Below are 115343 nucleotides of genomic sequence, written 5' to 3' on the forward strand. Positions count from 1 at the left end.
TGCTTCGCTGACGAGTGGCGGACGGGTGAGTAATGTCTGGGAAACTGCCTGATGGAGGGGGATAACTACTGGAAACGGTAGCTAATACCGCATAACGTTGCAAGACCAAAGAGGGGGACCTTCGGGCCTCTTGCCATCGGATGTGCCCAGATGGGATTAGCTAGTAGGTGGGGTAACGGCTCACCTAGGCGACGATCCCTAGCTGGTCTGAGAGGATGACCAGCCACACTGGAACTGAGACACGGTCCAGACTCCTACGGGAGGCAGCAGTGGGGAATATTGCACAATGGGCGCAAGCCTGATGCAGCCATGCCGCGTGTATGAAGAAGGCCTTCGGGTTGTAAAGTACTTTCAGCGGGGAGGAAGGCGATAAGGTTAATAACCTTGTCGATTGACGTTACCCGCAGAAGAAGCACCGGCTAACTCCGTGCCAGCAGCCGCGGTAATACGGAGGGTGCAAGCGTTAATCGGAATTACTGGGCGTAAAGCGCACGCAGGCGGTCTGTCAAGTCGGATGTGAAATCCCCGGGCTCAACCTGGGAACTGCATTCGAAACTGGCAGGCTAGAGTCTTGTAGAGGGGGGTAGAATTCCAGGTGTAGCGGTGAAATGCGTAGAGATCTGGAGGAATACCGGTGGCGAAGGCGGCCCCCTGGACAAAGACTGACGCTCAGGTGCGAAAGCGTGGGGAGCAAACAGGATTAGATACCCTGGTAGTCCACGCCGTAAACGATGTCGACTTGGAGGTTGTGCCCTTGAGGCGTGGCTTCCGGAGCTAACGCGTTAAGTCGACCGCCTGGGGAGTACGGCCGCAAGGTTAAAACTCAAATGAATTGACGGGGGCCCGCACAAGCGGTGGAGCATGTGGTTTAATTCGATGCAACGCGAAGAACCTTACCTACTCTTGACATCCAGAGAACTTTCCAGAGATGGATTGGTGCCTTCGGGAACTCTGAGACAGGTGCTGCATGGCTGTCGTCAGCTCGTGTTGTGAAATGTTGGGTTAAGTCCCGCAACGAGCGCAACCCTTATCCTTTGTTGCCAGCGGTTAGGCCGGGAACTCAAAGGAGACTGCCAGTGATAAACTGGAGGAAGGTGGGGATGACGTCAAGTCATCATGGCCCTTACGAGTAGGGCTACACACGTGCTACAATGGCGCATACAAAGAGAAGCGACCTCGCGAGAGCAAGCGGACCTCATAAAGTGCGTCGTAGTCCGGATTGGAGTCTGCAACTCGACTCCATGAAGTCGGAATCGCTAGTAATCGTGGATCAGAATGCCACGGTGAATACGTTCCCGGGCCTTGTACACACCGCCCGTCACACCATGGGAGTGGGTTGCAAAAGAAGTAGGTAGCTTAACCTTCGGGAGGGCGCTTACCACTTTGTGATTCATGACTGGGGTGAAGTCGTAACAAGGTAACCGTAGGGGAACCTGCGGTTGGATCACCTCCTTACCTTAAAGAACCTGCCTTTGTAGTGTCCACACAGATTGTCTGATGAAAAGTAAATAGCAAGGCGTCTTGCGATTGAGACTGTACGTCCCCTTCGTCTAGAGGCCCAGGACACCGCCCTTTCACGGCGGTAACAGGGGTTCGAATCCCCTAGGGGACGCCACTTGCTGGTTCGTGAGTGAAAGTCACCTGCCTCAGTATCTCAAAACTCATCTTCGGGTGATGTTTGAGATATTTGCTCTTTAAAAATCTGGATCAAGCTGAAAATTGAAACGACACACAGCTCATGTGTGTTCGAGTCTCTCAAATTTTCGCAATCAGAAGATGAAACATCTTCGGGTTGTGAGGTTAAGCGACTAAGCGTACACGGTGGATGCCCTGGCAGTCAGAGGCGATGAAGGACGTGCTAATCTGCGAAAAGCGCCGGCGAGGTGATATGAACCCTTGACCCGGCGATGTCCGAATGGGGAAACCCAGTGCAATCCGTTGCACTATCGTTAACTGAATACATAGGTTAACGAGGCGAACCGGGGGAACTGAAACATCTAAGTACCCCGAGGAAAAGAAATCAACCGAGATTCCCCCAGTAGCGGCGAGCGAACGGGGAGCAGCCCGGAGTCTGAATCAGCTTGTGTGTTAGTGGAACGGTCTGGAAAGTCCGACGGTACAGGGTGATAGTCCCGTACACGAAAGCACACTTGCTGTGAACTCGAAGAGTAGGGCGGGACACGTGGTATCCTGTCTGAATATGGGGGGACCATCCTCCAAGGCTAAATACTCCTGACTGACCGATAGTGAACCAGTACCGTGAGGGAAAGGCGAAAAGAACCCCGGCGAGGGGAGTGAAAAAGAACCTGAAACCGTGTACGTACAAGCAGTGGGAGCCTCTTTTATGGGGTGACTGCGTACCTTTTGTATAATGGGTCAGCGACTTATATTCTGTAGCAAGGTTAACCGTATAGGGGAGCCGAAGGGAAACCGAGTCTTAACTGGGCGTTAAGTTGCAGGGTATAGACCCGAAACCCGGTGATCTAGCCATGGGCAGGTTGAAGGTTGGGTAACACTAACTGGAGGACCGAACCGACTAATGTTGAAAAATTAGCGGATGACCTGTGGCTGGGGGTGAAAGGCCAATCAAACCGGGAGATAGCTGGTTCTCCCCGAAAGCTATTTAGGTAGCGCCTCGTGAACTCATCTTCGGGGGTAGAGCACTGTTTCGGCTAGGGGGCCATCCCGGCTTACCAACCCGATGCAAACTACGAATACCGAAGAATGTTATCACGGGAGACACACGGCGGGTGCTAACGTCCGTCGTGAAGAGGGAAACAACCCAGACCGCCAGCTAAGGTCCCAAAGTCATGGTTAAGTGGGAAACGATGTGGGAAGGCACAGACAGCCAGGATGTTGGCTTAGAAGCAGCCATCATTTAAAGAAAGCGTAATAGCTCACTGGTCGAGTCGGCCTGCGCGGAAGATGTAACGGGGCTAAACCATGCACCGAAGCTGCGGCAGCGACACTATGTGTTGTTGGGTAGGGGAGCGTTCTGTAAGCCGTTGAAGGTGTGCTGTGAGGCATGCTGGAGGTATCAGAAGTGCGAATGCTGACATAAGTAACGATAAAGCGGGTGAAAAGCCCGCTCGCCGGAAGACCAAGGGTTCCTGTCCAACGTTAATCGGGGCAGGGTGAGTCGACCCCTAAGGCGAGGCCGAAAGGCGTAGTCGATGGGAAACAGGTTAATATTCCTGTACTTGGTGTTACTGCGAAGGGGGGACGGAGAAGGCTATGTCAGCCGGGCGACGGTTGTCCCGGTTTAAGCATGTAGGCGGAGGTTCCAGGTAAATCCGGTACCTTGTTAACGCTGAGGTGTGATGACGAGGCACTACGGTGCTGAAGTGATAAATGCCCTGCTTCCAGGAAAAGCCTCTAAGCATCAGGTAACACGAAATCGTACCCCAAACCGACACAGGTGGTCAGGTAGAGAATACCAAGGCGCTTGAGAGAACTCGGGTGAAGGAACTAGGCAAAATGGTGCCGTAACTTCGGGAGAAGGCACGCTGATGTGTAGGTGAAGCCCCTGCGGGCGGAGCTGAAATCAGTCGAAGATACCAGCTGGCTGCAACTGTTTATTAAAAACACAGCACTGTGCAAACACGAAAGTGGACGTATACGGTGTGACGCCTGCCCGGTGCCGGAAGGTTAATTGATGGGGTTAGCTGTAAGGCGAAGCTCTTGATCGAAGCCCCGGTAAACGGCGGCCGTAACTATAACGGTCCTAAGGTAGCGAAATTCCTTGTCGGGTAAGTTCCGACCTGCACGAATGGCGTAATGATGGCCAGGCTGTCTCCACCCGAGACTCAGTGAAATTGAACTCGCTGTGAAGATGCAGTGTACCCGCGGCAAGACGGAAAGACCCCGTGAACCTTTACTATAGCTTGACACTGAACACTGGTCCTTGATGTGTAGGATAGGTGGGAGGCTTTGAAGCGTGGACGCCAGTCTGCGTGGAGCCAACCTTGAAATACCACCCTTTAATGGCTGGTGTTCTAACGTAGACCCGTAATCCGGGTTGCGGACAGTGTCTGGTGGGTAGTTTGACTGGGGCGGTCTCCTCCCAAAGAGTAACGGAGGAGCACGAAGGTTGGCTAATCCTGGTCGGACATCAGGAGGTTAGTGCAATGGCATAAGCCAGCTTGACTGCGAGCGTGACGGCGCGAGCAGGTGCGAAAGCAGGTCATAGTGATCCGGTGGTTCTGAATGGAAGGGCCATCGCTCAACGGATAAAAGGTACTCCGGGGATAACAGGCTGATACCGCCCAAGAGTTCATATCGACGGCGGTGTTTGGCACCTCGATGTCGGCTCATCACATCCTGGGGCTGAAGTAGGTCCCAAGGGTATGGCTGTTCGCCATTTAAAGTGGTACGCGAGCTGGGTTTAGAACGTCGTGAGACAGTTCGGTCCCTATCTGCCGTGGGCGCTGGAGAATTGAGGGGGGCTGCTCCTAGTACGAGAGGACCGGAGTGGACGCATCACTGGTGTTCGGGTTGTCATGCCAATGGCACTGCCCGGTAGCTAAATGCGGAAGAGATAAGTGCTGAAAGCATCTAAGCACGAAACTTGCCCCGAGATGAGTTCTCCCTGAGACCTTGAGTCTCCTGAAGGAACGTTAAAGACTATGACGTTGATAGGTCGGGTGTGTAAGCGCAGCGATGCGTTGAGCTAACCGATACTAATGAACCGTGAGGCTTAACCTTACAACGCCGAAGCTGTTTTGGCGAAGAGACAGACACGATTTTCAGCCTGATACAGATTAAACAGAATTTGCCTGGCGGCTTTAGCGCGGTGGTCCCACCTGACCCCATGCCGAACTCAGAAGTGAAACGCCGTAGCGCCGATGGTAGTGTGGGGTCTCCCCATGTGAGAGTAGGGAACTGCCAGGCATCAAACAAGTGAAGAGGCCATCCGCAAGGATGGCCTTTTTGCGTTTATACGTCGAAAAAATGTAGGCCAGGTAAGGCGAAGCCGTCACCCGGCAGATCTCAGACTGCACACCACGCCAAAATAAACGCTGCAATCCCTTCCACATTATTCAAATCCAGAACCGGTACTTCCAGCGACAACGCAACGTCACTGGCCACGGCAATCACATGCTCATCCAGCATTAGTTCGCTAACATCATGCCCGGCGCCGTTTCTGAACAGCAAGATCTTAGGCACGGCCTCATGCTTAAACCCCTCAACCAGCACCAGATCCAGCGTGGAGTGATCCATCCGGCTGACAAGATAAGCGAGATCCAGCGGTGCTTCATCCGGTGTTTCTGTCATTAACGCCCAGCGCTGGTTACTCGCCACCATCGTTTGTGCAGCGCCAGCCTTACGCAGCTCATAGCTATCTTTCCCCGGCTTATCGACATCCATGTTATGGTGCGTATGCTTAATCAATCCGGGACGAATGCCTTTGGCGCAAAGTGCAGGTATTAGTTTTTTTAGCAGCGTAGTCTTCCCGGTGCCACTCCAGGCAGAGATCGCTAATACGGGTATCATTTCTTCTCCTGCATTATCTGCAAATCTTCCGTCGTGTTTACATTCACAAACGCCGATTTCATGTCGCTGAAATCAACGGAATGCCCTCCGGACTGACGCATAAATACCATAACGCGTCGCTCTCCTGCGGCCAAATAATCTTCCAGCGCGGATATTAACGAGCGATTAATCAATGCGATCGTTGGATGGTCGCGTTCACCGTCGTGTACCCAGACGACGGGAGCACCACCGCGCCGCTGCACCAGACGTTCAACCAGGCAGGACGGGATGAAGGGCGTATCACATGAACAAAAGAGAAACCACTCTCCATGCGACTGCTGCATAACGGAAAGCATTCCCGCCAGCGGACCGGGGTAGTCCACCAGGTTATCCTGATAAACCGGATACCCGCTGCGCTGATAAATATCAACATGTCGGTTAGCGCTGATCGCCATCGAGGACACCTGATCTGCAAGCGTATCAGCAACATGCTGCCATAATGGTGTGTTATTCAGGAGCTGAAGCCCCTTATCCTTTCCGCCCATACGCGTTGCCCTGCCCCCGGCCAGAACAACTCCGATGATTTCCTGGCATTGATTCACGAATATCGCCTCTTTTATTGTGGGATTGACCCTGCTAACGTGTCTCTCTAAATGAAAGGAGCACTACCATGAAATGTAAACGTCTTAATGAAGTCATTGAGCTTCTCCAGCCGGCCTGGCAAAAAGAGCCAGAGCTGAATCTGATGCAATTTTTACAGAAACTGGCGAAAGAGTCAGGTTTTGATGGCGAACTGGCAGACCTTTCTGACGACATCCTGATCTACCACCTGAAAATGCGTGACTCGGCTAAAGATGCTGTTATTCCTGGCATTCAGAAAGATTATGAAGAGGATTTTAAAACCGCATTACTGCGTGCCCGAGGCGTAATTAAAGAGTAAAAGCTTGTAAGCGGAGCCACCGAAATCGCCACAAGATGATATCCTGAATCATTCGTATAATTTCCGGATGATCGGATGAACGACCAGGCTTTTACTTTCCAGACACTACACCCGGATACCATTATGGATGCGCTGTTCGAACAGGGTATTCGGGTGGATTCCGGGTTAACCCCTTTAAACAGCTACGAAAACCGTGTCTACCAATTTCAGGACGAAGAGCGCCAGCGCTTTGTCGTAAAGTTTTACCGTCCACAGCGCTGGTCCGCAGAACAAATTCAGGAAGAGCATCAGTTTGCCCACGATCTGCTGGATGACGATGTTCCCGTTGCGGCACCCATTAAATTCAATAACCAAACGCTGCTGACCCATCAGGGCTTTTACTACGCGATATTTCCGAGCCTGGGCGGAAGACAGTTTGAGGCGGATAATATTGATCAGATGGAATGGGTTGCCCGCTATCTGGGGCGCATTCATCAGACGGGACGTAAAAAACCGTTTGTTGCCCGTCCGACGATTGGTGTTCAGGAATATCTTATTGAGCCGCGACAGGTATTCGAAACATCGGCGCTGATCCCGAATGCGCTAAAGGATAATTTCCTCACGGCGACCGATAAGCTTATTGATGCTGTAAAAGCCTGCTGGCGGGATGATATTACTACTCTGCGCCTGCACGGTGACTGCCACGCCGGGAATATTCTCTGGCGCGATGGCCCACTATTTGTCGATCTTGATGACGCACGTATGGGACCCGCGGTGCAGGATCTGTGGATGCTGCTCAACGGTGATAAAGCCGAGCAGCGCATGCAGCTTGAGACCATAATTGAAGCTTATGAAGAATTTAGCCCCTTTAATTCAGACGAAATTGCCTTGATAGAACCTTTACGTGCGATGCGATTTGTTTATTATCTCGCGTGGTTAATCAGGCGTTGGGAAGACCCGGCTTTTCCCCGAAATTTCCCCTGGCTTACCGGGGAGGATTACTGGCGCAACCAGATATCCACATTTACCGCGCAGGTTAAGGTTCTACAGGAACCCCCTTTGCAATTAACGCCGATGTATTAATTGGACACACCCAGGAGAGAGTTAATCATGAAAAAAATTTGGCTGGCGCTGGCTGGTATGATTCTGGCATTTAGCGCAACTGCTGCGCAGTTTACCGACGGCAAGCAGTACATAACGCTGGACAAGCCTGTTGCTGGCGAGCCTCAGGTGCTGGAGTTCTTCTCCTTCTACTGCCCGCACTGCTACGAGTTTGAGCAGGTACTTCATGTTTCTGACAACGTGAAGAAAAAGCTGCCGGAAGGCACCAAAATGACGAAATACCACGTTGAGTTCCTTGGCCCACTGGGTAAAGACCTGACTCAGGCATGGGCGGTCGCGATTGCGCTGGGTGTGGAAGATAAGATCACCGCGCCTATGTTTGAAGCCGTACAGAAAACCCAAACCGTACAAACTACGGCAGATATCCGTAAAGTATTCGTGGATGCCGGTGTGAAAGGTGAAGACTATGACGCTGCCTGGAACAGTTTCGTGGTGAAATCTCTCGTGGCACAGCAGGAAAAAGCTGCCGCTGACTTCCAGTTGCAGGGCGTGCCGGCGATGTATGTTAACGGCAAATACCAGGTGAATATGCGTGGTATGGACACGACCAGCATGGATATCTTCGTACAACAGTACGCTGATACCGTGAAATACCTGGTTGAGAAAAAGTAACAACCAAAAAGAAAAACGCCGGTCACTGACCGGCGTTTTTGTATGAAGATTTAATCTTCGCTATCTGCTCGTCTTTCTCTTTCCAGAGTGTATTAAGCCAAAGCTGGAAACGACGTTTGAAGTTTTTATCGTTGACGTAATCCCCGTGCAGTTCAGTATTGACGGGCACCAGATCAACGCGGACAACGATACGCGTCAGCCTGCCGCTGAGCATATCGTAGAATGGCGTCCTGTCGTTTTCCGGATAGCAGAGCGTTACGTTCAACAATTTATCGAACTGCTCACCCAGCACGTTGAGCGCCATTGCGATGCCCGCTGCCTTTGGCGGCAACAGGTTCTGATAAGGAGAGCGAGTTTGCTGGCGCTTCTCTTCGGTAAAGCGCGATCCTTCGACGAAGTTAACAATGGTGGTGGGATGCGCGCGAAACTTCTCGCAAGAACGGCGCGTGGTTTCCACGTCCTTACCGCGGCGTTCCGGATGACGAATCAAATAGCTGCGTGAATAGCGTTTCATAAACGGCATATCCAGCGCCCAGCAGGCCAGACCAATGAAAGGCACCCAGGCCAACTGCTGTTTCAGAAAGTATTTGTTCATCGGAATGTGTTTGCGAAACAGTACGCACAATACAACGATGTCGGCCCAGCTGTGGTGATTGCAGATCAGCAGATACCAGTTCTTTTTGTTCAGCTTCTCCAGCCCCTGAACATCCCACTTCAGCCAGGGGTTCAGATGCAGCAGGATCGCCAGCCCTTCACACCAGCAGTACATCATAAAATTACAAAAAGCAGACACCGCGCGCCATACCGGAGGGACAGGCAGCAGAAGTTTAATTATTCCGGCAACGATGATTGGCACAGAACAGGCGATGGTAACCAGAATAGTTAAAATGACGCTTAACCATAATGTTATCGCTGCGAGTATTCTCGACATAATGAATTTATTCAGATAGTTAGCTGTAATTGAGCAGCCGGCTATCCGGTGCTGGGCGCCGATCTTATCAGAAATTCGCTCAGACCAGGGCGGTTTCACACCAGGAGGCTGCGGCTTTTCCTGCCAGGCAGCGAATTTTTGCATATAGACAGAGTGCTTAAGTCTTATATCCACATAGACTAAAGAAACATCAGTGAAGCGCGATCTTAAGTGATCTTATAGCAATGCTTTGATTTTATTATATAAATAAGTTTTCAGTATCACTTTTATAAAGCTGTTATTCACCTGTATTAAAAATATGCACAAACTTATCCACAGTTTTGTTTTGCGAGCGATCTTCCCGATCGCAAAATCTTTTTCTGTATAAAGCGCTAAAACCTGATGTTTTCATCCTTCTGTGGCATCCTTTACCCATAAATTCATAAAAGGCACGGACATTATGGTTCAGATCCCAGAAAACCCACTTATACTCGTCGATGGCTCTTCTTACCTGTATCGGGCGTATCATGCGTTTCCTCCTCTGACCAACAGCGCAGGGGAACCTACCGGCGCAATGTACGGCGTGCTGAATATGCTTCGCAGCCTGATTCTGCAATACCACCCAACCCATGCGGCCGTGGTGTTTGATGCGAAGGGTAAAACCTTCCGCGATGAATTATTTGAGCATTACAAATCTCACCGTCCCCCTATGCCTGACGATCTGCGTGCGCAAATTGAACCGTTGCACGCTATGGTGAAAGCGATGGGGCTGCCACTGCTGGCGGTCTCAGGCGTTGAAGCTGATGACGTAATTGGTACCCTGGCGCGCGAAGCGGAAAAAGCAGGCCGCCCGGTTCTGATCAGTACCGGTGATAAAGACATGGCGCAGCTGGTAACGCCCGGGATCACGCTGATCAACACCATGACAAACACCATTCTTGGCCCGGAAGAAGTGGTCGCCAAATATGGCGTGCCGCCAGAGCTCATTATTGATTTCCTCGCCCTGATGGGCGATTCCTCGGATAACATTCCTGGCGTACCGGGCGTAGGCGAAAAAACAGCTCAGGCGCTGCTGCAAGGGCTGGGCGGGCTGGATACGCTGTATGCAGAACCCGACAAAATTGCCGGTCTTACCTTCCGTGGCGCAAAAACCATGGCCGGAAAGCTCGCCGATAACAAAGAGGTGGCTTATCTCTCCTATCAGTTGGCCACCATCAAAACTGACGTAGAGCTGGAGCTTACCTGCGAGCAGCTGGAAGTGCAGGAACCCGCCGCCGCCGAACTGCTTGGCCTGTTCAGAAAATACGAATTTAAACGCTGGACCGCGGATGTTGAAGCCGGGAAATGGCTTCAGGCGAAAGGGGCTAAACCTGCGGCGAAGCCGAAAGAGACCATCGTTGTCAATGCCGAAGAGCAGGCAGAAGAAGAGGCGGTAGCGCTCTCCTTCGACAACTATGAAACCATCCTTGAAGAGTCACGGCTCATCGCCTGGATTGAAAAGCTGAAAAAAGCGCCAGTATTTGCTTTCGATACCGAAACGGACAGCCTTGATAACATTACGGCTAATATGGTGGGCCTGTCATTCGCAACGGAGCCGGGTATTGCAGCCTATGTTCCGGTGGCTCACGACTATCTGGATGCGCCGGAGCAAATCTCCCGCGAGCGCGCCTTAGAACTGCTGAAGCCGATTCTGGAAGATGAGAAAGTGCTGAAGGTTGGGCAAAACCTGAAGTACGACCGCGGTATTCTGCAAAACTACGGCATTGAGCTGCGTGGTATCGCTTTTGACACCATGCTGGAATCTTACATTCTGGACAGCGTGGCGGGCCGCCATGATATGGATTCCTTATCCGATCGTTGGCTGAAACACAAAACCATCACCTTTGAAGAAATTGCCGGTAAGGGCAAAAATCAGCTGACCTTTAACCAGATCGCGCTGGAAGAAGCAGGCCGCTACGCCGCGGAAGACGCTGACGTCACGCTACAGCTGCATCTCAAAATGTGGCCGAAATTGCAGAAGCACGAAGGGCCGCTGAATGTGTTCCAGAACATTGAGATGCCGCTGGTGCCTGTGCTGTCCCGCATTGAGCGCAATGGCGTTAAAATCGACCCAACGGTGCTGCATAACCACTCTGGAGAGCTGGCGCAGCGCCTGACCGAGCTTGAACAGAAGGCGCATGAGCTTGCTGGCGAGGCATTTAACCTGTCGTCACCGAAACAGCTGCAAACCATCCTGTTTGAAAAACAGGGTATCAAGCCGCTAAAGAAAACCCCGGGCGGCGCCCCTTCAACCTCTGAAGAGGTGCTGGAAGAGCTGGCGCTGGACTATCCGCTGCCAAAAGTTATTCTGCAATACCGTGGTCTGGCTAAGCTGAAATCGACCTATACCGACAAACTGCCGTTGATGATCAACCCGAAAACGGGCCGCGTGCACACCTCCTATCACCAGGCTGTGGCGGCGACCGGGCGACTTTCGTCAACCGATCCTAACCTTCAGAACATTCCGGTGCGTAATGAAGAGGGCCGCCGTATTCGCCAGGCTTTCATTGCGCCAGAGGATTATCTGATTGTCTCCGCGGACTACTCGCAAATCGAACTGCGTATTATGGCGCACCTGTCACGCGACAAAGGCCTGCTGACGGCCTTTGCCGAAGGGAAGGACATCCACCGGGCAACCGCTGCCGAAGTGTTTGGGCTGCCGCTGGAGAGCGTGACAAACGAGCAGCGTCGTAGTGCAAAAGCGATCAACTTCGGTCTGATTTACGGCATGAGTGCCTTTGGTCTTTCACGCCAGCTCAATATCCCGCGTAAAGAGTCGCAGAAGTATATGGATCTCTACTTCGAGCGGTATCCGGGCGTGCTGGAATATATGGAACGTACCCGCGCACAGGCGAAAGAGAAAGGCTACGTTGAAACGCTGGATGGCCGTCGTCTCTACCTTCCGGACATCAAATCCAGCAACGCCGCGCGCCGGGCTGGTGCTGAACGTGCTGCGATCAACGCCCCTATGCAGGGCACTGCGGCGGACATCATTAAACGCGCAATGATTGCCGTCGATGCCTGGCTCGAAAAAGAGAAACCGCGCGTGAAAATGATCATGCAGGTACACGATGAACTGGTCTTTGAAGTTCATAAAGACGATCTGGAGACGGTCTCTCAGAAGATCCATGAACTGATGGAAAACAGCATGAAGCTGGACGTTCCGTTGCTGGTGGAAGTGGGTAGCGGCGAAAACTGGGATCAGGCTCACTAATGGTTATCGGAATAACGCGCGTTTTATGTAAGTAAGCAACATAAGTACGCGCGTTTTGTGACGATCATTAGAATTCCCTATGTAAAGAATGAAAAAAAACTACAAAAAGTGCTTTGTCCAGCGATAAAAAAAGAGTAGAGTTAACGACGTAGGGTACAGAGGTAAGATGTTCTATCTTTCAGACCTTTTACTTCACGTAATCGGATTTGGCTGAATATTTTAGCCGCCCCAGTCAGTAATGACTGGGGCGTTTTTTATTGCGGCAAAGAAAGTTTCAGGCGAAAAAAAGCGCGGTCATCGCCGCGCCTGTTGTTACTCTGCTTCCGCTTCAGTCGCCGGTTCCAGATCGTTAAACCAGCTGTCGAGCTTCTGTCGCAGTTTATCCACGCCCTGCTTTTTCAGCGAGGAGAACGGTTCAACCTGTACATCACCGTTGAATGCCAGCACCGCTTCACGAACCTTGTTCACCTGCGCCTTGCGCGCGCCGCTCGCCAGCTTATCTGCTTTTGTCAGCAGCACCAGCACCGCAATATCGCTTGCCACCGCCCAGTCAATCATCTGCTGGTCGAGATCTTTTAGCGGATGACGAATATCCATCAGCACCACCAGACCTTTCAGACACATGCGTTTTTCCAGGTATTCACCCAGCGCACGCTGCCATTTGATCTTCATCTCTTCCGGTACCTGCGCGTAACCGTAGCCCGGTAAATCGACCAGGCGTTTGCCTTCAGCCACTTCAAACAGGTTAATCAGCTGAGTACGGCCAGGTGTTTTTGAGGTACGCGCCAGGTTTTTCTGATTGGTGAGCGTATTCAGGGCACTGGATTTTCCCGCATTGGAGCGGCCAGCAAATGCCACTTCAATCCCTGTGTCTGAGGGCAGGTGGCGAATATCGGGCGCACTGGTGACAAAATGCGTCTGTTGGTAGTTCCAGGTAGTCACGTGGTCGTCTCCAAAAATCGTAATCTGCGGGGATTATACCTGAATGCGGGCAAAAGGCTTTTCCCTTCGTCATTGACATGTAAGTGAAAGCCCTACTGAATGTAAGAGATCTGCCCTTAAGCGTATGAGAAATTTAAGAGAAATCGCAGGCGCTAAAAAACTCAAAATATTAAAATTCAAAGAGTTATTAATGAGTAATTATCTGAAAATCCGGTTTTGTACCTTTTCATAGCTTGTTAGTTTAAGGGAACAAGGTAAAGTGTGTGCCAGGGCGAGGATGCCAACAGGATAACGACTTAAGGATAAGGGTCAGGAGCGCCAGGAGGCGAAGACTCAGGATTGTCAGGACGACCGACGCCTGGAGGCGTTTTTAACAGGAAACGGAACCGTATCACGGACGGTAGTAGCCAAGGGATAAACAGGGTTTGTTGCAGGCAAACAGGGAATGTCTGACCCGTTAAGGGTTGTGAGTCAGGAAAAAAGGCGACAGATTGCTCTGTCGCCTTTTTTCTTTGCTTGCTTTCTGCTAGATTTCGCCGCAATTCTATACTGAAGAAAACGACTTAAAGATAAAACATCATGAAAAAACCGACCTCCGCTGCGGGCGTGAAACGCCCTGCAAAAGCACGCCGCAAAACGCGCGAAGAACTGAATCAGGAAGCGCGCGATCGCAAACGCGATAAAAAACATCGTGGCCATGCTGCGGGTAGCCGTGCTAACGGTGGCGGTGCCGCAGGCGCTTCTGCAAAAGGCAAACAGCAGAAAGATCCTCGTATCGGCAGTAAAACTCCCATTCCACTGGGCGTGACAGACACGCCGGTCACTAAGCAGCACAAACCAAAGAGCGAGAAACCTATGCTTTCACCGCAGGCTGAGCTGGATATGCTGGAGAACGATGAGCGCCTGGATGCGCTGCTGGAACGTCTTGAAGAGGGTGAAACCCTGACCGCTGAAGAGCAGTCCTGGATGGACGCCAAACTGGACCGCATTGATGAACTGATGCAGAAGCTGGGTCTGTCCTACGATGATGAAGAAGACGAAGAGGAAGACGAAAAGCAGGAAGATATGATGCGTCTGCTGAAAGGTGGAAACTAACATTTGCACCCGGCAGGTACACTCGTCCTGCTTATAACCCTTCCGGTTATATGTTATCTGGTGTGGTTATTCGTTAAACTACGGCGGTTGTCGCGGCGACAGAAGTGGCTGCGCACCCGAATGATGTCCCGCAACGGGACCAGAAGGGGCCGCCGTATACGAACGCGACACCAACGGAAGGAGTGAGCATGTCTGTACCATCTATCGACTGGGATTTGGCCCTGATCCAGAAATATAACTATTCCGGGCCGCGTTATACCTCATACCCCACCGCGCTGGAGTTTTCTGACGCTTTCGGCGAGGCGGATTTTCAGCAAGCTGTGGCGCGCTATCCCGAACGCCCGCTGTCGCTCTACGTCCATATTCCGTTCTGCCATAAGCTCTGCTACTTCTGCGGCTGCAATAAAATCGTTACCCGCCAGCAGCACAAAGCCGATCAATACCTCGATGCGCTCGAACAGGAAATTCTGCACCGCGCACCGCTGTTTAAAGGGCGTCACGTCAGCCAGCTTCACTGGGGCGGTGGTACGCCAACTTATCTGAATAAAGCGCAGATCAGCCGCCTGATGGCGCTGCTGCGCGGCAATTTTAGTTTTAACGACGACGCCGAAATTTCGATCGAGGTCGATCCGCGTGAAATCGAGCTGGATGTGCTGGATCATTTACGCGCCGAAGGTTTCAACCGCCTGAGTATGGGCGTACAGGACTTCAACAAAGAAGTACAGCGCCTGGTAAACCGCGAGCAGGACGAAGCGTTTATCTTTGCCTTACTCAACCATGCGCGTGAAATCGGCTTTACCTCAACGAATATAGACCTGATTTACGGCCTGCCGAAGCAGACGCCGGAGAGCTTCGCCTACACGCTTAAACGCGTGGCTGAGCTTAACCCGGACCGTCTGAGCGTCTTTAACTATGCGCACCTGCCGACGCTGTTCGCCGCTCAGCGCAAAATCAAAGATGCGGATCTGCCTTCCGCCCAGCAGAAGCTGGACATTTTGCAGGAGACCATCGCCTCGCTGACCGAAACCGGCTATCAGTTTATCGGAATGGATCACTTTGCCCGCCCTGACGATGAACTGGCGATTGCCCAGCGCGAAGGTGTTCTCCACCGTAACTTCCAGGGCTACACCACCCAGGGCGATACCGATCTGCTCGGAATGGGCGTCTCCGCCATCAGCATGATTGGCGACTGCTACGCCCAGAATCAGAAAGAGCTGAAGCTGTACTATCAGCAGATAGACGAAACCGGCAACGCGCTGTGGCGCGGCATTGCGCTAACGCGCGACGACTGCATCCGTCGGGACGTGATTAAGGCGCTTATCTGCAACTTCCGTCTCGAATTTCGCGAGGTGGAGTCGCAATGGGATCTGCAATTCAGCGATTACTTTGCCGAAGACCTGAAGCTTCTGGCGCCGCTGGCGAAAGACGGGCTGGTGAATGTGTCGGAGAGTGCGGTTGTCGTCACGCCGAAAGGACGTCTGTTGATTCGTAATATCTGCATGTGCTTCGATGCCTATCTGCGTCAGAAGGCGCGTTTACAGCAGTTCTCGCGGGTGATTTGAGCTGTAATGCCGGGTGGCGGCTTTGCCTTACCCGGCCTACTTAAGTGCGAGATGTAGGCCGGGTAAGCGAAGCGCCACCCGGCTTTTCATCGACAGCGCGTTAGCTAAACAGCCCAACCAGTGCCGCACACAATACCGCCGCAACGGCAGTTTGTGGCGTGTGGCTTTCTGCTGCTCCGCTCGAAAGCAAAGTCACTAATGATTCCAGCATGATGCTCCCCCCTGTTTCCGGGCACGATCATACAAAACTCATCGGAACAGTAAAGCGCAAAATAACGGCACTTTGCGCTCAATTAGTAACCTTTACACAGCGGAGTAAGATCACTCCATTCCCAGCTCTTTCAGCTTGCGCGTCAGGGTGTTTCGACCCCATCCCAACAGGCGAGCCGCTTCCTGTTTGTGGCCCTGGGTATGACGAAGCGCGGTAGTCAACAGCGTGCGCTCCATCTCAGGCTGCGCTTCGGAGAGCAGATTTTGATGACCGGAACGCAGCGCGCGATCTGCCCACTGCGCCAGCAGCGTCGCCCAGCTGTCCGGCAGCGCATGTCCGGCGGTGCTTTCGGGCACGGTGGCTTCAAACAGCTCGGCGGGGAGATCCTGAATCAACACTTCCTGTCCGGCGGCCATTACGGTCAGCCAGCGACAGGTGTTTTCCAGCTGACGCACGTTGCCCGGCCACGCCAGACGGGTGAGGGCGGCATCCGTTTCCGGATGAAGCTGCTTGGCTTCCACGCCCAGCTCGCGGGCCGCCACTTGCAGGAAATGGCGCGCCAGACGCGGGATATCTTCCCGACGCTCGCGCAGCGGCGGCAGATGGACGCGGATCACGTTCAGACGATGGAATAAATCCTCACGGAATTTCCCCTCCTGCACGCGCAGCTCCAGGTTCTGGTGCGTCGCGGCAATAATACGCACGTCCACCTTCACCGGCGCATAGCCGCCCACGCGGTAAAACTGGCCATCTGCCAGCACGCGCAGCAGTCGGGTCTGAACATCCAGCGGCATATCGCCGATTTCATCCAGGAATAGCGTTCCGCCGTCAGCCTGTTCAAAGCGTCCCTGACGAATGGTATTTGCCCCGGTAAACGCCCCTTTTTCGTGGCCGAACAGCTCAGATTCAATCAAATCTTTGGGGATCGCCGCCATGTTCAGGGCGATGAAAGGCGCTTTCGCCCGCGGGCTGTGGCGATGCAGGGCGTGCGCAACCAGCTCTTTACCGGTCCCTGATTCACCGTTAATCAAGACGCTGATAGACGAGCGCGACAGACGCCCGATGATGCGAAACACGTCCTGCATGGCCGGCGCTTCACCGATGATGTCCGTCGTAGGCCCGAAATCCGGCGCGTGGCGGGGCTGCTGTTGCTCCTGATAGTGGCTGATGGCGCGTTCGACCAGGGCAACGGCTTCGTCGATATCAAACGGTTTTGGCAGATAATCAAACGCCCCCTGCTGGTAGGCGCTAACGGCGGCATCCAGGTCGGAGTGGGCGGTCATTATGATGACCGGAAGCATGGGGTGGCGCTGTTTGATCTGCTTTAAGAGCGCCAGTCCGTCCATGCCCGGCATGCGAATATCCGAGAGCAGAACGTCCGGCGTTTTGGTGGTGAGTGCGTCGAGCACTTCGCTGCCGCTCTCAAACGTCGTGCAGCTTAATCCCGCTCCTGTGAGCGCGCGTTCAAGCACCCAACGGATGGAGCTATCGTCATCGACTACCCAGACTATCCCTCGTTGCATAAACGTCACCTTTATTTTTTAATCGGCAGGAAAACCGAAAACTCGGTATGTCCCGGCCAACTGGTAAATTCAATTTTGCCGGAGTGTTGGTCAATCAAATTACGGGCTATGGATAACCCCAGCCCGGTGCCGCCTTCGCGACCGCTGACCATCGGGTAGAACAGGGTGTCCTGGAGATGCGGCGGGATCCCCGGCCCGTTATCTTCTACATCAATGCGTGCTGCCAGACGATAACGCACGCCGTGCAGCGTCAGCTGGAACGCGGTGCGGGTACGCAGAATAATTTCGCCACCCTCCGGGCCCAGCGCCTGCAACGCGTTACGCACAATGTTCAACAGCACCTGTTCAATCTGGTCCGGATCGTGCGCCAGCTCCGGCAGGCTTGGGTCGTAATCACGCACCAGCGTGACGTTATCCGGCAGCTCCATAGAGACGAGTTTCACCACCCGCTCCGCGACCTTGTGAATGCTTTCTGAAATATGCATCCCCGGCTGCTGCGGCCCGAGCAGGCGATCGACCAGATTACGCAGACGGTCCGCCTGCTCGATAATGACGTTGGTATACTCCGCCAGGGCAGGGTCAGGCAGCGCTTTGGTCAAAAGCTGTGCCGCACCGCGTAAGCCGCCCAGCGGGTTTTTAATTTCATGAGCCAGCCCGCGCACCAGGTCGCGCGCCGCAATCTGCTGAGCATGCTGTAGCTGCTCCTGACTGAGACGACGCTGGTTATCCATCGGCGCCATTTCCAGCAGAATCATGCCATCTGGCAGGCGCTGTGCGGTGAGGGACAAAATATGCGAGCGTCCGTCAATCACCAGCGTCACTTCGTTATCGGTGAAGCCCTGACCCGCCTGCAAACTCTCCTGCATCAGGCCAATATTCAGCGAGAAATAGCTCAGCAGTTCCGGCAGCGGCGTGCCAAACAGTTTACGGGCGCTTTGGGCGAGCAGCTGCTGTGCCGCCGGATTGGCGTAATGCACCGCCAGCTCGTCGTCGACCAGCAAAATACTGTTAATCAAAGAATTGAGGATCTGCCCAGCATCGGGCAGCGTGCCAGTTGCCATTCAGCAGTCTCCTGGAGTCGTTGCACTATTTTAGTGCAGTATAGCGTTTTAGAGGTAAAAAGCGCGTGAGATCAGGTTGTTGGTGGAGAAAAAAGCCCATCCGAAGATGGGCTAAAGTTTCCACGGCAACTACTCCCGACGCGTATGCGCCGGGTAAAACAAATCAATTAAACGCTGTAGTACAGTTCGAACTCAACTGGGTGCGGCGTCATGCGAACGCGGTCGTTTTCTTCGGTACGCAGCGCGATGTAAGCGTCGATAGCTTCATCGGTGAACACGCCGCCAGCGGTCAGGAACTCACGGTCTGCGTCCAGCGCTTGCAGGGCTTCTTCCAGAGAGCCAGCAACCTGTGGGATCTCTTTCGCTTCTTCTGGCGGCAGGTCGTACAGGTTTTTGTCCATGGCTTCGCCCGGGTGGATCTTGTTCTTGATACCGTCCAGACCGGCCATCAGCAGTGCTGCGAAGCACAGGTATGGGTTAGCCGCCGGGTCCGGGAAGCGCACTTCGATACGACGCGCTTTCGGAGACGCCACCACCGGGATACGGATAGACGCAGAACGGTTACGGGCAGAGTAAGCCAGCATCACCGGTGCTTCGTAGCCTGGGACCAGACGCTTGTAGGAGTTGGTGGTCGGGTTCGCCAGGGCGTTGATCGCTTTAGCGTGCTTGATAACACCGCCGATGTAGTGCAGCGCCTGCTCAGACAGACCCGCATATTTGTCGCCAGAGAACAGGTTGGTGCCGTTCTTGGACAGGGACATGTGGCAGTGCATACCGGAACCGTTATCGCCAAACATGGGTTTTGGCATGAAGGTCGCGGTTTTACCGAAACGGTGCGCAACGTTGTGCACAACGTATTTGTAGATCTGAATCTCATCCGCTTTTTTGGTCATGGTGTTGAAGCGGGTAGCAATTTCGTTCTGGCCAGCCGTTGCCACTTCGTGGTGGTGCGCTTCAACAACCAGGCCCATCTCTTCCATGATCAGACACATGGTAGAACGGATGTCCTGTGAAGAATCGACCGGAGGAACCGGGAAGTAACCGCCTTTCACGCCCGGACGGTGACCTTTGTTACCACCTTCGTATTTGGTGGAAGAGTTCCATGCGCCTTCGATGTCATCGATAGCAACGTGGGAACCAGAAATGGAAGCACCAAAACGGATGTCATCGAACAGGAAGAACTCTGGCTCTGGCCCGAACAGAACGGTGTCTGCGATACCGGTAGAACGCAGGTACTCTTCAGCGCGTTTTGCGATGGAGCGTGGGTCACGGTCATAGCCTTGCAGCGTGCCAGGTTCCAGGATATCGCAGCGGATGATCAGCGTAGGTTCTTCGTAGAACGGGTCAATGAGCGCAGTGGTTGCATCTGGCATCAGAACCATGTCGGATTCGTTAATGCCTTTCCAGCCGCCAATGGAGGAGCCGTCAAACATTTTGCCTTCTTCAAAGAATTCGGCGTTCACCTGATGAGCAGGGATCGTGACGTGCTGTTCTTTACCTTTGGTATCGGTGAAGCGCAGATCAACAAACTTCACTTCATGTTCGTTCAGCATCGTCAAAACGTGTTCAGCGGACATACTTAACTCTCCAGATTGGTCATTGTCGTCGTGGTAACGAGGTCTTCAAATCGGCTGGGCTGCCATATTTTTACTGTATTTCTGTAAAGCGAAATCTGTGCCAACTTTTAAAACACCCCAAAAAGGCGTTATCATGCGCACCATAGTGCAGAAGGGCTGCACCACATTGGATTTGTTGCACCATTATAGTGCTTCTGTGTGAACATCGAGCACCATATTGGTGCAATTTACGTTAAAGTGCCCTTTTACCGCTCCGTGAAAGCGATCACAAAGCATCTCTGCAATACTTGTTTGCGGGGGATGTTTGTGATCCTGTTTTGTAGTGCGATTAATCCGTGTACAATAACGCGCTATTTCTAAATGCCTGAGGCAAAGTTGTGATCGAAAAATTGCGTAATATCGCCATCATCGCGCACGTCGACCATGGTAAAACTACCCTGGTTGATAAGCTGCTACAGCAGTCCGGTACGTTTGATGCTCGTGCCGAAACTCAAGAGCGTGTGATGGACTCCAACGATTTGGAGAAAGAGCGTGGGATTACCATCCTCGCCAAAAACACCGCTATCAAATGGAATGACTACCGTATCAACATCGTTGATACCCCAGGGCACGCCGACTTCGGTGGTGAAGTTGAGCGCGTGATGTCCATGGTGGATTCCGTGCTGCTGGTGGTTGACGCATTTGATGGCCCTATGCCGCAAACGCGCTTCGTGACCAAAAAAGCATTTGCCCACGGCCTGAAACCTATCGTTGTGATCAACAAGGTTGACCGTCCTGGCGCGCGTCCTGACTGGGTTGTTGACCAGGTCTTCGACCTGTTCGTTAACCTCGACGCGACCGACGAACAGCTGGACTTCCCTATCGTTTATGCGTCTGCGCTGAACGGTATCGCCGGTCTGGATCACGAAGACATGGCGGAAGACATGACTCCGCTGTACCAGACGATTGTTGACCGCGTTCCTGCGCCAAACGTTGACCTGGAAGGCACCCTGCAAATGCAGATCTCTCAGCTCGACTACAACAACTACGTTGGCGTAATCGGCATTGGTCGTATCAAGCGCGGTAAAGTGAAGCCTAACCAGCAGGTCACTATCATCGATAGCGAAGGCAAAACCCGTAACGGTAAAGTCGGTAAAGTTCTGACTCACCTGGGTCTTGAGCGTATCGAGAGCGACATCGCTGAAGCGGGCGACATCATCGCCATCACCGGTCTGGGTGAACTGAACATCTCCGACACCATCTGCGATCCGCAGAACGTCGAAGCGCTGCCAGCCCTGTCCGTTGATGAACCAACCGTATCCATGTTCTTCAACGTCAACACCTCTCCGTTCTGTGGTAAAGAGGGTAAGTTTGTTACCTCTCGTCAGATCCTTGACCGCCTGAACAAAGAGCTGGTGCACAACGTTGCGCTGCGCGTTGAAGAAACCGAAGACGCTGATGCATTCCGCGTTTCGGGTCGTGGTGAGCTGCACCTGTCTGTTCTGATTGAGAACATGCGTCGTGAAGGTTTCGAGATGGCGGTTTCCCGTCCGAAAGTTATCTTCCGCGAAATCGATGGCCGTAAACAAGAGCCATTCGAAAACGTAACGCTGGACGTTGAAGAGCAGCACCAGGGTTCTGTGATGCAGGCACTGGGTGAGCGTAAAGGCGACCTGAAAAACATGAATCCAGATGGCAAAGGCCGCGTACGTCTCGACTACGTGATCCCAAGCCGTGGCCTGATCGGCTTCCGTTCTGAGTTCATGACCATGACTTCCGGTACTGGTCTGCTGTACTCCACCTTCAGCCACTACGACGACGTTCGTCCGGGCGAAGTGGGCCAGCGTAACAACGGCGTGCTGATCTCCAACGGTCAGGGTAAAGCGGTTGCGTTTGCGCTGTTCGGTTTGCAGGATCGCGGTAAGCTGTTCCTGGGCCACGGCGCTGAAGTTTACGAAGGCCAGATCATCGGTATTCACAGCCGTTCTAACGACCTGACGGTAAACTGCCTGACCGGTAAGAAACTGACCAACATGCGTGCGTCCGGTACTGACGAAGCAACGGTTCTGGTTCCACCGATCAAGATGACGCTGGAGCAGGCTCTGGAATTCATCGATGATGACGAACTGGTCGAAGTGACGCCTCAGTCAATTCGTATCCGTAAACGTCACCTGACCGAGAACGATCGTAAACGTGCAATGCGCGGTGCGAAAGAAGAGTAATTCGGTTATGCCGTAGGCCGGGTAAGCGCATGCGCCACCCGGCAACGAAAAAGCCGCTGAGCGATCAGCGGCTTTTTTTATTAGAACGAATACCGCAACCCTAAACGGATCCGGTACTGCTCGCGGTTGTAATCATTCCATCGGTCCAGCCACTGTAGCTCAAGATACGGCAGCCAGTTTCTGTCGATCTTATAGCTGAATTTATTGGTAATTTCCCAGTGATGATCTTTGCCATTTTTGCTGTGGTAATCATTCACCCGCTGGAAAAAGTGCGGCTCAAAGGTATAGAAAAACGCATCCGTCACTTTGAAATTCCAGTAGTTGGCAAATTCATGTGTGTCGTTCTTATCCATCTGCCCGTTATAGTCCGGCGTATCGTAATTGTTATGGTTATAGCGATAGCGGAACGTCAGATTAAACCAGTCCGTAAATTTATAGTTAGTATCTAAATAAACCGCGCCACCTGATCCTGCGCTGCTGTCATTAATCAAGCCGCCGGGCTGGAAGGTCAGTTTGTCGGTCGGTTTGAAGAGTGGATACCACCCCTCAATTTCGTTATAGCTGTGCTTCAGTTCGTCCCATTTCCCCACGTTATAAGCGTTGGTGAACATCAGTCCCGCGCCCATATCGAAGTTATAGCCCGCACGCAGGATCACTTCGTGCAGCTCAGAGGCGGTGTTGTAGGCTTCGCGCGTTTCGACATAGGCCCCGGCAAAAACCGGGCAGGACACAGACGACACGATCAGTACAGTGATGATTCTTTTCATAATTTGTCCATGTATCAGGTACAGAAAGGCCTCCCTCCTGATAAACAGGAAGGACATACTGGCCGGATTTATTGTTATAAAGTGACTGCTGACGCTTTATTGTTGGTGGTTATCTCAGGGGTATTTGCTGTCTGTTTTTTCCGTTTTCCAATCTCCTCGATAATAAAGGCGAAGCGCGCTTCGTTGAGTTTATAAAACAGCCCCATGGTCACGGCGGCAACGATCGCCAGGCCGCACGGCCAGAGGAAAATAAGCTGGCGCAACCCCAGCAGCGTGCCCGCGCTCTGCACGGCATGCGGGATGTAGCCAATCTGGGTCAGCATAATCCCGGGCAGGAAACCGGCGAGCGCGGCGGAGATTTTGCGCGAGAAGGTATAGCCGGTATACACTGACCCTTCGGCGCGGATCCCGGTTTTCCACTCGCCGTAATCAACCGTATCCGGCACCAGCGCCCAGTTCAGGCTGTTCACAAACGCGGTGCCGAAAAAGGCCATGCAGGAAAAGAGCACGAACAGCAGGGAACTGGTTCCCCAGACGAAGTTCAGCACGTCGCCCACCGCCCACAGCGTCAGCCCGCCCAGATAGACCGGTTTCTTGCCAAAGCGCTTTACCGCGCCAGGCACCAGAAACACGCCAATCAGAATGCAGCCCATGCTGAAAAAGCCCATCCACGACAGGAGATGCAGATCGTTCAGCACGTACTGGGTGTAATAGACCTGAATCGCCAGCTTGATGTTAAACGCGGCGAGGGTACACAGATTAGCGATGCACAGCACCAGCAGCGGCGGATTGCGGAAAATCGCGCAGAACGATTTCAGAATGCCGGGCTTATGGTGATCGGGCGTAAGCTCGACGTAGCGCTCTTTCACCCCGCTGTAGCACCACCACATGCAGAACAGTCCCCCGGTGACGAACACCAGCGCGGCCACCAGATAGCCGAGTGAGGGCTGGCTGACGAACAGCGCCTGAATCGGCATAAAGCCGACGGTGCAGAGCAACAGTCCTACCGTTGCGCCGCCCTGACGCCACGCCGCAAGCTGCGCGCGCTCGTTCGGGTTTTTGGTGATGGCCGGAACCATTGCACCGTAGGCGCAGTTCATCAGGCTGTAGCAGAGGCCAAACATCATGAAGAGCACGGTGGCGAGGGCCGTTTTCACCGTCAGGCTAAAGTCGTTGGCCATAAACTGCGCCGTGGCCACCAGCGCCACCGGGACGGAGGCGTAGAGAATGAATGGCCGGAATTTCCCCCGCGCGCCGATATTACGCCGGGAGTCCAGCAGCACCCCGGTCAGCATGTCGGTAAATGCGGTGAAAAACTTCGCGACGAGGAAAATAATGCCGCCATAGAACGCCGGCATGCCCAGTTCATCGGTGTAAAACTTCAGCAGATACAGCGTGCCAATACACAGCATCAGGTTCGAGCCAAAATCACCCATCCCGTAGGCGCACTTCTCTCGCAGGCTCAATTTCAGGGTTAACGGATCAGTATTATGTGTCATGGTCGATCCTCAAAGCGCCCCGCAGGGCGCTCAATCACGTCATTTATGCCGTACGTTTGCGCAGCTCAATTTCTTCCACGATGCGCACATACATCTTCTCGTTAAGGTTGTAGAAGCAGCCCATCGCCACGATGGTGATGACTGCCAGCAGACTCGGATAGATAAATATCAGCTGCCGTAGCCCTTCAACCGTGCCGGCGGATTGCACCACGTTGGGCACATAGCCGATCTGCGTGAGCATGAGCCCCGGGAAGAAGCCCGCCAGCGCCTGCGATACCTTACGGAAGAAGGTAAAGCCGGTGTAGACCGTCCCCTCGGAGCGTACGCCGGTGCGCCACTCGCCGTATTCCACGGTATCGGACACCAGCGCCCAGTTCAGGCTGTTCACGAACGCGGAGCCGAAGAACGCCAGGCAGGAGAACGCCACGAAGCTCACCGAGCCGCCGCCGAAGAAGTAGTTAAGCAGATCGCCCGCCACCCAAATCATCAGCCCGCTGATGTATACCTTTTTCTTACCGAAGCGCCGCACCGCGCCGGGCATCATAAAGACGCCGATAAAAATACAGCCCATGCTGAAGAAGCCCATGTACGACAGCAGGATCGGGTCGTTCAGTACGTACTGCGTGTAGTAGACCTGAATGGCGAGCTTAACGTTAAAGGCGCCCAGCGTGCACAGGTTAGCGATGCACAGGATAAACAGCGGACGGTTCCCGGCGATGGCGCGAAACGACTGCAACAGCCCCGGTTTCTGCGCCGGGTTAGCAGGCTGCGTCTCGACGTAACGCTCGGTTACGCCCTTATAGCACCACCACATAAAGAACAACCCGAACAGCGAGAAGAGGGTGGCGGCAAAGATGTAGCCAAGCTGGTCGTTGCCCTCAATCAGGTTCATCACCGGGACAAAGCCCACCGTACAGAGCAGCAGACCCAGCGTGGCGCCGCCCTGGCGCCAGGCGGCCAGCGAAGCACGCTCGTCCGGGTTTTTGGTAATGGCGGGCACCATCGCGCCGTAGGAGCAGTTCATCATGCTGAAGAACAGGCCGTACAGCATGAACAGCACCGTCGCCATCACCGTTTTACCGGTAATTTCAAACGGTGTGCCGACGAAGTTAGCTATGGCCAGCAACGTTACCGGGAAGGCTGCATACAGCACGAACGGGCGGAATTTCCCTTTCGGGCCGATCTTGCGCCGGGAATCGAGCATGATCCCGGTGCCCATGTCGGTGAAGGCGGTAAAAAACTTCGCAATCAGGAAGATAATCCCGCCGTAGGTGCCAGGCAGCCCCAGCACGTCGGTGTAGAACTTCAGCAGATACAGCGTGCCGATATCAAGCAGGATGTTAGAGCCGAGATCGCCCATCCCGTAGGCGAGTTTTTCTTTAAACGGCAGGCGCAGGGTTGCCGGATCAGAAGTATGTTGACTCATTATTGTTCTCCGTCTGCCCGCAGGTTTCCCCGCGGGCGAGCCTTATCAGATATGACGTAAGGTGCTAAACAGATCTGCCCATTCGCTGTGCTGGCGATAGAAGACCGGCGGTTTGCCGAGCGGGGCATCAACGGTGATGTCACCGCCCTGGCAGGTTTCCCCGGTCCACGCATTGACCCAGGTGTCCTGCGGCAGATAGAGCGACCAGTCGCGGCGTCCCTCTTCATGAACCGGCGCCACCAGCAGATCGCGGCCAAACAGGTACTGGTATTTCAGCGTGTAGGCGCGCGCGTCGTCCTCGTAGTGCAGGAACAGCGGGCGCATCACCGGTAGGCCGCTCTTCGCGTTCTGCGCTACCGCAGCTTTGATGTACGGCTTCAGAGTGGTGAAGACGGTGGTCATGCGCGCGAAGTGGGCGATGGTGTCCGCGTCGCCGTCGAACTGCCAGTTGTCGCCAGGGCGGTTGCCCTCGTGGGTACGCATCATCGGCGTAAAGGCGCTGAAGTCGCACCAGCGCAGCAGCAGCTCTTTGCTGCGCTTCATCTCGAAGAGGGTCGTATAGCCGCCAATGTCGCTGTGGTGCAGCCCGTGCCCGGTCATTGCCAGCGACAGCGCCGCCGGTACGACGGACGCCAGACCATCGTCCAGGCTCCAGTCGACGTTCTGATCCCCCGCCCACATCATCACCGAGTGCTTCTGGCTGCCGGTGTAGCCCGCGCGCATGAAGAACAGGATCTCCCCGAGCTTGCCGGTCTCCTCCAGCGCTTCGTAGTTACATTTCGCCCACAGGGCAGGCCAGGCGTTATGCATGATCTCCGCGCTCACGCCGTTGTGCAGGAAGGTATCGGTCGGCAGATACTCCCCGAAATCGGCCATCCAGCCGCCGCAGCCCAGTTCGATCAGGTTCTTTTTGATCACCTCTTTGTACCAGCGGTAGGCTTCTGGGTTGGTCAGGTCGATAACGCCCGCGTAGAACTCGCCAAACTCAACGTGGTAATCCTCGCCGTCGGCGTTTTTGGTCAGATAGCCGCGCTGTGCCGCCTCTTCGCAGAGATCTTTATCGCTGGCGACGTACGGGTTGATATAGGAGAGGAACTGCACGCCTTCCTCTTTCCACTGCGCAATCCGCTCATCAAGCTGCGGATAGAGCGTGCTGTTCCACTTCCAGTTCCACATTACGCGTTTGCCAAAGGAGGTCATCCGGATGCCGGACCAGTCCTGCGCCCAGATGCCGTTTACCTTCACGCCGCCCTCGCGCATGGCGTCGAGCTTCTGCTGACACACCTCGGTGCCGCCCTGAATACCCAGCGTCACGCCGTCGTAAACCCAGTCCGGCAGTTCAGGCTGACGCCCCAGCAGGCCGGTCAGTTTTTCCAGCAGATCGACGTAGGTTTCTGCGCATTCGAAGCGCAGCGTGGCGTTATCTTCCCAGAATGCCAGCTCGTGGAAGTCCGGCGCGCTGAAGTCGAAGTTCATATAACAGCTGTTATCCACGTGGCAGTAGTACTTCTGGGTGCTCACGAAGGTAGGCTGTGGGAAGAAGGTCCAGTAGTAATCGCCGCCCGCGTTCTCTTTGCAGTCGGCCTGCCAGGTGACGTAGGTCTGCTTGTTGCGTCCCACGCCCTGCTCGCTGGTCCACAGCGGGAACGGCTTGCCGCGCAGATCGAAATACGAGAACTGCTCGCCGCAGCCGTAGATATGATCGTCAGGCTGAGCCGCCAGCCGCAGCCAGATGCGGTTATGGCTGGCGGCGTCATTTTTCAGCTTCAGCTCCAGACGGCCCTCACCATCCACGCCCACTAGCAGCGTCGCGCTCACCGCGTCGCCGCGGGTAAAGCGGATTGCCCAGCCCGCGCTTTGCTGCGTGACGGTCGCGTTCGTCAGGGCAATCTTTTCGTTAAGCTTGTCTTTGATGCTGAAATTGCCGCGAAACATCTCGATATCCGCTTCGCCTGCACCGATCCACAGGCAGGGGGCATCCGCAGAGTGGGATAAAATCAGACGGTCCTGCCAGCGCAGGGTGAAACCACTTTCGTTATTTTTCAGGTCAATATTGTGTAGGGTACGCATAAAAACTCCGTCTTTATTATTTGGCCAAGCTATCCAGTAATCCGGCGGCTACGGCAGGGGCTAAGCCCGGCGCCAGCGGCAGGCGGGGGATCACCAGGCAGTGCAGCAGGTGGTAAATATCCTGCTTGCCGTCCCAGACTTTGGTGGTCACTTCGTTATTGGTGTCCAGCTCCTGCCACCATGAACCGTTTTCGTAATCCATCAGGTACTTGATGCAGTAATCCCACCATTTCTGATACCAGGCTTCGTACTGCGCCTCGCCAGTGACGGTGTAGAGCGCGTAAGCCGTGCCCATCGCCTCGACGATTGGCCAGCGCACGCGTTCGCGCACGATAGGCTTGCCGTCCCAGCCCACGGAGTAGACAAAGCCGTCCGCCCCGTCGGGTGCCCAGGCGTCGCGAATAGTGGCGTGAAACAGGCCTTTCGCATCTTCCAGCAACCATTCCGGCGGGGTTTCAAAGCGGGCTTCCAGCGCGGCGCGCAGGTGCAGCATCAGGCGGCCCCACTCGATCCAGTGCCCCGGCGTGCCGCCGTAGGCGCGGAAGCGGTGGGCAGGGTTATCGATGTTGTAATCGCGGATCGGGTTCCAGCTGGTGTCGAAATGCTCGTTAACGCGGTACTCCCCTTTGCGCGCCACGTCGTGAATAATCACCGAGGCGATACGCAAGGCGCGGTCGAGCCATTTCCGGTCGTGGGTCACGTCATAGACGATGAGGAAGGCTTCCACGGCGTGCATATTGGCGTTACCGCCGCGATAGTCTTCCGTTTTGCTGAAGGCTTCGTCCCAGGACTCCAGGCACATCTGCTCCTGTTCGCTCCAGAAGTAGCGCTCAATCACCTCGATGGCATCGTCCAGCAGCTTGCGTGCCTGCGGGTGGCCGGTGGTGACGGCGCTCGCCGCGCCCAGCAGGACGAAGAAGTGCTGATAGCCCTGCTTGGACGCATCAATCACGCCTTCATCGTTTACGCAGGCGTACCAGCCGCCGTGCTGTTTATCGCGCAGCGGACCGTTCAGGGCATTAATGCCGTGCTCAACCAGGGCGTACGCGCCGGGGCGCCCCATGTTCGCCGCCACCGCGTAAACGTGCAGCATGCGGGCGGTGATCCACAGATGGGTGCCCATATCGCTGCGCACCTGCCCGTTATTGCCCAGCCAGCCAAAGCCGGTCGGTACGGCGGCGTTTTTACCGAAATCGAGAATGCGGTCGGTCTCTTGTTCGAGCCAGCGGTTATGGCTCAGGGTGTTAAACCATTTCATGTTCGGGTCCTTTCTTAACGGCGAGCCATCATTTCGTCGACGATCTCACCCAGACGCTGAAGTTTTGGCACGGAAATATCACGCAGCATCATCTCGGTGTCCGGCAGGCCAATCACCGATGACCAGACGGCGCGACCGGCTAAAAAGCCCGATGCCCCCGCCTGCATGGCGACGCTTACGGCACGCGGGAATAACTTATCGTCCACGCCGGAGGAGAGGATCACCCACGGCATGGCGATGTTCTCGTTCAGCTTCTGCGAGGCCGTCAGTAGCTCGTGCTGTGTGCCCTTACCAAACAGCGGCATTTCCACTTTGTAGAGGTCGGCGCCGCTGTCGCCCAGCTCTTTGGCCGCATCGATAATCGCCTGCTCGCGGTCAAACGCGGCGCCGAGGCGCGGGGGACGCACCACCGGCTCGATAATGCTCAACAGTCCGTTGTCGTGGCACAGCGTATTGAACGCTTTCACCATTTCCAGGCGCTGCTGCGGATCTTCATCGCTGCGCCACAGCACCAGCAGCTTCAGCGCCTTACCGCCATCGCGTTTGACCGCCTGCGCGTCAACGTTCTTGTCGATCACCACGCTGTCGACCGGAATGCCGTTCCCCGGGATAAACTCGTCGGCGGCGACAATCATTGCGCAGCTTTTGGCCACGGCCTGCTGCTCGACAATCTGGCGGTAGCAGAACTGCTGGTCGACGAGGATCGCAGAGGCGTACGGCGACAGAATTTTCGCCGCATTGACTTTAAAATCCGTCAGGTGCTGGTCGGTTACCGGCACCGGCGCGCCTGCGGCAGCAAACATCAGGCGCATCGCTTCGCGCTGATCCACGGCCAGCATCGCAAAACCGCCGGAAGGTCGGGTGATATCTTTCAGGGTGTACATCGTCATTCCTCAGTCCTTTCGTATCAGTGTGTTTTTTTCAGCCCGGCAGATGCGCGAACCTGTTCAAGAATGGCCGTCCAGTCTTCGCGCCCGCGCCCGGCGGCGCGTGCCTGGTTGTATACTTCGCGGGACGCCGCGCCCAGCGGCATCGGAACGTGGAGCTGGTTGGCCACGTCGAGGGCGATCCCCAGATCCTTATGCGCAAGGTCGATCATGAAGGCGGGTGAAAGATCCCCTTTCAGCACCTTGTTCGGCCAGGATGTCGTGAAGTGGCCTTTGCCCGCCGGCGTGCCGCTCATCACCTTGAGCGCCACGTCAAAGGAGAGGCCAAGCGCTTCGCACAGTACGGCGGCCTCGGCGGAAAGGACGTTCAGGGCGATGCTCATGTAGTTATTGATGAGCTTCACGCGGATGCCCATGCCCGGCCCGCCAGCGTTAATCAGTTCATTGCCCATCGCCATTAAAACGGGGGTGGCGCGCTCAACCTGCTGCGCCGTACCGCCTGCCAGCAGGAGCAGCGTACCGGCGATGGCATGATCAGAGGTGCGTCCGACGGGCACGTCCATCAGGCTGAAGCCTTGCTCAGCCATGTCGCGGATCAGTGCGTCGGTTTGCAGCGGGTGAATGGTGGACATATCAATGACCAGCGCGTCGCGGGATAACCCTTCGCATACGCCGTGCTCGCCGAACAGCACGCTGCGCACCAGGTCGCCGTTTGGCAGCATGGTAATGACGAATTCGGCCTCCGTTACGGCCTGCGCTGGCGTTCCCGCCGCCCGGGCGCCGCTCTCTACCAGCGCCTGAACCGCCTGCGGGTTCACATCAAAAACGTTAAGCTGGTGGCCCTGTTTCAACAGATTCTTCGCCATGGGCGCGCCCATCTGTCCTAAGCCAATAAATGCGATTGCTGACATGCCTCTCTCCTGTCACATCGTGTCAATTTTTGCGCGTTTGTGGTGTCTGTTTTTGATCGTATTTGTAATTTATAGTCAAAAAATTGACACGGGTCACTTTTTAAACATTTGGTGAAATTAAAATGAAGGCATCAGAAATCGCAGAAGGAATCACCATGACTCGCATCGTTTGTGTCGGCATTACCGTGCTGGATCGCATCTGGTATCTCGATGATTTACCGAAAGAAGGTGGGAAATATGTCGCAAAAGACTATACGGAAGTGGGCGGCGGCCCGGCGGCAACGGCGGCAGTGGCAGCCGCAAAACTGGGCGCGGAAGTGGATTTTATTGGTCGGGTGGGGGACGACGATACCGGCAGACGACTGCTTGCGGAGCTGGAATCCCTGGGGGTGAACACCCGCTATACGCGCATAGTTAAGGGAGCCCGATCGTCGCAATCGGCGGTGCTGGTGGACGCAGGTGGGGAAAGAGTGATTGCCAACTACCCCAGCCCCGATCTCCCTGCGGCGGCAGACTGGCTGCATGAAATCGACTTCTCTCAGTGGGACATTGTCTTAGCCGACGTGCGCTGGCATGACGGGGCAAAACAGGCATTTACCCTGGCCCGCCAGCAGGGCGTACCGACGCTGCTGGATGCGGATGTCACCCCGCAGGACATCGCGGATCTGATTGCCTTAAGCGACCACGCGGCCTTCTCCGCACCAGGACTGCGGCGGTTGACGCAGCTGGATGAAACCGAAAACGCGCTGAAGAAAGCACAAACGCTCACAAATGGACATGTGTATGTCACACAGGGGCGAGACGGCTGTTTCTGGCTGGAAAACGACACGCTATGTCATCAGCCTGGTTTTGAAGTGAACGTCATTGATACCACCGGGGCGGGCGACGTGTTCCACGGTGCGCTGGCGGTCAGCCTGGGGCAGAAATTACCCGCCGCAGACGCCGTGCGTTTTGCCAGCGCCGTCGCAGCACTGAAATGTACAAAGCCCGGCGGGCGCGCGGGTATACCCGACTGTGATCAAACCCGCTCTTTTTTGTCACTTTTTGTATAAAATGCGGGGCGTGATGGTTTTCAGAGGACAGCCCATGAGCCTTACCGAACTGACCGGCAACCCGCGTCACGATCAGCTGCTGACGCTGATTGCCGATCGCGGCTATATGAACATTGATGAACTGGCGCAGCTGCTGGATGTCTCCACGCAAACCGTGCGCCGTGATATCCGTAAGCTCAGCGAGCAGGGGCTGATCACCCGTCATCACGGCGGCGCGGGCAGGGCATCCAGCGTGGTCAACACGGCGTTCGAACAGCGTGAAGTCTCGCTTACCGAAGAGAAACGGGCGATTGCCGAAGCGATTGCGGACTATATTCCCGACGGTTCGACCATTTTTATCACCATCGGGACGACCGTGGAGCACGTTGCCCGGGCACTGCTTAACCATAATCATCTGCGCATCATCACTAACAGCCTGCGGGTGGCGCACATTCTTTATAAGAATCCGCGCTTTGAGGTGATGGTGCCCGGCGGTACGCTGCGCCCGCATAACGGCGGCATTATCGGTCCTGCGGCAACGGCGTTCGTGTCAGGATTTCGCGCAGATTACCTGGTCACCAGCGTCGGGGCGATAGAGCACGACGGCGCGATGATGGAATTTGACGTTAACGAAGCCAGCGTGGTGAAAACCATGATCGCTCACTCCCGTCACATTTTACTGGCGGCCGATCATACGAAATACCACGCCTCCGCGGCGGTTGAAATCGGCAACGTGGCGCAGGCGACGGCGCTGTTCACCGATGAGCTGCCCGGCCCGGCGCTGCAAAATCACCTCAAATCCAGCAAGGTTGAGGTTGTCGAAGTCAATTCCGGAGAAGAGCAGCAGGTTGGCTGAAAATCCTATGGCCCGATATTGCGATTCGGGTCTTTCCTTTCTCTAAGCTGAATCTGGCGCATAGCTAAAGTTTCTCTTTCCCGCTACAGTTACTTTTCCACGGCGAAAGGAGATAAACATGCTTTATATCTTTGACTTAGGAAATGTAATCGTCGATATCGATTTTAACCGGGTGCTGGGCGCATGGAGCGATTTTAGCCGTGTTCCGCTGGCGACGTTAAAGCAGAATTTCGCGATGGGTGAGACTTTCCATCTGCACGAGCGCGGTGAGATCAGCGATGAAGCGTTCGCAGAGCGTTTCTGTCAGGAAATGGGTCTCTCGTTAAGCTACGAGCAGTTTTCCCACGGCTGGCAGGCCATATTTGTCGCGATCCGCCCCGAAGTGATCGACATCATGCACAAGCTTCGCGAGCAGGGGCATCGCGTCGTCGTCCTGTCGAATACCAACCGCCTGCATACCACCTTCTGGCCGGATGAATACCCGGAAATCCACGCGGCGGCAGATAAGGTGTATCTCTCCCAGGAGATGGGGATGCGTAAACCTGAGGCGCGCATCTATCAGGCGGTATTGCAGGAAGAAGGATTCACGGCGGCGGATGCGGTCTTTTTTGACGACAACGCCGATAATATAGAAGGGGCTAATCAGTTAGGTATCACCTCCATTCTGGTGACCGGAAAAGAGACGATACCGAACTACTTTGCGAAGCAGTTATGCTAAAAACCGTTCATCAAAAAGCCAATCACCACACGCGCCCGCTGAGGGCGTGGCTGAAACTCCTCTGGCATCGCATTGACGAGGACAACATGACCACGCTGGCGGGCAATCTCGCTTACGTGTCCTTGCTCTCGCTGGTGCCGCTGGTGGCGGTGATTTTTGCGCTTTTTTCGGCGTTTCCGATGTTTGCCGATGTGAGCATGCAGCTTCGCCATTTTGTTTTCGCGAACTTTATTCCTGCCACCGGCGATGTGATCCAGAACTACATTGAACAGTTTGTCGCTAACTCCAGCAAGATGACGGCGGTGGGGGCATGTGGGCTTATTGTTACCGCGCTGCTGCTGATGTACTCCATCGACAGTGCGCTCAACACCATCTGGCGGAGCAAAAAAGTCCGCCCGAAGGTTTACTCCTTTGCCGTCTACTGGATGATTTTAACCCTTGGCCCATTGCTGGCGGGGGCAAGCCTGGCGATCAGTTCCTACCTTCTTTCGCTGCGCTGGGCGACCGACTTAAACAGCGTGATCGATAACGTGCTGCGTATATTCCCGCTGATTTTATCGTGGCTTTCGTTCTGGCTGCTCTACAGCGTGGTACCAACCACGCGCGTACCCAACCGGGATGCCGTGGTGGGTGCGCTGGTCGCGGCGTTGCTCTTTGAGCTGGGCAAGAAAGGATTCGCGCTTTATATCACCATGTTCCCCTCTTATCAGCTGATTTACGGCGTGCTGGCGGTGATCCCCATTTTGTTTGTCTGGGTCTACTGGACGTGGTGTATCGTCTTGCTTGGCGCCGAAATAACTGTCACTCTCGGGGTCTACCGCGAACTCAAAAAAGCAGCAGAAGCTGAAAAACAACAAGAAGCAGACCAACCATGATTGCATTGATTCAGCGTGTAACCCGTGCCAGCGTCACCGTGGCGGATGAGGTGACGGGTGAAATTGGCCCAGGACTTTTGGTGCTCCTGGGTGTCGAAAAGGATGACGACGAACAAAAAGCCAACCGCTTGTGTGAGCGCGTACTGGGCTACCGCATTTTCAGCGATGCGGAAGGCAAGATGAACCTGAACGTTCAGCAGGCGGGCGGCAGCGTGCTGGTGGTCTCCCAGTTTACGCTGGCCGCGGATACCGAACGCGGCATGCGCCCGAGTTTTTCGAAGGGCGCGGCACCGGATCGCGCAGAAGCCCTTTACGAGTACTTTGTTGAGCGCTGTCGCCAACAGGACATGAATACACAAACCGGACGATTCGCTGCGGATATGCAGGTTTCGCTGGTGAACGATGGCCCCGTCACATTCTGGCTCCAGGTATGAGCCAACTGGCGGCATGGCCGCGGGTAACAAGAGAGAGTACAGCTATGTATCACCTTCGAGTACCGCAAACGGAAGAAGAATTAGACGCTTATTACCATTTCCGCTGGGAAATGCTGCGCAAGCCACTGCATCAACCTAAAGGCTCTGAACGCGACGCCTGGGACGCGATGGCGCACCACCAGATGGTGGTTGATGAAGAGGGCAACCTCGTTGCCGTGGGACGTCTGTATATCAATGCCGACAACGAAGCTTCAATCCGCTTTATGGCCGTTCATCCCTCCGTGCAGGACAAAGGCCTTGGAACGCTGATGGCTATGACGCTGGAATCCGTTGCCCGTCAGGAAGGGGTCAAGCGTGTCACCTGTAGCGCCCGCGAAGATGCCGTTGAGTTCTTTGCCAAGCTTGGTTTCGTGAATCAGGGGGAAATCACCGCCCCGCAAACTACGCCGATTCGTCACTTTTTGATGATCAAACCCATCGCCACGCTGGACGATATTCTCCATCGCGCCGACTGGTGCGGGCAGCTCCAGCAGGCGTGGTATCAGCACATTCCGCTCAGTGAAAAAATGGGTGTGCGTATTCAGCAGTACACCGGGCAAAAATTTATTACCACCATGCCGGAAACCGGCAACCAGAACCCGCACCATACCCTGTTTGCCGGCAGCCTGTTTTCACTTGCCACGCTCACCGGCTGGGGACTGATCTGGCTGATGCTGCGCGAACGTCATCTCGGCGGCACCATTATTCTGGCCGATGCCCATATCCGCTACAGCGCCCCGATCAGCGGCAAGCCGAGCGCGGTTGCTGACCTGGGCGCACTGGGCGGCGATCTCGACCGTCTGGCGCGTGGACGTAAAGCACGCGTACAGATGCAGGTTGAGCTGTTCGGCGATGAAACGCCAGGCGCGGTGTTTGAAGGCACCTATATCGTTCTGCCTGCGAAGCCGTATGGCGCGTATGAAGAGGGCGGGAACGAGGAGGAATAGTCTCCTTCTCACTCTCGCCCGGCATGGTTAATGCGCCAGGCAATATCTCGCATAACGTCTCGCGCTGACTGGCTAATTCCACCCAACTGGAAGAAGCCGTGTATTACACCCCACCATCGTTGAGCGGTACACTTCACGCCTTGCTCCGTGAGGCGCTGATAAAGCGCCTCGCCTTCGTCGCGTAACGGATCATATTCCGCGGTAACAATATGGACCTTCGGCAGACCGCTAAAGTCGTTGCGCCACAGTGGGCTGACTTCAGGATGTTGACGGTCGGCTCCAGCCAGATACATTTCATAGCCGCTCAAAAGGGTATCGCGAGTAATCACGTAATCCATGCCATTGAGGGTATAGCTTTCAAAACTGGCCGTAGCGTCGAGCATGGGGTAGATAAGAATGAGCTGCGCGGGATCCCAGAGACCTTTGGCCTTAAGCCGCAATGACGTTACCAGCGCAAGATGACCTCCCGCACTGTCTCCACAAAGTGTAATCCGGTTTTTATCCACACCTAATTGTTCTGCATTTTGCCAGACAAGATCTGCCGCTCTCTCTGCATCGTCATGCGCAGCGGGGAAAGTATGCTCGGGTGCGAGTCTGTACTGAACCGCAATGACCCGGCAGTTACCGTAAAACGCCAGTTGGCGAAGCTGATTATCATGGGTTTCAAACCCACCGCTGACAAAACAACCGCCATGATAGTAGAGGGCACAAGATAACGTTTCAGGGGCATTGAAAGGCGAAAATACCCGAAAGGTCATATCCTCAAGAACAAGCGTTTCAACCTGGACACGCGTTTCTGTTTCCCCGGCTAGCGCTGTGCTGGCGACATATCCGCTTCTCCGGTCATCAATACTCTGCTTTCGCGAGGAAAGTCGTCCTGCGGCAATAAACTCCTGTACCAGCTTATCAATACCCTTTTCCAGTGCCATGATTACGTCCTTTTACTGTGTTTTTATACAGTTTATAGCCTGGTTTACAGCAGATGAAAACAGAGAAATGTTGAGAGGTGCATATTGTGGAAAGCGGCTCGCAAAATCGATCATTCCCTAAAAAACGTCCTTTCACCCTAAATTGATAAAGAGTATTTTGCCTGAAAATTAACCAAAGGTGATATACTAAGGTGATATATGAGCGTTTTGGCGGAACTTGATATGGGCAGAATACTTATCGATTTGTCTGATGACGTGATTCAACGTTTGGATAATCTCAAGCAATTGCGAAATCAACCACGTGCTGAACTGCTTCGGGAAGCGATAGAGCTGTATCTCGACCAGCAGAGTTCTTCTGTTATCCGAAATGCGCTTGGTCTGTGGGGAGACAGAAAAGAGGACGGGCTTGAGTATGAACGCAAGCTGCGTGAGGAGTGGTAATCATGGAGCACATGGCAGTGTTTGATACCAATATTCTCATTGATCTCTTCAACAACCGTGTTGAAGCTGCGGATGCGATTGAGCATACCGCGTCGCATCGAGCCATCAGCTTAATTACCTGGATGGAAGTAATGGTGGGCGCTCGCAGGCATGGTCATGAAGCGAAAACGGCAGCCGTTATGGGCGCTTTTGAAATTATTGATGTGTCTCGGGATATTGCGGAAAGAAGCGTTTTACTACGTGAGAAGCATGGAATGAAACTGCCTGATGCTATCATTCTGGCCACAGCGCAGAGCAGAAAATGTCCGTTGATTTCTCGCAACACGAAAGATTTTGCGGGTATTGACGAGGTCCTTACGCCTTACCAGGTGTAGGCCGGGCAAGCTCGCGCCGCCCGGCACTCTCACAGGAGATTACTCCCCTTCACCCGGGAACAGGAACGGGTTGATCGAGCTGCGGGCAAAGCCCTCCTGCTCCATCTTCGCGTCCAGAATCAGCGAGGCGAGATCGTCGGCCACGGCTTCGACTTTCGGGTCTTTTTCCTGATACAGAATCTTCAGGTAGGTCCCGCAGTCGCCGCAGCTCTCCGCTTTCACCGCCGCGTCTTCATTTTCCAGCGACCAGTAGTTCAGATCGCGGGTCTGTTCGCAGTTGCTGCACTTGATGCGCACCACGTGCCACTCGGTTTCACACAGGTTGCAGTGCAGGTAGCGCAGCCCCTGAGTGGTGCCGATTTGCACCATGCTGGAGACCGGCATTGAACCACACACCGGGCAGAACTGGCGCGCTTCGCCGTATTCGGCGCGGGCTTTACCTGGAATCAGGCTCGCCATTTGCGCCCAGTAGAGCGACAGCGCAGCCCAGATGAACGGCGCTTTATCGCTGCTCACCAGTGAGAAGTCGGAAGCAAACAGCGCGCTCGCCATCTCTTCCAGCTCCTGATCGGAGGCTTTTTCCAGGTTCTCAATGACTGCCAGCGCCGTGCCGCTCATCTCGGGCTTCAGCTCGGCGATCAGGGAATGCAGCAGCTTATGCCAGTGCTTGTCGCGCGGCAGGACGTGAATATCCAGCGGCGGTTTGCCCTGCTCGTTGGCTTCTTTGATGCGTGCGGTCAGGTCCATTTGCAGCGGATGGTCGTACAGCACCACTTCCTGCGCATGGGCGACCAGCGCGGCAAAACGCAGAAAATCGCCCAGCGGGTTGTTCTCTGCCAGCTCGCGCAGACGCTCTGCGCGGCGGTTGTAGAGGTTCTTGAGTCTGGGGAATAACAACGGCGGAATATACTCCGCCGTACGTTTCTCGCTCGACCCCAGCTCATCTTGCGGGATTATGCGAATACTCATTCAGATGACTTTTCCTGTTTCTGGCGGACTTCTCGGTACCAGCGCGGGTGATGTTTCTTCGCCCACGTTTTGGTGACCCAGCCTTCCACCATCGCGGTAATGGTGCCTTTCACCCAGAGGGCGGCGTAAATATGCACCATGATAACCACAATTAACGCCACTGCGGCAAATGAATGCAGCATCAGCGCGAATCGGATCACCGGGATTGAGAAAGCAGGCGCAAAGTACGGACGCCAGATGATCACGCCGCTCACCAGCAACAGGACCAGGAAGATAATCGCCGCCCAGAATACGCATTTCTGGCCGAAGTTATAACGCCCGGTATCACCCACTTCCTCGTTGACGACGATCTTACGAATATTCTTCGCCCAAAAGATATCATCCCGATTGATTAGGTTATGGTGCCAGTAGCGGAAAAACATGATGATGAACGAGGCAAACATCACCACACCCACGAACGGGTGAAGGATGCGCGCCAGCTGCGGCGTGCCCAGTATCTGCATCAGCCAGTTGAAGGACGGGAAGAAGAACCCCAGCCCGCTTATCGCCGCCAGCATGAAGCAGAAGGCGGTGACCCAGTGGTTGATGCGTTCCGGCGCGGTGTAGCGCACGATGGTGTCACGTTTTCTCATTTGCGCACCTCGTCTTTCTCTTCATGCAGGTTGTCGTCTTCCTCTTCCGCACGGTTCGGACCAACGCCGACGTAGTGGAAGATGCTCGCTGCGAAGGTGGCCGCAAAACCGACCGCGGCCAGCGGTTTCCAGATGCCTTTCCAGAACTTCACGGTCGCGCTGATTTCCGGGTTCTCCGGCAGGCCGTGATACAGGTTCGGCTTGTCGGCGTGGTGCAGCACGTACATCACGTGCGTACCGCCAACCCCGGCCGGATCGTACAGGCCCGCGTTATCGTAACCACGAGTTTTCAGCTCGCCCACGCGCTCTGCCGCCAGCGTTTTCATATCCTCTTTGGAGCCAAAGTGGATAGCGCCAGTTGGACAGGTCTTCACGCACGCTGGCTCCTGGCCGACATTTACGCGGTCAACGCACAGCGTACATTTGTAGACGCGGTTGTCTTCCGGGTTCAGGCGCGGCACGTCAAACGGACAACCCGCGATGCAATAGCCGCAGCCAATACACTGCTCGGACTGGAAGTCGACGATGCCGTTGGCATACTGAATGATAGCCCCTTCTGACGGACACGCCTTCAGGCAGCCCGGATCCGCACAGTGCATACAGCCATCTTTGCGGATAAGCCATTCCAGTTTGTCGTTCTGCTCCACTTCCGAGAAACGCATTACCGTCCAGGACTTGGCGGTCAGGTCCGCCGGGTTGTCGTACACCCCGACGTTGTGACCCACTTCGTCACGGATGTCGTTCCACTCTGAACAGGCCACCTGACAGGCTTTACAGCCGATACAGGTGGTCACGTCGATAAGCTTCGCCACTTCCTGCTGGTGGTCCCGCGCCTGAGGCGCGGGCGTGAAACCGTTAGTCGCGGAACGACGGATAATGTCTTGAGATTGATAAGCCATAAGTCGTCTCCGTTACACCTTTTCCACGTTCACGAGGAAGGCCTTAAACTCCGGCGTCTGCGTGTTCGCATCACCGACGAACGGCGTCAGGGTGTTCGCAATGAACCCTTTCTTCGCCACGCCCTCATAACCCCAGTGAATTGGGATGCCGATGGTATCCACCTGCTGACCGTGAACGTTCAGCGTGCGAATACGCTTGGTCACCACCGCCTTGGCTTTGATGTAGCCGCGGTTAGAGGAGACCTTCACGGTATCGCCATGGGCAATGCCGAGTTTGTTCGCCAGCTTCTCGCCGATCTCCACAAACTGCTCCGGCTGCGCGATGGCATTCAGCAGCGCGTGCTTGGTCCAGTAGTGGAAGTGCTCGGTCAGACGGTAAGTGGTGCCGACATAAGGGAACTTGTCCTTTTTACCCAGCGCTTCAAAATCGCCTTTGAAGATGCGGGCTGCCGGGTTAGAGACCACGTTCGGGTGCAGCGGGTTAGTACCCAGCGGCGTCTCAAACGGCTCGTAGTGTTCCGGGAACGGACCTTCCGCCATCTTATCGATAGCAAACAGGCGCCCCATCCCTTCAGGCTGCATGATAAACGGCCCGACATCGCTGCCCGGTGCGGCAGTGCTGTAGTCCGGAATATCCACGCCGCCCCATTTCGCGCCGTCCCACTTCAGTAGCTGACGCTTCGGATCCCACGGGTTGCCCTGCGGGTCAGCTGAGGCGCGGTTATAGAGGATGCGGCGGTTAAGCGGCCATGCCCATGCCCAGCCCAGCGTATTGCCGAGGCCCGACGGGTCGGCGTTATCGCGGTTGGCCATCTGGTTGCCTTTCGGCGTCCAGCTACCGGCAAAGATCCAGCAGCCGCTGGAGGTCGTACCGTCATCGCGCAGGTGCGCAAAGGTGCTGAGCTGATCGCCTTTCTTCGCCAGCACCGCACCGGTCGCCGGGTCGATAACGTCCGCCAGCGCCTTACCGTTGCTCTCCATCGCCACTTCTTCCGGAGACGGATTCTCTGGCGTCGAGTAGTTCCAGGTCATGTTCAGCACCGGCTCAGGCGTTGCGCCGCCTTCAGCCGCGTACATTTTACGCAGACGTAAGAAGATACCGGCCAGGATCTCGCCGTCGTTCAAGGCGATGCCCGGGGCATCCGCGCCTTTCCAGTGCCACTGCAACCAGCGGCCGGAGTTGACGATAGACCCGTTCTCTTCCGCGAAGCAGGTAGACGGCAGACGGAACACTTCGGTCTGAATCTTCGACGGATCGACATCGTTCGACTCACCGTGGTTCTGCCAGAACGTCGACGTTTCGGTATTGAGCGGGTCAATCGTCACCAGGAACTTCAGCTTCGACAGAGACTCGACAACCTTGTTCTTGTTCGGGAACGACGCCACCGGGTTAAAGCCCTGGCAGATATAGCCGTTGACCTGGCCCTGGTGCATCATTTCGAAGTACTGAAGTACGTCGTAACCTTTGTCCCACTTCGGCAGCCAGTCAAAGCCCCAGCTGTTTTCCGCCGTCGCCTTGTCGCCGTAGAAGGCTTTCATCAGCGAGACGAAGAACTTCGGATAGTTGCCCCAGTAGTTCACCTGGCCTTCGAGCAGCGGTTTTGGCGTGCTGGCCGTCAGGTAGGTTTGCAGGTCGGTCTGTTTCTCGCTCGGCAGGTTCATGTAACCCGTCAGGCTCTGAGACAGCAGGCCGAGGTCGGTCAGACCCTGAATGTTGGAGTGACCGCGCAGGGCGTTCACGCCGCCGCCTGCCATCCCCATGTTGCCGAGGAGCAGCTGAACCATCGCCATGGTGCGGATGTTCTGCGCGCCGATGGAGTGCTGCGTCCAGCCGAGCGCATACAGGAACGACGCGGTTTTATCTTTCGCGCTGGTTTCCGCTATCAGCTCGCACACCTTCAGGAAGTCCGCCTTCGGCGTCCCACAGATGTTTTCGACAACCTCCGGCGTATAGCGGGACACGTGCTCTTTCAGCAGGTTCCACACGCAGCGCGGGTGTTGCAGGGTGGTGTCGCGCTTCGCAAAGCCGTTTTCGTCCAGCTCGTAGTTCCAGCTGGTTTTGTCATATTTGCGTTTTTCGGCGTCATAACCGCTGAACAGGCCATCTTCGAAGTGGTAATCCTCACGCACGATCAGGCTGGCGTTGGTATAAGCTTCGGTGTACTCGCGGTTATATTTTTCGTTGGTCATCAGGTACAGCAATACGCCTGACAGGAAAGTGATGTCAGTACCTGAACGAATTGGGGTGTAGAAATCCGCCACTGACGCTGTACGCGTAAAGCGGGGATCGATCACAATCAGCTTCGCGCCGTTGTGGATTTTGGCTTCCATCGCCCAGCGGAACCCGACAGGGTGCGCTTCAGCGGCGTTACCGCCCATCACCACAATGAGGTTGGCGTTTTTGATGTCGACCCAGTGGTTGGTCATCGCACCGCGACCAAATGTTGGAGCAAGACTTGCTACCGTTGGTCCGTGTCAGACACGCGCCTGGTTGTCGACCGCGAGCATACCGAGTGCGCGCGTAAATTTCTGGGTTAAATAGCCGGTTTCGTTACTCGACGCTGAAGCACACAGCATGCCGGTGGAGAGCCAGCGGTTAACGGTGGTGCCTTCGGCATTCTTCGCGATAAAGTTGGCATCGCGGTCTTCTTTCATCAGCTTAGCGATGCGATCGAACGCTTCCTCCCAGCTGATTTGCTGCCATTTGTCAGAGCCGGGAGCGCGATACTCAGGAAACTTCAGGCGGCTTTCGGAGTGGATAAAATCTACCAGACCGGCCCCTTTCGGACACAGCGCACCACGGTTGACCGGGTGATCCGGATCGCCTTCGATGTGGAAAATGGATGCTTTGGCGTTTTTCGCACCGTCGCCGAGGCTATACATTAACAGCCCACAGCCGACGGAGCAGTACGTACAGGTGTTACGGGTTTCGCGGGTGCGCAGCAGTTTATACTGCCGTGTTTCCGCCAGCGCTACACCGGGCGCAAAGCCCAGTGCCGCCGCCGTGGTGCCTGCCATACCGCCAGCGCAGATCTTAAAGAACTGCCTTCTGCTGACCTGCATGGGTCACTCCTTGGTTCATTACGACATTGCTATGTAGTTTTACTTTGCGGTTGAGAATTAACCGCAAAGGAGAAAAATTTGCATTAATCCCTCATTTCTCCGAGGGATAAGCCCAGAATACCACAATGTCGGTACGCCTGTTCTAACGGGGTTAAAACAAAGTGAACGTATTATCACGGCATTGATTATAAAATGTGATATCAATCACATTTTATCCTGTGCATGTTAAAGAGGTGTAGCAGCTGATCGGTTGCACCCCTCCGTATTGAGTAGGAGAATGGTTGCTGAAAAGTTGATCCATACTATGCGTAAGGCCTGCCGTTTGTGTTGCAATAGCAGGCTCACTTCCGTGGTTGTTCAGGAATACCGTTGTGTCTAAACAAAACCGTGCTGCCCACGTGTCGCCACTGCCTGCGGGCATTGTGGAACTGTCGGTACACAGACCGCCTCACATTTCACATGCCACGCCGGATTTTCTGGCGGAAGAGGTCCCCGTTGCCCTGGTTTACAACGGGATTTCGCATGTGGTGATGATGGCTTCGCCGAAAGATCTGGAACTGTTCGCCATAGGTTTTTCCCTCTCGGAAGGCATCATTGCGCATCCGCAGGAGATCTACGGTATGGATGTGGTTCAGGCCTGTAATGGCCTTGAAGTACAAATCGAACTCTCCAGTCGTCGCTTTATGGGGCTGAAAGAGCGCCGCCGGGCGCTGGCCGGACGTACCGGCTGCGGCGTGTGCGGCGTTGAACAGCTTAACGATATCGGTAAGCCCGTCGCGCCGCTGCCGTTTACCCAGACCTTCAACCTCGGTAACCTCGACAAAGCCCTGGAGCACCTCAATGATGTCCAGCCCATAGGTCAGCTGAGCGGCTGTACACATGCTGCGGCGTGGGTGCTCCCGTCGGGCGAGATCGTCGGAGGTCATGAAGATGTAGGCCGCCATGTGGCGCTGGATAAGCTGCTGGGCCGTCGCGCGCGTGAAGATGCCGTCTGGCAGCAAGGGGCCGCGCTCGTTTCCAGCCGCGCCAGCTATGAAATGGTGCAGAAAGCGGCCATGTGCGGCGTGGAGATCCTGTTTGCGGTGTCGGCTGCGACAACGCTGGCGGTCGAAGTGGCAGAGCGCTGCAACCTGACGCTGGTGGGGTTCTGCAAGCCGGGCAGGGCGACAATTTACACCCATCCGCAGCGATTAATTGTTAATCAGTAATTTTGAATGAGTATAGCAAAACCTTCCGCTTTTAGTTGTTCATGATGAGGGCTAGTATTTATCTCATCAAGGCACGGTGCCTTATCTAAACAACTTAACGAAAAGGTTTATCTCATGAAAAGCATCAAAACTTTTGTCGCTGTAATCGCTCTGGCTGCTTCTTTCGGTTCTTTCGCTGCGCAGACTGTGACTGCATCCGCCTCTACCCTCGATGGCGCAGAAGCCAAAATCGCCGCACAGGCTCAGGAAGCGGGCGCGTCATCCTACAAAATTACCCAGGCATTCACCGGTAACCGCGTACACATGACCGCTGAACTGAACAAATAAGTCATATAGCCGCTGTCCCTTGCTTTTCGGAGCAGGGACAGGTTTCATTCTGCTCCCCTGTTTTATCCCGCCTTCCTGTACAAACCGCCTGTATTTTCAACCTGACAGAAAATAGCCATATCCTCCGGGATATTTCTTATTGGTTGAATAATAACTATAATGTTCCGTCCGGTTGAGTTACCCTTACTTAAAAATCAGCAATCTCATACATGATCTAAATACAAGGTCTGACCAGTTCTTTTAATTCATTTCAATAATGCATGATTTCATGTCTTTCAGACTGTATTTCGGGATTTATTATATAAATAATCAATAATTGATCCCAAATAATAAGGAAATCCTCAGGCTTTAATCCTAAAGAGATTCGGAGTCATTGACCCCGGTTATTCATGATGATAGTTTCAAAAACAATATTAAATCTTTACCCCTAAAACCAAATATTTCTCTTTTGGTTTATTTTGTATTTAACTCATATAAGGAAATTAAATGAACGCGATGTTTAAAAAAGGAGTGCTGGCATCTGTACTGGCAGTAGCGGCGTCTTCAGCAATGGCGGCTTCCAGTGTTGATATTCAGGTTACGGGGAAAATTGTTCCGTCTTCCTGTACACCGGCATTTATTAGCGGTGGCGGTATTGCTGATTTTGGTACCATGAAGGTGGCTAGTCTGAATTCCACCACCCCAACCCCTCTGGCGGATGTTAAAATTATCCCTATTTCTATTACCTGTGAAGAAGCGACCCGCGTTGGCGTGACCTTTAACGATTCGCATGTGGATTCTGCGCCTACGGAGAATATGCCGGTGAACTTTATTGATTCGGATTTCATTACCAGTGCGGGTTTTACGGCTGGCCTGGGGATGTATGGCGATAAGAAGATTGGCGCTTATTCAATGGGTATCCAAAAGACCGACGGGGCGACGACCAACGGAGACGGTGTAAACCTTTATCCAATCTTCACCAGCGATAACGGCGCATCATGGGGAGTTAAAAGCGGGTTTCGCTACTTACAGGTGAAACCTGATAAGAGTGAGATTTATTCCTTCACAGATCAAGCGACCGGTACAGTGGCACCTATTGCACAAACTAAAATTAACTTCAACGTGGGCATTGCCGCGATGATTAACCCAACCAACGATTTAAATATCACGGATGAAGCCACCCTGGACGGCTTAACCAACGTTGAGCTGGTTTATCTGTAATCACCCCCACGTATCATGAAATACCTGACACCTCACCCCGGTGGGGTGTCCTATACCAATATTAATGGACTAATATTATGCTGCTTTTAAAGAGAACGCTGATCTGTGCCTGCCTGCTGGCCTCATTCAACGGTATGGCTGCCGGGATGGTGCCGGATACCTCGCTGCTTATTGTCAATGAAGACAAGCAGGGGGCCAGCATGGATGTTAAAAACACCGATGCTGAAGCACAGCTGCTGTACACCAAAATTATTGATCTCCCGGACGACCCCAAACCGGGTCTGATTGCCACGCAGCCGGTTGTGCGCGTAGATGCGGGTAAAACCCAGCGCGTGCGTTTTGTGCTGAAAAACAGTAATGAGCCGCTGAAGGTGGAACATTTTAAGCGTGTCATTTTTACCGCTATCCCTCAGCGTGAAAAAAATAAAGTTAAAGTGGTGTTTAGCCAGAACCTTCCCGTCATTATTCACCCGGCTGGCCTGGCGGTAAATATTGAACCCTGGAAGGCACTCACCTGGCAGATAAAAAATGGCAATGTCACGGTTGAGAATAATACGCCTTATGTCGTCCGACTGGAGCAAAAGGTGAAATTAATGGCCTCGGGTACGATCGCGACATTAGCTAAGACTTACATTCTTCCTGGCGAAAAAATGACGGCCAGCGCCCCAGCCAAAATATCAGCATCCGAAAAACAAATCGAAATCTATCCGGCAACGCGTTATGGCTATAAGGCAGGGAATTATATCGCCGACCTTCAGCAATAAAATCACTTAACAAACATGGAGTAGTTATGTTAAACGGTTCCTGTAAAAAGGGAATGCTCGTGTTTTGCCTTAGCGTGCTGGCATTTAATATTCGGGCTGAGATTTCCTCTAATGCGAATGAATCTCTGGAACTGGCGCGAGCCATATTTGACAGCGATGCTTTAAAAAATAACGGGCTTGATCCGGCCATTGCGGATTACTATTCCCTCACTCCCCGTTTTACCCCTGGCTACCATAATGTGACGGTTAATATTAATGGTAAGCAGCGCAATATTATGCCCGTGAAATTTGATGAGGAAGGAACGCCCTGTATTGATAAAGCGTTTCTGGAAAACGCGGGCCTGATTAAACAGACGAAAAGAGGCACCTGCCCGAAGATTTATCACTACTGGTCCGGATCAACGATTCAGACTTCGCCGGATATTGATGAAATATCGGTTGTTGTACCGCCTGAAGCGATCGACCCTGATTATGACCGACAGTTCGCCGAGGTGCGTGGCGGACGTGCAGCCATGCTGAATTACTCCATGTTTGGCACCCATAATCACTATGATGATGAGAACGCTGACCGTTTCCAGTCGACCTTTGAAATGGGCTTTAATGCCGGAGACTGGATTGTGCGCAGCACGCAGTTCATTAGCGACGGCAGCGATCAGGATTTTGATGTCGACTCCCTCTACACCTATGCCCATCGTACCTTTACCGATTATGGCGTGATGGTGCAGGGTGGCCAGATTAACATCGCCAACAGCCGCTTCAGTATTCCGGGAATTTACGGGGTCCAGATGATGCCGGATACCGCACTCACTCCTCAGGTGGGGACGGGCGTCGAAGTCAGCGGTATTGCCCGTAATCCGCAGGCGCGCGTCGATATCCGCCAGGGCGGACAGCTTATTTACTCAACGCTGGTTCCTGCCGGTCCGTTCAACCTGGATGACGTGCCGCTGGCGAACCTCAACACCGACCTGAACGTAACGGTCACCGAGACTGACGGCAGCGAAAACCGATTCACTGTCTCGGCAAGTACGTTCCGCAGCAATCATATAGGCCGTGCCCCGGGCTTTACGCTGGCTATGGGCCGCGTTGAAGACATGGACTCACGCTTTGAAAATCCGTGGGTGGTGTCCGCCAACAACGGCTGGTCTGTCAATAAGCGTGTCAATTTCCTGGCCGGTATGGTGATGGCGGATAACCACTATTATGGCTTCTCCGGCAACCTCGATACCATACCGATGCAGAACCTGTATGCCTCGTTGGGTTTTCTGGCGTCAATAGACAACCAGACGCAAACCGACGGCAACAAAACGACGCTGGATCTGGGTTACTCCCTGCCGTGGGGCATTGGGCTTTCGCTGGGCGGTAGCTATGGCACACCGGACTATCGCGAGATGGCGGAACTTTACGGCGACGATGACGATATGTCGCAAACCAAATACGACACCAGCGTCGGTATCAACTGGTCGAGTACCACGCTGGGCCGCTTTTCCCTCAGCTATTATCGCAACGAGAGCTGGAACAGCGACTATGACAGTCGCCGGTTTATCTCGTCGTGGTCACAGACTTTTAAATACTTCAACGTGAGCGTGAACTGGGAGTCGGATGTCAGCCGGCACGACAGCAGCGACAACGATCAGTTTTACGTAAACGTGTCGATCCCGCTGGGACGCTCAGGCGTGACAACCAGCTCCTGGTATCGCGAGAGCGAAGGTAAGCGTTCTTACGGCACGCGGGCAATGGGCTCGCTCAACGCTGAGAACCAGTACACGGTGGGGGTCACTCAGGACCAGGAAGAGAACACCACCAGCTGGGACAGCTCGCTGAACAGTAATCTGCATTACACCAACCTGGCGCTGGCGGCAGGAGGAGATAACGACAGCAATACCAACTACTCAGCAGCATTAAGCGGCGGGATTGTCGCCCACAGCGACGGGGTGACCTTCTCGCCTTACCGCGTGACCGATACGTACGCCATTGCCAGACTGGATAAACCGGTGGCTGGTATCGAGATAGGTACCCCGCGCGGCGCGGTATGGACCGATAAATGGGGCCAGGCGATTATTCCTGCGCTGTCGCCGTTCCGTGAAAGCACGATTGAGATCAACACGGAAAGCCTGCCAGGCAATCTGGACGTAAGAAATGGCAGAACAGCGATCAAAGCGTCTCACGGCGCTGTGGCGAAGTGGGAGTTTGCGACGTTAAGCCAGCGCCGCGTGCTGCTCAGTATACGCCGTGCGGACGGTACGCCGCTGCCGGAAGGTGTCTCGATTGTGGACGCGGCAGGGGAGTATGTGACGAGTGCGCCAGAAGACGGCGTGATCTTCCTGAACGACATCTCTGCCAGCCAGCAGCTGTATGCGAAGCTGGATGAAGGGCGTTGCAGGCTGACGTACACCCTGCCGGAGGCAGAACCGAATAAATTCTATGAAGAGGTGACAGGGAAATGTCTCTGAATAACGTTCGTCAATACGCGCTGATGCTTATGCTGCTCTGCGGCGCAGCGGGATTTTCGGGAATGGCGCAGGCTGATGACGGCGCCTGTGAAATGATGTCGGCGGTGAAGAAAGTCGATTACGGGCGCTACCGTAAAGAGGATATGCGGCAAACGTCCGCTGAACATATTGGCAAAGTGTACAACGGTTATGCTTCTGTGATGCGTGAAGTTCAGGTTTCGGTGCTGTGTCCGGATGTGCGCAAAATGCGCATCTCCGTAGACGGGATTGCCCGACAGAACCTGGCGTATCGTTTTACGGACAGCGGCGCGATGAAAATCGAATTCAAAGATGGGCGGGTGGACGGGAACCCCGTGCAGCTGGCCGCGGTCGATATTGGCGCGGTAGCCGTTCAGGGAGGCGCTTCTCTGGTGACGCTGAAGCCGGAAAAAGCGCTGGCGGCGGTAAACGGTACAGAAGTGGCGGGCGAGCAGTTTGTCGCCACTATGATGATCACGACCTATCTCTCTGACAAGGCGTTTAGCGTTACTAACACCACGGATTTTGAAGAAACGCTGACGCTCAATGTTGATACGCTTCCTGCGCGATAATCTCTGTTATGCCCGGCCGACCTGTTATGTCGGGCATATTTTCTAGTGGATCCCCGCCAGACGCAGCAGCGCTGTCACCACCGCCGCCGCGACGATCACCACAATTAACGGCATTTTGCGCCAGGCCAGAAACACCGCGAACCCCACCCCCAGCACGCGCGCCATCCCGGCAAAATGGTCCCCTTCATAAAACGTTGTCGCCAGCGCGACGGAGAACAACAAAACGGTTGCCGCGTCTGAAAGCAGCGCCTGCGACCGTTCAGAAAGCGCCAGCCGGCTACCGAGTTTCGCCCCGCCGAGACGCATCAGATAGGTTCCGGCAGAAAGAATGGCGATGCCGAGAATAAAGACCGTCATGTTTTCCATTATTTTTTCCTCGCGGCAAGGCCGAGCAAAGAGAGCAGCACCGGCAGGCCAACCGGCGCAAACGGTACGGCGGCCAGCGACAACACTGCGCCGCTACAGGCGCGGATCAGCGTGGTACGGTTTTTAAATGCCGGCACCACTAACGCCAGCAGGATCGCCGGGAACACCGCGTCCAGCCCGATGGTTTCCGGGTCCGGCAGCAGCTTGCCGACCATCGCGCCCAGCACCGCCCCCAGCGGCCAGATGATTGCCACGCCCAGGCCGCACAGCCAGTAGGCCGCTTTACGCTGCTCGGCGGTTTTTTGCGACAGGCCGAACACCACACTTTCATCATTCATGATATGACAGCCCAGAAAGCTCAGGCCGCGCTTGCCCACCAGTTCACGCACCGTAACGCCGAACGGCACATGGCGCGCGTTAACCAGTAAACCGGCCGCTGCCGCTGCCAGCGGATTGCCGCCGCTCGCCACGATGCCGATAAACATAAACTCGGATGCGCCTGCCAGCACCGTGAGGGAGAGGACAAACGGCACCCACAGCGGGAAACCGTAGGCCATCGCCAGTGAGCCATAAGACATGCCGACCACGCCCACCGCGAGGCAGACCAGGACGATCGCTTTTATCGTGTCGCCTTTCAGGCAAGAGAGGTGATTCTTCATACCATTTTAGCCATATCGAACGTATTTCCATTATAATGAACGCATCAGAAACGTTTTACAAGACGAACGATTCGTTCGTTATAGAGAGAAAGAGGCCGTTATTATGACGCAGCCAATCAGCGTGATCGCCAAAAGCCTGGTGCGAGAACGCTTGCGAACCGGGCTCTCACTGGCGGAAATTGCCCGCCGTGCCGGGATCGCCAAATCCACGCTTTCTCAACTGGAGTCTGGCAACGGCAATCCTAGCCTGGAAACGCTGTGGTCGCTTTGCGTGGCGCTGGATATTCCGTTTGCCCGGTTACTGGAGCCGCAGCAACCCGTCACGCAGGTGATCCGCCGCGGCGAGGGCACAAAAGTCGTCGCTGGGCAGGCGAACTACGAGGCGATTTTGCTCGCGGCGTGTCCGCCTGGCGCGCGTCGTGATATCTATCTGCTGCTGACTCAGCCGGGGGCAGACCGTATTTCCCAGCCCCATCCGCCTGGTTCGGTTGAGCATATTATCGTGACCCAGGGGCGGGCGATGGTCGGTCTGATCGACGCGGCGGAAGAGCTCGGCCCGGGAGATTACATTTGCTACCCCGCTGACCAGCCGCATATCTTTAAGGCGCTGGAGCCAGATACGCACGCGCTGCTGGTGGCGGAACAAAACTAACAAAGATACGGAAAATCATGTCGCTTAAAGCCATTGCCAAAGAACTGGGGCTGTCTGTTACCACCGTCAGCCGCGCCCTCAACGGGTATGACGACGTTTCTGCTGAGACGCGCGCCCGCGTGGAAGCGGAGGCCCAGCGCCGTGGCTACCGACCAAATACCTTTGCCCGTCGCCTGAAGATGGGCAAAATCGACGCCGTCGGGCTGGTGTTTCCGGTGCATCCTGTTCCGCTCAATAACAGCGTTTTTATGGACATGGTCGGCGAAATTAGCCACGAACTGGCGCGACATGAGATTGACCTGCTGCTCATCGCTGACGACGATCTGGCGGACAAACACAGCTATATGCGCATGGTGCAGAGCCGACGCGTGGATGCGCTGATTGTGGCGCATACGCTGGATCACGATCCGCGTCTTGAGCAGCTACAGGCCGCCGGGTTCCCGTTCCTGGCGCTCGGCCGCAGCCAGCTCCCGCAGCCGTACGCGTGGTTCGATTTCGACAACTATGCCGGCACATATCAGGCCACCCGCTGGCTGATCGAGAAAGGCCATCAGCGCATTGCGCTGCTGGGCGAAAGCAACAACCAGGCATTCATCACCCAGCGCCGCCAGGGCTACCTGGACGCGCTGCGGGAAGCCGGACTTTCCAGCGAATGGCTGCGCGCCATGCCCCCTTCGCGTCGCGTGGGGTATGCCACCACGCAAGAACTTCTCTCCCTGCCGCAGCCGCCCACGGCCATCATTACCGACTGCAACACCCACGGCGACGGCGCAGCGATGGCCCTGGCGCAGATGGGGCGCTTAACCGGTGAAAATGCCGTTTCGCTGGTGGTCTATGACGGCTTACCGCAGGACAGCATTGTCGATATCGACGTCGCGGCGGTGATCCAGTCTACCCGTCAGGGTGTCGGGAAACAGATTGCCGATATGGTGCGCCAGCTGATTAATGGCGACGACATTGACACCCTTCAGGTGCTCTGGCAGCCAGAATTCTCCCCAGGCCAGACTGCCTGATTACACCAAAAATTCCAAACCCGATCACAGATCCGAAACGTTTTGGTTTGTATCCGAAACGTTTCGGATCAACACTCAGAACATCCCGATGACAGGAGATGTCTGATGCAAGATTCCATTTTTCGACTTGAAAGCAATACGGTTGACGTGGTGGTAAAAACCCACCCGTTCGCCGAAATTCTCTACTGGGGGCCACACCTTCAGCACTTTTCGCCGCAGGATGTGCTGAGTATTGCGCGCCCGGTTGCTAATGGCAGGCTGGACGTCGACTCCCCCGTCACGCTGATGGCAGAGCTGGGGCATGGGCTGTTTGGCTCGCCGGGCATCGAGGGGCACCGCCAGGGGCTGGACGGATCGCCGGTATTTAAAACCACGCAGGTGCAGCAGGCGTTAAACGCCCTGACAATCACTGCTGAAGACGAGCATGCAGGCCTGCGCCTGACCAGTGAAATAACGCTGGATGCCAGCGGCGTACTGGTGGTGCGTCATGGGTTAACCAACCTGAAAATGCAGGCGTGGCAGGTGGATCGATTTGCCGTGACGCTGCCGGTGGCCGAACGCGCGCAGGAGGTGATGGCCTTCCACGGACGCTGGATCAGGGAGTTTCAGCCGCACCGCGTGATGCTTGAACATGACAGCTTTGTGATTGAAAACCGTCGGGGTAAAACCTCCCATGAACATTTCCCGGCGCTGATTTCAGGTACGCCGTCATTCAGTGAAATGCACGGCAACGTCTGGGGTATACATCTGGGCTGGAGTGGTAACCACCGCCTGCGCGCAGAGGCGAAAACCGATGGCCGCCGCTATATGCAGGCCGAAGCGCTCTACCTGCCGGGTGAAATGGCGATTGAAGAGGGGGAAACGCTCTGGACGCCGCGCCTGTATGCCAGTCACTCCCCGCACGGGCTGAACGGCATGAGCCAGCAGTTCCACCGCTACCTGCGCGACAATGTTATCCGCTTCCCGGAAGATAAACCGCGCCCGGTGCACCTCAACACCTGGGAGGGGATCTACTTCAACCACGATCCGGACTACATCATGCGCATGGCCGACGAGGCCGCTGCGCTGGGCGTGGAGCGCTTTATTATCGACGACGGCTGGTTTAAAGGCCGCAACGACGACCACGCCGCGCTGGGCGACTGGTATCTGGACAAGAAAAAATACCCGAACGGCCTAAAGCCGGTAATCGATCACGTTAAACAGCTCAGCATGGAGTTTGGTATCTGGGTTGAGCCGGAGATGATTAACCCCGATTCCGATCTGTATCGCGCGCACCCTGACTGGGTGCTGGCGCTGCCGGGCTACGCCCAGGCGACCGGGCGACACCAGCTGGTGCTCAATCTCAATATTCCGCAGGCCTTTGAATATCTGGTCGAACGCATGAGCTGGCTGCTGGGCGAACACGCGGTCGACTACGTGAAATGGGATATGAACCGCGAGCTGGTGCAGCCAGGGCACAAGGGCAAAGCCGCCGCCGTCGCCCAGACGCGCCAGTTTTATCGCCTGCTGGACGTGCTGGGCGAGCGCTTCCCGCACATTGAGTTTGAATCCTGCTCCTCCGGCGGCGGGCGAATCGATTATGAAGTGCTGACCCGCTGCCACCGCTTCTGGGCGTCCGACAACAACGACGCGCTGGAGCGCAACACTATCCAGCGCGGCATGAGCTACTTCTTCCCGCCGGAGGTGATGGGCGCGCATATCGGTCATCATAAATGTCACGCCACCTTCCGCCAGCACAGCATTCAGTTCCGCGGGCTAACAGCGCTGTTTGGTCACATGGGGCTGGAGCTGGATCCGCTCACCGTCGATGCGCAGGAACGTGAAGGCTATCGCCATTACGCCGCGCTGCACAAGCGGTGGCGAGAGGTCATTCATCACGGCACCCAGTGGCGCGTGGATATGCCGGACGCCACCACCCTGGCGCAGGGTATAGTGAGCGAAGATAAGACGCAGGGGCTGTTTTTGGTCAGCCAGCTCGCGATGCCGGATTACACCCTGATGATGCCGCTGCGCATGCCGGGGTTAGACGCCAGCGCGCTGTACCGCATCACGCTGCTCGATCACCCGAACATCCAGATTACGGGCGAGGGCGGGCACACCATGCGTAAGCTGCCTTCGTGGATGGAAGCGCCGCAAACGGTGAGCGGCGAGTGGCTGATGCAGGCGGGTATTGCGCTGCCGATTCTGGATCCGGAAACCGCCATTCTGATTGGTGTGGAACGCGTGTAAGGGTGACGGGCCGGGCAACCGGCCCTCCGTTGAGGATAAAAATAATGAACACAACAACCTGTACCCACAAAGACAACCCTAATTTCTGGATCTTCGGGCTGTTCTTCTTTCTCTACTTCTTCATCATGGCCACCTGCTTTCCGTTCCTGCCGATCTGGCTGTCGGACATCATCGGCCTGAACAAAACCCATACCGGGATTGTTTTCTCCTGCATCTCGCTGTCGGCCATTGCCTTCCAGCCGGTGCTGGGGGTCATTTCGGACAAGCTGGGGCTGAAAAAACACCTGCTTTGGATCATCTCGGTGCTGCTGTTCCTGTTCGCGCCGTTCTTCCTGTACGTCTTCGCCCCGCTGCTGAAAACCAATATCTGGCTGGGGGCGCTGAGCGGTGGGTTGTATATCGGCTTTGTCTTCTCAGCGGGGTCGGGGGCGATTGAGGCCTATATTGAGCGCGTAAGCCGCAACAGCTTTTTTGAGTACGGCAAGGCGCGTATGTTCGGCTGTCTCGGCTGGGGGCTGTGCGCCTCAACGGGCGGCATCCTGTTCGGCATCGATCCGTCGTACGTCTTCTGGATGGGGTCGGCCGCGGCGCTGTTGCTGATGCTGCTGCTGGTGGTCGCGAAACCGAAGCCTAACCAGACGGCGCAGGTGATGAACGCCCTGGGCGCGAATCAGCCGCAGATCACCGCCAAAACCGTCTTTACCCTGTTCCGCCAGCGCAGAATGTGGATGTTCATCCTGTACGTGATTGGCGTGGCCTGCGTGTATGACGTCTTCGACCAGCAGTTTGCCACCTTCTTCAAAACCTTCTTCGCCACGCCGCAGGAGGGGACCCGTGCCTTTGGTTTCGCCACCACGGCGGGGGAAATTTGTAACGCGATCATTATGTTCTGCTCGCCGTGGATCATTAACCGCATCGGCGCGAAAAACACGCTGCTGATTGCCGGGGTGATCATGGCGACGCGCATTATCGGCTCGTCGTTTGCCACCACTGCCGTGGAGGTGATTGCCCTGAAGATGCTGCACGCGCTGGAAGTCCCGTTCCTGCTGGTGGGGGCATTCAAGTACATCACCGGGGTGTTTGATACGCGCCTGTCGGCCACCATCTACCTGATTGGCTTCCAGTTTGCCAAACAGTCGGCGGCGATCTTCCTCTCCGCCTTTGCCGGAAATATGTATGACCGGGTCGGCTTCCAGGAGACGTATCTGATACTGGGCTGCTTCGTGCTGGCGATCACGGTGGTGTCGGCTTTTACGCTGAGTGGCAGGCGGGAGATTGCTGCCGCCTCGGGGGCAGCAGCGTTAACACATCAGTCCAGGTAAAACACCTCTTTCAGCGCCGAACTCACCGGGCTGTTATCCGGGTTCGACGGCATAACGTCACCCATATATTTCCACCAGCGCTGGCAGACATCGGTGTTTGCCACCGCGTTCCAGCGCTCTTCCGATTCAATCTCCACCGTCGCAAACAGCAGGTTGCGAGCTTTGTCGAGATAGATGGCGTAGTGGTGCGCGCCGTGGGCTTTCAGCACCGCTTCCAGCTCGGGCCAGATCGGGTTGTGGCGACGTGCGTACTCCTCGTGCGCGTCCGGGTTTACCTGCATCACAAACGCTTTGCGGATCATAATGCCTCCAGGTACAGCTCGCGGACCTCATCGCGGCTGGCGGTGCGCGGGTTGCACGGCGCGCACGGGTCGGCGAGGGCTTTATCCAGCCAGCCTTCAATATCGGCTTTGGTGACGCCGAGCTGGCTAAATCCGGACGGAATGCCGACCCGGGCGCTCAGGTCACGAATCGCCTGAATAGCTGACATGCTGGCCGCTTCATCGCTCATGCCGCGCGTGTCAACGCCCATCGCCTGCGCCACGCGGGCAAATCGGGCAACCGCGTTCGGGCGGTTAAAGTTTTCGATGATCGGCAGCAGAATGGCGTTGCACACGCCGTGCGGCAGGTTGTGCGTCGCGCCCGGCTGGTGCGCCAGGGCGTGCACCAGCCCCAGACCGGCGCTGTTAAACGCCATGCCCGCCAGATACTGACCAAAGGCCATCTGCTCGCGCGCTTCCAGGTTGTGACCGTCGTCGACCGCTTTCGGCAGCCACAGGTTGATCAGGCGAATCGCTTCCAGCGCGTTGGCATCAGTCAGCGGGTGCGCGCCGACGGACACGTAGGCTTCAATCGCATGAGTCAACGCATCCATGCCGGTTGCGGCGGTCACGGAGGCGGGAATATCGAGCATCACGCTGGCATCGTCCACGGCGATATCCGGGATGATGTTCGGGTCGATAATCACCTCTTTCACCTGCCGCGCGGCGTCAATGATCACCGCGTTGCTGGTCATCTCCGCCGCCGTGCCTGCGGTGGTGTTGATCGCCACCAGCGGCACGCCCGCGTTTTTCACCTTGCCGACGCCGGAGTAATCGGTTGACGGACCAGGGTTGGCGGTGAGGATTTTGATCGCCTTGGCAGTATCAATCGGGCTGCCGCCGCCAAAGGCAATCAGGTAATCACACTCCGCATCCTGATATGCCGCATAGCCTTTTTGCACCAGCGCTTCCGTCGGATTCGGGAATACCTCATCGAACAGGTGATACGACATCTGATGGGCGTCGAGCGCGGAAAACAAACTGTCGAGCAGGCCAAGTTTCACCAGCTGGCCGTCGGTGACAATCAGCGCTTTTCCCCACTGTTTGTTTGCCACCAGATTGACCATATCGCCGATCGCGCCCGCGCCGTGCAGGCTGATTTTGGGGAGTGCCAACATAAAGCTCATGATAATTCTCCTTAATTACTTTGATTTTTATGCCCGGCGGCGCTGCGCTTGCGCGGGCCTACGGTTAAGTAGGCCGGGTAAACGCAGTGCCACCCGGCTATGAGATCCGTCTTCGCTGCATCACCCGGCGGGTAATAATCGGCAGCGAAATCACCACGATCAGCATCGCGCCGATAATCACTGACATCACAATGCCGGGCACGTTGAGCAGGCTCAGGCCGAAGGTCACCAGCCCCATCAGGAAGGCGGCGATAATCACGCCCACCATGCTGCCGGACCCACCGAGAATATTGACGCCGCCGAGCACCGCCATCGTCACCACCGCCAGCTCCCAGCCCATCGCGATGGTCGGGCGGGTACTGCCCAGACGCGAGGTGAGCAGCACCGACGCCAGGCCGGACATCAGTCCTACCAGCGCAAACAGGATCAGGTTGTGGCGCTTCACGTTGATGCCGGAGTACCACGCGCCGGTCGGGTTGTTGCCGATGGCGTAGGTGCGGCGGCCAAAATTGGTGCGGTGCAGCACAAAGGCAAACAGAGCGGCCAGCACGATAAACAGCGCGAACTCAAACGACAGCGCACCCCAGACGTAGCCCTGGCCGAACCAGGCGAAGCTCTCCGGGTAGCTGTTCAGCGCCTGGTCCCCGAGCAGGATGTAGGTGCTCCCGCGGTACAGGCTCATGGTGCCGATGGTGATGACGATGGACGACAGGTTAAAGCGCGTCACCAGAATGCCGTTGAACAGCCCGCACAGTAGCCCGACGCCTAATCCCACGCACACCAGCAGCGGCGTATCGACGCCCGCCGCCGCGCAAAAGCCCATCACCGTGGAGCTGAGCGCGATGGTGGAGGCCACAGACAGGTCAATTTCCCGGGCGATAATCAGCATCGCCATCGGCAACACAATGATCGCTTTTTCCGTGAAGTTGAACGTCGCGTCGGAGAGGTTCCAGATATTGAGGAAGTAGGGCGAGGCGAGCGCGTTCACCACAAACACCGCCAGCGTCACCGCCAGCAGGAAGCCCTCCCAGCACAGCAGGCGCTGGAAGATGCCCGGCGCAGAAGTGGGTTTGAACTCTTCAGATGTCATCATTTTGCTCATGGTTTCACCGCCAGTTTCTGACGTGCCAGCGCCGCGTCGCGCAGGATCAGCCTGCCTTTGCGCTTGTTGCCGCGCTCGTTCAGCAGCACAGCGATGACAATGACCGAGCCGGAAATCGCCATCTGCCAGAACGGGGAGACGCCGATCACCGGCAGGGCGTTGTTGATGACGCCAAGGAACAGCGCCCCGAACAGACAGCCGAGCACGCGGCCGGTGCCGCCCATGGTGCTGATCCCGCCAATCACACAGGCTGCCACCACCTGCAATTCAAAACCGTTAGCGACGTCAACATACGCAACGGCAAAGCGTGATATCCACAGGTAGCCGCAGAACCCGGCCAGCAGACCGGAAAGGCAGAAGCTGATGAACTGCATTTTCCCGGCGTTGATCCCGGTGTAGTACGCTGCCGTGGCGTTCCCGCCGGCGGTGTAGAGCGCCCGTCCGGTGCGACTGTAGCGCAGGAAGTAGCCCACCAGCAGCAGTACGGCGATGGCGCACCAGCTCAGCACCGGCAGGCCCAGCACTGACGCACGCGGCAGGCCGAGGAAGTCTGCACCCATCTGGTTGGAGTTCACCCAGCCGCCGCCGGAGAGCAAAAAGATCATTCCGCGGTAGATGCTCATGGTGCCGAGCGTCACCACAATCGCCGGAATGCCCAGTTTCCACACCAGCAGGCCGTTTATTGCGCCCATCAGCAGCCCAAGCGCGCTGGCAAGGATCAGCAGCGCCCAGACGGGCACGTCCGGGTAATGGAAATTAATCAGGGCGACAATCATCCCGGTCAGGGCCAGATTAGCCGCCATCGACAGGTCGATGCCTTTAGTGAGCAGCACCATCATCTGCCCGAGCGCGAGGACGATCAGAATGGCGGTGTCGTTAAACATCTCCACCAGGTTGCCCGGTGCGATAAACGATGGCACGCGGCTGCCAATGGCGACGACCATCAGGACAATCACCGCGCCAAGCAGCGCCTCGCGGTGTTTTAAGAGTGAGCTAAGCATTTATGCCGCCTCCTGTTTTGCACCGCTGGCGGCGCTGACGATGGTTTCCGCCGTCGCGTCTCCCGCCTGGTATTCGGCCACCATCAGCCCCTCGTGCATGACGATAATGCGATCCGCCATGCCCATCACTTCCGGCAGTTCGGACGAGACCATAATCACCGCCAGCCCCTGACTGACCAGCTCGGACATAAACTGATGCACGGCTGCCTTTGAGCCGATATCGATGCCTTTTGTTGGCTCATCGAGGATGATCACGTCAGGGTGCGTCGCCAGCCATTTGCCGATCACCACCTTTTGCTGGTTGCCGCCAGAGAGGGTCTCCACCGCCTGCTTCCAGCTGAAGGCTTTCACTTGCAGGCGTCTGGCGTATTCGTCTGCCAGCTTCCATTCGCGGTCGTCGTGCAGTACGCCGTTCGGATTGAGCCTGCTGAGCTGAGGCAGGCTGATGTTCTGGGCAATGGACAGTTCGATAATCGCACCCTGCTTCTGCCGCTCTTCCGGCACGCAGACGATACCGGCTTTGATCGCATCCGCAGGCTGGCGGAAGCGCCGGGGCTGTCCGTTGAGGATAATTTCCCCGGACGACGGTCGCGTGACGCCGGAAAGCGCCTGCATCAGCTCGGTACGCCCGGCACCCACCAGCCCGTAAAAGCCGAGGATTTCCCCTTTACGCAGGGAGAACGAGATATGCGCAAACTCGGTTGGATGGCAGAGGTTTTTCACCTCCAGCACCGTCTCGCCTTTTTCGCAGTCTATTTTCGGGAAGGTTTGGGTAATGGCGCGCCCGACCATCATCGACACCATCCGCTCCTCGGTGATCTCATTTATTGCCCCTGCACCGACGAACACGCCGTCGCGCAAAATGGTGTAGTGATCGGCCAGCTCAAAAATCTCGTCGAACTTGTGGGAGATAAACAGGATGGCTTTTCCCTCCTGCTTTAAGCGCTCCACAATCTGGTAAAACTCGAGGATTTCATGCTGTGACAGCGCCGCCGTGGGTTCATCGAGGATCACCACCTGCGCCTCAAACGACAGCGCGCGGGCAATCGCCACCATGTGACGCTGGGCGATGCTCAGGGTTTTCAGCGTTGCGCGCGGGTCGATTTGCACCTCAAGGCGGGCGAGAATAGCCTGCGCCCGGCGGTGCATTTCCGGCCAGTCGAGCTTTTTCAGGAAGCCTTTGTGAAGGTACTGACCGACAAAGATATTTTCGGTGACCGAGAGTTCATCAAACAGCACGGTTTCCTGGTGAATGGCGGTGATGCCCATTTTATGCGCCGACTCCGGCGTCGGAAGGTGAACGGGGATCGCCTTGTAGAGAATTTCGCCCTCGTCGGGCTGGTATATGCCGGTCATCACTTTGACCAGTGTCGACTTGCCCGCGCCGTTTTCGCCGATAAGCGCCGTCACTTTGCCGGGCCACAGCGCAAGCTGCACGTTCTCAAGAGCACGCACGCCGGGGAACACCTTGGTGATGCCAGAAAGCTGTAGCAATGGGGTCATGATAGTTCTCCTGGACAGGGGAATTTGTAGGGCGGGTAAGCGGCAGCGCCACCCGCCTTTTGCCGGATGGCGCTACGCTTATCCGGCCTACAAATCGCATCAAAAGATTTTTGAGAACTTATCAATATTGCTGGCATCGTAAACGAACGGCTCGGCCATCGCGCCGTTGCCGTCGGCATCCAGCTTCACTTTGCCCAGTTTGCCCATGCTGGCCTCGCCTTTCGTGGCGTTGCCTTTCACCAGGTCATCCGCCAGGTAGGTTGCGGCATAGCCGAGGTCAATCGGGTTCCAGATGGCAAAGCTCTTGCTCGCGCCGGACTTCACCGCGCCCGCCATCTCAGACGGCAGGCCTAAACCGGTGACGTACACTTTGCCAATCTTGCCCTGGTCCTTCACCGCCTGCGCGGCGGCCACAATGCCCACGGAAGAAGGCGAAACAATCACTTTCAGCTCCGGGTAGGTTTTCAGCAGGCCGACCGCTTCGCGGTAGCTCTTGTCAGAGAGATCGTCCCCGTAGGCCACGGTCACCAGATTGACGGACGGGTACTTCGGCAGCACCTTTTTCATCTCCGCAATCCAGGTGTTCTGGTTGGTGGAGGTTGGCGTGGCGCTCAGCACCGCCACATCGCCTTTCTCCACGTTCAGCGCTTTCAGGGCATCGGCGGCGAGCTTGACGTTAGTTTCGCCAATCAGGGCGTTATTGGACGGGTTGAGGTGGATCTGACGCCCGGCTTTCGCCACGCCGGAATCCCACGACACAACCTTGATGCCGCGCTGCATCGCTTTTTTCAGCACCGGCACGACGGCGTCCGGATCGTTCGCGGAAATCGCGATCGCATCAACGCCCTGGGCGATCAGCCCGTTCAGCACCTCGATCTGCGCTTCCGCCGTGGTGGTGGTCGGGCCGGTATAAATCACTTTTACATCGCCTAACTCTTTGGCCGCCTCCTGCGCGCCGACGTTCGCTGCCTCGAAGAATCCATTCCCTAAGGACTTCGCCACCAGGGCGATTTTCACTTCTGCTAAAGCGGAACCGGACAACGCCAGAGCGGCAACGGTGAGGATCAAGCTTGCTTTTATTTTCATTGCTTTTACTCCACTGACTTGAGTTAGTTGTAGGGATTGCAGGTGGTTTTCGCCCCGTCTCGGTGAGCGGGGCGCGATGTTGTTATTGGTACAAATCTAACGCCGACTGCATGGGGGTGACGCCAAAGCGTTTACCCAGGGCGATCAGTTCTTCCCGGGTGATGGTCTGCTTCATGCCGCCCATGGAATAGACCTTCACCAGCACTTCCGCGGATTTCTCGGCGGTGTCGATCAGGCCGAAGGTTTCATCCAGCGTCGGGCCGCTGCCGAAGACGCCGTGGAACGGCCACAGCACCAGTGAATGTTTCTGCATGTCCGTCGCGGTTGCCTGGCCGATTTCGTCGGTGCCCGGCACCATCCACGGCAGAATGCCGACGCCGTCCGGGAACACCACCAGACACTCGGTGCTGCCTTCCCACAGTTTGCGGGTGAAGAAATCAGAATTATTTTCCAGCACGTAGGTCAGGGCGATCAGGTTGGTGGCGTGGCAGTGCATGATCACGCGGTCCTTGCCATTGGTCGCCTTGATGCGCTCGCAGTGGGAGAGGAAGTGCGCCGGCAGCTCAGAGGTTGGCACCGCCTCATCCGTCAGCCCCCACAGAATGTGGTAGCCCGCGCCGTCGCTATCCACTTTCACTACGCCGAGGTTGGCCTGCGGGTCGAGCTGAACGTTGCGGAAGAACTTCCCGGAACCGGTGACGATAAACGGCGTGTTGGCGAGCAGCGGCATCGGCTGGCTCAGGGCGATATAGCGCGGCTTCTGGTGGAAATCGGCTGCGAAGGGTTCGATATCCGCATCGTCCAGGCGCAGCGTCAGGTTGCCGCCGTTGCGCTCGTCCCAGCCCTTCAGCCAGGCGTCGGAGGTGGCTTTGATCATGCCCTGGACGAACCAGGAGGTGGTGATGGTCTGCATACTGTGTTTCCTTTGAAAATGCCGGGTGGCGCTACGCTTACCCGGCCTACTTTTACCTGTAGGCCCGGCAAGCAACGCGCCGCCGGGCAATGTTTTTTACTGACGAGCGGCAAGAACGTCTTTCTCATATGCCCGCACGTTGTCCAGCCACTGGCTGCCCGCAGGCGCATCGTGACGCTGGCAGTACATCTCCCACACCGCCTGCCACGGCAGGGATTTCTGCTCTTCCAGCAGCGCCAGGCGCGCGGTGTAGTCGCCGTTTTCTTCCAGCTGTTTCAGGGCGGCGACAGGCTCCAGCAGCGCGCGCAGCAGGGCTTTCTTCATGTTGCGGGTGCCGATAACCCACGCCGCGATGCGGTTGATGGAGGCGTCGAAAAAGTCGAGGCCAATGTGTACGCGGTCAAAGAGGTTGTGGCGGATGATTTCGCTGGCAATGGCCTGGGTTTCGTCATCCAGCAGCACCACGTGGTCGCTGTCCCAGCGCACCGGACGGCTGACGTGCAGCAGCAGGCGTGGCACGTAGAGCATGGCGGCGGAGATCTTGTCGGAGATCACCTCGGTTGGGTGGAAGTGGCCGGCATCCAGGCACAGCGCGGTCTGGCGGCTGGTGGCGTACCCCATGTAGAACTCGTTTGAGCCCACGGTGTAGCTCTCTGCGCCAATGCCGAACAGCTTGCTCTCGACGGCATCGATGTGGTGCGCCGGGTCCAGCTTCTCGCTGATGGCTTCATCCAGCGCGGCCAGCAGGCGCTGGCGCGGGGCCAGTCGGTCTACGGTGATATCCTTCATGCCGTCCGGGATCCAGATGTTCATCACCGACGGCGTGCCAAGCTGCTCGCCGAAATACGCAGAAACGCGGCGGCTGGCTTTGACATGGTCGATCCAGAACTGGCGGATTTCGTCGTTGGCGTGCGCAAGGGTAAAGCCGTCCGCGCTCAGCGGGTGCGAGAAGCAGGAGGGGTTAAAGTCCAGGCCCAGCTTGTTGGCTTTCGCCCAAGCCACCCAGTTTGTAAAGTGCTCCGGTTTGATTTCATTACGCGCCACCGGCTCGTCGGATTCGAGATAAATGGCGTGCAGATTCAGGCGCTTTGGCCCGGGGATCAGGCTCAGCGCCAGCTCCAGATCCGCACGCAGTTCGGTGGCGTTGCGCGCTTTGCCCGGATAGTTACCCGTGGCCTGAATCCCCCCCGTCAGGGAACCGCCCGGGTTCTCGAAGCCAGCAACGTCATCACCCTGCCAGCAGTGCATGGAGACGGGCAGACGGTCGAGCTGGCGCAGCGCCTCTTCGACATCCACGCCGACGGCGGCGAAACGCTGTTTAGCCAGGTCCCAGGCTTGTTCAAGTTGAGTGGTCATGCGCAAAGCTCCTTAGTCAGTCGTTTTTGCTGAAACTGCGCCCGGTAGCGGGCAATTTCATGGCAGGGATGGGGGGTGAAGGTGGTCAGGCTGTTATTCGCCGTCACCACCGAACGGAAATCGTCGACGTTTGAAAGTTCGTCCAGGGTCATCAGCTGAATGCCGATATTGCCGAGCGTGGAGGCTTCAATCGGACCTGCCACCACGGTAATGCCGCAGGCATCCGCGCAGAGCTGGTTCAGCAGCTGGTTCTGGCAGCCGCCGCCCACGATATGCAGCTGCGTGAACGGTTTGCCGCGAAGGTCAGCCAGCTCGCTCAGGATGTCGGCATAGAGCAGGGCGAGACTGTCAAAAATGCAGCGCGCCAGCTCGGCGGGGCGGGAAGGTACCGGCTGCCCCGCTTCAAAACAGGCGGCCTGGATTTCAGCGCTCATGTGCGCCGGATTGATAAAGCGGTCGTCGTTCGGGTTAATCAGGAAGGTGCAGGCCTTCAGCGTTTCGGTTTCCGCGATAAGCGCGGGCAGGTCGTTGATGTTCTGCTCTTTCAGCACCCGCTGGAGAAGCCACAGGCCCATGATGTTCTTCAGCACCCGGTAGCGCCCTTCGGCGCCACCTTCGTTAGTGATGTTCGCCGCCAGTGCGGCATCGCTGGTGTAGGGTGTTTTGCTCTCAAAGCCCATCAGCGACCAGGTGCCGGAAGAGAGGTACGCCGCGTCTCTGCCGGCGAGCGGCGAGGCAATGACCGCGCTCGCGGTGTCGTGACTGGCGACGGCGACAACAGGGATTTCATTCCCCTGCGGGCAAAGCCAGTGGCCGATCACATTGCCCGGATGGGTTGGCGCGCCGAACCAGGACGGCGAGGCGCCCGTCCAGGCCAGCAGATGTTCATCCCAGTTATCGGTGTTGATGTTAACCAGCTGCGAGGTGGTGGCGTTGGTGTATTCCCAGTTCATGTTGCCTGTCAGACGGTAGCTTAAGTAGTCCGGGATCAGCAGCGCATGCGCCACCTTTTCGACCAGCTCTGGCTGTTGCTCAACCAGCGCGCGCAGCTGATACAGCGTGTTAAACGGCAGAAACTGAATGCCGCTGCGACCATAGATGTTCTCCTTGCCAAGCTGGGCGATGGCGTGCGCCATTAGCCCATCGGTGCGGCTGTCGCGGTAGGAGACGGGCAGGCCGACGCGTTCGCCGTGACTGTCCAGCAGTACGTAATCCACACCCCAGGTATCAATGCCGATACTGTCGATGCGAATACCGTCTTCGCAGACGTTGTGAAGTCCGGTGCGGATCTCTGCTTCCAGGGCGTCGATATCCCAGGTAACAAAACCGTCCTGTTTTTGCAGACAATTGGCGAAACGGTGCATTTCGCGAAGCGTAAGGGTGTGCAGGTCGCAGTCCCAGGTGGCGAGCATTACACGGCCGCTTGATGCGCCTAAATCGACAGCCACACAATGGCGAAAAGTCATGGTCGGGTCCTTTCTTAAGTCATTAGCGAGGAGTGTAAGAAAGGGAAGAAATAGCCACCTTCTCGCCACTGACAGCCCAAATCTCGCGCTGGCAAGAAAGCAAAGATGAACGTGAGGGAGTTCACAGTTTCCAGTAATGGCGGGGTTTGCAGGCAGTGTGACGCTGACCGCATTTCCTGATCTTTCCGCCTGTTTCTTGAAAAACCGACAGCTTTTGCGCGGTTTGCTGTCAAAAATTTAAGGTGAGCGTGGAAGGCCTTAATTACTATTTTGAGAACTTTTCTCATTGGTGGGGGCCGTTATGACCGTACTGCACAGCGTCGATTTTTTTCCTTCGGGGGCTTCGCCGGTCGCGATTGAGCCACGGCTGCCTCAGGCTGCGTTCCCGGAGCATCATCATGATTTTCATGAAATTGTGATTGTTGAGCACGGAACGGGCATCCACGTGTTTAACGGTCAGCCGTATACCATCAGCGGCGGTACGGTGTGCTTCGTGCGCGATCACGACAGGCACCTGTATGAACATACCGACAACCTTTGCCTGACCAATGTGCTCTATCGTTCTCCGGATGCGTTCCAGTTTCTCTCCGGGCTGAATCAGCTGTTGCCGCAGGAGAAGGACGGTCACTACCCCTCGCACTGGCGGGTGAATCAGTCCACGTTGCAGCAGGTGCGTCAGCTGGTGAGCCAGATGGAGCAGAGCGAGGATGGACAGGAGACGCACGCCATTGCCACCCGCGAGCTGCTGTTTATGCAACTACTGGTGCTGCTGCGGCGCAGCAGCCTGGTGGAAGGGCTGGAAAATAACGACGCGCGCCTGAATCAGCTGATGGCCTGGCTGGAAGATCATTTTGCCGAAGATGTCTGCTGGGAAACGCTGGCGGATGACTTTTCGCTCTCGCTGCGCACGCTGCATCGTCAGCTCAAGCAGCATACCGGGCTGACGCCGCAGCGCTACCTCAACCGTCTGCGCCTGATCAAAGCGCGGCACCTTTTACGTCATACCGATGAAAGCGTCACCGATATCGCCTATCGCTGCGGATTCGGCGACAGTAACCACTTTTCGACGCTTTTTCGCCGGGAGTTTAACTGGTCGCCGCGCGATATTCGTCAGGGGAAAGACGCGTTGCTTCAGTAACGCGAGGGCAGTCACCGTTTTTTTGCTGCAAAAAGGCTAATAATGTCCGGTTATTCGCCGTAGAGGTTATGGTGTGGCTGCTCAGCTCATTCTTCGCAAAGATGATTTTTTTGCCTCCGCGAGTCAGGCCGTCGCGGTGGCCGACCGCTACCCGCAAAACGTCTTTGCCGAGCACACCCACGAGTTTTGCGAGCTGGTGCTGGTGTGGCGGGGCAACGGCCTGCACGTCCTCAACGACCGTCCCTACCGCATCACGCGCGGAGACCTGTTTTACATTCGCGCTGAAGACAAACACTCCTACGCCTCGGTTAACGATCTGGTGTTGCAGAACGTCATCTACTGCCCCGACAGGCTTAAACTGAATGTCGACTGGGCGGGCAATATCCCCGGTTTTCATGATGCCAGAGGCGAACCGCACTGGCGCTTAAGCAGCAACGGCATGGCGCAGGTGCGCCAGACGATTTCCCAGCTGGAGCAGGAGAGCCAGAAGAGCGATCCGGTGGCAAACCAGATGTCGGAGCTGCTTTTCGCCCAACTGGTGATGACCCTGAAGCGCCATCGTTACGCCACGGATAATCCCTCCGCCACCACGCAGGAAGCGCTGCTGGATAAGCTCATCACCCGGCTTGCGGGCAGTCTGAACAAGAGTTTCGTGCTGGAAAAATTCTGCGAGCAGGAGCAGTGCAGCGAGCGCGCGCTGCGCCAGCAGTTCCGCACCCAGACGGGGATGACGGTCAACCACTATCTGCGCCAGCTGCGCATCTGCCACGCCCAGTACCTGTTACAGCATACGGAGCTGATGGTGAGTGAAGTGGCGATGCGCTGCGGCTTTGAGGACAGTAACTACTTTTCGGTGGTGTTTAACCGTGAGGTGGGGATGACGCCGGTTCAGTGGCGTCATCGCAGTCGAAAGGCAGCGTAATCAGTTCGCCATGCCGAGGCCGACGATATTGGCCGCAATGATAATCACCACACAGCCCAGGCTCAGCACGCCAACCGGACGACGCCCGGCATTGTTCCACTCTTTCAGCACCAGCCCAACCAGCCCGCCGCACAGCACGTAGAAGCTCATGTGCAGCATCCAGCTCATGTAGTCATACTGCGCCGGAATACTGGCGTGACCCCAGGCGTAGAAGAAGAATTGCAGATACCACATCAGACCGCCGAGGGCGGAGAGCAGGACGTTGGTGACGATAAGCGGTTTTGCCAGCGAGAAGTCGGCTTTTACCGACAGGTTCTTCACTTTTGCCAGACGAATGAAGCAGAAGCCGAGGTTTACCAGCGCGCCGCCGCCCATGATCACCACGTAGCTTGGCAGGGCAGCGTACAGCGGATCGACGCCCAGCGCCGCAGCGGCGTCGTGCATCGGTTTGGCGGCGTTCATGGCGAACGACATGCCCGCCGAGAAGACGCCGCACATCACCGCCAGCAGCAGCCCTTTCTTCAGGTTGAACTCTTCGGCTTTGATGCCCATCTTGCGTTCTTTCAGCTGGCCTGCGCGGGTGACGATGCCCACGCCGATCACCGCCACCAGCACGCCCAGCAGCGTCATTCGCCCGCCCTGAGTGTTGATCAGCACGTCGAAGTGGCCGTTGAGGATTGGCGTCATCAGGGTGCCAACAATCAGCGTAATGCCAATCGCGATGCCAATCCCCATCGACATGCCTAGGTAGCGCATGGTGAGGCCGTAGTTGATATTACCGATGCCCCACATCGCGCCGAACAGGAATACCGGCAGCAGGGTGGAGGCGTTGAAGGAGGAGAAGTAGCCCCAGAAATCGGGCAGCAGCATGGCGCTGATTGTCCACGGCAAAATCAGCCAGGACACGGTGCCGCCAACGGACCACATGGTTTCCCATGACCAGCCTTTCACCTTTTTAAACGGGGCATAGAAACAGGCTGCACTGGCCGCGCCTATCAAATGCCAGAAAATACCCATCGTAATCGCATGATTCATTTTTACATCCTCATCGTTTTTATAGCCGGAGGCTTCCCGCCGACTTGATGAGTGTAAAAATGAGGCGGTTTGGGAACCTTCAGAAGGTTGCCGCACTTTTGTTCAGGATGGCAATCAGCACGTTAAGCACGTGAGCAGACTCACAATTTTGTCATTTATCAAAAATCTAATAACCTTATAAAAACTACGGCATTGATAATCATTTTCAATATCATTTAATTAACTATAATGAACCAACTGCTTACGCGGCATTAACAGCTGTGCCGCCCGACAATAATGGAGAGGATTATGAGTTATACACTGCCATCCCTGCCGTATGCCTACGACGCACTGGAACCGCATTTCGACAAGCAGACGATGGAAATCCATCACACTAAACACCACCAGACCTATGTGAACAACGCGAATGCTGCGCTGGAAAGCCTGCCAGAGTTCGCTAATCTGCCTGTTGAAGAGCTGATCACCAAACTGGACCAGCTGCCGGCAGACAAGAAAACCGTGCTGCGCAACAACGCGGGCGGTCACGCTAACCACAGCCTGTTCTGGAAAGGCCTGAAAACCGGCACCACCCTTCAGGGCGACCTGAAAGCGGCTATCGAGCGTGACTTCGGTTCTGTTGACAACTTCAAAGCGGAATTCGAAAAAGCCGCTGCAACCCGTTTCGGCTCTGGCTGGGCGTGGCTGGTCCTGAAAGGTGACAAACTGGCGGTCGTTTCTACCGCTAACCAGGACTCCCCGCTGATGGGTGAAGCTATCTCTGGCGCATCCGGCTTCCCAATTCTGGGTCTGGACGTGTGGGAACACGCTTACTACCTGAAGTTCCAGAACCGTCGCCCTGACTACATCAAAGCCTTCTGGGATGTAGTGAACTGGGACGAAGCAGCAGCGCGTTTCGCCGCTAAAAAATAAGGTTGCATTGACGCCTGTGAGAAGCGAGTCTGATGACTCGCTTTTTTTGTATCTGAAGGAGTGGAGATGCACTACCCGGTGAATGTGTTTACAGGCAAGGTAAGGGAGTACGAAGGCAGCCGCCCGAGCGCCATCGCCAAAGTGCAGGTCGACGGTGAGCTGACGTTGACCGATCTCGGGCTTGCGGGTGACCAGCAGGCTGAAAAGAAAATCCACGGCGGGCCCGATCGCGCGCTGTGCCACTATCCGCGCGAGCACTATCAGCACTGGAAAGCCGAATTTCCTGAACAGGCGGACCTCTTCGTCGCCCCCGCGTTTGGCGAAAATCTCTCAACGGAGGGGCTGACGGAGAAGAACGTCTTTATCGGCGATATTTACCGCTGGGGCGATGCTTTGATTCAGGTCACCCAGCCGCGCTCACCGTGCTTTAAGCTTAATTACCATTTCGGCATTCAGGATATGTCGGCCCAGCTGCAAAACGCGGGTAAAACCGGCTGGCTGTATCGCGTTGTGCAGGCGGGACAGGTTTCGGCGGATGCGCCGCTTGAGCTGGCTTCGCGCTTGAGTGAGGTGTCGGTATACGAGGCCTGCGCAATTGCCTGGCATATGCCGTTTGATGACGAGCAGTATCACCGCCTGCTGTCAGCGGCGGGATTATCCACCAGCTGGACCAGAACGATGCAGAAGCGGCGGTTAAGCGGCAAGATCGAGAGCAGTTCGCGGAGATTGTGGGGGAAAGAGGTTCCGTAGAAAGTAGGCCGGGTAAGGCGAAGCCGCCACCCGGCACATACGGTTACGAACGCTTATACAGCGGCAGCCACAGCGTTAACCTCAGCCCGCCCAGCGGGCTGTCATCGGCTTTCACCCAGCCACGGTGCTGTTGCATGGCGGTTTCAACAATCGCCAGACCTAGCCCCGTACCACCAGATTCACGGTCGCGCGCCTCGTCGGTGCGGTAGAACGGACGGAAAATCTGCTCGCGATCTTCCGGGCTGACGCCAGGACCATCGTCATCGACAATGACGGTAATCCCGTCTTTATCCACCGAAAACGCCACTTCAATCTTCGTGTGCGAATAGCGCAGGGCGTTACGCACGATATTCTCCAGCGCGCTTTCCAGCGTGTTGGGGTTACCGTAGAGCGGCCACGGGCCCGGCGGGAAGTTGACGGTGAACGATTTGCCCATCTGCTCCGCTTCGAACGCCGCGTTGTCCAGCACCTCATGCCAGAGGTGATTGGCTTTCACCGTTTCGCTCACCAGCGCGTTTTTCTGCTGATTGCGAGACATCACCAGCAGATCGTTGATCATGCTGTCCAGGCGATGCGCTTCCGTCTCAATACGCTCCAGCTCTTTACTCTCACCGCTGCGGCGGCGCAGCAGGGCGGTACCCAGCTGTAAGCGCGTGAGCGGCGTCCGCAGCTCGTGGGAGATATCCGACAGCAGGCGTTGCTGCGCGGTCATCATGCGGTCAAGAGCAGAGACCATCTGGTTAAAACTGGTTCCGGCGGCCAGGAACTCCTGCGGCCCGGATTCCAGCTCCGGATGCTGCCTCAGGTTGCCCTGCGCCACTTCGTCCGCCGCATTTTTCAGCTTACGCGCCGGTTTCGCCAGGCTCCACGCCAGCCATAACAGCAGCGGGGAACTGACCAGCATCGTGACAATCAACAGCAAAAGCGGACGGTCAAACAGCAGGTTGATAAAGTCGGACTGGGAACTGCTCGCAGGGCGAATCAGATAGAGCTGGTAATTGTCTTCCCCATCCCGCACCGAGAAAGGACCGACCATCTCTACCCGACCATATTTCTTTTTCTGTGGGTGATCGGCATTATCCGCCTGGCCAATAAAGTTGCGGATAATCTGCATTTCATTGCGATCGGCCCCAATCACGCGGCCTTCACTGGTGACCAGTAAAAGACGTTGTCCGGGGGGCGCCCACTTGTCGATAGCGCGAAACAGCCTGCGCCACCACATTAAATCGTTCGGCGGATCGTTTGCCAGCTCCGCTTCCACGTGCTGCTCGATCATCACGCCCTGACGTTGCTCGCTGTCGAGTAGCTCCGTCATCTGGCGTGAGTCGAGTTTTGGCAACATCAAAACGAGCATTAAAACCAGTGCCAGCGTCAGCCAGAAGATGGCGAAGATGCGGGCGGTTAAGCTGCCTATCATGAAGCGGAAACCATCAGATAACCGCGACCACGCAGGGTTTTAAACCATGGGTGACCGTCTTTACGCTCCGGCAGCTTACGGCGTAGGTTAGAGATGTGCATGTCGATGGCGCGGTCAAACGGGGTGAGGCGTTTGCCGAGCACTTCCTGACTTAAGTGTTCACGCGACACCACCTGGCCGAGATGCTGCGCCAGCAGATACAGCAGGGTGAACTCGGTGCCGGTTAGCTCCAGCGTTTCACCATCGAAGCTCGCTTCCTGGCGGCCCGGGTTCAGGCTCAGGGAGTCCACTTCCAGCGTAGGTGAGCTGTTGTCGGTATTCTGCTGCTGCTCGCTCCAGTGAGAGCGGCGCAGGATCGCGCGAATACGGGCCACCAGTTCACGGTCGTTGAACGGCTTAGGTAAATAGTCATCCGCACCCAGCTCAAGGCCGAGTACGCGGTCAAGCTCGCTGCCGCGTGCGGTCAGCATAATGACGGGGGTCTGGTGTGTCTGGCGAAGCTCTTTCAACGTATCAATACCGTTTTTCTTCGGCATCATGACGTCGAGCAAAAGTAAATCGATGCTGTCGTCAAGGAGACTCAGCGCCTGCTCGCCATCATGGGCAACCAGGACGTTGAAACCTTCCATGTCGAGCAACTCCTTTAAAAGAGATGTGAGCTCTCGGTCATCATCAACTAACAGGATTTTATTCATTGTTTAAATACCTCCGAGGCAGAAATTACGACATCAAGGCTATCTAATCCATGACTTTACGTTGTTTTACACCCCCTGACGCATGTTTGCAGCCTGAATCGTAGACTGTCTCTCGTTGAATCGCGACACGAAAGATTTTGGGAGCAAGTGATGCGCAAAGTTACCGCTGCCGTCATGGCCTCAACGCTGGCCTTCAGTGCGTTTAGCCAGGCTGCTGTAGCTATCATCAGCGATAACGGTTCCTCAGCAGAGGGCGCAACGCAGCACAGCAGCCAAAGCCATATGTTTGACGGCATAAGTTTAACCGAACATCAGCGTCAACAGATGCGAGATCTGATGCAGAGGGCAAGACACGACCAGCCCCCTGTTAATGTTAGCGAAATGGAGACAATGCATCGCCTTGTCACCGCAGAAAATTTTGACGAAAGCGCTGTACGCGCTCAGGCCGAAAAAATGGCGCAGGAACAGGTTGCCCGTCAGGTAGAGATGGCGAAGGTTCGCAACCAGATGTTCCACCTGCTAACGCCCGAGCAGCAAGCGGTTTTGAATACCAAACATCAGCAACGTATGAACCAGTTGCGTGAGGTTGCACGGATGCAGCGAAGCTCAGATATGACGCTTTTCAGTAGCAATAGCAGTACCCGTAGTAACCAGTAAACCCTGTTTTCCTTGCCATAGACACCATCCCTGTCTTCCCCCACATGATGTGGGGGTTTTTTTTGCCCATTGTTCAGGTTTGTTAACGCTTTATTCATCCTTTCACTCCACCACCATCCGTTATACTAGCGCCATGGCATGACAGGAGTGTTTATGAATCAATCCTATGGACGGCTGGTAAGCCGGGCCGCAATAGCCGCGACGGTGATGGCGTCGTGTTTGCTGATCATTAAAATTTTCGCGTGGTGGTACACCGGGTCGGTCAGTATTCTGGCGGCACTGGTGGATTCACTGGTGGATATTGCCGCCTCGCTGACCAACCTGCTGGTGGTGCGCTACTCGCTGCAACCGGCGGATGAAGAGCATACGTTTGGCCACGGCAAAGCGGAATCGCTGGCCGCGCTGGCACAAAGCATGTTTATTTCGGGCTCTGCGCTTTTCCTGTTTTTGACCGGTATTCAGCAACTTATTTCGCCTTCTCCGATGAACGATCCGGGCGTTGGCGTGGTCGTAACGGTAGTTGCACTTATAAGCACACTTGTTCTTGTAACGTTCCAGCGCTGGGTTGTACGCAAAACACAAAGCCAGGCTGTACGGGCCGATATGCTTCATTATCAGTCTGATGTTATGATGAATGGGGCTATTCTTATTGCGCTTGGTCTGGCCTGGTATGGCTGGCATCGGGCCGATGCTTTGTTTGCGTTAGGGATAGGGATCTATATTTTATACAGCGCCTTGCGGATGGGGTATGAAGCGGTACAGTCGCTTCTTGACCGTGCGCTTCCGGATGCAGAACGTGATGAAATTTATGCCATCGTGACCAACTGGCCTGGCGTCAGTGGTGCTCACGATCTTCGTACGCGGCAGTCAGGGCCGACCCGCTTTATTCAGATTCATTTGGAAATGGAAGACAACCTGCCACTGGTTCAGGCGCATATGGTCGCTGAACAGGTGGAGCAGGCGATTTTGCAGCGTTTCCCTGGGTCAGACGTCATTATTCATCAGGATCCGTGCTCTGTCGTACCCAGGGCGTTTTGAGCTTTCGTAATTCGTTGTAAAAAAGTGAGCCAGAGCAGCATTTTGTGGATAAATTACCACCATATGGCCTGACCTGAATCAATTCAGCTGGAAGGGATTGATATACTATTTGCAGTATTCGACGGTTGAACAGTTTCTTCCGGCAGCAGATTTCAATTTTGCATTCCTAAGTTCAGAGGTAGTCATGATTAAGAAAATCGGTGTGTTGACAAGCGGCGGTGATGCGCCGGGCATGAACGCGGCAATCCGTGGGGTTGTCCGTGCAGCGCTGACGGAAGGTCTGGAAGTTTTTGGTATCTATGACGGTTACCTGGGTCTGTATGAAGACCGCATGGTTCAGCTCGACCGCTACAGCGTGTCTGACATGATCAACCGTGGCGGTACTTTCCTCGGTTCTGCACGCTTCCCGGAATTCCGTGACGAACACATCCGTGAAGTGGCTATCGAAAACATGAAAAAACGGGGTCTGGATGCGCTGGTGGTTATCGGCGGCGACGGCTCCTACATGGGTGCAAAACGTCTGACTGAAATGGGCTTCCCGTGCATCGGCCTGCCTGGCACCATCGACAATGACATCAAAGGCACCGACTACACCATCGGTTACTTCACCGCGCTGGGTACCGTTGTGGAAGCGATTGACCGCCTGCGTGACACCTCTTCCTCACACCAGCGTATTTCTATTGTTGAAGTGATGGGCCGTTACTGCGGTGACCTGACTCTGGCGGCGGCAATTGCCGGTGGCTGTGAGTTCGTGGTGGTGCCGGAAGTGGAATTCAGCCGTGAAGATCTGGTCGCTGAAATCAAAGCCGGTATCGCGAAAGGTAAGAAACACGCCATCGTTGCTATCACCGAGCACATCTGTGACGTTGACGAGCTGGCGAAGTACATCGAAACCGAAACCAAACGCGAAACCCGCGCGACCGTTCTGGGTCACATTCAGCGTGGTGGTTCCCCAGGCCCGTACGACCGTATCCTGGCGTCCCGCATGGGCGCGTACGCGATCGAGCTACTGCTTCAGGGCCACGGCGGCCGCTGCGTCGGTATTCAGAACGAGAAACTGGTTCACCATGACATCATCGATGCCATTGAAAACATGAAGCGTCCGTTCAAAGGTGACTGGCTGGACTGCGCGAAAAAACTGTACTGATTGGCTCTGTTGCCCGGTGGCGGCAAGGTAAATGCAAAACGGTAACCCTTGGGTTACCGTTTTTTATGGTTGCTCCCTCTCCCGTGGGAGAGGGTTGGGGTGAGGGCATCAGGCCGCTCATTCACTTTTTTTATTCCTGCACGTTATAGCCAATCTTTTTTTATTCTTTAATCATCGGTTAGCTTTCTGGCACGCTGCATTCATCAAAACACTACACAAGAGAGCTGGGCGATGAATAAATGGGGCGTGGGGTTAACATTATTGCTGGCATCGACCAGCGTTCTGGCAAAGGACATTCAGTTACTGAACGTGTCGTACGATCCGACGCGTGAACTATACGACCAGTACAACAAAGCCTTCGCGGCGCACTGGAAACAGGAAACCGGCGATAACGTGGTGGTTCGCCAGTCTCACGGCGGTTCCGGTAAGCAGGCGACATCGGTGATCAACGGTATTGAAGCCGACGTGGTGACCCTGGCGCTGGCTTATGACGTGGACGCGATCGCGGAGCGTGGCCGTATCGACAAAAACTGGATCAAGCGTCTGCCGGACAACTCTGCGCCATACACCTCGACCATTGTCTTCCTGGTGCGTAAAGGCAACCCGAAACAGATTAAGGACTGGAACGACCTGATTAAGCCAGGCGTGTCTGTCATTACCCCGAACCCAAAAAGCTCCGGCGGCGCACGCTGGAACTATCTGGCAGCCTGGGGCTACGCGCTGCACCACAACAACGGCGATCAGGCCAAAGCACAGGACTTCGTCAAAGCACTGTTTAAAAACGTCGAAGTGCTGGACTCCGGCGCGCGCGGTGCAACCAACACCTTCGTCGAACGCGGCATTGGCGACGTGCTGATCGCCTGGGAAAACGAAGCCCTGCTGGCGACCAACGAGCTGGGTAAAGACAAGTTCGAGATCGTCACCCCGAGCGAATCGATCCTGGCTGAGCCGACCGTCTCCGTCGTCGATAAGGTTGTTGATAAGAAGGGCACCAAAGCGGTGGCGGAAGCCTATCTGAAGTACCTCTACTCACCTGAAGGGCAGGAAATTGCGGCGAAAAACTTCTACCGCCCACGCGATGAGGCCGTCGCGAAGAAATACGAAAACGCCTTCCCGAAACTGAAGCTGTTCACTATTGATGATGTGTTTGGCGGCTGGACCAAAGCGCAGAAAGAGCACTTCTCTAACGGCGGCACCTTCGACCAGATCAGCAAGCGCTAAGCGTTTTACAAAGAACGACACGGTAACCCGGTGTGAGAAATCCGCCGGGTTTTTTATTTGGTCATCATTTTGCGTTACTCTTTTGCCTCTATTGAAAACAGGGAACGCGTTGTGAAAAAAATTATCTTACTGATTCTGATCGTTATCGCCCTTGCCGCAGGCGGCGTGTACTGGATGAAAGCGGGTAATCCGAATGCGTTGCGTCATATCGTTCTCGACCAGTGTGTGCCCAACCAGCTGCATAACCGTAACCCGGCACCGTGTGCGCAGGTGAAGCCAGATGCGGGCTACGTGGTGTTCAAGGACCGCAACGGGCCGCTGCAATACCTGCTGATGCCCACGTACCGTATCAACGGCACCGAAAGCCCGCTGCTGACTGAGCCGCAGACACCGAATTTCTTCTGGCTGGCATGGCAGTCGCGTAATTTTATGAGCATGAAACGGGGGGCCGACGTGCCTGACAGCGCCGTTTCGCTGACCATCAACTCCCCGACCGGGCGCACGCAAAACCATTTTCATATCCACATCTCCTGTCTGCGCCCAGACGTGCGCGAGAAGCTGAACGCGTCGCAGGGGCAAATCAGCACCCAGTGGTTACCGCTTCCGGGCGGGCTGGAAGGGCATGAATACCTTGCCCGTCGGGTGACGGAGAACGAACTGGTGCAGCGCAGCCCGTTTATGATGCTGGCGGAAGAGCTGCCGGAAGCCCGCGATCATATGGGACGCTTCGCGCTGGCGATGGCACAGCAGTCGGACGGCTCGTTTGTATTGCTGGCGACAGAGCGTAACCTGCTTACCTTTAACCGCGCGTCGGCTGAGGAATTGCAGGATCATCAATGCGATATCCTGAAGTGACCCCACCATAAATAGCGTTTACTCGCCCTGCCTGTCGCCGTAGACTTGCTGAAAAATTCTACAGGAGACAGGTATGTCGCTCTGGTTAACGCATCCTCTGCTGCTTCCCTCGCTGATCGTCGGCGTCACCATCGTGCTGTGGGCGACGTCACTGTTGCCGGAATTTATCACCGCGCTGCTGTTTTTCACGGCGGCGATGACCGCCAGAATCGCCCCGCCGGAAGTGATCTTCGGCGGCTTCGCCTCGTCTGCCTTCTGGCTGGTGTTCAGCGGCTTTGTGCTGGGCGTGGCGATTCGGAAAACCGGCCTGGCGGACAGGGCCGCCCGGGCGCTGTCGGCAAAGCTTACCGACTCCTGGGTGCTGATGGTGGCGAGCGTTGTGCTGCTGAGCTATGCCCTGGCATTCGTGATGCCGTCGAACATGGGACGTATTGCGCTGCTGATGCCGATTGTCGCCGCGATGGCGAAGCGGGCCGGCATTCCTGATGGCTCGCGGGCCTGGTTTGGCCTGGCGCTGGCGGTCGGGTTTGGCACCTTCCAGCTCTCGGCCACTATTTTGCCCGCCAACGTGCCCAACCTGGTGATGAGCGGCGCGGCGGAAGGCTCATACGGTATCCACCTCAACTATGTCCCGTATCTGCTGCTGCACACCCCGGTGCTGGGTATTCTCAAAGGCCTGATTCTGATTGGCCTGATCTGCTGGCTGTTCCCCGGCAACCCGAAACCGGCGAAGGATCTCACGCCATCGGAACCGATGGGGCGTGACGAAAAACGGCTCGCCTGGCTGCTGGCGGTGGTGTTGACGATGTGGGTGACGGAGAGCTGGCACGGCGTTGGGCCAGCGTGGACGGGGCTGGCGGCCTCGGTCATCGTTATGCTGCCGCGCATCGGTTTTATCACCGGGGAAGAGTTCTCGGCGGGGGTGAATATGCGCACCTGTATTTACGTCGCGGGTATACTCGGGCTGGCCATTACGGTGACGCAGACCGGCATCGGTGCGGCCGTAGGCGAGGCGTTGCTCCATATCATGCCGCTGGATGCAGACCGCCCGTTTACCAGCTTCCTGGCGCTGACGGGGATCACCACGGCGCTCAACTTCATTATGACCGCCAACGGCGTTCCTGCGCTGTACACCACGCTGGCGCAGAGCTTCTCCGACGCGACCGGCTTCCCGCTGCTGTCGGTGATCATGATTCAGGTGCTGGGGTATTCCACGCCGCTGCTGCCGTATCAGGCGTCGCCGATTGTAGTGGCGATGGGCTTAGGGAAAGTGCCTGCGAAGGCGGGGATGCTGCTTTGTCTGGCGCTGGCGATTGCGACGTATCTGGTGCTGCTGCCGCTGGATTATTTGTGGTTTAGCGTGTTAGGTCATTTGTAGGGCGGGTTAGCGAAGCGCCACCCGCCACAAAGGCAATTACGCCTGCTTAGCCGCTTCTGCCGCTTTAACGATCACCGCGAAAGCGTCTGCTTTCAGGGATGCGCCGCCAACCAGTGCGCCATCGATGTCTGGCTGGGTGAACAGCTCAGCTGCGTTTGATGCGTTAACGGAACCGCCGTACTGGATGATGACCTGCTCAGCCACTTTCGCGTCTGCTTTTGCAATGTGGTCACGGATGAACTTGTGCACCGCCTGTGCCTGCGCTGGAGTTGCAGATTTGCCGGTACCGATCGCCCAGACTGGCTCGTAAGCGATAACCGCGCCTTCGAACGCTGCCGCGCCCTGGGTTTTCAGCACAGCGTCGATCTGACGTGCGCACACTTCTTCGGTTTTGCCTGCTTCGTTTTCTGCTTCGGTTTCACCGATGCACAGAACCGGGATCAGACCCTGCTCTTTCAGCACAGCGAATTTCTTCGCGATGAACTCATCGGATTCTTTGTGATAGGTGCGACGCTCGGAGTGGCCGATGATGATGTATTTCGCGCCGATATCTTTCAGCATTTCAGCGGAGGTTTCACCGGTGAACGCGCCAGACAGGTTAACGTCAACGTTCTGCGCGCCCAGAATGATGTGGCTGCCGTCAGCGGCACGTTTAGCCAGATCCAGGTACATATCCGGCGGAGCGATAGCAACCGCGCAGCCGGTCACGCCAGCCAGCTCTTTACGCAGGTTAGCAACCAGTTCGTTTACCATGTGGCGGCTGCCGTTCAGTTTCCAGTTACCCATCACTAAAGGATGTCGCATTTCAATTCTCCACGCTCAATAAGCGAATTAAGGAATATGGCCGCCCTGTCGGGCAGCATGGTCTGTGAATCAGTATAGAGATTTTCCCTCGAAAGGCTTTGCTTTTTGTCATTAATTCGCCCCCTCGAGTGCGTCTGATAGGGCCAGCTTAATCGGTTCAACCGCGAAGGTCAGCCCCTTTTCGCCGTTATCTGCGACGACATAGCGAACGGCACCTTCCGTATCGGCGTAATAGCGTTTGTTTTTCCCGGCGGTAAGCAGTTTTTGCAGCTTTTGCTGGCTTTGCGCTTTCGTGAAGGTGGGGGTAAAGGCGCGCAGAATAGCGCTCATGTACTCCAGCGCTTTCGCTTTCGCCGCTTTCTGCTCTGGCCCCTGAATCGGCAGCCAGGTGATCTGCATACTTTTGATTTTTAACGTTCCGCGCTCAAGGGCGGTAGAGGCATACAGATTCTCGTTAATTTTGCTGGCCGCGCGGGTCAGGGTCGGCGTATCGCGGGCGCTGTCAATCGCACGGAACTCTCCCAGCGGAAGTGAGGGGTTTTCTTTGTTGAAGGCTTCGCGGAACTGGCTGATAGATTGATCGAAAGAGGGGGCGCCCGCCAGAAGATAGGGGGCGGTGACCGGGGAAGCCGTTTCCGCGGCATACAGGGAAAAACTGGCGCTCAGCATCGCTAAACACAAATAAAGAGAGTGTGCCGAACTTTTCATCAACATTGCCCCTGGCCGTCATTGCCCATGATTAAAACGATATCTGGTCGGCTTGTCAAAAGGTCACAACTCCAGGGTAAAATGCGGGCTAAACAATAATAAGGAACCTTACATGACCATACAGCAGTGGCTGTTTTCATTCAAAGGGCGTATTGGACGCCGTGACTTCTGGATCTGGATTGCAACGTGGGTTGTCGCCATGCTGCTTCTGTTTTTTGTTGCCTACAACGCATGGCTGAGCACGCAAACGGCGGCATTTGCGCTGGTCTGTTTACTGTGGCCAACCGCCGCCGTAGTGGTGAAACGTCTGCACGATCGTGGCCGCTCCGGCGCATGGGCTTTCCTGATTATTCTGGCGTGGATGCTGGTGGCGGGGAACTGGTCAATGCTGCCCTCAATCCTCCCATGGGTGGTGGGCAGACTGCTGCCGACGGTTATCTTTGTAATGATGGTTGTCGAACTGGGCGCGTTTATCGGCACCCAGAGCGAGAACAAATATGGAAAAGATACCCTTGAGGTGAAGTACCGCTGATCACCAGTAGTGTTCGGCGGTCATGTGGCCCGGCCGGCGGCGAAGGTGCTTCGTCATCTGCCGGGTATCCTTCAGCAACTGCTGCGTATCGCGTACCATCTGCGGGTTACCGCACAGCATCACATGGCTGGTTTCGGTATTCATCGGTAAACCCACCGCTTCTTCCAGCGCGCCGCTTTCAATCAACGCCGGAACGCGACCGGTTAACGAGCCGGCTGCGGTTTCGCGGCTGACCACCGTCTGAATTTTTAACTTCCCGCCATATCTCTGTTCCAGCGCCTGCATCTGCGGCAAATAGCTCAGGTCTGCGGCGTAGCGCGCGGCGTGAACCAGCACGATATTTTTAAAGCGCTCCAGATCTTTGCCGTATTGCAGAATGGAGAGATACGGGCCGATGGCCGTCCCGGTCGCCAGCATCCAGAGCGTGTCACAGTCGGGAATTTCATCCAGCACGAAGAACCCCGCCGCGTCGGAGACAATCTGCACTTCATCGCCCGGCTTCAGCGCGGCGAGGCGTGGGCTGAGCTTACCGTCCGGGACGGTGACCAGATAGAACTCAAGGTCCGGGTTATCAGGCGCATTAACGTAAGAGTAGGCGCGCTGTACGCGTTCACCGTCGATATCCAGCCCGAGCTTGGCAAACTGCCCGGCAGTAAACGGATGAACGGGAGCGTGCAGCGTGAGGCTAAATAGCGCATCGGTCCAGAACTGTACCTTTGTGACTTTACCTGTTACCCAGTCCGCCATGATCTTCTCCTGTGCTGTTTCTCTCTTCTATCTTCCGTACTTGTGGGAAACATTTCCAGCCCATTCGGGCCGGAAAGCTCTATCGATCAAACGGTTTTACAGAATGTGCGTCTGTACGTCCGGATCTTTACGATCGAGATAATGAATGGACTTAATGCGGCGAATAGTGCGGGATTTACCGCGGATCAGCAGGGTTTCAGTGGTGGCCATGTTGCCCTTGCGGGTGATGCCGTCCAGCAGATCGCCTTTGGTGATGCCGGTTGCAGAGAAGACGACGTTATCGCTGCGCGCCATGTCGTTCAGCGCCAGTACTTTATTGGCTTCGATGCCCATCGCTGCGCAGCGCGCCAGTTCGTCTGCACCAATGCGAAGGTTCTCGTCGCTGTCGCCTTTGACCTCATGGCGTGGCAGCAGACGCGCCTGCATATCGCCGTCCAGCGCGCGGATCACTGCCGCAGAGACCACACCCTCCGGCGCGCCGCCGATGCCGTAAAGCACGTCGACTTCGCTGTCCGGCATGCAGGTCAGAATAGAGGCGGCAACGTCGCCATCCGGAATAGCAAACACGCGTACGCCGAGCGCTTGCAGGTACGCGATGGTGGCGTCGTGGCGCGGTTTCGCCAGAATGGTCACGGTGAGTTCGCTGAGCGCTTTACCCAGCGCCGCGGCGATATTGCGCAGGTTGGCGTCCAGCGGCAGGCTAAGGTCGATAGCGCCTTTAGCGCCAGGACCGACGATCAGTTTTTCCATGTACATATCGGGCGCGTTGAGGAAGCAGCCCTTATCGCCCACCGCCAGTACCGCCAGCGCGTTGGCCTGGCCCATCGCCGTCATGCGCGTGCCTTCAATCGGGTCGACCGCGATATCCACCGCATCGCCTTTGCCCGTCCCGACTTTTTCACCTATATAGAGCATCGGCGCTTCGTCGATTTCGCCTTCGCCAATGACGATAGTGCCATCGATATTGACCTGATTAAGCACAATGCGCATGGCGTGGACGGCAGCGCCGTCTGCGGTATTTTTGTCGCCACGGCCCAGCCACTTGTAGCCTGCGAGGGCGGCAGCTTCGGTGACGCGGGAAAACTCGATAGCAAGTTCACGTTTCATGAGGTACTCGTACAATCAAAAGGAATTGCACGAAGTTTATCACAGAGTGGGGAGGGGCGAGGGGACCGGTGCGGTCGGAGCCCCTCACCCTAACCCTCTCCCAGGGGAGAGGGAATATAGGTTTACTCGTCGTGCTCTTCCCACGCCAGGGCACGTTTCACCGCTTTCTTCCAGCCGCTGTAGCGGTAGTTGCGCTCGGTGGTTTCGATGCCAGGACGGAATTCGCGTTCGATAACCGCTTTTTCCTGAAGCTCGTCGAGGTTTTGCCAGAAGCCAACCGCCAGACCTGCCAGATACGCCGCGCCCAGCGCCGTCACTTCTCGCACCTCAGGACGTTCAACGCGGGTGCCCAGAATGTCGGACTGGAACTGCATCAGGAAGTTGTTCGCGACCGCACCGCCGTCCACGCGCAGGGCGTGCAGACGAATGCCGGAGTCAGCCTGCATCGCTTCCAGCACGTCGCGCGTCTGATAGGCGATAGATTCCAGCGTCGCGCGAATAATGTGGTTTGAGTTCACGCCGCGCGTCAGGCCGAAAATCGCGCCGCGGGCATACGGGTCCCAGTACGGTGCGCCCAGACCGGTGAACGCTGGCACCACGTACACGCCGTTGGTGTCTTTCACTTTGGTCGCGAAGTATTCGGAGTCAAACGCGTCGCTGATCAGCTTCATCTCGTCGCGCAGCCACTGAATGGAAGCACCCGCCATGAATACCGCGCCTTCCAGGGCATAGTTCACTTCGCCGCGCGGGCCGCAGGCGATGGTGGTCAGCAGACCGTTTTCTGATTTCACCGCTTTCTCGCCGGTGTTCATCAGCATAAAACAACCGGTGCCGTAGGTGTTCTTCGCCATCCCTTCCTTGACGCACAGCTGGCCGAACAGGGCCGCCTGCTGGTCACCGGCGATACCGGCGATAGGAATACGGGTGCCACCTTTACCGCCAATGTTGGTCTGGCCATACACTTCTGAAGACTTACGGACTTCTGGCAGCATCGCGCGCGGAATGTCCAGCGCGTCCAGCATCTTGTCATCCCACTCAAGGGTGTTGATGTTGAACAGCATGGTGCGCGAGGCGTTGGTGTAGTCGGTGACGTGAACGCGTCCCTGAGTCATCTTCCAGATAAGCCAGGTATCGACGGTGCCGAACAGTAGCTCGCCACGTCGTGCGCGCTCGCGTGAACCTTCCACGTGGTCGAGGATCCACTTCACTTTGGTGCCGGAGAAATAGGGGTCAACCACCAGGCCGGTGGCGCTGCGCACGTACTCTTCCATTCCTTCGCGCTTCAGCTGTTCGCAGATCTCTGACGTACGACGGCACTGCCAGACAATGGCGTTGTAGATGGGCTTACCGGTTTCGCGCTCCCAGACCACAGTCGTTTCACGCTGGTTGGTGATACCGATAGCGGCAATCTGGTCAGAACTGATGTCGGCTTTCGCCAGCACTTCCACCAGCGTGGAGCTTTGCGACGCCCAGATCTCCATCGGGTCGTGTTCTACCCAGCCTGGACGCGGATAAATTTGCTCAAATTCGCGTTGAGACACGCTGACAATGTTCGCGTCATGATCCATTACGACAGCGCGGGAGCTGGTGGTGCCCTGGTCGAGCGCAACGATATATTTTTTTTCGGTCATGGTATGTGTCCCGTAGTCAGATTACAGCGAAGCTTTTTGTTGTGTGGTGGAAGCCGTCTCTTTCTCCTCTTCCACACAGGTGTCGCACGGTAAGTGGCGACCAATTAATTTGCGATAGCCGAATGCGCCCAGCGCCGCCCCTACGATTGGCCCGAACAGCGGAACCAGGAAGTAAGGAATGTCTTTGCCGCCCGTGAAGGCGACATCGCCCCATCCCGCAAAGAAGGCGAAGGTTTTTGGACCCAGGTCACGCGCCGGATTCATCGCAAAGCCGGTCAGCGGACCCATGGATGCGCCAATTACCGCAATCAGAAGGCCAATCAAAAGTGGCGCCAGCGGGCCGCGCGGAATGCCGTTTCCGTCGTCGCCCAGCGCCATGATGACGCCCATCAGAATAGCGGTAATCACCATCTCAACCGCGAACGCCTGCACAAAATTGATATGCGGATTCGGATACGTTGAGAAAATGCCTGCCAGATCCAGACTTTCGACACTGCCACGCACCATATGATGCGTCTGTTCGAAGTCGATGAAAAGATTGTAATAAAGCCCGTAAACTAACGCCGCTGCGCAAAAGGCGCCGGCAAATTGCGAAATGATGAAAGGAACAACTTTGCGTCCGTCAAAACACGCGAATAGCCACAACGCGATGGTCACCGCCGGGTTAAGATGTGCACCGGAAACCCCTGCGGTCAGGTAGATGGCCATCGCCACGCCCAGACCCCAGATAATACTGATTTCCCACTGACCAAAACTGGCACCCGCCACTTTCAGTGCTGCGACACAGCCTACTCCGAAGAATATCAACAACCCGGTACCCAGGAACTCGGCAATACACTGGCCTTTTAAGGTTGATGTCTGACTCATAATCGGAATCCTGCAAAAGAGTAATGTTTATTGTTTGCGTGACCGCCCGTGACAGTCACGATGCCCTGTAGACATAGTGTTAATTTATCGTTAACGAGCACAAACGAGAAATATCGAAATCTAAATGTGTGGTCTGCGTCAATAAAATGAGCGTTTTCGCGCCATAAAGCGCGTTTTTGCATCAGATAATGATTATGGGCTGAATCATTTCTTTAACTTATGGGTTAACAACTTAGGGGTATATGCGGCGAACGCACCAGGACGAGGCCGAAAAGTGTTGCAAACCGCGATCTGCGTGGCATGCCGCTGGACAGGGGCGACGGCGCTCCATACAATCGGAACATATGTTGTGCGCGTTTACGTTAAAGCGTCGCCTTGCAATTCAGGAGAGGTAGGATCATGTCTTTAGAAGTGTTTGAGAAACTGGAATCGAAAGTACAGCAGGCGATTGACACCATCACGCTGCTGCAAATGGAAATTGAAGAGCTGAAAGAAAAGAACAACTCCCTGTCACAGGAAGTTCAGAATGCTCAGCACAGCCGTGAAGAACTGGAGCGCGAAAACAACCAGCTGCGCGAACAGCAGAACGGCTGGCAGGAACGCTTGCAGGCGCTGCTGGGACGTATGGAAGAAGTTTGATTTCCTTAGGGAATGCATTGAACAGGCCGGGTAAGGCGAAGCCGCCACCCGGCTTTTTTATGGTTTCCGCTAACCGATATCAAACCATAAAAAAGGCCGCCCTGGGCGGCCTTAACGCTACTTGTCCTGCGCTGTCGTAGCAAAAGCAACAAACCCAACAGGTTCATCGCTCTTTACAACGAGTACGCTGGCGACAATGAACGCGATACATAAATAGCGTTTCATTATGCGGTCCCTGCTGCTTACCGCTCCACCGTTCACCACCGGTGATAAGTCGGTGGACACAAGCCTTGATGTTAGCCTGCTTTACGGTAGTGAATACACCTTTCCCTGGACCGATGCCCATTTGCGAGATGGCGGAAAGGGACGCGGTATCATAATGAGCATCAACCAGGTAGTTAAGGTATTCACAGACAATTAGGATTTTATAAAGGTTAGGAAGGGTTGCCCAAGGTTTGGGCGAGAGTATGATGAAGTTCCTTGGTGTTAGTCTGTAAGACGTCCCAATGGACCGCGAATCCCGAGGGACAAAAAAAACCGCCACATTGCTGTTGGCGGTTTTTTTATGCATCTCGCTTACCGATTAACTACTCAATATCCAGCGCATCCTCAGAAAGGATAATGCCGGTATTGTCAGCATAAAGGTGGTCGCCCGAGAAGAAGGTCACGCCGCCGAAGTTAACGCGCACGTCGCTTTCGCCGATGCCTTCACCCGCTGCGCCAACCGGAATGGCGGCAATGGCCTGAATACCGATATCCAGGTCTTCGAGATCGTCCACCTGGCGCACGGAGCCGTAGACCACAATCCCTTCCCACTCGTTTTGCACCGCAAGGCGGGCGAGGTCCGCATCGATCAGTGCACGGCGCACTGAACCGCCACCATCCACCAGCAGGACGCGACCACGACCGTTCTCTTCGAGCAGATCGTACAGCAACCCGTTGTCCTCGAAACATTTCACCGTGATGATTTGTCCGCCAAACGACGACCGTCCACCAAAGTTGGAGAACAGGGGTTCAACGACGTTGACATCTTCCTGGTAGATGTCACAAAGCTCGGAGGTATCGTATTTCATAGGTTTAACGCTCTGTTGCTGCGAATGTGTTCAGTATATCGTGCGAAATGCGTTGTTGGCAAAATCATCAATTGTTAATTGATATTTGTCAGCTAACTCAGCGTCTGGCTTAAGACAATCCCGATGACGAACAGCAGGTTAGTCAACAGCGCGCCTTTTACCGTACGTTCCAGCATCGGTGGCATGGCGGCCGGGCTGAGTTCACGCATAACGTAGCGGGCCTGCTTAATCAGCAGCGGTGCGGCGAGCACAAACAGCCAGCCCCAGAGGCTGTGCAGCGAAATCAGATTGAACAGCGCCAGGCAGACCAGCGCGCCGATGAGCAGGCAGGCGTGATAGCGGCGTGCATTCACCGGACCCAGACGCACGGCCAGCGTGTTTTTACCGTTCTCGCGGTCGCTATCGATGTCGCGCAGATTATTGATATTCAGCACCGCCGTCGCCAGCAGACCACAGGCGGTCGCCGGCAGGAACAGGGCAGGGATCACCGTGTGCGCCTGTAAGTACCAGCTTCCCATCACGCTCAGCCAGCCGAAGAACACCAGCACGGAGATGTCGCCCAGACCAATATACCCGTAAGGACGCGTCCCGACGGTATAGGTAATGGCTGCAATAATGGCGAGCAAGCCCAGCACCAGGAAGCCAATGAAATCACTGGTGGTTTTCGAGGCGACCGTCACCAGCGCCAGCCCGGACAGGCAAATCAACACCACGGTGATAATCAGCGCCCGCTTCATCTGTGCCTGGGTAATCACCCCTTTTTGCATGCCGCGCAGCGGCCCGATGCGGTCAGGCTTGTCGCTGCCTTTTACCGCATCGCCGTAATCATTGGCGAGATTAGAGAGGATTTGCAGCAGCCCGGCGGTGACAAGCGCCAGACCTGCTACCAGCGGATCGAAATGACCCTGCCACCAGGCAAGTGTGGTACCGACGATAATGGCGGCAAAAGCCAGAGGAAGCGTTTTAGGGCGCAGACTTTCGAGCCACGCCTGTGTACGGCTGATATCAGTCATAGTTATTTAGCCAATAAAAATGGGGGCCATAGCCCCCATCAACAGTGATGAAAATGCATTGAACGCGATTATAGAATAAAACGGCTCAGATCTTCATCTGCCACTAACGCATCCAGGTGTTTGCCCACATAGTCTGCGTCAATGGTAATGCTTTGACCGTTAAGGTCGCTCGCATCATAAGAGATGTCTTCCATCAGGCGTTCCAGCACGGTGTGCAGACGACGCGCACCGATGTTCTCGGTGGTTTCGTTGACCTGCCACGCGGCCTGGGCGATGCGCTTGATACCGTCATCGGTAAATTCAATGTTCACGCCTTCAGTCGCCATCAGCGCTTTGTACTGTACGGTCACAGACGCGTTTGGCTCAGTCAGGATACGTTCGAAATCTTCGGTGGTCAGCGCCTGCAACTCAACGCGGATTGGCAGACGACCCTGGAGTTCCGGGATCAGGTCAGACGGGCTGGCAATCTGGAACGCACCGGAGGCGATAAACAGAATGTGGTCAGTTTTAACCATGCCGTGCTTGGTGGAGACGGTGCACCCTTCCACCAGCGGCAGCAGGTCGCGCTGAACGCCTTCGCGGGAGACATCCGGGCCGGACGCGTTGCCGCGCTTACAGATCTTGTCGATTTCGTCGATAAACACGATACCGTGCTGCTCAACCGCGTCGATAGCGTCCTGTTTCAGCTCTTCCGGGTTAACCAGCTTCGCGGCTTCTTCTTCAATCAGCAGCTTCATCGCGTCTTTGATTTTCAGCTTACGCGCTTTCTGCTTCTGCCCGCCCAGGTTCTGGAACATGGACTGCAACTGGCTGGTCATCTCTTCCATGCCCGGAGGCGCCATAATTTCCACGCCCATTGGCGCGGCAGCGAGATCGATCTCAATCTCTTTATCGTCCAGCTCGCCTTCGCGCAGCTTTTTGCGGAATGCCTGACGCGCAGCAGAAGGTTCAGACTGCTGTTCAGCCTGTCCCCAGTTGTTTTTTGCCGGTGGGATCAGCACGTCGAGAATACGCTCTTCGGCCATCTCTTCGGCGCGATAGCGGTTTTTCTCAATCGCCTGGACGCGCACCATCTTAATCGCCGAGTCGGTCAGATCGCGGATGATGGAGTCCACTTCTTTACCCACATAGCCCACTTCGGTGAACTTAGTGGCTTCAACTTTGATGAACGGCGCGTTAGCCAGTTTGGCCAGACGACGGGCGATTTCGGTTTTACCCACACCGGTCGGGCCGATCATCAGAATATTTTTTGGCGTCACTTCGTGGCGAAGCTCTTCGTCGAGCTGCATGCGACGCCAGCGGTTACGCAGTGCGATAGCCACGGAGCGCTTGGCGTTGTCCTGGCCGATAATGTGTTTGTTCAGTTCGCTGACAATTTCGCGTGGGGTCATTTCAGACATGGGCGATCCTTACGCTTTAGACGGTAATTCTTCGATGGTGTGATTGTGGTTGGTATAGATGCAGATATCACCTGCAATATCCAACGCTTTCACCGCGATATCGCGCGCGTTCATGTCGGTATTTTCCAACAGCGCACGGGCTGCGGCCTGGGCGTACGGGCCGCCAGAGCCGATGGCAATCAGGTCGTTTTCAGGCTGAACCACGTCGCCGTTACCGGTGATGATCAGCGAGGCGTTTTCGTCAGCCACGGCCAGCAGCGCTTCGAGCTTGCGCAGCATGCGGTCGGTACGCCAGTCTTTTGCCAGCTCAACGGCGGCTTTCACCAGATGACCCTGATGCATTTCCAGTTTGCGTTCAAACAGTTCAAACAGCGTGAAGGCATCAGCCGTGCCGCCTGCGAAACCGGCGATCACTTTGTCGTTATAAAGACGACGTACTTTCTTCACGTTGCCTTTCATGACGGTATTACCCAGCGTGGCCTGGCCATCACCGGCAATTACCACCTGGCCGTTACGGCGTACACTTACTATTGTTGTCACGAGCAGACCCCCTGGTTACAGATTCGGGAAACAGAAGCCCTGAGCCTGTGCTCAGGGCTGAATTAAATGATAGATGGGGGGGATTTTGGGGGTTTCAACCCCCGGAGGCGAGTCGAATGCAGTTTGTGTGGCCAGCCACTTTCAAACGGGAAATGGTGCCGTCTGCGTTTTCTTTGCCTTTGACCGGTCCAATCACTACGCGATTCCAGCCGTTGTTGGTGGTAATGCGTGAGTCAAATCCTTCAAATGCCAACTGAGCACGCACCGTTTCTGCCTGTTCGGCGCCTTTAAACGAACCGCACTGAACCATCCAGCGGCGTTCATCTTTTTTCTCAGCCGTCTGCTTCGGTGCCTCGGTCTCTTTGGTGACCGGCGCAGCCTGCTGCGTTTTTGGCTGTTGCGCAGTGGTATGCGCAGGCGTCTGCAACAGATCCTGATACGGCTGTGCCGTTTGCTTCTGCGGCTGCGCCTTCGGTTGCTGCTGGACAGGCTGAGTTTGTACGGTACGCGTCTGCTGCTGCGGTTGTGTACGCGGCTGCTGTACCGGCTGCGTCTGCGTCCACTGCTGCTGTTGCGTTTGCTGCTGAGCCTGACGCTGGCGCTGCAACGTTTGCTGACGCTGCGCCGGGGTTTGTTCGTTCCACGGTACTTCGTTCAGCTGCGTAGGCTGCTGGCGCATGTCCGCCTGCATCTGAGCGAGCAATTGACGCTGTTCGTCCGTCAGTTGATCGGCATTCTTTACTTCACCCCCGGCAGAAGGCTCGGTAGGCGCACGTACGCCAGGCTGGCGGCTTTCCAGCTCTTTAATGTAGCGCCAGCGCTCTTCAGGCTTCGGCGGCAGGCCGTTGCCGACGACCTTGTTACCCTGAAGGGCTTCAGACTCTTCTTTTTTATGATGCGTAATGAAGTAGAGGCCGCCAATAAAGGCCACCAGCACAGCCGCAGCAATGGCGACCATAGCTGGGGAGACAGCAGACAGGCTGCGTTGCTTGCTTTTTGAACTACTCTTTTTGCGTCGCGAAGGTGCCGGCTGGCCGCGACGTACATAATCTCGTTGTGCCACTATCGTTTCGCTGTATTTATTCGTTCGTCAGCCCGCCATGTTACTTAAGCGACGGGGCTTTGACCAGATAAGGGTGTCGAAAGGTATTTACTTTAAGTTAATGCCTGGGTAGAGCCGCGCACAATCAGCTCACAATCCAGTAGTCGTGACCCACTGCTAACTGATTGACCGTGCAGCTGATCCAGCAAAAGCAGCATCGCTTCCCGGCCGATGTCATACCGCGGCTGTGCAACGGTCGAAAGCGGCGGATCGCAAAACTCCGAAAGTGAAATATTATCAAAACCGATTATCGACAGGTCCTGCGGCACGCGCAGGCCGTGACGTTTGGCGTAGGATAACGCCCCCAGCGCCATCACGTCGCTGTGGCAGAAGACCGCGGTGGGCGGTTCTGGCAAGGCCAGCAATTTTTCCAGCGCCTGCCCGCCCGCTTCAAAGGTGAAATCACCGCGCGCAATGTAGTGCGGATCGACGATAGCCCCGGTACGGCGCAGCGCCTGAACGTAGCCCTGCAAGCGGTAATGACACAGCGGCATCTCTTCTGGTCCGGCGATACAGCCGATACGCTTATGCCCCAGTTCCTGAAGATAGTTCACGGCGTTGAATGCGGCGGTGAGGTTATCGATATGAACGGTTGGCAGCTCCAGCTCCGGCGCGAATTCGTTCGCCATGACCATCGGCGGTAAATTGCGCTGTTCTTCAATGCTGGCATCAAACGGCAGGCGTGAGCCAAGCAGCAGCATGCCATCAATCTGCTTGGTGATGATCAGGTCGATGAACGTTTTTTCCTGCTGGTTCTGGTGAGCACAATCGCCAATCAGCACCAGATAGCCCTGGGCGGCGGCCGTGACCTCGATGCCGCGGATGATTTCGCTGAAGAAGGGATCGCAGATATCCGGCACGATCACCAGGATGGTGCGGGATTCGTTGCGTTTAACGTTGCGCCCCATGGCTTGCGGGAAATAACCGACCTCAAGCGCCGCCTTTTCAACCCGGTTTCGGGTCGCCTGGGAGACTTTGTCAGGGTTCATCAATGCGCGGGACACGGTTGCTGTTGAGACTTGTGCTTTCTCGGCAACGTCTTTCATGGTCGCCGAGGCAACCTCTTTCCTGGACTTCAACGTCTTCTCCTCGCCTGAACACCGAACTGCGGACAGCACCATTTTTACAGATAGTTAATGGAATCGGTTACAGAATTTTCATAAAAAGTGTGAGGCGCATTAAATTTTTCGATCCGTCTTCAGCCTTCAATCGGATCGACGTCAAGAACCCACTTCACTTTTCGCGCTTCCGGTAGGGTATTGATCAGCGCCAGCGTGCCGCTGACGATCTGCTGTAAACGGATACGCGAGGGGTGCTGAAGTAAGAGTTGCCAGCGGAAACGGCCCCCGCGTTTCGGGGCGAGCGCGGGTACCGGGCCTAAAATCCACAGCTGATTATCCACCAGCGGGCTGGCTTGCAGGAGGTTTCTCAGCTGTTGCAGGAACAGCGGCGCCTGCTGGTTATTATGATCTTCCGCACGGATGATAACGTGGCTGGTCCATGGGGGAAGCTGCATCGTCTGACGTTCGGCCAGCGCCTGGTCCGCGAAGGCGTCATAGCCTTTGTGCAGCAGAGTTTGCAGCAGCGGATGTTCAGGGTGGTGCGTTTGCAGCACCACCTCGCCCTGCTTACCCGCTCGACCAGCGCGACCGGCAACCTGGGTATAAAGCTGGGCGAAACGCTCGGCGGAGCGAAAATCCGCGGAGAACAGCGCGCCGTCGACGTCCAGCAGGGCGACCAGCGTCACGTCCGGGAAGTGGTGCCCTTTCGCCAGCATCTGAGTACCAATCAGGATGCGCGCGCCGCCGCGATGCACTTCCGCCAGTTGCTGCTCCAGCGCCCCTTTACGGCTGGTGGTATCCCTGTCGATACGGGAGATGGGTACGTCCGGGAAGAAGGGCGCGAGCGCCTGTTCAAGCTGTTCCGTTCCCAGACCGACCGGCACGATGTGCGTTGAGCCGCAGGACGGGCATTGACGGGGGACCGGACGCTGGCTGTCGCAGTGGTGGCAGCGTAAATGGCGCTGAGCCTGGTGGAAGGTGTAGTAGTGATCGCAGCGCGGGCACTCCGCGATCCAGCCGCAGTCGTGGCACAGCAGCGCAGGCGCGAAGCCGCGGCGGTTCAGGAACAGGATCACCTGGTTGCCCGCCTGCAAATGCTGGCGCATGCGGCTAATCAGCGCAGGCGCTAACCCGGCCTGCACCTGCTGGCCTTTCAAATCCAGCACATGCTGAATGGCCGGGCGGGCATTCCCCGCACGGCGCGTCAGGCGCAGCATGTGGTATTTACGCTGGCGAACGTTGTGCAGCGTTTCAAGCGCGGGGGTGGCGGACCCGAGAATAATGGGGATTTGCTCGCTGTGGGCGCGGTACACGGCTAAATCGCGGGCGTGATAGCGCCAGCCTTCCTGCTGTTTATAGGAGCTGTCATGCTCTTCATCGATTACGATAACGCCGAGATTTTTAAAGGGCGTAAACAGCGATGAACGGGTGCCGATCACAATTGCTGCTTCGCCGTTTTTCGCTTTCAGCCAGGCGCTGAGGCGCTCGCTGTCGTTCAGGCCGGAGTGCAGGACCTCAACGGGCGCATTAAAGCGTTCACGAAAACGCGCGATGGTTTGCGGCGTCAGGCCGATTTCCGGCACCATCACCAGCGCCTGTTTGCCCTGCGCGAGCACGTTTTCCAGCACGCTCAGATACACTTCGGTTTTACCGGAGCCGGTGACGCCCGCCAGCAGCCAGGCGGAAAAATGGTCGGCGGCGCTGTGAATCGCGCCCACGGCGGTGGCCTGCTCGGTATTCAGACGCAGGCGATCGCCCGAGACGGAAAAGCCGTCGCGCCAGTCGTGAAGGGCAGGTGCTTCACTGGCCAGCTCGCTCAACCCTTTCTTCCTTAATGCCTGCAACGCGGTTTCGCTTACCTCAAGCTCGTCGACCTGATGGCGCCAGATTTTTCCCTGGCGCAGCGCGGCCAGCGCCTGCTGCTGTTTCTGCGAGCGCTTCAGGCTGTTAATGTCCACAGCCTGGCCCTGCTCGGTGGCAAACCAGTACCACATTGGCGCGTGGCTGGCGCTCTTGCCCTGGCGCAGCATAATGGGCAGGGCATGGAACAGCACGTCGCCAATCGGATGATGATAATAATCTGCCGCCCACAGCAGCAGTCGCCAGGTGCTGGTGGAGTAAACCGGCTCGCTGTCCAGCACCTCAACAACCGATTTCAGCTCGTTAAGCGGCAGTTCGCTGTGTTCGCTGACGGACACCACGATCCCCACGCGCTGCTGTTTGCCAAACGGCACGGTCACGCGACAGCCCGCTTTGGCGCTCATGCTGTCGGGCAGCAGGTAGTCAAAGGTGCGGGGAAGCGGAACGGGCAGGGCAACGTGAGCGACGGGCATCGAATCTTCCTGACTTGAAAAGTGGCGCGTTAGTATACACATTAGTGAAAGCGGCGTGCGGATCAGTTTGCATACGTTGGTCAAATTCTGTATGATTCGCCGCCTTTGGTGTATTTTACGCCAAAGAACTTACATTCAACATCGCGTGGTGTCTGGCGTTAGGGCTGGAAGAGCGACGCGGCCTTAACTGAGGTTCTCCCATGAAAAAAGATATTCACCCGAAATACGAAATGATTACTGCAAACTGCTCTTGCGGTAACTCTATCCAGATCCGCTCTACCGTGGGTCACGATCTGAACCTGGACGTGTGCGGCAAATGCCACCCGTTCTACACTGGTAAGCAGCGTGATGTTGCAACCGGTGGCCGTGTTGACCGCTTCAACAAGCGTTTCAGCATCCCGGGCGCTAAATAAGTTTCCCGAAAAAAAGGCACCGCAAGGTGCCTTTTTTGTATCCGCTTATCAGTATTCCCACGTATCCGGGTCGATACCCAGTTCACGCATGATCACCTTCGCCTCTTCTGGAATTTCGTCACTGCGCTCTTTGCGCAGATCGTCATCGTTCGGCAACGGTTGGCCGGTAAACGCATGCAGGAACGCTTCGCACAGCAGTTCGCTGTTGGTGGCGTGACGCAGGTTGTTCACCTGACGACGCGTACGTTCATCGGTGAGGATCTTCAACACCTTCAGAGGAATGGACACCGTGATTTTCTTGACTTGCTCACTCTTCTTACCGTGCTCAGCGTATGGGCTGATATATTCGCCGCTCCATTCAGCCATGAGATACCTTTAATCCTCTCAGTCATTAATCTAAAGGTGCAAAACCGGTAACCATCAGTTTTGAACCGTAATCTTGCGTAGTTTACCGTAGAGACGATACCGAGGCACGGATATTGCCGCTGTAGCGTGTCCTAAAGCATATAATTTTAACGGCTATTTGCACATTGCTCAATCTATACGCAAAGAAGTTTAGATGTCCAGATGTATTGACGTCCATACTTTCAATGTTTACTCTGGTGCCTGACTTTTCACCTCATTCGCCAGGAAGCCTCACCATGACGCGTAAACAGGCCACCATCGCAGTGCGTAGCGGATTGAATGATGACGAGCAGTACGGCTGCGTTGTCCCGCCAATTCATCTCTCCAGCACCTATAATTTCACCGGATTTAATGAACCCCGCGCGCATGACTACTCGCGTCGCGGCAATCCTACGCGTGACGTCACCCAGCGCGCGCTGGCGGAACTGGAAGGCGGCGCGGGTGCGGTATTAACCAATACCGGCATGTCTGCCATTCACCTGGTGACTACGGTGTTCCTGAAACCTGGCGATCTGCTGGTGGCGCCGCACGACTGTTATGGCGGCAGCTATCGTCTGTTTGATAGCCTGGCGAAACGTGGCTGCTACCGTGTGCTGTTTGTCGATCAAAACGACGAACAGGCGCTGAAACAGGCGCTTGCCGAGCAGCCGAAGCTGGTGCTGGTGGAAAGTCCAAGCAATCCATTGTTGCGCGTAGTCGATATTGCGAAAATTTGTCAGCTCGCAAGGGATGCGGGAGCGATAAGTGTAGTGGATAATACGTTCCTCAGTCCGGCCCTTCAGAACCCACTGGCACTGGGTGCCGATCTGGTGTTGCATTCATGCACTAAATATCTGAACGGCCATTCTGACGTAGTAGCAGGTGTGGTGATTGCCAAAGATCCTGAGGTAGTCACCGAACTGGCATGGTGGGCCAATAACATTGGCGTCACCGCGGGCGCGTTCGACAGCTATTTGCTGTTGCGCGGCATCCGTACGCTGTCGCCGCGTATGGACGTGGCGCAGCGTAATGCCCAGGCGATCGTGGATTTCCTGAAAACCCAGCCGCTGGTGAAGAAGCTTTATCACCCGTCGCTGCCGGAAAATCAGGGGCACGAGATTGCCGCGCGCCAACAGAAAGGATTTGGCGCGATGTTAAGTTTTGAACTGGACGGTGACGAGCAAACGCTGCGTCGCTTCCTGAGCGGGTTGTCATTGTTTACGCTGGCGGAATCCTTAGGGGGAGTAGAAAGCTTGATCTCCCACGCCGCAACCATGACGCACGCAGGTATGGCACCCGAAGCACGTGCCGCCGCCGGGATTTCCGAGACGCTGCTGCGTATCTCGACCGGTATTGAAGATTCTGAAGATTTAATTGCCGATCTGGAAAATGGCTTCCGGGTCGCAGCCAAGGGGTAATCATGAGTGTGATAGCGCAGGCAGGGACGAAGGGTCGTCAGCTGCACAAGTTTGGTGGTAGTAGTCTTGCTGATGTGAAATGTTACCTGCGTGTCGCAGGGATCATGACCGAGTATTCACAGCCGGGGGACATGATGGTTGTCTCTGCGGCGGGCAGCACCACCAACCAGTTGATTAGCTGGCTGAAACTGAGCCAGACCGATCGCCTCTCTGCGCATCAGGTGCAACAGTCCTTACGTCGTTACCAGAGTGAACTGATTGCCGGTTTGCTGCCTGCGGACGTGGCGGACGGGCTGATTAGCGCTTTTACGCACGACCTTGAGCGTCTGGCCGCTCTGCTGGACAGCGGCATTACCGATGCAGTGTATGCGGAAGTGGTTGGCCACGGTGAAGTGTGGTCTGCGCGCCTGATGGCCGCCGTGCTGCAACATCTTGGTGTGGAAGCCGCCTGGCTCGACGCGCGTGATTTCCTGCGTGCCGAACGTGCCGCACAGCCGCAGGTGGACGAAGGGTTGTCTTACCCGCTGCTGCAACAGCTACTGGTGCAACATCCTGGTAAACGTATTGTCGTCACCGGTTTTATCAGCCGCAGCAATGCCGGCGAAACCGTTCTGCTGGGCCGTAACGGCTCTGACTACTCGGCAACGCAGATTGGCGCCCTGGCGGGCGTGTCCCGCGTCACCATCTGGAGCGACGTGGCCGGTGTCTACAGCGCGGACCCGCGCAAAGTAAAAGATGCCTGCCTGCTGCCGCTGCTGCGTCTCGACGAAGCGAGCGAACTGGCGCGTCTGGCGGCCCCGGTGCTGCACGCGCGCACGCTACAGCCGGTTTCCGGCAGCGACATCGACCTGCAACTACGCTGTAGCTACACGCCGGATCAGGGTTCCACCCGCATTGAACGCGTGCTGGCATCCGGTACGGGCGCGCGCATTGTCACCAGCCATGATGACATCTGCCTGATTGAGTTCCAGGTGCCTGCGGGCCAGGATTTCAAACTGGCACACAAAGATATCGACACCATCCTGAAACGTGCCCAGGTGCGTCCGCTGGCCGTTGGCGTACATAACGATCGTCAGCTGTTGCAGTTCTGCTATACCGCTGAAGTGGTGGACAGCGCCCTGAAAATTCTGGATGAAGCGGGCCTGCCGGGCGAGCTTCGCCTGCGTCAGGGGCTGGCGCTGGTGGCGATGGTGGGCGCGGGCGTCACCCGTAACCCGCTCCACTGCCACCGCTTCTGGCAGCAACTGAAAGGTCAGCCGGTGGAGTTCACCTGGCAGTCGGAAGAGGGCATCAGTCTGGTTGCCGTGCTGCGTAAAGGGCCAACCGAAAGCCTGATTCAGGGTCTGCACACCTCCCTGTTCCGCGCGGAAAAACGCATCGGCCTGGTACTGTTCGGGAAAGGGAACATCGGTTCCCGCTGGCTGGAGCTGTTCGCCCGCGAGCAGGTGACGCTTTCGGCGCGTACCGGGTTTGAATTTATTCTGGCAGGGGTGGTGGACAGCCGCCGCAGCCTGCTGAACTACGAAGGGCTGGACGCCAGCCGGGCGCTGGCCTTCTTTAACGATGAAGCGGTTGAGCAGGATGAAGAGTCGCTGTTCCTGTGGATGCGCGCGCACCCGTACGACGATCTGGTGGTGCTGGACGTGACTGCCAGCGAACAGCTGGCCGATCAGTATCTGGATTTCGCCAGCCACGGTTTCCACGTCATCAGCGCCAACAAACTGGCGGGCGCGAGCAGCACTGATAAATACCGTCAGATCCATGACGCATTCGAAAAAACGGGCCGTCACTGGCTGTATAACGCCACCGTTGGCGCGGGCCTGCCGGTGAACCATACCGTGCGCGACCTGATTGAAAGCGGCGACAGTATTCTGGCGCTGAGCGGGATCTTCTCCGGCACGCTCTCCTGGCTGTTTTTGCAGTTTGACGGCACCGTTCCGTTCACCGACCTGGTGGATCAGGCGTGGCAGCAGGGCTTAACCGAGCCGGATCCGCGCGTTGACCTTGCCGGTAAAGATGTGATGCGTAAGCTGGTGATCCTGGCGCGTGAAGCCGGCTACGACATTGAGCCGGGTCAGGTACGCGTTGAGTCTCTGGTGCCTGCGGGCTGCGAGGAGGGGTCCGTCGATCACTTCTTCGAGAACGGTGACGAGCTGAACGAGCAGATGGTGCAACGTCTGGAAGCGGCTAACGAGATGGGCCTGGTGCTGCGTTACGTGGCGCGTTTCGAGGCGAACGGTAAAGCGCGCGTGGGCGTGGAGGCGGTGCGTCCTGAACATCCGCTGGCGGCGCTCCTGCCGTGCGATAACGTCTTCGCCATCGAAAGCCGCTGGTATCGCGATAACCCGCTGGTGATCCGTGGCCCGGGCGCGGGACGCGATGTCACCGCCGGAGCCATTCAGTCTGATATTAATCGTCTGGCTAAGCTGCTGTAACCCCTCACCCTAACCCTCTCCCCAATGGGGAGAGGGCGTGCTTCTCACCCCCATCATGAACGCCCTTCATCTTCCCTGAACAAACCTCACCGTTAATGTTGATTATTTCTGTTGACGTCATCCCGCTTTTCCGTCATTTTTACATCTGGACGTCTAAACGTATAGAAGTTCACAACACAACAAACAACGACACGCGAAAGATAGAGGTAAGGTATGAGCTTTTTTCACGCCAACCAGCGGGAAGCCCTGAATCAGAGCCTGGCCGAAGTAAACGGCCAGATTAACGTCTCTTTTGAATTTTTCCCGCCGCGCACCAGTGAAATGGAGCAAACCCTGTGGAGCTCTATCGATCGTCTGAGCAGCCTCAAGCCGAAGTTCGTCTCCGTGACCTACGGCGCCAACTCCGGTGAGCGTGACCGCACGCACAGCATCATTAAGGGCATTAAAGATCGAACCGGTCTGGAAGCGGCACCGCACCTGACCTGTATCGACGCCACCCGTGATGAATTGCGCGCCATTGCCCAGGACTACTGGAATAACGGCATTCGCCACATTGTGGCCCTGCGCGGCGACCTCCCGCCAGGCAGCGGCAAGCCGGAGATGTATGCCACCGATCTGGTCGGGCTGCTGAAAGACGTTGCCGACTTTGATATCTCCGTGGCCGCCTACCCTGAAGTTCACCCGGAAGCCAAAAGCGCCCAGGCGGATCTGCTCAACCTGAAGCGTAAAGTGGAGGCCGGTGCTAACCGCGCGATTACTCAGTTCTTCTTTGACGTGGAAAGCTACCTGCGCTTTCGCGACCGCTGCGTCTCGGCGGGTATTGATGTCGAAATCATTCCTGGCATTCTGCCGGTCTCGAACTTCAAACAGGCGAAGAAATTCGCAGATATGACCAACGTGCGCATTCCGCTGTGGATGTCCAAAATGTACGAAGGGCTGGACGACGATCCGGAAACCCGTAAGCTGGTGGGGGCCAATATCGCGATGGACATGGTGAAGATTTTAAGTCGCGAAGGGGTGAAAGATTTCCATTTCTATACCCTGAACCGCGCGGAAATGAGCTACGCCATTTGCCATACGCTCGGTGTTCGCCCGGCGCTGTAAAGTAAAAACCCTCATAAAATGAGGGTTTTTTAATCGAACGGAGAGTTAAAAGGTATTAGCTATCGAATCTGTGGATTAATTCAACTATCTCTTATCGCTAGTGGTGTATATCGTAACGGTAACACTGTAAAGGGAGCATAGCGATGAGCATGTCAGACGAGACCAATAACGCGGCATCCGCCGGCAAATGTCCGTTCCACCAGGGCGGCGTCGATCATAGCGCGGGTGCAGGTACCGGCAGCAAAGAATGGTGGCCTAAACAACTTCGCATCGATCTACTTAATCAACACTCCAGCCGTTCTAACCCTCTGGGTGAAGACTTCGACTACCGCAAAGAATTCAGCAAGCTCGACTATTCCGCCCTTAAGGGCGATCTCAAAGCACTGTTAACCGACTCACAACCGTGGTGGCCTGCCGACTGGGGCAGCTATGCGGGCCTGTTTATCCGTATGGCCTGGCACGGTGCGGGTACCTATCGCTCCGTTGACGGTCGCGGCGGCGCCGGACGCGGTCAGCAACGCTTTGCACCGCTGAACTCCTGGCCGGATAACGTCAGCCTGGATAAGGCTCGCCGCCTGCTGTGGCCAATTAAGCAAAAATACGGACAAAAAATCTCCTGGGCTGACCTGTTTATCCTCGCGGGTAACGTGGCGCTGGAGAACTCCGGCTTCCGCACCTTTGGTTTCGGTGCCGGGCGTGAAGACGTCTGGGAACCGGATCTGGACGTGAACTGGGGTGATGAAAAAGCCTGGCTGACCCACCGTGACCCGGAAGCGCTGGCGAAGCGCCCGCTTGCGGCCACTGAAATGGGCCTGATTTACGTTAACCCGGAAGGGCCAAACGCCAGCGGTGAACCGCTGTCTGCGGCGGCGGCGATCCGCGCTACCTTTGGCAACATGGGCATGAACGACGAAGAGACCGTCGCGCTGATTGCGGGCGGCCATACGCTCGGTAAAACGCACGGCGCAGGTGAAGCCACGCACGTGGGCACTGACCCGGAAGCGTCGCCGATTGAAGCGCAGGGCCTGGGCTGGGCCAGCACGCACGGCACCGGTATTGGCGCTGACGCCATCACCTCCGGGCTGGAAGTTATCTGGTCTCAAACCCCGACCCAGTGGAGCAACTACTTCTTCGAGAACCTGTTCAAATACGAATGGGTGCAGACGCGTAGCCCGGCGGGCGCCATTCAGTTTGAAGCCGTGGATGCGCCGGAAATTATGCCTGACCCGTTCGACCCGTCGAAAAAACGCAAGCCAACCATGCTGGTCACCGACCTGACGCTGCGTTTTGATCCGGAATTCGAGAAAATTTCCCGTCGCTTCCTGAACGATCCGCAGGCCTTCAACGAAGCCTTTGCGCGCGCGTGGTTCAAGCTGACCCACCGCGATATGGGGCCAAAAGCGCGGTACATCGGCCCGGAAGTCCCGAAAGAAGATCTGATTTGGCAGGATCCGCTGCCTCAACCGGTGTTCCATCCGACGCAGGAAGATATTGAAAGCCTGAAAGCAGAAATCGTGGCCTCTGGTCTCTCCGTGAGCGAGCTGGTTTCCGTGGCCTGGGCGTCGGCATCGACCTTCCGCGGCGGCGACAAGCGTGGCGGCGCTAACGGCGCGCGTCTGGCGCTGGCGCCTCAGCGCGACTGGGATGTGAACGCCGCGGCGGTGCGGGCGTTACCGGCTCTGGAAGCTATCCAGCGCACCACTAATAAAGCCTCACTGGCTGATATCATCGTGCTGGCAGGTGTTGTGGGCGTTGAGCAGGCGGCGAAAGCCGCGGGCGTTTACGTCAACGTACCGTTCACCCCGGGCCGCGTGGATGCGCGTCAGGACCAGACGGACATCGAGATGTTTAACCTGCTCGAACCGGTTGCTGACGGTTTCCGCAACTACCGTGCGCAGGTGGATGTATCCACCACGGAGTCGCTGCTGATCGACAAAGCCCAGCAGCTGACCCTGACTGCGCCGGAACTGACGGTGTTGATCGGCGGTTTGCGCGTACTGGGTGCAAACTTCGATGGCAGCAAGAATGGCGTGTTTACCAACCGCGAGGGCGTGCTGAGCAACGACTTCTTCGTTAATCTGCTGGATATGAACACCCAGTGGAAAGCGACCGACGACTCAAACGAGCTGTTTGCCGGTAGCGATCGCGCCAGCGGGGAAGTGAAATACACCGCGACCCGCGCCGATCTGGTCTTCGGTTCAAACGCCGTCCTGCGTGCGCTGGCCGAAGTTTACGCCAGCAGTGATGCACACGAGAAGTTCGTTCGTGATTTTGTTGCCGCATGGGCGCGAGTGATGGATTTGGACCGGTTTGATGTGAAGTAACCATTGTGCCGGGTGGCGGCTACGCCTTACCCGGCCTACAAATTAAAGTGCCATGTAGGCCGGGTAAGCGCAGCGCCACCCGGCTTTTTTCGTTACTCCCACTCCTGCAAGAATCGCTGTCCGTACTGGTCCGCCACCAGCAGCGCCGCATAGACCTGATCCGGCGTTACGCCGCCGATACCCAGCACCGCCAGACAGTCAGCGCTGTCGGCCAGCTTTTTCAGGCGATCGATTTCATTTTGCGAACATTCGCCACCAAATGGTGCAATTTCGGCATGGAGTCCGGCTTTTTTAAAACTCTGGCGCAGGGTTTCTTCAGCAAAACCCAGCACAAATTTATCGCCCACCACCAGCCAGCGATTTGCCAGCGGCTTCAGGTAGTCGCCGAGGCGAGTGAGAACATCTGCGCCCTGGATGTATTTTCCCGGGGATTGAATGACACGGTCCATAACATTACTCCCTTAGTGTTTGAGGTAAATTCTGTCCTGTTCGAACTGCACTAAGAGTGACTCTACTCCCGGCGTGCCGGTCATTTGTTGCGCTACGTCTAAGGGAAACGTGATTGCCTTACCGGTGGCAAAGATTGAGGAGGAGATCAGGGAAGGGGGAAGATCGAGAAGTGCCCGGCAAGCGTAGCGCTGCCGGGTACTGAGCATTAACCGGTGTTGCGCATACCTGCCGCAACGCCTGCTATCGTTACCATCAGCGCCTGTTCAACGCGCGGATCCGGCTCTTTACCTTCCTCCTCCGCCAGACGCGAACGGTGCAGCAGTTCAGCCTGTAAAACGTTCAGCGGGTCGGTGTAGATGTTACGCAGCTGGATAGACTCGGCGATCCACGGCAGGTCTTCCATCAGGTGGGAGTCATTAGCGATATCCAGCACCACTTTAATATCGCCTTCAAGCAGCTCGCGCAGCTCTTTACCCAGCGCCCACAGCTCTGGTTTCACCAGACGCTGATCGTAGTATTCCGCCAGCCACAGGTCGGCTTTCGAGAAGACCATCTCCAGCATGCCCAGACGGGTAGAGAAGAATGGCCAGTCGCGGCACATGGTTTCCAGTTCGCTCTGCTTTCCGTCTTCCACCACTTTTTGCAGCGCCGCACCGGCACCCAGCCAGGCCGGCAGCATCAGACGGTTTTGCGTCCAGGCGAAGATCCACGGAATGGCGCGCAGGGATTCAACGCCGCCGGTCGGGCGACGCTTGGCCGGGCGCGAACCCAGAGGCAGTTTACCCAGCTCCTGCTCAGGCGTTGCTGAGCGGAAGTAAGGCACAAAGTCTTTGTTTTCACGCACGTAGCCGCGATAGAGGTCGCAGGAGATGTCAGACAGCTCGTCCATGATCCGGCACCAGGACTCTTTTGGCTCCGGCGGCGGCAGCAGGTTGGCTTCCAGGATCGCACTGGTATAGAGCGACAGGCTGCTGATGGTCACTTCCGGCAGGCCGTACTTGAAGCGGATCATCTCGCCCTGCTCGGTCACGCGCAGGCCGCCTTTCAGGCTTCCTGGTGGTTGAGAGAGCAGCGCTGCGTGTGCAGGCGCACCGCCACGACCAATGGAGCCGCCGCGTCCGTGGAACAGGGTCAGTTCAATACCGGCTTTTTCGCAGGTTTTGATTAGCGCATCCTGCGCCTGATACTGCGCCCAGGAGGCTGCCATCACGCCCGCATCTTTCGCGGAGTCGGAATAGCCAATCATCACCATCTGTTTGCCCTGAATAAAGCCGCGATACCAGTCGATGTTCAGCAACTGGGTCATCACGTCGTTAGCGTTGTTCAGGTCGTCGAGGGTCTCAAACAGCGGGGCCACTGGCAGAGCATAGTCAATGCCCGCTTCTTTCAGCAGAAGGTGAACGCCCAGCACGTCGGACGGGGTCTTCGCCATGGAGATCACATAGGCGGCCACCGATCCTTTCGGCGCATCCACGATCGCTTTACAGGTGTTGAGTACTTCGCGGGTGTCGTTGCTTGGCTCCCAGTTGCGCGGCAGCAGCGGGCGCTTGGAGTTCAGCTCGCGGATCAGGAACGCCTGTTTGTCGGCTTCTGACCAGCTTTCATAGTCGCCGATGCCGAGGTAGCGGGTCAGCTCGCCCAGTGCTTCGGTATGACGGGTACTTTCCTGACGAACGTCGATACGCACCAGCGGCACGCCGAAACACTTCACGCGGCGCAGGGTGTCGAGCAGTTCGCCGTTGGCAATGATGCCCATCCCACAGGCCTGGAGCGATTTATAGCAGGCGTACAGCGGCTCCCAGAGCTGTTCGTTCTGGCTCAGCAGACCTTCCGGCTTCGGCAGGCGCTGGCCTTTAAGGCGCGCTTCCAGCCAGGCCTGAGTGGCCATCAGCTGACCGCGCAGTTTTTTCATCAGGAAACGGTACGGTTCGCTGGCGCCTTCTTCACCGGCCAGCGCGCGCAGTTCCGGCGTGGCTTCCACCATCGACAGCTCGGAGATCAGCACCTGAATATCTTTCAGGAACAGGTCGGTCGCTTTCCAGCGGCTCAGCAGCAGGACATGGCGGGTGATTTCCGCCGTCACGTTCGGGTTGCCGTCGCGGTCGCCGCCCATCCAGGAGGTAAAGCGCACCGGAACAAAATCAACCGGCAGGCGGTAGCCCAGGTTCTCTTCCAGCTGTTCGTTCAGCTCGCGCAGGTAGTTGGGGACCCCTTCCCACAGGCTGTTTTCCACCACCGCAAAGCCCCATTTGGCTTCGTCGACCGGGCTTGGGCGATGCTTACGAATTTCATCCGTGTGCCAGGACTGGGCAATCAGCTGGCGCAGACGGCGCATAAGCTGGTTACGTTCGTAGTCGGCAATGTCTTTGTTATCCAGTTGCTTCAGACAGTTGTTCACTTCCACCATTTTGTGGATCAGCGTACGACGGGTGATTTCGGTTGGGTGTGCGGTCAGCACCAGCTCCAGCGAAAGGGATTCCACCGCTTTTTTGATGGTCGCTTCGTTGAGGTCGGGCTGGTCTTTGAGTTTACGAAGGGTGCGGGCAATGACTTCCGGGTTGCTGGCCGCTTCGCCTTTTGGCGAAATGCTGTGGTATTGCTCAGCGGTGTTTGCCAGGTTCAGAAACTGGCTGAAGGCGCGGGCAACGGGCAGCAGCTCATCGTTAGAGAGGTTCTGCAAGGTGGTGAGCAGCTCCTGACGATTGGCCTCGTTACCGGCGCGGGAAGATTTGGACAGCTTGCGGATGGTTTCAACGCGGTCGAGGATGTTCTCCCCCAGTGCGTCTTTGATGGTATCTCCAAGCACTTTGCCGAGCATACTGACATTACTACGCAACGCGGAATATTGTTCGTTCATAAAAACCCAGTCACCCCATCATTTTTGTTTATGCCCATGCGAAAATCTTCTGGACATTATTTTGTCATCTCCCTTTATAAAGCCACGTAAAACCCCCGTCGTCAATTGCTGCGAAAACGGTTCAGCAAACGAATAAATGTGGGCAATTTACGAAATTTAATTCGTATTGCGTCAGATAAGAGATGCTTATGGGAATGTGACGAAGATCATGCGATTTGTTGCCCTCACCCTAACCCTCTCCCACAGGGAGAGGGGACTGTTCGGTGCGTTTTTAATGCCAGCAGAAGTGATGCACAACCTGGGTAATGAGTTCGCGAGTGGGCTTGATGAAGCGGGTTTCGAGATATTCGTCCGGCTGGTGGGCCTGGTTGATGGAGCCAGGGCCCAGAACCAGCGTCGGGCACAGCGTCTGAATAAACGGCGCTTCGGTGCAGTAGTTCACCACGTCGGTTTTCTCGCCGAGCAGTTTTTCCACCACCTGAACCAGTTGATGGTCAGGCGGACATTCGTAGCCTGGAATCGGCGGATGCAGTTCGGAGACCGTCAGACGGCCCGGCCAGCGCTCGCTGACCGGTGCCAGCGCTTCGTTCAGTAAGCCATCCAGATCGCTCAGCGTCATGCCCGGCAGAGGACGGATATCCATATGCAGTTCGCAGCAGGCGCAGATACGGTTGGACGCATCACCGCCGTGCAGGCTGCCGAGGTTTAGCGTCGGATACGGCACGGTGAACGCCTCGTAGTGATAGCGCTCTTTCAGATCGTCGCGCAGGGTCATGATGCGGCCAATCGCGTCATGCATCAGCTCGATGGCGTTCACGCCGCGCGCCGGATCGCTGGAGTGGCCGGACTGTCCGAGCACGCGCACCGCGGTAGAAATATGGCCTTTGTGCGCCCGAATCGGTTGCAGAGAGGTCGGTTCGCCGATGATCGCGCAGTCAGGACGAATCGATGTGTTTTCAGAGAAATAACGTGCGCCCGCCATGCTGGTCTCTTCATCGGCGGTCGCCAGAATGTAGAGCGGCTTTTTCAGGGTTGTCACGTCCACGTCACGCAGCGCGTCGAGGATAAAGGCGAAAAAGCCTTTCATGTCGGCGGTGCCCAAACCGTAGAGTTTGTTGTCATGTTCGGTCAGCGTGAACGGATCGCGCGTCCAGCGGCCATCATCAAACGGCACGGTGTCAGTGTGGCCAGCCAGCAGCAGGCCGCCCGCGCCATGTCCGGTACTGGCGAGCAGGTTAAATTTGTGGCGTGTTCCGGGGACGGGCTGAACCTCAACGTTAAACCCAAGATCGCTAAACCAACCCGCCAGCAGATTGATTAAAGACTCATTGCTCTGATCCAGGGCTTCTTCCGTCGCGCTGATGGAGGGTGTGGCAATCAGGGCGCGGTAAATCTCGATAAATGGCGGTAAGTTCATTTTCATTGTTGACACACCTTAGGTCGTGATAGTATCAATATTCATGCAATAAATGTGAATAAAAATACATTATCGTTGAGCATAAAGGAACCCGATGTTGAATACGCTGATTGTAGGCGCTAGCGGTTATGCGGGCGCAGAGCTTGTAAGCTACGTAAATCGCCACCCTCATATGACCATAACCGCTTTGACCGTGTCAGCGCAAAGCAATGATGCCGGAAAGTTAATTTCCGATTTGCATCCACAACTTAAGGGCGTGGTTGATTTGCCTTTGCAGCCCATGTCTGACATCAGCGAGTTCACCGACGGCGTTGACGTTGTGTTTTTAGCCACGGCGCATGAAGTTAGCCACGACCTGGCACCGCAATTTTTAGCCGCCGGCTGCGTGGTCTTTGATCTCTCCGGCGCGTTTCGCGTTAACGACAGCGCGTTCTACGAAAAATATTACGGTTTCACCCATCAGCACCCGGATCTGCTCGAAAAAGCGGTGTACGGCCTGGCGGAGTGGAGCGCTGACAAACTGAAAGAAGCGGATCTGATTGCCGTGCCGGGCTGCTACCCGACGGCGGCGCAGCTTTCCCTGAAGCCGCTGATCGACGCCGGTCTGCTGGATCTGAATCAGTGGCCGGTGATCAACGCCACCAGTGGCGTGAGCGGCGCCGGGCGCAAAGCGGCGATCTCCAACAGCTTCTGCGAAGTGAGCCTTCAGCCGTATGGCGTGTTTAATCACCGTCATCACCCTGAAATCACCACCCATCTGGGCGCGGACGTGATTTTCACCCCGCACCTCGGCAGCTTCCCGCGTGGGATCCTCGAAACAATTACCTGCCGCCTGAAGCCGGGTGTGGCCAAAGAACAGGTGAGCGAGGTCTTCACGCAGGCGTATGCGGATAAACCGCTGGTGCGCCTGTATGACAAAGGCGTGCCGGCGTTGAAAAACGTGGTTGGCCTGCCGTTCTGCGACATCGGCTTTGCCGTGCAGGGCGAGCATCTGATTGTGGTCGCCGCAGAAGATAACTTACTCAAAGGCGCTGCCGCACAGGCAATGCAGTGTGCAAATATTCGTTTCGGCTTCCCTGAAACGCAGGCTCTTATTTAAGGTGTGATGATGAATCCATTAATTATCAAACTCGGTGGTGTACTGCTGGACAGCGAAGAAGCGCTGGAGCGCCTGTTTACCGCACTGGTGAACTATCGCGAATCACACCAACGTCCGCTGGTGATTGTGCACGGCGGCGGTTGCGTGGTGGATGAGCTGATGAAAGGGCTCAACCTGCCGGTGAAAAAGAAAAATGGCCTGCGCGTGACGCCAGCGGATCAGATTGACATCATTACCGGCGCGCTGGCGGGAACGGCGAACAAAACGCTGCTAGCGTGGGCGAAGAAACACCATATCGCCTCCGTTGGCCTCTGTCTGGGCGATGGAGATAGCGTAAAAGTGACCCAGCTCGACGAAGAGCTTGGCCATGTTGGACTGGCGCAGCCAGGTTCGCCTGAGCTGATTAACACCCTGCTGGAAGGCGGTTTCCTGCCGGTGGTGAGCTCAATCGGCGTGACCGAAGAGGGCGAACTGATGAACGTCAATGCGGACCAGGCGGCGACGGCGCTGGCGGCAACGCTGGGCGCAGACCTGATCCTGCTCTCCGACGTGAGCGGCATTCTGGACGGCAAAGGCCAGCGCATTGCGGAAATGACCGCCGCAAAAGCCGAGCAGCTGATCGATCAGGGCATTATCACCGACGGCATGATCGTTAAAGTTAACGCCGCGCTGGATGCGGCCCGCACGCTGGGCCGCCCGGTGGATATCGCCTCCTGGCGTCACGCAGAGCAGCTTCCGGCGCTGTTTAACGGCACGCCGATTGGCACGCGTATTCTGGCTTAAGATTCTGTGCCGGATGGCGCTTCGCTTATCCGGCCTACGTGAATTTTGTAGGCCCGGTAAGCGCAGCGCCACCGGGCAAAAATATCATCATTAAGGAAATTCGTTATGGCACTTTGGGGTGGGCGTTTTACACAGGCAGCGGATCAGCGGTTCAAACAGTTCAACGACTCTTTGCGCTTCGACTACCGCCTGGCCGAACAGGATATTGTCGGCTCTGTGGCCTGGTCCAAAGCGCTGGTGACCGTTGGCGTGCTGACCGCAGACGAACAGCAGCAGCTGGAAGAGGCGCTGAACAACCTGCTGGAAGAGGTGCGTCTGGATCCGGAGCAAATCCTCCAGAGCGATGCCGAAGATATTCACAGCTGGGTGGAAGGCAAACTGATCGACAAAGTCGGCCAGTTGGGTAAAAAGCTCCATACCGGGCGTAGCCGTAATGACCAGGTGGCGACCGACCTGAAGCTGTGGTGCAAAGAGACCGTCGGCGAACTGCTGGCGGCGAATCGTCAGTTGCAGAGCGCGCTGGTGGACACCGCGCAGAGCAATCAGGATGCGGTGATGCCGGGTTATACCCACCTGCAACGCGCGCAGCCGGTGACGTTCGCGCACTGGTGTCTGGCCTACGTTGAGATGCTGGCGCGTGATGAGAGCCGTTTACAGGATACCTTAAAGCGTCTGGACGTCAGCCCGCTGGGCAGCGGCGCGCTGGCCGGTACGGCGTATGAAATCGACCGTGAGCAGCTGGCAGGCTGGCTGGGCTTTGCCTCCGCCACCCGCAACAGCCTGGACAGCGTCTCTGACCGTGACCACGTGCTGGAGCTGCTCTCGAATGCCTCTATCGGGATGGTGCACCTGTCGCGCTTTGCCGAAGACCTGATCTTCTTTAACTCTGGCGAAGCGGGGTTTGTAGAGCTGTCCGACCGCGTGACGTCCGGCTCCTCCCTGATGCCGCAGAAGAAAAACCCGGATGCGCTGGAGCTGATCCGCGGTAAGTGTGGCCGTGTGCAGGGCGCGCTGACCGGTATGATGATGACCCTGAAAGGGCTGCCGCTGGCATACAACAAAGACATGCAGGAAGACAAAGAGGGGCTGTTCGACGCGCTCGACACCTGGCTGGACTGTCTGCATATGGGCGCGCTGGTGCTGGACGGCATTCAGGTGAAACGTCCGCGCTGCCAGGAAGCGGCGCAGCAGGGGTATGCTAACTCTACCGAGCTGGCGGACTACCTGGTGGCGAAAGGCGTACCGTTCCGCGAGGCGCACCATATTGTGGGTGAAGCAGTGGTGGAAGCGATTCGTCAGGGTAAAGCCCTTGAAGAGCTGGCGCTTGCCGACCTGCAAAAATTCAGCGCGGTTATCGGGGATGATGTCTACCCGATTCTGGCCCTGCAATCCTGCCTGGATAAGCGTGCAGCGAAAGGTGGCGTGTCGCCGAAGCAGGTAGCGCAGGCGATTGCGGATGCGAAAAACCGGTTGGTTTGAATAGTGCGGGCTGGTGCCCTCACCCCGGCCCTCTCCCACAGGGAGAGGGAGAAAAACGGAGCCTGGCTTAGTGCTGGGCTTTTTTTTACGCAAAAAAAAGCGGACCACGGGGTCCGCAAAAGTTCACGTTGGCTTTAGTTTTTCGAGTTTTGAGAGAAACTCGCTGACGGTGCGGGGACGTCAAGGGTCAAACACGTGCCGCCTCGTCTATGTGATGTATTATTCAACAGAATGCTTGATAGGGATAATCGTTCGTTGCTATGCTATCTATCGCCATGAACTATCGTGGCGACGGAGGATGAATAATGAATATTCGTGATCTTGAATACCTGGTAGCGTTAGCTGAGCATCGCCATTTTCGCCGCGCGGCAGACTCCTGCCACGTCAGCCAGCCAACGCTGAGCGGTCAGATCCGCAAGCTGGAAGATGAGCTGGGCGTGATGCTGCTGGAGCGCACCAGTCGTAAGGTACTGTTCACGCAGGCAGGTCTTCTGCTGGTGGATCAGGCGCGCACCGTACTGCGCGAGGTCAAAGTGCTCAAGGAAATGGCAAGCCAGCAGGGGGAAGCGATGTCCGGCCCGCTGCATATTGGCCTGATCCCAACCGTTGGCCCGTACCTGTTGCCGCAAATCATTCCGATGCTGCACCAGACGTTCCCGAAACTCGAAATGTACCTGCATGAAGCGCAAACCCATCAGCTGCTGGCGCAGCTGGACAGCGGCAAGCTCGACTGCGCGATCCTGGCGCTGGTCAAAGAGAGTGAAGCGTTTATTGAAGTACCGCTGTTCGATGAGCCGATGATGCTGGCGATCTATGAAGATCACCCGTGGGCGAACCGCGATCGCGTGCCGATGGCCGATCTGGCCGGGGAAAAGCTGCTGATGCTGGAAGATGGCCACTGTCTGCGCGATCAGGCGATGGGCTTCTGCTTCGAAGCGGGTGCCGATGAAGATACCCATTTCCGCGCAACCAGCCTGGAAACGCTGCGTAATATGGTGGCGGCGGGAAGCGGTATTACGCTGCTGCCGGCGCTGGCGGTGCCGCACGAGCGTAAACGTGATGGCGTGGTCTATCTGCCCTGTATTAAGCCGGAACCGCGTCGCACCATTGGTCTGGTTTATCGTCCGGGGTCACCGCTGCGCAGCCGCTATGAGCAGCTGGCAGAGGCCATCCGGGGTGCGATGGATGGCCATTTCGACAGCGCGTTAAAACAGGCGGTTTAAGCCGTTCAGCGCAGCTACCCGATAAGCTTCCGCCATGGTCGGGTAGTTAAAGGTGGTGTTAACGAAGTACTCAATGGTGTTGCCACCACCTTTTTGCTCCATGATCGCCTGGCCGATATGAATGATTTCCGCCGCGCGTTCACCGAAGCAGTGAATACCGAGGATCTCTTTCGTCTCGCGATGGAACAGGATCTTAAGCGTACCTACGCTCATTCCCACGATTTGCGCCCGCGCCAGATGTTTAAACTGGGCACGACCCACCTCGTAAGGCACCTTCATGGCCGTCAGCTGCTGCTCGGTTTTGCCGACAGAGCTGATTTCCGGAATGGTGTAGATGCCCGTCGGGATATCTTCAATCAGATGCGCCGTCGCTTCACCTTTCACCAGCGCCTGTGCGGCGATGCGGCCCTGATCGTACGCGGCGGAGGCCAGGCTTGGGTAACCAATCACGTCGCCCACCGCGTAAACGTGCGGCAGCGCAGTCTGGTACATGCTGTTGACCTTGAGCTGACCGCGGCTGTCGGTTTCAAGCCCGATATTCTCCAGCTGCAATGAATCGGTGTTGCCGGTACGGCCGTTGGCGTACAGCAGGCAGTCCGCTTTCAGCTTCTTACCAGATTTCAGGTGCATGATCACACCGTCGTCGCAGCCTTCGATTTTCTCGTACTCTTCGTTGTGGCGAATCACCACGCCGCTGTTCCAGAAGTGGTAGGAGAGGGAATCTGACATCTCCTGATCGAGGAACGCCAGCAGGCGGTCGCGGGTGTTGATCAAATCAACTTTGACCTCCATTCCCCGGAAAATCGACGCATATTCGCAGCCAATCACGCCCGCGCCGTAGATGATCACATGGCGTGGCTCGTGGTGCAGGCTGAGGATGGAGTCGCTGTCGTAAATGCGCGGGTGCGAGAAATCCACGTCTGCCGGATGGTAAGGACGGGAGCCGCAGGCGATCACAAATTTTTCAGCGGTGAGCGTCTCAACCGAACCGTCGTGGCACTCCAGCGCCAGGGTGTGTTCATCCACAAAATGCGCGTTCCCTTGCAGAATTTCACAGTGGTTGCGCTCATAGAAACCCTGACGCATGCGCGTCTGCTGGTTAATGACCGTGTCTGCGTGATTCAGGATATCGGCAAAGGAGGAGCGAAGAAGTCGGGAGTGGTCGCTGTAAAGAGGGTTCTGGTTAAATTCGATAATGCGGCTAACGGCGTGGCGGAGGGCTTTCGAAGGGATGGTGCCCCAGTGGGTGCAACCGCCGCCGACGTTATGGTAGCGCTCAATAACCGCTACTCTGGCTCCCTGTTTTACCAGACCCATAGCAGCACCTTCGCCGCCGGGGCCGGAACCAATAACTATTGCGTCGTAATCGTAGGAATGTGGCATGGCAAGGCTTACCTGTTCTTATACATAAAAGCAACAGAATCATAACATCATTGCCAGGGTAACCCAATTATCGTTGTGCTTTTTTCGGGCAGTGGAGCACAAACCGCCCGTAAACAATCATTCACAAAGCCAGGTAAACAGATTAATTTTATTCTCTGGTATAGTGCCAACGGGCCTTTGGAAGGATTCAACTATCGTGATGGGCGTAAGAGCACAACAAAAAGAGAAAACCCGGCGTTCGCTGGTGGAAGCCGCATTCAGTCAACTGAGTGCTGAGCGGAGTTTTGCCAGTTTGAGCCTGCGTGAAGTGGCGCGCGAGGCCGGGATTGCGCCAACGTCCTTCTATCGTCATTTCCGTGATGTGGATGAACTGGGCCTGACCATGGTCGACGAGAGCGGTTTGATGCTGCGCCAGCTTATGCGTCAGGCGCGTCAGCGTATCGCCAAAGGCGGCAGCGTGATCCGCACCTCCGTGTCGACATTTATGGAATTTATCGGCAATAACCCTAACGCGTTTCGCCTGCTGTTGCGTGAGCGTTCCGGAACTTCAGCCGCGTTTCGTGCCGCCGTCGCGCGTGAAATTCAGCATTTCATCGCGGAACTTGCCGACTATCTTGAACTCGAAAACCATATGCCGCGTGCGTTTACTGAAGCACAGGCCGAGGCGATGGTGACGATTGTTTTCAGCGCGGGTGCCGAAGCGCTGGATGTCAGCATTGAACAACGTAAGCAACTCGAAGAGCGACTGGTATTGCAGCTGCGGATGATTTCTAAAGGTGCGTACTACTGGTATCGCCGTGAACAAGAGAAGTTGGCACATCAAAACGATGAGTGAAGGTGAGTAATGAAACAGTCAGGTCAGGATAAAGGAACGCTGTTGCTGGCATTGATCGCTGGCTTATCCATCAATGGTACGTTTGCGGCGGTTTTTAGCTCAATTGTACCGTTCTCGATTTTCCCGATTATCGCGCTGGTGCTGACGGTGTACTGCCTGCATCAACGTTATCTGAACCGCACCATGCCGGTTGGGTTACCGGGACTGGCCGCAGCCTGTTTTATTCTGGGTGTACTGTTGTACAGCACCGTCGTGCGCGCGGAGTATCCGGATATTGGCTCTAACTTCCTGCCTGCGGTACTGTCTGTGGCGCTGGTGTTCTGGATTGGCTCGCGCATGCGTAGCCGCAAGAGCCAGTTACCGGAGTAATGAATTATTTGTAGGGCAGGTAAGCGAAGCGCCATCTGCCAAAAAATGCCGGATGGCGCTACGCTTATCCGGCCTACAGATCACCGTGCGGTAAGTAAAACGCCGCACTCCATATGGTGCGTATACGGGAACTGATCGAACAGCGCCAGACGTTCAACCTTGTGCGTCTGGCTTAATGTTTCCAGATTCTTGCACAGCGTCTCCGGGTTACAGGAGATGTACAAAATACGCGGGTACGCCTGCACCATCTTCTCGGTTTCGCTGTCCAGGCCACTGCGCGGCGGATCGACAAAAATTGTCTCACACTGGTAGCTCTTCAAATCAATCCCTTGCAGGCGGTTAAACTCGCGTACGCCGTTCATCGCCTGGGTAAATTCTTCTGCCGCCATACGAATAATTTGTACGTTATCAATATGGTTAGCGGCGATGTTGTACTGCGCGGCGGCCACCGACGGTTTGGCGATTTCCGTCGCCAGCACGCGCTCGAAATTACGCGCCAGCGCCAGCGAGAA

Annotated in this window: 100 protein-coding genes, 1 tRNA gene, 3 rRNA genes and 1 pseudogene (1 of these 105 only partly in view); 52 read left to right on the forward strand and 53 right to left on the reverse strand. The window is 56.1% G+C overall.

The window, feature by feature from the left end:
- From SK58_RS02170 to rrf, 4 genes are all read left to right on the forward strand, one after another.
- Nucleotides 1-1455, forward strand: a 16S ribosomal RNA gene (locus tag SK58_RS02170).
- 84 nt (nucleotides 1456-1539) lie between these two features.
- Nucleotides 1540-1615: transfer RNA gene (locus SK58_RS02175), tRNA-Glu, on the forward strand.
- 183 nt (nucleotides 1616-1798) lie between these two features.
- A 23S ribosomal RNA gene (locus SK58_RS02180) occupies nucleotides 1799-4704 on the forward strand.
- Between the two features lie 70 nt (nucleotides 4705-4774).
- Nucleotides 4775-4890, forward strand: a 5S ribosomal RNA gene (gene rrf, locus SK58_RS02185).
- The 16S, 23S and 5S rRNA genes sit together here with 1 tRNA gene alongside, the layout of an rRNA operon.
- Nucleotides 4891-4989: 99 nt before the next feature.
- On the opposite strand, the gene mobB is transcribed toward rrf, so the two are convergent.
- Together mobB and mobA are read right to left on the reverse strand one after the other, a co-directional pair.
- On the reverse strand, nucleotides 4990-5493 hold the full coding sequence (gene mobB / locus SK58_RS02190; RefSeq protein WP_017694039.1) for a molybdopterin-guanine dinucleotide biosynthesis protein MobB: 504 nt from the start codon (nucleotides 5491-5493) through the stop codon (nucleotides 4990-4992).
- Entirely contained in the window at nucleotides 5490-6074 is a 585-nt protein-coding gene (mobA, locus tag SK58_RS02195) for a molybdenum cofactor guanylyltransferase MobA (protein ID WP_017694040.1), read from the reverse strand. Before mobA ends, mobB begins: the two co-directional genes overlap by 4 nt.
- A gap of 68 nt (nucleotides 6075-6142) precedes the next feature.
- Between mobA and SK58_RS02200 the strand changes: the two genes are divergently transcribed.
- From SK58_RS02200 to dsbA, 3 genes are all read left to right on the forward strand, one after another.
- Nucleotides 6143-6412: a YihD family protein gene (locus SK58_RS02200; RefSeq protein ID WP_003861904.1), complete on the forward strand. Its 270-nt coding sequence runs from the start codon at nucleotides 6143-6145 to the stop codon at nucleotides 6410-6412.
- A gap of 75 nt (nucleotides 6413-6487) precedes the next feature.
- Nucleotides 6488-7474, forward strand: coding sequence for a serine/threonine protein kinase (locus tag SK58_RS02205; RefSeq protein WP_015569895.1), 987 nt, complete (start codon nucleotides 6488-6490; stop codon nucleotides 7472-7474).
- Between the two features lie 27 nt (nucleotides 7475-7501).
- Complete coding sequence (gene dsbA / locus SK58_RS02210) at nucleotides 7502-8125, forward strand: thiol:disulfide interchange protein DsbA (RefSeq protein ID WP_003861908.1); 624 nt, start codon at nucleotides 7502-7504, stop codon at nucleotides 8123-8125.
- A 22-nt stretch (nucleotides 8126-8147) separates the two neighbouring features.
- Here the strand turns inward: dsbA and SK58_RS02215 are convergent, their stop codons facing one another.
- Nucleotides 8148-9056, reverse strand: coding sequence for an acyltransferase (locus SK58_RS02215; RefSeq protein WP_026080562.1), 909 nt, complete (start codon nucleotides 9054-9056; stop codon nucleotides 8148-8150).
- A 439-nt stretch (nucleotides 9057-9495) separates the two neighbouring features.
- On the opposite strand from SK58_RS02215, the gene polA reads away from it, so the two are divergent.
- Nucleotides 9496-12288 (forward strand): DNA polymerase I, encoded by a 2793-nt coding sequence (polA, locus tag SK58_RS02220; protein ID WP_017382666.1) that lies wholly within the window; start codon nucleotides 9496-9498, stop codon nucleotides 12286-12288.
- 312 nt (nucleotides 12289-12600) lie between these two features.
- Here polA and yihA read toward each other — a convergent pair whose 3' ends face one another.
- Nucleotides 12601-13230, reverse strand: a complete 630-nt coding sequence (gene yihA, locus SK58_RS02225) for a ribosome biogenesis GTP-binding protein YihA/YsxC (protein ID WP_003861913.1) — start codon at nucleotides 13228-13230, stop codon at nucleotides 12601-12603.
- 579 nt (nucleotides 13231-13809) lie between these two features.
- On the opposite strand from yihA, the gene yihI reads away from it, so the two are divergent.
- Nucleotides 13810-14325, forward strand: coding sequence for a Der GTPase-activating protein YihI (gene yihI, locus SK58_RS02230; protein WP_048219304.1), 516 nt, complete (start codon nucleotides 13810-13812; stop codon nucleotides 14323-14325).
- A 188-nt stretch (nucleotides 14326-14513) separates the two neighbouring features.
- Nucleotides 14514-15887, forward strand: coding sequence for an oxygen-independent coproporphyrinogen III oxidase (gene hemN / locus SK58_RS02235; RefSeq protein WP_017694042.1), 1374 nt, complete (start codon nucleotides 14514-14516; stop codon nucleotides 15885-15887).
- Between the two features lie 100 nt (nucleotides 15888-15987).
- Here hemN and SK58_RS22800 read toward each other — a convergent pair whose 3' ends face one another.
- The 4 genes from SK58_RS22800 to glnA all read right to left on the reverse strand — a co-directional run bounded on the left by SK58_RS22800 (nucleotide 15988) and on the right by glnA (nucleotide 20259).
- Nucleotides 15988-16098 carry a YshB family small membrane protein gene (locus SK58_RS22800; RefSeq protein ID WP_017382667.1) on the reverse strand — a complete coding sequence of 37 codons (111 nt, stop codon included), beginning with the start codon at nucleotides 16096-16098 and terminating at the stop codon, nucleotides 15988-15990.
- Between the two features lie 110 nt (nucleotides 16099-16208).
- A complete protein-coding gene (gene glnG / locus SK58_RS02245) occupies nucleotides 16209-17621 on the reverse strand; it encodes a nitrogen regulation protein NR(I) (protein ID WP_003861919.1) in 1413 nt (470 codons plus the stop codon).
- 11 nt (nucleotides 17622-17632) lie between these two features.
- On the reverse strand, nucleotides 17633-18682 hold the full coding sequence (gene glnL / locus SK58_RS02250) for a nitrogen regulation protein NR(II) (protein ID WP_015569900.1): 1050 nt from the start codon (nucleotides 18680-18682) through the stop codon (nucleotides 17633-17635).
- Nucleotides 18683-18849: 167 nt separating this feature from the next.
- Entirely contained in the window at nucleotides 18850-20259 is a 1410-nt protein-coding gene (gene glnA, locus SK58_RS02255; RefSeq protein ID WP_003861925.1) for a glutamate--ammonia ligase, read from the reverse strand.
- 377 nt (nucleotides 20260-20636) lie between these two features.
- Between glnA and typA the strand changes: the two genes are divergently transcribed.
- Nucleotides 20637-22460 (forward strand): ribosome-dependent GTPase TypA, encoded by a 1824-nt coding sequence (gene typA, locus SK58_RS02260; protein ID WP_006808726.1) that lies wholly within the window; start codon nucleotides 20637-20639, stop codon nucleotides 22458-22460.
- Nucleotides 22461-22540: 80 nt separating this feature from the next.
- On the opposite strand, the gene ompL is transcribed toward typA, so the two are convergent.
- From ompL to yihU, 7 genes are all read right to left on the reverse strand, one after another.
- Complete coding sequence (ompL, locus tag SK58_RS02265) at nucleotides 22541-23227, reverse strand: porin OmpL (RefSeq protein WP_003861929.1); 687 nt, start codon at nucleotides 23225-23227, stop codon at nucleotides 22541-22543.
- Between the two features lie 74 nt (nucleotides 23228-23301).
- Nucleotides 23302-24726, reverse strand: coding sequence for an MFS transporter (locus tag SK58_RS02270; RefSeq protein WP_017694044.1), 1425 nt, complete (start codon nucleotides 24724-24726; stop codon nucleotides 23302-23304).
- A 43-nt stretch (nucleotides 24727-24769) separates the two neighbouring features.
- On the reverse strand, nucleotides 24770-26152 hold the full coding sequence (locus tag SK58_RS02275; protein WP_047716226.1) for an MFS transporter: 1383 nt from the start codon (nucleotides 26150-26152) through the stop codon (nucleotides 24770-24772).
- A gap of 45 nt (nucleotides 26153-26197) precedes the next feature.
- On the reverse strand, nucleotides 26198-28222 hold the full coding sequence (locus SK58_RS02280) for an alpha-glucosidase (protein ID WP_048219307.1): 2025 nt from the start codon (nucleotides 28220-28222) through the stop codon (nucleotides 26198-26200).
- Between the two features lie 16 nt (nucleotides 28223-28238).
- Nucleotides 28239-29480, reverse strand: a complete 1242-nt coding sequence (yihS, locus tag SK58_RS02285) for a sulfoquinovose isomerase (RefSeq protein WP_023295642.1) — start codon at nucleotides 29478-29480, stop codon at nucleotides 28239-28241.
- 14 nt (nucleotides 29481-29494) lie between these two features.
- Nucleotides 29495-30370: a sulfofructosephosphate aldolase gene (gene yihT / locus SK58_RS02290; RefSeq protein WP_048219308.1), complete on the reverse strand. Its 876-nt coding sequence runs from the start codon at nucleotides 30368-30370 to the stop codon at nucleotides 29495-29497.
- A 17-nt stretch (nucleotides 30371-30387) separates the two neighbouring features.
- The gene (gene yihU / locus SK58_RS02295; RefSeq protein ID WP_048219311.1) at nucleotides 30388-31278 is read right to left on the reverse strand and encodes a sulfolactaldehyde 3-reductase; all 891 of its coding nucleotides are present in this window, start codon (nucleotides 31276-31278) and stop codon (nucleotides 30388-30390) included.
- A 155-nt stretch (nucleotides 31279-31433) separates the two neighbouring features.
- On the opposite strand from yihU, the gene SK58_RS02300 reads away from it, so the two are divergent.
- From SK58_RS02300 to fabY, 6 genes are all read left to right on the forward strand, one after another.
- Entirely contained in the window at nucleotides 31434-32330 is an 897-nt protein-coding gene (locus tag SK58_RS02300; protein WP_023304652.1) for a sugar kinase, read from the forward strand.
- Between the two features lie 34 nt (nucleotides 32331-32364).
- Complete coding sequence (locus SK58_RS02305) at nucleotides 32365-33165, forward strand: DeoR/GlpR family DNA-binding transcription regulator (RefSeq protein WP_047746063.1); 801 nt, start codon at nucleotides 32365-32367, stop codon at nucleotides 33163-33165.
- A 118-nt stretch (nucleotides 33166-33283) separates the two neighbouring features.
- A complete protein-coding gene (yihX, locus tag SK58_RS02310; protein ID WP_003861947.1) occupies nucleotides 33284-33883 on the forward strand; it encodes a glucose-1-phosphatase in 600 nt (199 codons plus the stop codon).
- On the forward strand, nucleotides 33877-34758 hold the full coding sequence (locus SK58_RS02315) for a virulence factor BrkB family protein (RefSeq protein ID WP_003861949.1): 882 nt from the start codon (nucleotides 33877-33879) through the stop codon (nucleotides 34756-34758). The genes yihX and SK58_RS02315 overlap by 7 nt, the downstream gene beginning before the upstream one ends.
- Nucleotides 34755-35192: a D-aminoacyl-tRNA deacylase gene (dtd, locus tag SK58_RS02320; RefSeq protein WP_015569909.1), complete on the forward strand. Its 438-nt coding sequence runs from the start codon at nucleotides 34755-34757 to the stop codon at nucleotides 35190-35192. Before SK58_RS02315 ends, dtd begins: the two co-directional genes overlap by 4 nt.
- A gap of 44 nt (nucleotides 35193-35236) precedes the next feature.
- On the forward strand, nucleotides 35237-36178 hold the full coding sequence (fabY, locus tag SK58_RS02325; protein WP_015569910.1) for a fatty acid biosynthesis protein FabY: 942 nt from the start codon (nucleotides 35237-35239) through the stop codon (nucleotides 36176-36178).
- Nucleotides 36179-36186: 8 nt separating this feature from the next.
- Here the strand turns inward: fabY and SK58_RS02330 are convergent, their stop codons facing one another.
- Nucleotides 36187-37107, reverse strand: a complete 921-nt coding sequence (locus SK58_RS02330) for an alpha/beta hydrolase (RefSeq protein ID WP_048219313.1) — start codon at nucleotides 37105-37107, stop codon at nucleotides 36187-36189.
- Between the two features lie 198 nt (nucleotides 37108-37305).
- Between SK58_RS02330 and SK58_RS02335 the strand changes: the two genes are divergently transcribed.
- Complete coding sequence (locus tag SK58_RS02335) at nucleotides 37306-37548, forward strand: ribbon-helix-helix domain-containing protein (protein ID WP_015569912.1); 243 nt, start codon at nucleotides 37306-37308, stop codon at nucleotides 37546-37548.
- Between the two features lie 2 nt (nucleotides 37549-37550).
- Nucleotides 37551-37922, forward strand: coding sequence for a type II toxin-antitoxin system VapC family toxin (locus SK58_RS02340; protein WP_077266491.1), 372 nt, complete (start codon nucleotides 37551-37553; stop codon nucleotides 37920-37922).
- Between the two features lie 39 nt (nucleotides 37923-37961).
- Here SK58_RS02340 and fdhE read toward each other — a convergent pair whose 3' ends face one another.
- Genes fdhE through fdnG form a run of 4 tightly spaced genes read right to left on the reverse strand, consistent with a single transcriptional unit; the run spans nucleotide 37962 to nucleotide 43485 of the window.
- Nucleotides 37962-38891 carry a formate dehydrogenase accessory protein FdhE gene (fdhE, locus tag SK58_RS02345; RefSeq protein WP_003861956.1) on the reverse strand — a complete coding sequence of 310 codons (930 nt, stop codon included), beginning with the start codon at nucleotides 38889-38891 and terminating at the stop codon, nucleotides 37962-37964.
- Complete coding sequence (gene fdoI, locus SK58_RS02350; RefSeq protein WP_015569914.1) at nucleotides 38888-39523, reverse strand: formate dehydrogenase cytochrome b556 subunit; 636 nt, start codon at nucleotides 39521-39523, stop codon at nucleotides 38888-38890. The genes fdhE and fdoI overlap by 4 nt, the downstream gene beginning before the upstream one ends.
- Nucleotides 39520-40422 carry a formate dehydrogenase subunit beta gene (gene fdxH, locus SK58_RS02355; RefSeq protein ID WP_014072386.1) on the reverse strand — a complete coding sequence of 301 codons (903 nt, stop codon included), beginning with the start codon at nucleotides 40420-40422 and terminating at the stop codon, nucleotides 39520-39522. The genes fdoI and fdxH overlap by 4 nt, the downstream gene beginning before the upstream one ends.
- Nucleotides 40423-40434: 12 nt before the next feature.
- Nucleotides 40435-43485 carry a formate dehydrogenase-N subunit alpha gene (gene fdnG / locus SK58_RS02360; protein WP_085929672.1) on the reverse strand — a complete coding sequence of 1017 codons (3051 nt, stop codon included), beginning with the start codon at nucleotides 43483-43485 and terminating at the stop codon, nucleotides 40435-40437.
- Between the two features lie 371 nt (nucleotides 43486-43856).
- Between fdnG and fdhD the strand changes: the two genes are divergently transcribed.
- The 6 genes from fdhD to SK58_RS02395 all read left to right on the forward strand — a co-directional run bounded on the left by fdhD (nucleotide 43857) and on the right by SK58_RS02395 (nucleotide 50024).
- Nucleotides 43857-44693 (forward strand): formate dehydrogenase accessory sulfurtransferase FdhD, encoded by an 837-nt coding sequence (fdhD, locus tag SK58_RS02370; RefSeq protein WP_017382677.1) that lies wholly within the window; start codon nucleotides 43857-43859, stop codon nucleotides 44691-44693.
- A gap of 114 nt (nucleotides 44694-44807) precedes the next feature.
- Complete coding sequence (locus SK58_RS02375; RefSeq protein WP_015569916.1) at nucleotides 44808-45020, forward strand: YdgH/BhsA/McbA family protein; 213 nt, start codon at nucleotides 44808-44810, stop codon at nucleotides 45018-45020.
- A 486-nt stretch (nucleotides 45021-45506) separates the two neighbouring features.
- Nucleotides 45507-46220: a DUF1120 domain-containing protein gene (locus tag SK58_RS02380; RefSeq protein WP_048219315.1), complete on the forward strand. Its 714-nt coding sequence runs from the start codon at nucleotides 45507-45509 to the stop codon at nucleotides 46218-46220.
- A gap of 77 nt (nucleotides 46221-46297) precedes the next feature.
- On the forward strand, nucleotides 46298-46984 hold the full coding sequence (locus SK58_RS02385) for a fimbria/pilus chaperone family protein (RefSeq protein ID WP_015569918.1): 687 nt from the start codon (nucleotides 46298-46300) through the stop codon (nucleotides 46982-46984).
- 26 nt (nucleotides 46985-47010) lie between these two features.
- Nucleotides 47011-49434, forward strand: a complete 2424-nt coding sequence (locus SK58_RS02390; protein WP_048219318.1) for a fimbrial biogenesis usher protein — start codon at nucleotides 47011-47013, stop codon at nucleotides 49432-49434.
- Nucleotides 49425-50024: a DUF1120 domain-containing protein gene (locus SK58_RS02395; RefSeq protein ID WP_017694053.1), complete on the forward strand. Its 600-nt coding sequence runs from the start codon at nucleotides 49425-49427 to the stop codon at nucleotides 50022-50024. The genes SK58_RS02390 and SK58_RS02395 overlap by 10 nt, the downstream gene beginning before the upstream one ends.
- Before the next feature lie 42 nt (nucleotides 50025-50066).
- Here SK58_RS02395 and SK58_RS02400 read toward each other — a convergent pair whose 3' ends face one another.
- Entirely contained in the window at nucleotides 50067-50390 is a 324-nt protein-coding gene (locus SK58_RS02400) for an AzlD domain-containing protein (RefSeq protein ID WP_015569921.1), read from the reverse strand.
- Complete coding sequence (locus SK58_RS02405; protein ID WP_015569922.1) at nucleotides 50390-51049, reverse strand: AzlC family ABC transporter permease; 660 nt, start codon at nucleotides 51047-51049, stop codon at nucleotides 50390-50392. Before SK58_RS02405 ends, SK58_RS02400 begins: the two co-directional genes overlap by 1 nt.
- Before the next feature lie 103 nt (nucleotides 51050-51152).
- Here SK58_RS02405 and SK58_RS02410 point away from each other — a divergent pair, with 103 nt between their 5' ends.
- The 4 genes from SK58_RS02410 (at nucleotide 51153) to SK58_RS02425 (ending at nucleotide 56265) form a co-directional block, all read left to right on the forward strand.
- A complete protein-coding gene (locus SK58_RS02410) occupies nucleotides 51153-51701 on the forward strand; it encodes a helix-turn-helix domain-containing protein (RefSeq protein ID WP_003861973.1) in 549 nt (182 codons plus the stop codon).
- Nucleotides 51702-51718: 17 nt separating this feature from the next.
- Nucleotides 51719-52714 (forward strand): LacI family DNA-binding transcriptional regulator, encoded by a 996-nt coding sequence (locus SK58_RS02415; protein WP_003861974.1) that lies wholly within the window; start codon nucleotides 51719-51721, stop codon nucleotides 52712-52714.
- A 105-nt stretch (nucleotides 52715-52819) separates the two neighbouring features.
- Entirely contained in the window at nucleotides 52820-54943 is a 2124-nt protein-coding gene (locus SK58_RS02420) for an alpha-galactosidase (RefSeq protein WP_048219320.1), read from the forward strand.
- Between the two features lie 44 nt (nucleotides 54944-54987).
- A complete protein-coding gene (locus SK58_RS02425; RefSeq protein ID WP_015569924.1) occupies nucleotides 54988-56265 on the forward strand; it encodes an MFS transporter in 1278 nt (425 codons plus the stop codon).
- Here the strand turns inward: SK58_RS02425 and rhaM are convergent.
- The 9 genes from rhaM to rhaB all read right to left on the reverse strand — a co-directional run bounded on the left by rhaM (nucleotide 56253) and on the right by rhaB (nucleotide 66139).
- The gene (gene rhaM / locus SK58_RS02430; RefSeq protein WP_015569925.1) at nucleotides 56253-56567 is read right to left on the reverse strand and encodes an L-rhamnose mutarotase; all 315 of its coding nucleotides are present in this window, start codon (nucleotides 56565-56567) and stop codon (nucleotides 56253-56255) included. The genes SK58_RS02425 and rhaM overlap by 13 nt on opposite strands.
- A complete protein-coding gene (fucO, locus tag SK58_RS02435) occupies nucleotides 56564-57712 on the reverse strand; it encodes a lactaldehyde reductase (protein ID WP_003861980.1) in 1149 nt (382 codons plus the stop codon). The genes rhaM and fucO overlap by 4 nt, the downstream gene beginning before the upstream one ends.
- A 97-nt stretch (nucleotides 57713-57809) precedes the next feature.
- Nucleotides 57810-58814 carry an ABC transporter permease gene (locus tag SK58_RS02440; RefSeq protein ID WP_048219322.1) on the reverse strand — a complete coding sequence of 335 codons (1005 nt, stop codon included), beginning with the start codon at nucleotides 58812-58814 and terminating at the stop codon, nucleotides 57810-57812.
- Nucleotides 58811-59815 (reverse strand): ABC transporter permease, encoded by a 1005-nt coding sequence (locus SK58_RS02445; RefSeq protein WP_045327161.1) that lies wholly within the window; start codon nucleotides 59813-59815, stop codon nucleotides 58811-58813. Before SK58_RS02445 ends, SK58_RS02440 begins: the two co-directional genes overlap by 4 nt.
- Entirely contained in the window at nucleotides 59816-61318 is a 1503-nt protein-coding gene (locus SK58_RS02450) for a sugar ABC transporter ATP-binding protein (protein ID WP_045338758.1), read from the reverse strand.
- A 99-nt stretch (nucleotides 61319-61417) separates the two neighbouring features.
- On the reverse strand, nucleotides 61418-62404 hold the full coding sequence (rhaS, locus tag SK58_RS02455; protein ID WP_015569929.1) for a rhamnose ABC transporter substrate-binding protein: 987 nt from the start codon (nucleotides 62402-62404) through the stop codon (nucleotides 61418-61420).
- 82 nt (nucleotides 62405-62486) lie between these two features.
- Nucleotides 62487-63317, reverse strand: a complete 831-nt coding sequence (rhaD, locus tag SK58_RS02460) for a rhamnulose-1-phosphate aldolase (RefSeq protein WP_015569930.1) — start codon at nucleotides 63315-63317, stop codon at nucleotides 62487-62489.
- 96 nt (nucleotides 63318-63413) lie between these two features.
- Entirely contained in the window at nucleotides 63414-64673 is a 1260-nt protein-coding gene (rhaA, locus tag SK58_RS02465) for an L-rhamnose isomerase (RefSeq protein WP_015569931.1), read from the reverse strand.
- A complete protein-coding gene (gene rhaB, locus SK58_RS02470) occupies nucleotides 64670-66139 on the reverse strand; it encodes a rhamnulokinase (RefSeq protein ID WP_023304642.1) in 1470 nt (489 codons plus the stop codon). The genes rhaA and rhaB overlap by 4 nt, the downstream gene beginning before the upstream one ends.
- Before the next feature lie 301 nt (nucleotides 66140-66440).
- Between rhaB and rhaS (SK58_RS02480) the strand changes: the two genes are divergently transcribed.
- Together rhaS (SK58_RS02480) and rhaR are read left to right on the forward strand one after the other, a co-directional pair.
- On the forward strand, nucleotides 66441-67277 hold the full coding sequence (gene rhaS / locus SK58_RS02480; RefSeq protein ID WP_015569934.1) for an HTH-type transcriptional activator RhaS: 837 nt from the start codon (nucleotides 66441-66443) through the stop codon (nucleotides 67275-67277).
- A 73-nt stretch (nucleotides 67278-67350) separates the two neighbouring features.
- On the forward strand, nucleotides 67351-68199 hold the full coding sequence (rhaR, locus tag SK58_RS02485) for an HTH-type transcriptional activator RhaR (RefSeq protein ID WP_017382695.1): 849 nt from the start codon (nucleotides 67351-67353) through the stop codon (nucleotides 68197-68199).
- On the opposite strand, the gene rhaT is transcribed toward rhaR, so the two are convergent.
- The gene (rhaT, locus tag SK58_RS02490; protein ID WP_017694058.1) at nucleotides 68200-69234 is read right to left on the reverse strand and encodes an L-rhamnose/proton symporter RhaT; all 1035 of its coding nucleotides are present in this window, start codon (nucleotides 69232-69234) and stop codon (nucleotides 68200-68202) included.
- Between the two features lie 288 nt (nucleotides 69235-69522).
- On the opposite strand from rhaT, the gene sodA reads away from it, so the two are divergent.
- Entirely contained in the window at nucleotides 69523-70143 is a 621-nt protein-coding gene (gene sodA, locus SK58_RS02495; RefSeq protein ID WP_003861999.1) for a superoxide dismutase [Mn], read from the forward strand.
- A gap of 66 nt (nucleotides 70144-70209) precedes the next feature.
- The gene (gene yiiM / locus SK58_RS02500) at nucleotides 70210-70893 is read left to right on the forward strand and encodes a 6-hydroxyaminopurine reductase (RefSeq protein WP_017382697.1); all 684 of its coding nucleotides are present in this window, start codon (nucleotides 70210-70212) and stop codon (nucleotides 70891-70893) included.
- Between the two features lie 43 nt (nucleotides 70894-70936).
- Here yiiM and cpxA read toward each other — a convergent pair whose 3' ends face one another.
- Together cpxA and cpxR are read right to left on the reverse strand one after the other, a co-directional pair.
- A complete protein-coding gene (cpxA, locus tag SK58_RS02505; protein WP_015569937.1) occupies nucleotides 70937-72310 on the reverse strand; it encodes an envelope stress sensor histidine kinase CpxA in 1374 nt (457 codons plus the stop codon).
- Entirely contained in the window at nucleotides 72307-73005 is a 699-nt protein-coding gene (cpxR, locus tag SK58_RS02510; protein ID WP_003862004.1) for an envelope stress response regulator transcription factor CpxR, read from the reverse strand. The genes cpxA and cpxR overlap by 4 nt, the downstream gene beginning before the upstream one ends.
- A gap of 150 nt (nucleotides 73006-73155) precedes the next feature.
- Between cpxR and cpxP the strand changes: the two genes are divergently transcribed.
- The 6 genes from cpxP to SK58_RS02540 all read left to right on the forward strand — a co-directional run bounded on the left by cpxP (nucleotide 73156) and on the right by SK58_RS02540 (nucleotide 79301).
- Nucleotides 73156-73662 carry a cell-envelope stress modulator CpxP gene (gene cpxP / locus SK58_RS02515; RefSeq protein WP_003862006.1) on the forward strand — a complete coding sequence of 169 codons (507 nt, stop codon included), beginning with the start codon at nucleotides 73156-73158 and terminating at the stop codon, nucleotides 73660-73662.
- A 153-nt stretch (nucleotides 73663-73815) separates the two neighbouring features.
- The gene (fieF, locus tag SK58_RS02520; protein ID WP_048219324.1) at nucleotides 73816-74700 is read left to right on the forward strand and encodes a CDF family cation-efflux transporter FieF; all 885 of its coding nucleotides are present in this window, start codon (nucleotides 73816-73818) and stop codon (nucleotides 74698-74700) included.
- 184 nt (nucleotides 74701-74884) lie between these two features.
- Entirely contained in the window at nucleotides 74885-75847 is a 963-nt protein-coding gene (gene pfkA / locus SK58_RS02525) for a 6-phosphofructokinase (protein WP_003862009.1), read from the forward strand.
- 231 nt (nucleotides 75848-76078) lie between these two features.
- Nucleotides 76079-77068, forward strand: coding sequence for a sulfate ABC transporter substrate-binding protein (locus SK58_RS02530; RefSeq protein ID WP_003862012.1), 990 nt, complete (start codon nucleotides 76079-76081; stop codon nucleotides 77066-77068).
- Nucleotides 77069-77179: 111 nt separating this feature from the next.
- Nucleotides 77180-77923 carry a CDP-diacylglycerol diphosphatase gene (locus SK58_RS02535; protein WP_045334307.1) on the forward strand — a complete coding sequence of 248 codons (744 nt, stop codon included), beginning with the start codon at nucleotides 77180-77182 and terminating at the stop codon, nucleotides 77921-77923.
- 73 nt (nucleotides 77924-77996) lie between these two features.
- Nucleotides 77997-79301 (forward strand): SLC13 family permease, encoded by a 1305-nt coding sequence (locus SK58_RS02540; protein ID WP_045327173.1) that lies wholly within the window; start codon nucleotides 77997-77999, stop codon nucleotides 79299-79301.
- Nucleotides 79302-79337: 36 nt separating this feature from the next.
- Here SK58_RS02540 and tpiA read toward each other — a convergent pair whose 3' ends face one another.
- Together tpiA and SK58_RS02550 are read right to left on the reverse strand one after the other, a co-directional pair.
- Entirely contained in the window at nucleotides 79338-80105 is a 768-nt protein-coding gene (gene tpiA / locus SK58_RS02545; RefSeq protein WP_003862019.1) for a triose-phosphate isomerase, read from the reverse strand.
- Between the two features lie 111 nt (nucleotides 80106-80216).
- Complete coding sequence (locus SK58_RS02550; RefSeq protein WP_017383094.1) at nucleotides 80217-80813, reverse strand: DUF1454 family protein; 597 nt, start codon at nucleotides 80811-80813, stop codon at nucleotides 80217-80219.
- A 112-nt stretch (nucleotides 80814-80925) separates the two neighbouring features.
- Between SK58_RS02550 and SK58_RS02555 the strand changes: the two genes are divergently transcribed.
- Nucleotides 80926-81345 (forward strand): DUF805 domain-containing protein, encoded by a 420-nt coding sequence (locus SK58_RS02555; protein WP_006808672.1) that lies wholly within the window; start codon nucleotides 80926-80928, stop codon nucleotides 81343-81345.
- Here the strand turns inward: SK58_RS02555 and fpr are convergent, their stop codons facing one another.
- The 4 genes from fpr to SK58_RS02575 form a co-directional block, all read right to left on the reverse strand.
- Complete coding sequence (gene fpr, locus SK58_RS02560; protein ID WP_003862024.1) at nucleotides 81346-82092, reverse strand: ferredoxin--NADP(+) reductase; 747 nt, start codon at nucleotides 82090-82092, stop codon at nucleotides 81346-81348.
- A 96-nt stretch (nucleotides 82093-82188) separates the two neighbouring features.
- The gene (gene glpX / locus SK58_RS02565) at nucleotides 82189-83199 is read right to left on the reverse strand and encodes a class II fructose-bisphosphatase (RefSeq protein ID WP_017383096.1); all 1011 of its coding nucleotides are present in this window, start codon (nucleotides 83197-83199) and stop codon (nucleotides 82189-82191) included.
- Nucleotides 83200-83321: 122 nt separating this feature from the next.
- On the reverse strand, nucleotides 83322-84830 hold the full coding sequence (gene glpK, locus SK58_RS02570) for a glycerol kinase GlpK (RefSeq protein ID WP_006808669.1): 1509 nt from the start codon (nucleotides 84828-84830) through the stop codon (nucleotides 83322-83324).
- A 21-nt stretch (nucleotides 84831-84851) separates the two neighbouring features.
- Nucleotides 84852-85697, reverse strand: coding sequence for an MIP/aquaporin family protein (locus SK58_RS02575; RefSeq protein ID WP_015569943.1), 846 nt, complete (start codon nucleotides 85695-85697; stop codon nucleotides 84852-84854).
- Nucleotides 85698-86096: 399 nt separating this feature from the next.
- Between SK58_RS02575 and zapB the strand changes: the two genes are divergently transcribed.
- Entirely contained in the window at nucleotides 86097-86336 is a 240-nt protein-coding gene (gene zapB, locus SK58_RS02580) for a septal ring assembly protein ZapB (protein WP_003862031.1), read from the forward strand.
- Between the two features lie 587 nt (nucleotides 86337-86923).
- On the opposite strand, the gene rraA is transcribed toward zapB, so the two are convergent.
- The 7 genes from rraA to priA form a co-directional block, all read right to left on the reverse strand.
- Complete coding sequence (gene rraA, locus SK58_RS02590) at nucleotides 86924-87409, reverse strand: ribonuclease E activity regulator RraA (RefSeq protein WP_003862032.1); 486 nt, start codon at nucleotides 87407-87409, stop codon at nucleotides 86924-86926.
- Between the two features lie 92 nt (nucleotides 87410-87501).
- On the reverse strand, nucleotides 87502-88428 hold the full coding sequence (menA, locus tag SK58_RS02595; protein WP_087924327.1) for a 1,4-dihydroxy-2-naphthoate polyprenyltransferase: 927 nt from the start codon (nucleotides 88426-88428) through the stop codon (nucleotides 87502-87504).
- Between the two features lie 62 nt (nucleotides 88429-88490).
- Complete coding sequence (gene hslU, locus SK58_RS02600; protein WP_003862035.1) at nucleotides 88491-89822, reverse strand: HslU--HslV peptidase ATPase subunit; 1332 nt, start codon at nucleotides 89820-89822, stop codon at nucleotides 88491-88493.
- Nucleotides 89823-89831: 9 nt separating this feature from the next.
- A complete protein-coding gene (hslV, locus tag SK58_RS02605) occupies nucleotides 89832-90362 on the reverse strand; it encodes an ATP-dependent protease subunit HslV (protein WP_003862036.1) in 531 nt (176 codons plus the stop codon).
- 94 nt (nucleotides 90363-90456) lie between these two features.
- Nucleotides 90457-91425, reverse strand: coding sequence for a cell division protein FtsN (ftsN, locus tag SK58_RS02610; protein ID WP_017383099.1), 969 nt, complete (start codon nucleotides 91423-91425; stop codon nucleotides 90457-90459).
- A gap of 92 nt (nucleotides 91426-91517) precedes the next feature.
- The gene (gene cytR / locus SK58_RS02615; RefSeq protein ID WP_017383100.1) at nucleotides 91518-92543 is read right to left on the reverse strand and encodes a DNA-binding transcriptional regulator CytR; all 1026 of its coding nucleotides are present in this window, start codon (nucleotides 92541-92543) and stop codon (nucleotides 91518-91520) included.
- 119 nt (nucleotides 92544-92662) lie between these two features.
- Nucleotides 92663-94858, reverse strand: a complete 2196-nt coding sequence (gene priA / locus SK58_RS02620; protein ID WP_032104298.1) for a primosomal protein N' — start codon at nucleotides 94856-94858, stop codon at nucleotides 92663-92665.
- A 200-nt stretch (nucleotides 94859-95058) separates the two neighbouring features.
- Between priA and rpmE the strand changes: the two genes are divergently transcribed.
- Nucleotides 95059-95271, forward strand: coding sequence for a 50S ribosomal protein L31 (rpmE, locus tag SK58_RS02625; protein WP_003862040.1), 213 nt, complete (start codon nucleotides 95059-95061; stop codon nucleotides 95269-95271).
- A 48-nt stretch (nucleotides 95272-95319) separates the two neighbouring features.
- Here rpmE and metJ read toward each other — a convergent pair whose 3' ends face one another.
- On the reverse strand, nucleotides 95320-95637 hold the full coding sequence (metJ, locus tag SK58_RS02630) for a met regulon transcriptional regulator MetJ (RefSeq protein ID WP_006179183.1): 318 nt from the start codon (nucleotides 95635-95637) through the stop codon (nucleotides 95320-95322).
- A gap of 275 nt (nucleotides 95638-95912) precedes the next feature.
- Here metJ and metB point away from each other — a divergent pair, with 275 nt between their 5' ends.
- The 4 genes from metB to katG all read left to right on the forward strand — a co-directional run bounded on the left by metB (nucleotide 95913) and on the right by katG (nucleotide 102936).
- The gene (gene metB, locus SK58_RS02635) at nucleotides 95913-97073 is read left to right on the forward strand and encodes a cystathionine gamma-synthase (protein ID WP_015569951.1); all 1161 of its coding nucleotides are present in this window, start codon (nucleotides 95913-95915) and stop codon (nucleotides 97071-97073) included.
- Between the two features lie 2 nt (nucleotides 97074-97075).
- Nucleotides 97076-99508, forward strand: coding sequence for a bifunctional aspartate kinase/homoserine dehydrogenase II (locus SK58_RS02640; RefSeq protein WP_017383103.1), 2433 nt, complete (start codon nucleotides 97076-97078; stop codon nucleotides 99506-99508).
- 213 nt (nucleotides 99509-99721) lie between these two features.
- On the forward strand, nucleotides 99722-100612 hold the full coding sequence (gene metF, locus SK58_RS02645; protein ID WP_032104303.1) for a methylenetetrahydrofolate reductase: 891 nt from the start codon (nucleotides 99722-99724) through the stop codon (nucleotides 100610-100612).
- A gap of 143 nt (nucleotides 100613-100755) precedes the next feature.
- On the forward strand, nucleotides 100756-102936 hold the full coding sequence (gene katG, locus SK58_RS02650) for a catalase/peroxidase HPI (protein ID WP_047726164.1): 2181 nt from the start codon (nucleotides 100756-100758) through the stop codon (nucleotides 102934-102936).
- A 170-nt stretch (nucleotides 102937-103106) separates the two neighbouring features.
- On the opposite strand, the pseudogene SK58_RS02655 reads toward katG, so the two are convergent.
- From SK58_RS02655 to argE, 3 genes and pseudogenes are all read right to left on the reverse strand, one after another.
- Nucleotides 103107-103385 (reverse strand): annotated as a pseudogene (locus SK58_RS02655) (iron-containing alcohol dehydrogenase); the annotation flags it as partial.
- A 206-nt stretch (nucleotides 103386-103591) separates the two neighbouring features.
- Entirely contained in the window at nucleotides 103592-106243 is a 2652-nt protein-coding gene (gene ppc, locus SK58_RS02665; RefSeq protein ID WP_017383108.1) for a phosphoenolpyruvate carboxylase, read from the reverse strand.
- A gap of 271 nt (nucleotides 106244-106514) precedes the next feature.
- The gene (gene argE / locus SK58_RS02670; RefSeq protein WP_015569956.1) at nucleotides 106515-107666 is read right to left on the reverse strand and encodes an acetylornithine deacetylase; all 1152 of its coding nucleotides are present in this window, start codon (nucleotides 107664-107666) and stop codon (nucleotides 106515-106517) included.
- An 88-nt stretch (nucleotides 107667-107754) separates the two neighbouring features.
- Between argE and argC the strand changes: the two genes are divergently transcribed.
- The 4 genes from argC to oxyR all read left to right on the forward strand — a co-directional run bounded on the left by argC (nucleotide 107755) and on the right by oxyR (nucleotide 112244).
- Complete coding sequence (gene argC / locus SK58_RS02675) at nucleotides 107755-108759, forward strand: N-acetyl-gamma-glutamyl-phosphate reductase (protein ID WP_032104307.1); 1005 nt, start codon at nucleotides 107755-107757, stop codon at nucleotides 108757-108759.
- 6 nt (nucleotides 108760-108765) lie between these two features.
- Nucleotides 108766-109542: an acetylglutamate kinase gene (gene argB / locus SK58_RS02680; protein WP_015569958.1), complete on the forward strand. Its 777-nt coding sequence runs from the start codon at nucleotides 108766-108768 to the stop codon at nucleotides 109540-109542.
- A gap of 105 nt (nucleotides 109543-109647) precedes the next feature.
- Complete coding sequence (gene argH / locus SK58_RS02685; protein ID WP_032104309.1) at nucleotides 109648-111021, forward strand: argininosuccinate lyase; 1374 nt, start codon at nucleotides 109648-109650, stop codon at nucleotides 111019-111021.
- Between the two features lie 305 nt (nucleotides 111022-111326).
- Nucleotides 111327-112244, forward strand: a complete 918-nt coding sequence (oxyR, locus tag SK58_RS02690; protein ID WP_003862055.1) for a DNA-binding transcriptional regulator OxyR — start codon at nucleotides 111327-111329, stop codon at nucleotides 112242-112244.
- On the opposite strand, the gene sthA is transcribed toward oxyR, so the two are convergent.
- On the reverse strand, nucleotides 112227-113627 hold the full coding sequence (sthA, locus tag SK58_RS02695) for a Si-specific NAD(P)(+) transhydrogenase (RefSeq protein WP_003862057.1): 1401 nt from the start codon (nucleotides 113625-113627) through the stop codon (nucleotides 112227-112229). The genes oxyR and sthA overlap by 18 nt on opposite strands.
- A 196-nt stretch (nucleotides 113628-113823) precedes the next feature.
- Between sthA and fabR the strand changes: the two genes are divergently transcribed.
- The gene (gene fabR, locus SK58_RS02700) at nucleotides 113824-114462 is read left to right on the forward strand and encodes an HTH-type transcriptional repressor FabR (RefSeq protein ID WP_003862059.1); all 639 of its coding nucleotides are present in this window, start codon (nucleotides 113824-113826) and stop codon (nucleotides 114460-114462) included.
- Nucleotides 114463-114471: 9 nt separating this feature from the next.
- Complete coding sequence (locus tag SK58_RS02705) at nucleotides 114472-114831, forward strand: YijD family membrane protein (RefSeq protein ID WP_017383113.1); 360 nt, start codon at nucleotides 114472-114474, stop codon at nucleotides 114829-114831.
- Between the two features lie 80 nt (nucleotides 114832-114911).
- Here the strand turns inward: SK58_RS02705 and trmA are convergent, their stop codons facing one another.
- On the reverse strand, nucleotides 114912-115343 hold the 3' portion of the coding sequence (gene trmA, locus SK58_RS02710) for a tRNA (uridine(54)-C5)-methyltransferase TrmA (RefSeq protein WP_003862063.1). Its footprint extends 669 nt past the window's final position; 432 of the gene's 1101 nt are visible here — the last part of the coding sequence; the start codon falls outside the window, past its right edge — the gene reads right to left on this strand; it ends in the stop codon at nucleotides 114912-114914.

This window comes from Enterobacter sp. BIDMC93, from assembly GCF_001037805.1.
Lineage (GTDB): Bacteria > Pseudomonadota > Gammaproteobacteria > Enterobacterales > Enterobacteriaceae > Enterobacter > Enterobacter hormaechei_C.

Excerpts from the sequence above, each read along its gene's own strand:
- glnG (WP_003861919.1), bottom strand. The coding sequence starts at position 17,621 with ATGCAACGAGGGATAGTCTGGGTAGTCGATGACGATAGCTCCATCCGT.
- rhaB (WP_023304642.1), bottom strand. The coding sequence starts at position 66,139 with ATGACTTTTCGCCATTGTGTGGCTGTCGATTTAGGCGCATCAAGCGGC.
- sthA (WP_003862057.1), bottom strand. The coding sequence starts at position 113,627 with ATGCCACATTCCTACGATTACGACGCAATAGTTATTGGTTCCGGCCCC.
- SK58_RS02340 (WP_077266491.1), top strand. The coding sequence starts at position 37,551 with ATGGAGCACATGGCAGTGTTTGATACCAATATTCTCATTGATCTCTTC.
- argH (WP_032104309.1), top strand. The coding sequence starts at position 109,648 with ATGGCACTTTGGGGTGGGCGTTTTACACAGGCAGCGGATCAGCGGTTC.
- rraA (WP_003862032.1), bottom strand. The coding sequence starts at position 87,409 with ATGAAATACGATACCTCCGAGCTTTGTGACATCTACCAGGAAGATGTC.
- fdoI (WP_015569914.1), bottom strand. The coding sequence starts at position 39,523 with ATGAGAAAACGTGACACCATCGTGCGCTACACCGCGCCGGAACGCATC.
- SK58_RS02640 (WP_017383103.1), top strand. The coding sequence starts at position 97,076 with ATGAGTGTGATAGCGCAGGCAGGGACGAAGGGTCGTCAGCTGCACAAG.
- SK58_RS22800 (WP_017382667.1), bottom strand. The coding sequence starts at position 16,098 with ATGCTGGAATCATTAGTGACTTTGCTTTCGAGCGGAGCAGCAGAAAGC.
- SK58_RS02305 (WP_047746063.1), top strand. The coding sequence starts at position 32,365 with ATGAGCCTTACCGAACTGACCGGCAACCCGCGTCACGATCAGCTGCTG.
- rhaS (WP_015569934.1), top strand. The coding sequence starts at position 66,441 with ATGACCGTACTGCACAGCGTCGATTTTTTTCCTTCGGGGGCTTCGCCG.
- SK58_RS02395 (WP_017694053.1), top strand. The coding sequence starts at position 49,425 with ATGTCTCTGAATAACGTTCGTCAATACGCGCTGATGCTTATGCTGCTC.
- yihX (WP_003861947.1), top strand. The coding sequence starts at position 33,284 with ATGCTTTATATCTTTGACTTAGGAAATGTAATCGTCGATATCGATTTT.
- SK58_RS02440 (WP_048219322.1), bottom strand. The coding sequence starts at position 58,814 with ATGAGCAAAATGATGACATCTGAAGAGTTCAAACCCACTTCTGCGCCG.
- cpxA (WP_015569937.1), bottom strand. The coding sequence starts at position 72,310 with ATGATAGGCAGCTTAACCGCCCGCATCTTCGCCATCTTCTGGCTGACG.
- SK58_RS02530 (WP_003862012.1), top strand. The coding sequence starts at position 76,079 with ATGAATAAATGGGGCGTGGGGTTAACATTATTGCTGGCATCGACCAGC.
- SK58_RS02330 (WP_048219313.1), bottom strand. The coding sequence starts at position 37,107 with ATGGCACTGGAAAAGGGTATTGATAAGCTGGTACAGGAGTTTATTGCC.
- SK58_RS02400 (WP_015569921.1), bottom strand. The coding sequence starts at position 50,390 with ATGGAAAACATGACGGTCTTTATTCTCGGCATCGCCATTCTTTCTGCC.
- SK58_RS02375 (WP_015569916.1), top strand. The coding sequence starts at position 44,808 with ATGAAAAGCATCAAAACTTTTGTCGCTGTAATCGCTCTGGCTGCTTCT.
- SK58_RS02445 (WP_045327161.1), bottom strand. The coding sequence starts at position 59,815 with ATGCTTAGCTCACTCTTAAAACACCGCGAGGCGCTGCTTGGCGCGGTG.
- SK58_RS02335 (WP_015569912.1), top strand. The coding sequence starts at position 37,306 with ATGAGCGTTTTGGCGGAACTTGATATGGGCAGAATACTTATCGATTTG.
- SK58_RS02420 (WP_048219320.1), top strand. The coding sequence starts at position 52,820 with ATGCAAGATTCCATTTTTCGACTTGAAAGCAATACGGTTGACGTGGTG.
- fabY (WP_015569910.1), top strand. The coding sequence starts at position 35,237 with ATGTATCACCTTCGAGTACCGCAAACGGAAGAAGAATTAGACGCTTAT.
- rhaT (WP_017694058.1), bottom strand. The coding sequence starts at position 69,234 with ATGAATCATGCGATTACGATGGGTATTTTCTGGCATTTGATAGGCGCG.
- polA (WP_017382666.1), top strand. The coding sequence starts at position 9,496 with ATGGTTCAGATCCCAGAAAACCCACTTATACTCGTCGATGGCTCTTCT.
- oxyR (WP_003862055.1), top strand. The coding sequence starts at position 111,327 with ATGAATATTCGTGATCTTGAATACCTGGTAGCGTTAGCTGAGCATCGC.
- sodA (WP_003861999.1), top strand. The coding sequence starts at position 69,523 with ATGAGTTATACACTGCCATCCCTGCCGTATGCCTACGACGCACTGGAA.
- rhaA (WP_015569931.1), bottom strand. The coding sequence starts at position 64,673 with ATGACCACTCAACTTGAACAAGCCTGGGACCTGGCTAAACAGCGTTTC.
- rhaD (WP_015569930.1), bottom strand. The coding sequence starts at position 63,317 with ATGCAGACCATCACCACCTCCTGGTTCGTCCAGGGCATGATCAAAGCC.
- hslU (WP_003862035.1), bottom strand. The coding sequence starts at position 89,822 with ATGTCTGAAATGACCCCACGCGAAATTGTCAGCGAACTGAACAAACAC.
- SK58_RS02410 (WP_003861973.1), top strand. The coding sequence starts at position 51,153 with ATGACGCAGCCAATCAGCGTGATCGCCAAAAGCCTGGTGCGAGAACGC.
- argC (WP_032104307.1), top strand. The coding sequence starts at position 107,755 with ATGTTGAATACGCTGATTGTAGGCGCTAGCGGTTATGCGGGCGCAGAG.
- SK58_RS02705 (WP_017383113.1), top strand. The coding sequence starts at position 114,472 with ATGAAACAGTCAGGTCAGGATAAAGGAACGCTGTTGCTGGCATTGATC.
- SK58_RS02405 (WP_015569922.1), bottom strand. The coding sequence starts at position 51,049 with ATGAAGAATCACCTCTCTTGCCTGAAAGGCGACACGATAAAAGCGATC.
- SK58_RS02300 (WP_023304652.1), top strand. The coding sequence starts at position 31,434 with ATGACTCGCATCGTTTGTGTCGGCATTACCGTGCTGGATCGCATCTGG.
- priA (WP_032104298.1), bottom strand. The coding sequence starts at position 94,858 with ATGCCCGTCGCTCACGTTGCCCTGCCCGTTCCGCTTCCCCGCACCTTT.
- cpxR (WP_003862004.1), bottom strand. The coding sequence starts at position 73,005 with ATGAATAAAATCCTGTTAGTTGATGATGACCGAGAGCTCACATCTCTT.
- zapB (WP_003862031.1), top strand. The coding sequence starts at position 86,097 with ATGTCTTTAGAAGTGTTTGAGAAACTGGAATCGAAAGTACAGCAGGCG.
- fucO (WP_003861980.1), bottom strand. The coding sequence starts at position 57,712 with ATGAGCTTTATGTTGGCACTCCCCAAAATCAGCCTGCACGGCGCGGGC.
- ppc (WP_017383108.1), bottom strand. The coding sequence starts at position 106,243 with ATGAACGAACAATATTCCGCGTTGCGTAGTAATGTCAGTATGCTCGGC.
- pfkA (WP_003862009.1), top strand. The coding sequence starts at position 74,885 with ATGATTAAGAAAATCGGTGTGTTGACAAGCGGCGGTGATGCGCCGGGC.
- glnL (WP_015569900.1), bottom strand. The coding sequence starts at position 18,682 with ATGGCAACTGGCACGCTGCCCGATGCTGGGCAGATCCTCAATTCTTTG.
- fdxH (WP_014072386.1), bottom strand. The coding sequence starts at position 40,422 with ATGGCTTATCAATCTCAAGACATTATCCGTCGTTCCGCGACTAACGGT.
- SK58_RS02450 (WP_045338758.1), bottom strand. The coding sequence starts at position 61,318 with ATGACCCCATTGCTACAGCTTTCTGGCATCACCAAGGTGTTCCCCGGC.
- rpmE (WP_003862040.1), top strand. The coding sequence starts at position 95,059 with ATGAAAAAAGATATTCACCCGAAATACGAAATGATTACTGCAAACTGC.
- yihU (WP_048219311.1), bottom strand. The coding sequence starts at position 31,278 with ATGTCAGCAATCGCATTTATTGGCTTAGGACAGATGGGCGCGCCCATG.
- glpX (WP_017383096.1), bottom strand. The coding sequence starts at position 83,199 with ATGAAACGTGAACTTGCTATCGAGTTTTCCCGCGTCACCGAAGCTGCC.
- glpK (WP_006808669.1), bottom strand. The coding sequence starts at position 84,830 with ATGACCGAAAAAAAATATATCGTTGCGCTCGACCAGGGCACCACCAGC.
- mobB (WP_017694039.1), bottom strand. The coding sequence starts at position 5,493 with ATGATACCCGTATTAGCGATCTCTGCCTGGAGTGGCACCGGGAAGACT.
- SK58_RS02555 (WP_006808672.1), top strand. The coding sequence starts at position 80,926 with ATGACCATACAGCAGTGGCTGTTTTCATTCAAAGGGCGTATTGGACGC.
- yihI (WP_048219304.1), top strand. The coding sequence starts at position 13,810 with ATGAAAAAACCGACCTCCGCTGCGGGCGTGAAACGCCCTGCAAAAGCA.
- yihT (WP_048219308.1), bottom strand. The coding sequence starts at position 30,370 with ATGACGATGTACACCCTGAAAGATATCACCCGACCTTCCGGCGGTTTT.
- SK58_RS02425 (WP_015569924.1), top strand. The coding sequence starts at position 54,988 with ATGAACACAACAACCTGTACCCACAAAGACAACCCTAATTTCTGGATC.
- SK58_RS02385 (WP_015569918.1), top strand. The coding sequence starts at position 46,298 with ATGCTGCTTTTAAAGAGAACGCTGATCTGTGCCTGCCTGCTGGCCTCA.
- SK58_RS02270 (WP_017694044.1), bottom strand. The coding sequence starts at position 24,726 with ATGACACATAATACTGATCCGTTAACCCTGAAATTGAGCCTGCGAGAG.
- metF (WP_032104303.1), top strand. The coding sequence starts at position 99,722 with ATGAGCTTTTTTCACGCCAACCAGCGGGAAGCCCTGAATCAGAGCCTG.
- rhaM (WP_015569925.1), bottom strand. The coding sequence starts at position 56,567 with ATGATCCGCAAAGCGTTTGTGATGCAGGTAAACCCGGACGCGCACGAG.
- yiiM (WP_017382697.1), top strand. The coding sequence starts at position 70,210 with ATGCACTACCCGGTGAATGTGTTTACAGGCAAGGTAAGGGAGTACGAA.
- argE (WP_015569956.1), bottom strand. The coding sequence starts at position 107,666 with ATGAAAATGAACTTACCGCCATTTATCGAGATTTACCGCGCCCTGATT.
- SK58_RS02280 (WP_048219307.1), bottom strand. The coding sequence starts at position 28,222 with ATGCGTACCCTACACAATATTGACCTGAAAAATAACGAAAGTGGTTTC.
- SK58_RS02200 (WP_003861904.1), top strand. The coding sequence starts at position 6,143 with ATGAAATGTAAACGTCTTAATGAAGTCATTGAGCTTCTCCAGCCGGCC.
- SK58_RS02315 (WP_003861949.1), top strand. The coding sequence starts at position 33,877 with ATGCTAAAAACCGTTCATCAAAAAGCCAATCACCACACGCGCCCGCTG.
- SK58_RS02550 (WP_017383094.1), bottom strand. The coding sequence starts at position 80,813 with ATGAAAAGTTCGGCACACTCTCTTTATTTGTGTTTAGCGATGCTGAGC.
- metJ (WP_006179183.1), bottom strand. The coding sequence starts at position 95,637 with ATGGCTGAATGGAGCGGCGAATATATCAGCCCATACGCTGAGCACGGT.
- SK58_RS02205 (WP_015569895.1), top strand. The coding sequence starts at position 6,488 with ATGAACGACCAGGCTTTTACTTTCCAGACACTACACCCGGATACCATT.
- SK58_RS02540 (WP_045327173.1), top strand. The coding sequence starts at position 77,997 with ATGTCGCTCTGGTTAACGCATCCTCTGCTGCTTCCCTCGCTGATCGTC.
- SK58_RS02575 (WP_015569943.1), bottom strand. The coding sequence starts at position 85,697 with ATGAGTCAGACATCAACCTTAAAAGGCCAGTGTATTGCCGAGTTCCTG.
- fieF (WP_048219324.1), top strand. The coding sequence starts at position 73,816 with ATGAATCAATCCTATGGACGGCTGGTAAGCCGGGCCGCAATAGCCGCG.
- tpiA (WP_003862019.1), bottom strand. The coding sequence starts at position 80,105 with ATGCGACATCCTTTAGTGATGGGTAACTGGAAACTGAACGGCAGCCGC.
- fdhE (WP_003861956.1), bottom strand. The coding sequence starts at position 38,891 with ATGAGTATTCGCATAATCCCGCAAGATGAGCTGGGGTCGAGCGAGAAA.
- SK58_RS02275 (WP_047716226.1), bottom strand. The coding sequence starts at position 26,152 with ATGAGTCAACATACTTCTGATCCGGCAACCCTGCGCCTGCCGTTTAAA.
- dsbA (WP_003861908.1), top strand. The coding sequence starts at position 7,502 with ATGAAAAAAATTTGGCTGGCGCTGGCTGGTATGATTCTGGCATTTAGC.
- metB (WP_015569951.1), top strand. The coding sequence starts at position 95,913 with ATGACGCGTAAACAGGCCACCATCGCAGTGCGTAGCGGATTGAATGAT.
- hemN (WP_017694042.1), top strand. The coding sequence starts at position 14,514 with ATGTCTGTACCATCTATCGACTGGGATTTGGCCCTGATCCAGAAATAT.
- SK58_RS02390 (WP_048219318.1), top strand. The coding sequence starts at position 47,011 with ATGTTAAACGGTTCCTGTAAAAAGGGAATGCTCGTGTTTTGCCTTAGC.
- SK58_RS02215 (WP_026080562.1), bottom strand. The coding sequence starts at position 9,056 with ATGTCGAGAATACTCGCAGCGATAACATTATGGTTAAGCGTCATTTTA.
- rhaS (WP_015569929.1), bottom strand. The coding sequence starts at position 62,404 with ATGAAAATAAAAGCAAGCTTGATCCTCACCGTTGCCGCTCTGGCGTTG.
- dtd (WP_015569909.1), top strand. The coding sequence starts at position 34,755 with ATGATTGCATTGATTCAGCGTGTAACCCGTGCCAGCGTCACCGTGGCG.
- SK58_RS02415 (WP_003861974.1), top strand. The coding sequence starts at position 51,719 with ATGTCGCTTAAAGCCATTGCCAAAGAACTGGGGCTGTCTGTTACCACC.
- fpr (WP_003862024.1), bottom strand. The coding sequence starts at position 82,092 with ATGGCGGACTGGGTAACAGGTAAAGTCACAAAGGTACAGTTCTGGACC.
- cpxP (WP_003862006.1), top strand. The coding sequence starts at position 73,156 with ATGCGCAAAGTTACCGCTGCCGTCATGGCCTCAACGCTGGCCTTCAGT.
- ompL (WP_003861929.1), bottom strand. The coding sequence starts at position 23,227 with ATGAAAAGAATCATCACTGTACTGATCGTGTCGTCTGTGTCCTGCCCG.
- yihS (WP_023295642.1), bottom strand. The coding sequence starts at position 29,480 with ATGAAATGGTTTAACACCCTGAGCCATAACCGCTGGCTCGAACAAGAG.
- katG (WP_047726164.1), top strand. The coding sequence starts at position 100,756 with ATGAGCATGTCAGACGAGACCAATAACGCGGCATCCGCCGGCAAATGT.
- SK58_RS02380 (WP_048219315.1), top strand. The coding sequence starts at position 45,507 with ATGAACGCGATGTTTAAAAAAGGAGTGCTGGCATCTGTACTGGCAGTA.
- glnA (WP_003861925.1), bottom strand. The coding sequence starts at position 20,259 with ATGTCCGCTGAACACGTTTTGACGATGCTGAACGAACATGAAGTGAAG.
- argB (WP_015569958.1), top strand. The coding sequence starts at position 108,766 with ATGATGAATCCATTAATTATCAAACTCGGTGGTGTACTGCTGGACAGC.